The following is a 112,710-nucleotide window of genomic DNA, read 5'->3' on the forward strand; positions in this document are numbered from 1 at the left end:
GCGTCGAGGCCGCGTTCGGGCTCGTCGAGCAGGAGGAGTTCGCTCGGTCTGAGCAGGGTGGCGGCGAGGGAGAGGCGCTGGCGCTGGCCGGTGGAGAGGTTGAGCGGGGGAGCGTCGGCCCGCTCGGCCAGCCCGAACGCCTCAAGCGCCCGCTCGACCTGGAGCCTGGGCTCGCCGTGGACGGCGCGCATCAGCTCCAGATGCTCGCGCGCGGTCAGCCCCGGGTACCAGGCGGGCTCGTCGGCCGCCCACGCCACCCTCCGCCAGAACGCGGGCCCGTCGACCGGCGGCGCGCCGAACACCTCCACCGAACCGGCGGCCACCGGCACCATCCCGGCCAGGCAGCGCAGCAGCGTGGACTTGCCCGACCCGTTGGGGCCGACGACGGCGACCACCTCGCCGCGCCGGGCCGTCAGGTTCAGGTCGCGGAGTACGGGAGTGCCTTCGAGCTCGACCGTGACCCCGCGCGCCTCGATGATCTTGTCGCCCACATCCCGAGCCTACCGGCGCCTCCGAAGGCCGTGATTGCGGAAGTCCTGGCCCGGTTTGTGGTCAGTGTGACCGGGCTGACTACGTCCTGAAAGGCCGTGATGGCGACATCCAAGGCCGGCTTGTGGCCAGCGTGACCGGGCTATCAGCGTCCCGGAAGGCTGTGATCGCGGTATTCGAGGCCTGTGGTCAGCGTATCCGTGCCCCCTGAAATGGCCGCGATGGCGCGAGAAAGCATCTGCGACCGGTGGCCGGCATGTGAGGCTCCGAATTTTGTCGGTGCGGGCGGCTAGCTTTGGGATATCCGAACATCTGTACGACTGGAGAGGGCGATGATGGCTGAGGAGCGCATGGAGCGGGCCGCCGTGCTGGGGGTCGCCGTGGCCGAGGAGGCCCGGCGGCTGCTCCGGCTTCACCTGCGGCCCGCGGCGCTGGGTGACGACGGCAAGGTGGTGGTCGACGTGCCCTATCCCGATGCCGCCGTGATGACGGCGCTGCTAGACGTGGCGGCCGATTGTTTCGGGGAGCGTGGGGCGTCCTTGGAGGAGTCGCGCCAGGCCGCGCTGGAGGCCTTGTTAGATCTCGCCGGCGCCTGAGGTCAACGGTCTGCCTCGAGTGCGTTACTCGCTGGAAGGGGACTCCGATAGCGTCCCGCCATGCGTGTTATTTCGGTCAATATCGGTCAAGCTATCGACGCCGACTGGGCAGGCAAGCTGAAGCGCACGGCCATCGACAAGAGGCCGGTGACGCACCGGGTGGCGGTCCAGATCAACGGGCTGGCCGGTGACGAGCGGGCCGACAAGCCCAACCACGGTTCTCCTGGCCAGGCCGTGTACGTCTACGCCAGGGAGGATTACGACTGGTGGGAGCGGGAGCTGGGCCGCGAGCTGCGTGACGGCCGGTTCGGCGAGAACTTGACGACCTCCGGGCTGGACGTCAACGGCGCGCTGCTCGGGGAGCGGTGGCGGATCGGCAGCGCGCTGCTGGAGGTGACCGCGCCCAGGGTGCCGTGCGTGGTGTTCCGCAACTGGCTGGACGAGCCCCGCTGGGTCAAGCGCTTCACCGAGGCGCGCCGCCCGGGTGCGTACCTGAGGGTTCTGGAGCTGGGCGAGCTTGGGGTGGGCGATGAGGTGGAGGTGGTCCACCGGCCGGCGGCGAGCGTGACGGTGGCCGAGTCCTTCCTGGCCTACCGCGGCGACGAGGAGCTTCTGCGCCGAATCCTGGCACTCCCGGGGCATGACGAGCGCTGGGACAAGGTGGCCGAACGCGTCCTCGGCGTGCCCTCGTAAAGCGGATCGAGGTGGAAGGGTCGGTGTGCCTCGTAAGGCGGATCGGCAGGTAAGGGCGGCGGTGGGCGCGTCCCCGATGGGCTCTGTAACGCGGATCTGATGGGGAAGACGGCGGCGAGTATGTCCTCTTGGCGCGGCCTCGTGAAGCGATCGGCAGCGGCGAGCGTGTCTCAGTGACTCCGGGAGCCGGCTCCCCGATCCCCGGGAGTCGGGGGACGAGGAGCCGGCGGTGGGGGGTCACCGTGGCGGTGCGGTGGCCCACCCGTAGAGGTCACCCCGGTGGTGGGGTGACTGCCCGTGGGGGTTCCCCGGTGTTGGGGTGACCTGTCCCGCAGGGGGATCACCCCGGTGGTGGGGTGATCTGCCCCGCAGGGGATCACCTCGGCGGTGGGGTGACCGCCCGTGCGGGTTACCCCGGCGTGCGGTGACTCGCCCGCCGGGGGTCACGGTGGCGGTGGGGTGACCCGCACGTAGAGGTCACTGCGGTGGGGTCATCTCAGGGCCTTGTGGAGCGCGGAGGTGAGCGAGGCGCGGGAGTCGTCCTGGTCGATGGACCACAGCATGGCGCCGCCCAGCCCCTTGAGCCGGATGTACGCGGCCTTCTGCAGCATCACGGCCGGGTCGTCGTACGACCAGAACTCGTTGCCGTCGTACAGCCACATGGTGCCGGTGAGCAGGTCGCGGTGGCGCTTGCCGGGCTTAGTGACGAGGTCCTTGTAGTCCTCGACGCCGGCGGCCCACTTGCCGGGGGCCGGGCCGGTGGCGGGCTGGTAGAGGCCCCTCTTGGGGCGGGCGACGCCGGTCCAGCCCTGACCGTACGCGGGGACGCCGATGACGAGTTTGCGGGCCGGGGCGCCGCGCCGCAGGTAGTCGCGGACGGTCTGGTCGACGCTGTAGCGGACCTCGTTCGGGTCGCGGTGGTCGGTGAACAGGTTGGCCTGGTGGCCGGTCTGGAGTTCCCAGTTGCCGCGCAGGTCGTAGCCCTGGACGGTGGCGAAGTCGAGCAGGTCGAACACCCGCCGCACCTCGAACCCGGCGTCGATCTTGGCCGCGGCGGCCGGGAGGAAGGCGGTCAGCTCGGCGTCGCGGGAGTAGGCGTCGAGCTGGGCGCGCAGTTCCTCGACGAACAGGGTGAAGTTCCGCTTGTCCTCGGGCCGGATGACGTTGCCGTCGGCGCCGGACGAGCCGGGCCACTCCCAGTCGAGGTCGATGCCGTCGAACACACCCGCGCCCGCGCCGGGCTCCAGGCCGGGCAGGTTGCCGCGCAGCCACAGGTCGATGCAGGAGGAGGCGAGTTTGGCACGGGACTCGGGGGTGAGCACCGCGTCGGAGAAGTGTTTGGAGCCGGTCCAGCCGCCGAGTGAGATGAGCGCCTTGAGTCGGGGGTGCTTGGCCTTGAGTTTGCGGATCTGGTTGAGGTTGCCGTTCAGTGCCTGGCCGGGCTCGTCGGCGACGCCGTCGACGCTCTGCTCGGCGGGCACCGGGCGCTGCCAGTCGGCCCACGGGTCGGGGGAGTAGCAGGTCGCGTCGGCGTCGACGAAGCCGAACGCGTAGTTGATGTGGGTGAGCTTGGCGGCGGCGCCGCTGGTGTCGACGTCCTTGATGTGGTAGTCGCGCCCGTAGATGCCCCACTGGACGAAGTACGCGACGCGTTTGAAGCGGTCGCCCGCGGCCTCGGCGGGCAGCGCGGTCACGGTGAGGGCGAGCAGGGCGGAGAGGGCGATGAGAAAGCTCTTCTTCACAGGGGTGCGCCTCCTGACTTATAGGAAACTTTCCTATAAGTTGCACCGGATCGTAGATCCCCTGGATCGGGCAGTCAATGGAAGCGGGCAGACTGGAGGCGTGCCATCCACGTTGCCTGACGGCGATCCCGTGCCCGACTCCGGCGAGCTGCCCGAGAGCGCCCTGCGCGGCCTCGGCGAGCGGCCCTTCGGCTTCTACGTGCACGTCCCGTTCTGCGTGACGCGCTGCGGCTACTGCGACTTCAACACCTACACCGCCGCCGAGCTGGGGCCGGGCGCCTCACACGGCGACTACGCCGACACCGCCATCGCGGAGGTACGGTTCGCGCGGCGGGTCCTCGGTGAGACGGCGCTTCCGGTCCGCACGGTGTTCTTCGGCGGCGGCACGCCGACCCTGCTGCCCGCCCGCGACCTGGGCAGGATCCTCGAAGCCATCGACGGCGAGTTCGGCCTCGCGGCCGGCGCCGAGGTGACGACCGAGGCCAACCCCGAGTCCGTCGGCCCGCGCTACCTCGAAGAGCTGCGCGAGCAGGGCTTCACCCGGGTCAGCTTCGGCATGCAGAGCGCCCGCGAACACGTGCTGCGCGTCCTCGACCGGCAGCACACCCCCGGCAGGGCGGGCCAGGCCGTGCTGGAGGCCAGGAAGGCGGGGTTCGAGCACGTCAACCTCGACCTTATCTACAGCACCCCCGGCGAGACCGACGACGACTGGCGCGCCTCCCTGGCCGCCGCCATCGAGGCCGAGCCCGACCATGTCTCCGCCTACTCGCTCATCGTCGAGGACGGCACCCGCCTGGCCGCCCGGATCCGCCGCGGCGAGCTGCCCATGCCCGACGACGACGTGGCCGCCGACCGCTACCTGATCGCCGACGAGATGCTGCGCGAGGCGGGCTTCCGCTGGTACGAGGTGTCCAACTGGGCCACCACCGACGCCGCCCGCTGCCGCCACAACCTCCTCTACTGGACCGGCGGCGACTGGTGGGCCGTGGGCCCCGGCGCCCACAGCCACGTCGGCGGCACCCGCTGGTGGAACGTCAAGCACCCCGCCCCGTACGCGCAGCGCCTGGCCGAGGGCCGCTCTCCCGCGCACGCCCGCGAGGTGCTCACCGCCGAGGACCGCGAGATGGAGCGGCTCATGCTGGAGCTGCGGCTCGACTCCGGCTACCCGCTGGCCGACGTGGCGCCGCGGGCCCGCGAGAAGGTCGCCTCGGCGCTGGCCCGCGGGCTGCTGGAGCCGGAGGCGTTCAAGGCCGGGCGCATGGTGCTCACGCTGCGCGGCCGGCTCCTGGCCGACGCGCTGGTACGCGACCTGCTCACGTGACCATGCGGATGCTGAGCGGGTAGCGGTAGTTCTCGCCGCGCTGCGCCGCGACGGCGGCCTGGATCTGGAAGATCAGCGACATCACGAAGATGACCGGCAGCATCAGGAAGCCGATCACGACGATCGAGAGGACCAGGGAGACCATGTAGGCGATGAACATGGTGATCTGGAAGTTCAGCGCCTCCGCCGCCTGGTCCCTGACGTACGGGGCCTCGTCCTTCTTCATCAGGTAGATGATCAGCGGGCCGATCCACGACACGAGCAGCCCCAGCAGGTGGGAGAGCATGGCCATGGTGGTGTCGTCGGTGCCCGGGCGCGCGCCGTACTGGCCGGGGACGTGCGGCCGGCCCGGGGGCGCGTAGCCATAAGGGGGCGGCTGGTACCCGGACGGCGGCTGAGGCTGCTGGCCGTACTCGTAGTTCTGCTGCGACCACGGCTGCTGCCCGTATCCCGGCTGCTGTCCGTATCCAGACTGGGGCTGCTGTCCGTACCCGTATCCGGGCTGGGACCCCGCCTGCTGCCCGTACCCGTACTCCGGCTGAGCCCCGGGCTGCTGCCCGTACCCGTACCCCGCCTGGGTCCCGGGCTGCTGACCGTACCCCTCCTCGTACTGGCCGGGAGGCATGCGGCGGGTCGCGTCGTCGGGCGGCGGGTAGTGCGGATCCTGGCTCATGGCTTCTCCGTAACGAAGTCGATCAGTTCTTCGACCCGGCCGAGCAACTCCGGCTCCAGGTCCGCGTAGGTCGAGACCGCGCCGAGGATCCGGCGCCAGGCGTCGACCGGCTCCATCCGCCAGCCCAGGGCGGCGATCACGCCTTCCTTCCACGGCACCCCGCGCGGCACCTCCGGCCACGCCCGGATGCCCAGCGCGGAGGGCTTGACCGCCTGCCAGATGTCGACGTACGGATGGCCCACCACGAGCACGTCCGGTGAGGTCACCTGGGCGGCGATGCGGCTCTCCTTGGAGCCGGGCACCAGGTGGTCGACCAGCACCCCCAGCCTGCGCCCAGGCTCGGGGGCGAACTCCTCGACGATCGCGGGCAGGTCGTCGACGCCTTCCAGGTACTCCACGACCACGCCCTCGACCCGCAGGTCGTGGCCCCAGATCTTCTCCACCAGCGCCGCGTCGTGGACGCCTTCGACGTAGATGCGGCTCTCTTTGGCGACCCTGGCCCGCAGCCCCTCGACGGCGATCGACCCCGACGCGCTGCGCCGGGGCCCCCGGGGGGCGGGACGCGGCCGTACCAGCGTCACCACCCGGCCCTCCAGCAGGAAGGCGGCGGGCGCCAGCGGGAACAGCCGCCGCTTGCCGAAGCGGTCCTCCAGCGTGACCGCCTCCTTGTCGCAGGCCACCACCGCGCCGCAGAAGCCGCTCTCGGCGTCCTCCACGACGAGGTCCCGCTCGGCGGGCACCTGGGGGATCTTCCCCTTGCCCGGGCGCCGCCAGTTTCCCGCGAGAACATCACCCTCGTACACACGGGGACCGTAGCAAATCAGCCCATGGCCGCGAGGCGCTTGCGGTGGCCGCTCCGCTTGACCAGGACGATCACCGTCACGATGATCGCGACGAGCACCCCCGCCCCGGGGATGAGGAGCAGCGCCGCGACGCCGCCCACGATGCCGCCGGCCGCCCCGAGGACGTCCCTGCCGACGCCGAACTGCACGTCTCCCTGCTCCTGGACGGCGCAGGTGAGCTGGTACTCGCCCGCGGCGGGCGCGTTGACCAGCAGGATCAGCTCCCACAGCCGGCCGTCGGCGGTGACGTTCTGCGTGGTCGTCGGCCGGACGAGCCGCGCCTGGCCGGGGCCGCCGGCGATCTCGCACTCGTAAGCGATCTGGCCGGTGCCGCTGATGTAGACGGCGGGCCGCTCGGCGGGGTCGAGCGACACCGTGGTCGTCTCGCCCGGGGCGAACGTCGTGGTCGGGGCCACCTCCCCGACGGTGGTCATCACGCTGGTGAAGAACAGCACCACGCCCGCCGCCAGGCAGAGCGCGGCGACGCCCCAGGCGACGGCGATCCACCTGCGCCGCGGGCGCAGCTCCTTCGGGTCCACCTGGCGCGCGAAGGGCCCCTGCCCGTACTGCGGCGGCGGCCCGTAGCCGGGCTGCTGCCCGTACGGCCCCGCTCCCGGCGGAGGTCCGTACGGGTGCGGGCCGGACTGCTGGGGTGGCGGTCCGTAGGAGTGGGGCGGCGGTTCGTACGAGTGAGGCCCGGATTGATGAGGTGGCGGTTCGTAAAAGTGGGGCCCCGATTCATGAGGTGTTTCGTACGAGTGAGGCCCCGTTGGCTGCTGTGGCTGGCCGTACGGGTGAGAGCCCGGCTGGTGGGGTGGCGGGGCGTACGGGAAAGGTTCACCCTGGGGAGGTGGCTGTCCGAAAGGAGGATCCTGCCCGGCGGGAGGCTCGGGCGATTTGTCGGTCATGTCGGTAAGTGTGAGGCTTGTCGTTGAAGCACGCCAGCAGCGCCGGGCCGGACGCGTTATCGCACCTTGTGAGCGAGAGCCGTACACTTGGCACTCGGGAACACAGAGTGCTAGGCCTGGCGTTTCCTAGTAAGTCGCGGTAGGAGGTGCGCACGTGCTCGACGATCGTAAGCTCGCGGTGCTACGCGCCATTGTCGAAGACTACGTGTCGACCAATGAACCGGTGGGCTCCAAGGCGCTCGCCGAACGCCACAACCTGAAGGTCTCTCCGGCGACGGTCCGAAATGACATGGCGGCGTTGGAGGAGCAGGGTTACATCACCCAGCCCCACACGAGCGCCGGACGCGTGCCGACCGACAAGGGCTATCGCCTGTTCGTCGACAGGCTCTCCCAGGTCAAGCCTCTGTCGAAGGCCGAGCGCCGGGCCATCGAGACGTTCCTCGCCGGAGCGGTCGATCTCGACGACGTGGTCATGCGCACGGTGCGGCTGCTCGCGCAGCTCACCCGTCAGGTCGCCGTCGTGCAGTACCCGACGCTCACCCGCTCGACCGTGCGCCACGTCGAGCTGGTGCCCCTCACCGACCGCCGCGTCATGCTGGTGCTCATCACCAACATGGGCCGCGTCGAGCAGCGCGTGATCGAGCTGCCCGAGGTGGTGGAGGACCACCGCATCGCCCACATGCGCGGGCTGCTCAACGAGTGCCTCGACGGCTGCGGCCTGAGCAGTGTCCCGGAGCTCGTCTCCGACCTGCCCCAGCGGCTGCCGATCGACGAGCGGCCGGCGCTCGCCACGATCCTCTCCGTCCTGCTGGAGACGCTCGTCGAACGGCACGACGAGAAGATCGTGTTCGCCGGGGCGGCCAACCTCGCCGGCGCCGACTTCAGCGTCGGCCTGCGCGAGGTGCTCGAAGCCCTGGAGGAGCAGGTGGTGCTCATGCGCCTGCTCGGCGAGACTTCCCCAGACACACCTTCCGCACTCACCGTGCGCATCGGATCGGAGAACGCCTACACCGGACTGCGGGGTACGTCCGTCGTCGCGACGGGATACGGTCAAGGCGACAATCAGCTGGCCCGGCTCGGCGTGCTGGGCCCCACCAGAATGGACTATCCCGTGACGATGGGCGCCGTGCGCGCGGTGGCACGCTACGTCAGCCAGATTCTGGCTGCATCTTAAGAGGTCGATAAGTGGCAAACACCGACTATTACGCCGCCCTCGGGGTGCGCCGTGACGCCAGTCAGGACGAGATCAAGAAGGCCTACCGCAGGCTGGCTCGCGAGCTGCACCCTGACGTGAACCCCGACCCCGCCACACAGGAGCGGTTCAAGGAGATCACGCAGGCCTACGAGGTGCTGTCGGACCCGAACAAGCGCCAGATGTACGACCTGGGCGGCGACCCGTTCGGCGGCGCGGGCGGGGGCGCCCCCGGCGGCGGCTTCGGCGCGGGTTTCCCCTTCAGCGACATCATGGACGCGTTCTTCGGCACCGCGACGGGCGGCGCCCGCGGCCCGCGCTCGCGCGCCCGCCGCGGCCGGAACGCGACCATCCGCGTCGAGCTCGACCTGCACGAGACCGCGTTCGGCACCACCCGCGAGCTGGCGGTCGACACGGCCGTGGTGTGCGAGGTGTGCCACGGCGCCGGCGCGGCGCCCGGCACCCACCCCGACACCTGCGACATGTGCAACGGCCGCGGCGAGATCTCCCAGGTCACCCGCTCCTTCCTGGGGCAAGTCATGACCAGCCGCCCGTGCCCGCAGTGCGGCGGCTTCGGCAGCATCATCCGCCACCCCTGCCAGGAGTGCTCCGGCGACGGGCGGGTCCGCACCCGCCGCACGATCAAGGTGCGCATCCCCGCGGGCGTCGAGGACGGCACCCACATCCAGCTCGCCGGCGAGGGCGAGGTCGGCCCCGGCGGCGGCCCGCCGGGCGACCTCTTCCTGGAGATCGTCGAGCGGCCTCACGAGATCTTCGAACGGCGCGGTGACGACCTCCACTGCACCGTCCAGATCCCGATGACCGCCGCCGCGCTCGGCACCGTCCTCACCGTCGAGACCCTCGACGGCGCCGAGGAGGTCGACGTCCGGCCCGGCACGCAGTCGGGCCAGGTCATCACCATGTACGGCCGCGGCGTGCAGCGCCTCAACGAGACCGGCCGCGGCGACCTGCTCATCCACGTCAACGTGGAGACGCCGTCCCGCCTCGACGCCGCCCAGGAGGAGCTGCTGCGCCAGCTCGCCGCGCTGCGCGGCGAGGAACGGCCGCCGGGCAAGTTCGCGCCGGGGCAGCAGGGCTTCTTCTCGCGCCTGCGCGACGCCTTCAACGGCCGCTGACCGTCAGCGGGAGTCCTCGAGGAGCTCCGCGGGCCGCGCGTCCAGGAGCTCCTCCGGGAGCACCACCAGCGCGGTGACGCCGCAGCCGGGCGAGGCGTGCAACGACACCCGCACGCCCAGCCGCTCGGCCAGCCTGCCCACCACGTGATGGCCCAGGCAGCGCGTCGGCGCCACCAGGAAGCTCTGCTCGCCCCGCAGCCTGGCGTTGGCCGCGGCCAGCTCCCCGGCCGTCATGCCCGCCCCGTAGTCGGCGATCGTGACCCGGCACTCGCCCTCCGTGGCCCGGGACACCACCTCCACCCTGGCGTCGGGCGGCGAGAAGACCAGCGCGTTCTCCACCAGCTCCGCCAGCATGTGCGCCACCTCCGCCACCACCGCGCCCCGCACGTGCGCCCGGCCCGCCACCCGCAGCTCCACCCGCTGGTGGTCCTCGACCTCGGCCAGCACCGACCGCAGCACCTCGTCCACCGGCACCGGCTCCGACGAGCGCCGGCTGCCCCGCCGGCCGGTCAGCACCAGCAGGCTCTCGGCGTTCCTGCGCAGCCGGCTGGTCACCCGGTCCAGCTCGCACAGCCTCGCCAGCACGGCCGGGTCCGACTCGTTGCGCTGCAACGCGCCGATGAACGCCAGCTGCCGGTGCGCCAGATCCCGGTGCCGCGTCCCCAGCCCGCCCAGCGACTCCGCCGCGTCCCGCCGGATCGCCGCCTGCCCGGCCGCGATCCGCACCGCCGCCTGCTGCACGTCCCCCAGCGCCCCGGCCAGCCGCCCGAACTCCGCGGCCTCCCCGCCGTCCGCCTGCTCTTCTCCCTCGTACGAGTCGTCCACGGGCTGGAGCGAGGCGTCGTAGGCGCGCCGGAGCTCACCGGAGCGGAGGCTGTCGGCGGCCTCCAGAGCGGCGATGTGCCGCGCCAGCGCGGTCGCCTCGCCGGTGATCCTGCGCAGCGGGCGCGTGACCGAACGGACCATCAGCGCCCCCAGCCCCGCCAGGACCAGCAGGACCGCCGCCCCCAGCCCGGCCAGCCACGCCATCCGCCGCGTCTGACGCTCACCCGCCTCCACCGCGTGCGAGCGCAGGTCATGCCCCGCCGAGCGCTGCACCGTCCGCAGGGCGTCGACGTAGGCGCTGCTGGCGGCGAGCCAGGCCCGCGTACGGGATGTCACCGGCCTGCCGGGGGAAGCGGCGAGCGCCCGCCGTTCCAGCTTCCCCGTCCGCGCCGCCTGCGCGCCCCGCTGCGCCCTCTCCAGCTCGGCCACGCCCTCCGGGGTGGCCACCCGCCGGAAACCCGCCAGAGCCTCCGCCAGCGAAGCCCGCGCCTCCAGGAACGTCACGTACTCGGGCCGGGTGAACGCCCCCGTCGCGAAGGCCGCCGTCACTACCGCCCGCTCCCGCGCCGCCGCCTCCTTCGCCCTGCTGATCGCCTCCAGCGCCTGCAGCCGCCGCACCGACCCCGGGTCGCCCCCGCCCACCCGCGTCGCGAACACCCCGTCGGTCAGCCCCGCGATCGCGTCCGTGAAGGCCTCGAACACCTCCCGCCGCACCCCCGGCCCCCGATCACCGGGCTTCTCCACGCGCGCCCCGCCCGGCTCGGCCACGTGACGACCGCGCAGTCCCACGGGCGCGTCCCCTGACCCGTGATCATCAGGTGTATCCGCCGGCCCGTCTGTGGTCCGCGGCGCAGGGGTCGCACCGGTCGCCCCGGCCAACCCCGGCAGTGAGCCGACGATGGTGGAGGCCACATCTCCCTCACGAGAGGGCCGCCCCGGGCCGGCCCCGCTCGGATCGCTCGTGCCCCTACCGGCCCCGCCCGCTTGCTGGGGAGCTGCGGGGCTCGGGGCCATCCCCGACATCGTGCGGTCGGCGGTGGCGGGGGCTGGGCGCTGGGCTGGCGAGTTTGCGGTCTGTCTTGCGTTCAGGGCATGGCCGACAGGGGACAGCGCCGTGCCGTGCGGCCGTGTGGTCGCGGAGCGGGCGCTCTGGGGGACGATCGCCGGGCCGGAGCGCCGCGAGGGCGCAGAGTCTTCCGGGGCGATCGCGGCGCCAGGGGTGACCGGCGCGCCGAAGGGGCCTGGCAGCGGCGTGGCCGGGGCGAGCCCGGACCGCGGGGCGCGGGGCGGGGGACCGCCCGGGGCGGCGGGGGTGTCGGGCGCAGTGGCCAGGACGGGGGTGGCGGTGCGGGCGCGGTCGAGGGCGGGGAGGCGGGCGAGAGTCTCGCGTACGGGTGCGTACGAGGTGGGCGGCCGGGTCGCGAGCAGGCGGGAGAGGGCCGCACGGGCGCGGTCGGTGGCGTCGCGGGCCGCGGGCAGGTCGGCGCGGACCCGGCCCTCGCCCGACAGCAGCGCCGCCAGGAGGGAACGCTCGCGCTGGAGCGCGTGCACGAGATCCTGGACGGCGAGCACCACCGTGACGTGCCTGGCCACGGCGGCGGCCTCGGAGCGGGCGCGCAGGCCGGCCGAGCCCTCGACGGCCACCCCGGCGACCAGCAGGAGCGCGGGGACGACCAGGACGAGGACGAGGCGCGTTCGGACGCGCACGGGCGAGACGGTCATCCACCCCTCGTAAGGTGATCTCAGGAAGGCTGCACCGGACACGATATTGCGCTTCGTGTCCGCGTGGTCGCGCAACGTGGAGAATCCGAGGTGGCTGGTGACCGTTCCGGTGTTCCTGACGGCCGAGCTCGACGGGCCCGAGCTGGTGCTCGGCGGCCCCGAGGGGCGTCACGCGGCCACCGTCCGGCGGCTGCGCGCCGGCGAGCGGGTGGATCTCACCGACGGGGCCGGGTCGGTGGCCGAGTGCGTGGTGCGCGAGGTGCTCAAGGACGCGCTCCGGGTGGAGGTCCTCGGCAGGTACGAGGTCGCGCCGCCGACGCCGAGACTGGTCGCCGTCCAGGGGCTGCCCAAGGGCGACCGGGGCGAGCTGGCGGTCGAGATGATGACCGAGGCCGGGGTGGACGTGATCGTTCCCTGGCAGGCGGCGCGGAGCATCACCCAGTGGAAGGGCGACCGGGCGGCCAAGGCGCTGGGGCGCTGGCGGTCGACGGCCCGGGAGGCGGGCAAGCAGGCCCGGCGCTTCCACCTGCCCGAGGTGGCCGAGCCGGTTTCCACCGCCGGGGTGGTGAAGCTGCTGCAGGAGGCGGCGCTGGGGCTGGTGCTGCACGAGGAGGCCGCCGAACCGCTGTCTCAGGTGGCGCTGCCCGGCGACGGCGACATCGTCGTGGTGATCGGGCCCGAGGGCGGGGTGTCGGACCAGGAGCTGGCGGACTTCCGGGCGGCGGGCGCGGTGCCGGTGCTGCTGGGGCCGACGGTGCTGCGCACCTCGACCGCCGGGGTGGCCGCGGCGGCCGTCCTGCTCACCCGTACCGGACGGTGGTGACCGGGCTCAGACGGTGGGCTGCGCGCTGATCAGCGGGCTGGAAATGTCGGAGGGGGTCGGCGCCGGGTCCAGCGGCGCGCAGTCGGCGGCAGGGCAGTGCGTGGCCGGGGACGTCGGCTCCAGGTCCGTCGGCGCCGGCGACGGCGAGACGGAGGGGGAGGGCGAGACGTCCCCCTCCGGACAGTCGGGCCGCGGCTCGGCCTGGTCGTCCCCCGCCGACGGGCAGGGGGTCGGCGTGGGCGTGGGAGTCGGCGTCGGCTTGGCGGTCGACCTGGCCGTCTCCGTCGGACGGGGATCCTGCCTGGGCGGCTCGGAGGACGTCACGGGCGGCACGATCACCGGCTCGTTCTGCCGTACGGTCGACTTCGGCGAAGCGGGCCGGCTGGTGGACGACATGTCCGGCGGAGTCGCGCTGGACGTGCTGCGCACCTCCTGGATCGGCGCCTCGACGACCCGCTGGCGCAGCTCCGGCACGACCATCACGACCGTGCCCGCCACCAGCACCGCGCTGGCCGCGGCCGCCCCGGCCCGCCACCAGAACAGGTTGCGCGAGGCCCGGCGCTCGATCTTCGCCCGGATGACGCCGAGCCCGTCCGGCGAGGGCACGACCGAGTCCGCCTCCGCACGGAGGGCACGGCGCAGCAGCTCGCCGTACTCGTCGGGGGGCTGGGTCATGACATCTTCTCCAGGACGGAACGCAGGGCGGCCATGCCACGTGCCGTGTGGCTCTTCACCGCCCCCTTGCTGATGCCCATGGCGTGGGCGATCTCGGCTTCGGACAGATCTCCGTAATAGCGGAGGACCAGGGCCTCCCTCTGGCGTGACGGTAGCGCCCGCAGCGCCTCGATGACCGCGGAGCGCTCGAACTCGCCGATCGCGCCGTGCTCCGCACTCGGCGCGTCGGGCATGCCCTTGGGCGCGTACTTCTCCACCACCGCCCGGTGCCGCAGGACGGATCGGGACTTGTTGACGACGGATTGCCGGAGGTAGGCGAGTGCCTTGTCGGGATCGCGCAGCCTGCGCCAGGCGCCGTGGATGGCGACGAACGCATCCTGCACGACTTCCTCCGCGGTTGCCATGTCGCGCACCAGCAACACGGCGAGACGTACTAATGACCGAAAATGCGCACTGTAAAGCGCTGTCACGGCCATGTCGGCGTCCCACCCGACCGGCACCGCCCCCATGGATCTGTCGACCAGGAGGGTTTCGGTGGTCACGTCAGTGGGACGCGCGGCCTTCCCTGACGGTTTACGTTCTTCCGGTTCCTTTGGGGGCATGACCCAGTTGTGTCCTCGCCAGGTGGTCTCGCCCGAGGCTGAAATCTCCGCTGCGATGGTGCACCCACACCCTAACCGTGAGGATCTTCGGGCGCCACGACGGATCCTGTCACGATTCGCAACGCTGATCACCGTACCCGCCCCCGACCAGGTCAGAGTCGTCGGCCCTTACGCGCGGGAGAGCGACCCCTATCGGTAAGGTGATCGGGTGACCGACTGCCTGTTCTGCAAGATCGTGGCCAAGGAGATCCCGGCCGAGGTCGTCCTGGAGACTGACAGGACACTCGCGTTCCGTGACATCAACCCCCAGGCGCCCACCCACGTGCTCGTCATCCCGAAGGAGCACCACGCCGACGCCGCCGCGCTGGCCCAGGCCGACCAGGGGCTCGCCGACGAGGTGCTCAAGACCGCGCACGACGTGGCCGTCCAGGAAGGCGTCTCCGGCGACGGCTACCGGATCGTGTTCAACACCGGCCCCGGCGCCGGGCAGACCGTCTTCCACGTGCACGCCCACGTTCTGGGCGGCCGCAACCTGACCTGGCCGCCCGGCTGATATTGCCGAGAGGAAACGGCCCGCCCCCGGATACGATGGGTGAAGAAGAACAGCCACCGAGACCGGGAGGCATCAGGCCGCGCTGGCCTGCCCATGTCCGAACTACACGATTCCCGACGCACAGCACCTCCCACGCGCACACAAGCCAAGGTGCTGATTCCGGACGATTACCCGATGGTCAGCCTCCTCGGCTACCGCGACGAGCTGCTCCGCGTCATCGAGGGCGCCTTCAAGGCCGACATCCACGTCCGAGGCAACGAGATCACCGTCACCGGCACCCCCGATGAGAGCGGCGCGGTCGTCCGGCTCTTCGAGGAGCTCGTCGAGGTGCTGCGCACCGGCGGCGACCTCACCCCCGACACCGTCGAGCGGAGCATCGCCATGCTCCGGATGACCTCCGAGCGCCCGGCCGAGGTGCTGTCGCTCGACATCCTGTCCTCGCGCGGGCGCACCATCCGCCCCAAGACGGCCAACCAGAAGCGCTACGTCGACGCCATCGACAAGCACACGATCGTCTTCGGCATCGGCCCCGCCGGCACCGGCAAGACCTACCTGGCGATGGCCAAGGCGGTCCGGGCGCTTCAGGAGAAACAGGTCAACCGGATCATCCTCACCCGCCCGGCGGTCGAGGCCGGCGAGCGGCTGGGCTTCCTGCCCGGCACGCTCTACGAGAAGATCGACCCGTACCTGCGGCCCCTGTACGACGCGCTGCACGACATGGTCGACCCCGACTCGATCCCCAAGCTCATGGCCGCGGGCACGATCGAGGTCGCCCCCCTCGCGTACATGCGGGGTAGAGCGATGCCAGTCGGCACCGGGGTGCTGACCCCGGACGGATTCCGCTCGATCGGCGAGTTGGAGGTCGGTGACCTGGTCATCGGATCGAACGGCGAGCCGACTCCCGTGCTGGGCGTGTATCCGCAGGGTGAGAAGAAAATTTATCGACTCTTCAGCCAGGACGGTTCCTCGGTGCTCGCCTCCGAAGACCATCTGTGGGCTGTCCGCACCCGTGACGACGGTAATCGGGGAAAGCCGTGGCGGGTGCTGGAGACGAAGCAGCTCATCGGCGACCTGCGCACGGCTCATTACCGCAAGTGGGAGTTGCCGCTGCTGAGCGCCCCGGTCCGCTTCCCAGAGCAGCCGGTCCCGATGGATCCGTACGCGCTGGGGCTGCTGATCGGCGACGGCTATATAGCAGGTGTAGGGACTCCAAGGTTCGCGACGAATGATCCGGAGCTCGCGGACGCGCTGGAGAAGGCGACACCTGGAGTGAAAGCGAGATCAAGAGGCGAGGCTCAATACATCCTCAACCGGGTGCCGTCGACTGAGGACACCGGAAGAGTCACGCACCCGATAAAGTCCGCCGTCCGTACGCTGGGGCTGTCCGGGTGCGAATCCGAGACGAAGTTCGTGCCTGACATCTACCTCTACAACACTCCGGAGGTCAGGCTCGCGGTTCTGCAGGGCCTGCTCGATTCGGACGGCGGTCCGGTCACGCAGGATGAGCGGAGTGCCAGGATCCAGTACACGACTGTCTCGCCTCAGCTGCGTGACAATGTGATCTTCCTGGTGCGGTCGCTGGGCGGCATCGTCTACTGGACTGAGCGTGCTGCGAAGGGGCGTAGACCAGGGTTCGCAGATGGGCGGCCGGTGCGTCATCGTCATGACGCGTACATTCTCGACATCCGGCTCCCGGAGGGCGTCGAGCCTTTCCGGCTGGCCCGGAAGGCGGAGATCTACCGCTCCTACGGAGGCGGCAGGCCCATGCGTTTCGTGGACCGGATCGAGCCACGTGGCACTGCGGAGTGCGTGTGTATCCAGGTGGCGGCGGAGGACTCCCTCTATGTGACGGAGGACTTCCTGCTGACGCACAACACGCTCAACGACGCCTTCATCATTCTCGACGAGGCGCAGAACTCGTCGGCCGAGCAGATGAAGATGTTCCTGACGCGGCTCGGGTTCAACAGCAAGATCGTGGTGACGGGTGACGTCACGCAGGTCGACCTGCCCGCGGGCACGGTCAGCGGGCTGCGGGTGGTGCAGGAGATCCTCGAGGGCATCGACGACATCCACTTCTCCCGGCTGACCAGCGCCGACGTGGTGCGTCACAAGCTCGTGAGCGAGATCGTCGACGCCTACGGTCGCTACGACGCGACGCAGGAGCCCAAGCAGATCCAGCAGCAGCGGGGCAGGCGACGATGAGCATCGAGATCAACAACGAGTCCGGGGTCGACGTCGACGAGGAGCGGCTCGTCGCGCTGTCGGCCCACGTGCTGGCCGAGATGGGCATCAACCCGCTGGCCGAGCTGTCGCTCGTGGTGGTCGACCAGGACGTCATGGCCGAGCTGAACGAGAAGTGGATGGGCGAGCCGGGCCCGACCGACGTGCTCGCCTTCCCGATGGACGAGCTGCGGCCGGGCGGCGGCGCGCGGGGCGAGGCCGAGGGGCCGGCCGATCCGGCGCTGCTGGGCGATGTGGTGCTGTGCCCGCAGGTCGCGGCGCGGCAGGCGGAGGAGGCCGGGCACAGCGGCCAGGATGAGATCGAGCTGCTGTGCACGCACGGCATCCTCCACCTGCTCGGTTACGATCACGCCGAGCCGGAGGAGCACAAGGAGATGTTCGGCCTGCAGGCGCGATTGCTCGAAGCGTGGCGGGAGGTGCGCAGCTCGCGGTGAACGCCTGGTTGCCGTTGGCCATCGTCCTGGTCGTGGTCGGTGGCCTGATCGCCAGCACGGAGACGGCTCTGACCCGCATCTCGAGGGTGCGGGCGGAGGAGGCCGTGCGCGACGGCAGGCGTGGCGCCCAGCGGCTGCACGCGATCGTCACGGACGCGCCGCGCTATCTGAATCTGCTGCTGCTGCTCCGGCTGAGCTGTGAGCTGGTGGCGACGGTGATCGCCACGTTGCTGTTCATCGATCTGATGGACGACCAGGGCTGGGCGTACTTCTCGGCGGCCGCCGTGATGATCGTGGTGAGTTACGTGATCGTCGGCGTGATGCCGCGGACGCTCGGGCGGCAGCACGCCGAGCCGATCGCGCTGGCGTCGGCGCCGATCGTGTACGGGCTGACGAAGATCTTCGGTCCGCTGCCGAAGCTGCTCATCCTGCTGGGCAACGCGCTCACGCCGGGCAAGGGGTTCCGCGACGGGCCGTTCACCTCCGAGGCGGAGCTGCGCGACCTGGTGGACCTGGCGGAGGAGCGCAGGGTGATCGAGCCCGTCGAGCGGGAGATGATCCACTCGGTGTTCGAGCTGGGTGACACGCTGGTGCGCGAGGTGATGGTGCCGCGGACCGACATGGTCTTCATCGAGCGGGGCAAGACGCTCCGGCAGGCGCTGTCGCTGGCGTTGCGGAGCGGTTTCTCGCGGGTGCCGGTGGTGGGGGAGAACGAGGACGACGTCATCGGGATCGCCTATCTGAAGGACATCACGCGCCGGGTGCACGAGTCGGGCGGCGACGGTGAGAAGGAGCCGGTGGAGTCGATCATGCGTCCGGCCACGTACGTGCCGGAGAGCAAGCCGATCGACCAGCTGCTGCGGGAGATGCAGGCCAGGCAGACCCATCTGGCGATCGTGATCGACGAGTACGGCGGGACGGCCGGCCTGGTCACCATCGAGGACGTGCTGGAGGAGATCGTGGGTGAGATCACCGACGAGTACGACCAGGAGGCGCCGCGGGTCGAGCCGATGCCCGACGGCGCTCTGCGGGTGACGGCGCGGATGCCGGTCGACGAGCTGGGCGAGCTGTTCGGCACCGAGATCGAGGTCGACGACGTGGAGACGGTCGGCGGCCTGCTGGCGCACGCGCTGGGGCGGGTGCCGATCGCGGGGTCGAAGGCGGAGGTGGCGGGGCTGGAGCTGACCGCCGAGAGCCTGGCGGGGCGGCGCAACCGGATCAGCACGGTCGTGGTGCGGCGGGTCCAGGTGGAAGAGGACGACGTGGTACCGGCGGCGGCCGAGCAGGAGTGACTTGTCCGGGTTACGGCAAGTGCTCTTTAAGTGAATTGCAAGTGGGATGCGCCAGTGTGTTACCCGGCGCCCGGTGCGGTGGGCGCCGACGGGGGAAGCGCCCGGACGTCACAGGGGTTCGGACGGAAGGGCGCGCCAAGGGGGACGGCGACGTCCCGGCCCGGTAGACGGCCGGACGTTGCTTGGCGTAAAGGGTGCTCTCGTCCGGATAACCGGGCGAGAGCACCCTTTTAGCGTTTGATCGTTTATTGGCATCTCTGGTGGATTGCCGTTTTCGCTGGTCGGGGAGGCTGGCCACCGGGGGGAAACATGAAACGCGGAACGCGGATCATCGTCTGCGGGCTCCTGGCCGGTGCCCTGGCAGGCTGCGGAGGCGCCGAGGGGCTAGACACGGCCGCCCTCGCGCAGATGCGGGAGATCCTCAGCAAGGAGCCCCGCCTGCCCGACGGCTTCTCGCCGCGCTCGGAGCAGGCCTGGCAGGCGCCGTTCAGCCCGGCCGACCACAACTGCCGGGCGGTGCTGGACGCGGCCGGGGGCCGGGCGCCCACGCAGGGGCTGACCGCCCAGGCGGCGGCCAGCTACGAGGGAGACGAGCTGGGCGAGCAGGTCGGGGTCGGGCTGGCCAGGTACGACGGCGCGGCCGGCACGCACATGGCCGAGCTGTCGCAGGCGCTCAAGGACTGCCGGGAGGTGCGCGCCGAGGGCGGCACCCACCTGACCACCACGCTGGTGCCGCTGTCGGACGTGGGCGACGAGGCGGTGGTGGGCGAGCTGCGCGGCCGGCTGAACGGCTACCCGTACGCGCTGGACGTGGTGCTGGCCCGCTCCGGCGACATGCTGGTCTCGCTGGTGCACACGAGCATGGCCGAGGTGGAGCCGCAGCGCACTCGCCAGCTCCTCGACGCCGTGATGCGGATGGCCAGCCCCTAACCTTGTCTTCGTGACTCTCGATCCGGAAGACAGCAAGCTCATCACGTTGGCGCGGGCCTCGCGGGCCCGCAACGGCTCCGCCGAGGGCGCGGCCGTCCGCGACGAGACCGGCCGCACGTACGCGGCCACCGAGGTCTCGCTGAAGGCGCTGCGGCTCTCCGCGGTGCAGGTGGCGGTGGCGACCGCCATCTCCAGCGGCGCCCGCTCCCTGGAGGCGGCGGCGCTGGTCACCGGCGGCGACGGGCCGTCCGACGACGACCGGGCGGCGGCCGCGGAGCTGGGCGTGACGTCCATCCTGGTGGCCGGCCCCGACGGCACCCCGCGGAGCTGACCGTGGCGATGTCCCCCTACCTGGCCGGGGTGCGCGCCAAACTCGGGCCCGACCTGCTGATGCTGCCGTCGGTCTGCGGCTGCGTCTTCGACGACGAGGGCCGCCTCCTGGTGGCCCGCCACGGCGACGTCGGACTCTGGGCCGCCCCCGGCGGGGCGGTGGACCCCGACGAGCGGCCCGAGGAGGCCGTGCGCCGGGAGCTGCGCGAGGAGCTCGACATCGAGGTGCGGGTACGCGGCCTCATCGGCGTCTACGGCGGGCCCGAGTTCCGGGTGCGCTACCCGAACGGCCACGAATGCGCCTACGTGATCGCCGTCTACGGGTGCTCGCTCGTATCCGGCACGCCCACCCCCGACGGCGACGAGATCAACGAGGCCCGCTGGCTCCGCGAGGACGAGCTGGCCGGGCTGCCGATGACCGCGTGGTCGCCGCTGGTGATGCCCGAGGTGTTCGCCTGGTGGCGTGCGCACGCCTCCGGGTAGGCGAGAATGCACTATGTGACCTCGCCAGACAGCCATCGCGCCGGATTCGCCTGCTTCGTGGGGAGGCCGAACGTCGGCAAGTCCACGCTCATGAACGCCCTGGTCGGCACCAAAGTGGCGATCACCTCGTCCAAACCGCAGACGACGAGGCGGGTGATCAGAGGCATCGTGCACCGGCCCGACGCCCAGATCATCATCGTCGACACCCCCGGCCTCCACCGGCCGCGCACCCTCCTCGGCGAGCGGCTCGACAGCCTGGTGCTGTCGACCCTCACCGAGGTCGACGCGATCGCGTTCTGCGTGCCCGCCAACGAGGCGATCGGCAAGGGCGACCGGTTCATCGCGGGCAAGCTGGCGGCGGTCAAGAAGACGCCGGTGATCGCCGTGGTCACCAAGTGCGACCTGGCCAGCCGCGACCAGATCGCCCAGCAGCTGGTCGCGGTCTCGGAGATCGGCGAGTTCGCCGACGTGGTGCCCGTGTCGGCGCAGTCGGGCGAGCAGCTCGACGTGCTCTCCGACGTGATCGTCAGCCACCTGCCGGAGTCGCCGCCGCTGTACGAGGACGGGCAGCTCACCGACGAGCCCGAGCAGGTGCTCGTCGGCGAGCTGATCCGGGAGGCGGCGCTCGAAGGCGTCCGCGACGAGCTGCCCCACTCGATCGCCGTCGTGGTCGACGAGATGATGACCCGGGAAGACCGCGACGACCTGCTCGACATCTACGCCCACATGTTCGTCGAACGGCCGTCGCAGAAGGCCATCGTCATCGGCCACAAGGGCGAACGGCTGCGCGAGGTCGGCACCAGGGCCCGCAAGCAGATCGAAGCCCTGCTCGGCACCCGCGTCTACCTCGACCTGCGGGTCAGCGTCGCCAAGGACTGGCAGCGCGACCCCAAGCAGCTGCGCAGGCTCGGCTTCTACGACTGAGGCCGCCGCACCAGCGCCAGGACGGCCATCAGCACCACCCCGAACGCCGACGCCAGCGACGCGTACCACCCGTAGCGGATCACCGGCTCGATCGAGAGCAGCCCGCCCAGCTCCACCGACACCCGGTCGACCGGCCCGGACACGAACATGACCAGCACCACCATCGCCAGCGCCCCCGGCACCGCCGCGACGGCCGCGAACCTCGGGCGGGCGAACAGGCCCGCGACGCCGCAGCCCAGCGCGGCCAGCCCGGCGAGCAGGGCGTAGACGCCGAGCATGTCGTCGATGCCGCGGGTGTCGCTGGTGATCGCGCCGAGGAGGGCGCTGCTGGCCCGCACCCCCGACCACGGCAGCACCGCGCACACCACCAGCGCCGCCCCGGCCAGCGTCACCCCCGCCGCGTACCGGCGGCCGCCCACCCGGGCGGGACGCGACGACAGGTCTTCGGCCACACGATCACGATAAGCCGCCCCCCGCCCCCGCACCACCCTCCGACACCCACTCGTCACCGCCCGGCACCCCCGCGACCTGGTCCGTGCGGCGGGTGGTGGCTTTCGTGGCGGTCTTGCTTCAGACACCCACTCGTCACTGCGCGGTACCTCCGCGATCTGGTCTGTCTGGTCGTCAGTGGCGGGTGGAGTCGGGGGCAGGCGCGGCTTGAGCTGGTGGAGGCGAGGTCGGGGTCGTCCTGCGGGTTCTCATCGGGTGGTTGCCGTGTGGCGGTCTTCGCGGCTGTCCTGCTGGTTTGTTACGGCGGATTCGCCCCAGGTGAGTTTGGCGCGGAGGTCGGCTGCGTCGGTCGCCAGGGCGGAGACGAGGGTGCCGGGGCCGGCGAGGGGGAGCACCGCCACGCCGTCCGCGACCAGGGACTCTCGTGGGCGGGTGAGTCCTGTGATGAGGGTGGTGCCGACGCAGGTGGCGTCGCCGAAGACGGCGGGGGAGGAGTCGAGTGCGGGGTCGCCTGCGGTGAACTCCTGCCGGAGGAGGGGCCGGCCGGAGATGGTGGCGTCGAGGCGGGCGTGGCAGTGGCCGGGGCGTTCTCCGTACCGGCCGAAGACGATCTCCTCGCGCCACAGGACGCGCGCGCCGGGCGCGAGGTCGAGCCGTACGGACATGAGGTGGGAGCAACCGGCGGCCAGCACGGTCGGCTCGGGCGTGAAGCGGAGTGTCGCGCCCGAGCCGACGACGGCGGTGATCCGCATGGATGACTCGCCCCGTCCGGGCAGGACGAGGGTGCTCGCCACCGAGCCCACCTCCAGGGTGGTGCCGTCCGCGACGGTGAGGTCGAGGGCCAGGTCGTCGCCGCCCAGCGGCCCGGCGGCGGTGGAGACCAGGTGGACGGCCGCCGGGCCGGTCTGGCGGAGCGTCAGCGGGGGAGCGGAGCGCAGCAGGGAGATCACCGTCCCGCCCGCTGGACCGGCTCCGCCGGGGGAGGGGCGCGGGGCCGGGGTGGTGGCGACGGCGGCTCGGGCGCGCATGTCAGGCGTGTTCGTGACGCCAGGACTTGACCTGGTCCGCCACCCAGGAGGTCACCTCGGCGATCGCGGGGTCCTGCCGGACCGAGGTGAACAGGACCGGCCTGCCGCCTCGTACCGCCGCCGCGTCCCGGGCCATGACCCGCAGGTCGGCACCCACCAGCGGGGCCAGGTCCGTCTTGTTGACCACCAGCAGGTCGGCGGAGGTGACGCCGGGGCCGCCCTTGCGGGGCACCTTGTCGCCGCCGGACACGTCCAGGACGAAGATCTGCCGGTCGGCCAGGCCCCGGCTGAACGTCGCCGTCAGGTTGTCGCCGCCGCTCTCCACGATGACCAGGTCGAGCGGGCCGAAGTGGCGCTCCAGCGTCTCCACGGCGTCCAGGTTGGCGGCGATGTCGTCGCGGATGGCGGTGTGCGGGCAGCAGCCGGTCTCGACGGCGGTGATGCGCTCCTCGTCGAGCACGCCCGCCCGGCGCAGGAAGTCGGCGTCCTCGGTGGTGTAGATGTCGTTGGTGACCACGCCGAGCTGGAGCGACGGGCCGAGGGACCGGCAGAGCGCGGCCACCAGGGCCGTCTTGCCGCTGCCGACGGGGCCGCCCACGCCGAGCCGGAGTGCTCTGCCGCGGCCGTCGGGGGTGCGGTGGTGGTCGTGATGCCTGGCGCCCATGTCGCTCCTCTTCATGAGACGAAAAGCCTGACCTTCGCGCGGGTGTGCCGCTCGGCCAGCAGGTCGAGTGCGGGTGCGGACGGCGCCCCCAGTGCCGCCCACCGGCGCGTGGGTCCGCTATGCCCATGTTCCTCGTCGTCCGCGGACTCGGAAAGGAGCTGTGTACGGGCGGCGCATTCGGCCAGGTCGGGGACGAGGCCGGCGAGGATGCCGTGGACGGCCACCGGGTCCAGGCCGAGCAGGCGGACCGCCGCGGTGGCCGGGCCGGTGACGGCGTGGTGGGCGGCGGCCAGCGCGGCGTCCGCGGGTGCGGCGCCCGCGGCGTGCGCCGCGGCGCCGAGCGCGACCGGGTGGTGCGGACGGGGGACCTCTTCGGCCAGGTCGTCCAGCACCGGTGCGGGCCACAGCCGTCTCGTCACCCGCAGCAGCAGCTTGCCCTGGGTCCGTGCGGCCTCGCGCTGCGCGGGCGATGCCGTGCGCGCGTCGGCCTCCGCGTCCAGGGGTTCCCAGGAGGGCCCGTCTTCAGCGCGTCCGTTCTCTTCTCGTACGGAGGCGAACGCGCAGGCGGAGGCGGCGAGGGCGGCGGCGAGGGCGCCGGCCGTGCGGAGACGCCCATGGAGGAAGGCGGACAGGGACGGCAGGTCGTGCACGAGGCCCAGCGCGACCGCCTGTTCGACGCCGCCCGAGTGGGCGTGGCCCCCGGCGGGGAGGCGGGAGTCGGTGAGGAGGAGGATCGCCGGGTGCATCAGAACAGGAAGTAGCGCTGGGCCAGCGGCAGGACCTGGGCGGGAGCGGGCTCGACCGGTTCGCCGTCGATCCGTACCTCGAAGGTGTCGGGTGCCACGTCGATGCGCGGCAGGGCGTCGTTGAGCGGCATGGCGTCCTTGCCGTGCCGCCGTACGTCCGCCGCGGGGACGAGGCGGCGGCGGACGGCGAGCCGGTCGGCGAGCCCGGTGTCGAGCGCGAGCGGCGAGACGAAGTGCAGAGAGGTGGCGGCGGCGGCAGCCGGGGCGGCGCCGAACATGGGACGGGGCAGTACCGGCTGGGGGGTCGGGATCGAGGCGTTCGCGTCGCCCATCTGGGCCCAGGCGACCATGCCGCCCTTGAGCACCAGCGCGGGCTTCACGGCGAAGAAGGCGGGGTCCCAGAGCACCAGGTCGGCCAGCTTGCCGGGTTCGACCGAGCCCAGTTCGGCGTCGAGGCCGTGGGCGACGGCCGGGCAGATCGTGTACTTGGCGACGTAGCGGCGGGCCCGCAGGTTGTCGGCGGGGCCGTCGCCGAGCGCGCCCCGGCGGGCCTTCATGACGTGCGCCGTCTGCCAGGTGCGGATGACGGTCTCGCCGATGCGGCCCATCGCCTGCGAGTCGGAGCCGATGATCGAGATGGCGCCCAGGTCGTGCAGGACGTCCTCGGCGGCCATGGTGGTCGGCCTGATCCTGGATTCGGCGAACGCCAGGTCCTCCGGGACGGCCGGGTTGAGGTGGTGGCAGACCATGAGCATGTCGAGGTGCTCGTCGAGGGTGTTGACGGTGTGCGGCCTGGTCGGGTTGGTGGAGGACGGCAGCACGTTGCGGTGGGAGGCGAGCCGGATGATGTCGGGCGCGTGCCCGCCGCCCGCCCCCTCGGTGTGGTAGGCGTGGATGGCCCGGCCGCCGATCGCCGCCAGCGTCGACTCCACGAACCCGGCCTCGTTCAGCGTGTCGGTGTGGATCGTCACCTGCGCGCCGGTCGCGTCGGCGACGGACAGGCAGGCGTCGATGGCGGCGGGCGTGGTGCCCCAGTCCTCGTGCAGCTTGAAGCCGGACGCGCCCGCGCGGAGCTGCTCCAGCAGCCCTTCCTCGCTGACCGTGTTGCCCTTGCCGAGCAGCGCGAAGTTGAGCGGGTAGGAGTCGAGCGCCTCCAGCATCCGCTCCAGGTACCAGGCCGGGGTGACGGTGGTGGCCTTGGTGCCCTCGACGGGGCCGGTGCCGCCGCCGATGACCGTGGTGACGCCCGAGCCGACGGCCTCGTCCAGGAGCTGCGGGCAGATGAGGTGCACGTGGGAGTCGACGGCGCCGGCGGTGAGGATCTTGCCGTTGCCCGCCAGGACCTCGGTGGACGGGCCGATGACGATGTCGACGCCGTCCATCGTGTCGGGGTTGCCGGCCTTGCCGACGGCGGCGATCCGGCCGTCGGCCACGCCGACGTCCGCCTTGACCACGCCCCAGTAATCGAGGATCAGCGCGCCGGTGATGACCAGGTCGGCGGCGCCCTCGGCGCGGGTGGCCGTGGACTGGCCCATCGACTCGCGGATGACCTTGCCGCCGCCGAACACGGCCTCGTCGCCCGCCCCGGCCGGGCCGGCCGAGCGGTCCTCGGTGACCTCGACGAACAGGCCGGTGTCGGCCAGCCGGACGCGGTCGCCGGTGGTGGGGCCGTAGAGCGCGGCGTAGCGGGCGCGGGAGAGCTCAGTCATCGAGCGCTCCCGCCCGCTCGGTCCGCAGCCCGGGGACGATCCGGCGGCCCGCCAGCGGGACCAGGGTGACGTCCCGCGCCACGCCCGGCTCGAACCGGACCGCGGTGCCCGCGGGCACGTCCAGCCGCATGCCGTGCGCGGCCTCCCGGTCGAAGCGCAGCCCCGGGTTGGCGGCGGCGAAGTGGTAGTGGGAGCCGACCTGCACGGGCCGGTCCGCGGTGTTCACGACCCGCAGCGTCACCCGCGGCCTGCCGGGGTTCAGCGGGACGGCGTCGCCGGGGTGTACGTACTCGCCCGGGATCACGGGATCGGCCTGTGCACGGTGACGAGTTTGGTGCCGTCGGGGAAGGTGGCCTCGACCTGCACGCTGTCCAGCATCTCCGGCACCCCCTCCATGACGTCGTCCCGGCGCAGCACCGAGCGCCCGGCCTCCATTAGCTGGGCCACCGTCCGGCCGTCCCTGGCCCCTTCCATCAGGAACGACGCGATGACGGCGGTGGCCTCCGGGTGGTTGAGCCGCAGGCCGCGGGCCCGGCGCTCGCGTGCCACTCCGGCGGCGACGTGGATGAGCAGCCGTTCCTGCTCGTGTGGGGTGAGCCGCATGGCCGGACGATAGGCAGCCGTCGTTTCCCCGGTGTTGCCGGGGGATGTCGTGTCGGTTTCCGCCTGTGTGACGGCCGCCGCATCGGGGTGAGGGTGTGGCAATCGGCAATTAACACGCGGGATCTCTCCGTGACACGCGGCGGATGCACCGTTCTTCCAGCAGCTGGCAGGAAGGAAGGAACCGCCCGTGCGAACCCCCCGCGCACTCGTCCCCGCTCTCCTCCTCGTGACCCTCGCGGCCTGCGGGCCGCCCCCGTCCGGGTCCGGCACCGCCGCCGCCCAGGACGAGATCAAGGTCGGCATCCTCCACTCGCTCAGCGGCACCATGGCCATCAGCGAGGTCACCGTGCGGGACGCCGAACTGCTCGCCGTCGAGGAGATCAACCGGGCGGGCGGGGTGCTCGGCAAGAAGCTCGTCCCGGTCGTCGAGGACGGCGCGTCCGACTGGCCCACCTTCGCCGAGAAGGCCACCAAGCTGATCAGGCAGGACAAGGTGGCCACCGTGTTCGGCGGGTGGACGTCGGCCAGCCGCAAGGCGATGCTGCCTGTCTTCGAACGGTACGGGTCGCTGCTGTGGTATCCGGTCCAGTACGAGGGCCTGGAGAGCTCCCCCAACATCTTCTACACCGGAGCCACCACCAACCAGCAGATCATCCCGGGCCTCGACTACCTGAAGGAGCAGGGCAAGAAGAAACTCTTCCTCGTCGGCAGCGACTACGTCTTCCCCCGTACCGCGAACAAGATCATCAAAGCGTACGCGGCGGCGAACGGGATGGAGATCCTCGGCGAGGAGTACACCCCGCTCGGCCACACCGAGTACTCCACCCTCGTCAACAAGGTCGTCCAGGCCAAACCCGACGCCGTGTTCAACACCCTCAACGGCGACTCGAACGTGGCCTTCTTCAAGCAGCTCAAGAGCGCCGGAGTGAGCGCCGACGCGATGCCGGTGCTGTCGGTGAGCGTCGCCGAGGAGGAGGTCAAGGGCATCGGCGTCGCCAACATCGCCGGCCACCCGGTCGCCTGGAACTACTACCAGACCACCGACACCCCCGCCAACCAGGCGTTCGTCAAGGCGTTCAAGGCCGCGTACGGCGAGGACAAGGTCACCAGCGACCCCATGCAGGCCGGCTACAACGCCGTCTACCTGTGGGCCGAGGCGGTCGAGAAGGCCGGCACGACCGAGGTCGCGGCTGTCAGGAAGGCGGCCGGCGGGATCGCCCTGGACCGCCCCGAAGGCCCGGTCACCATCGACGGCGAGAACCAGCACCTCCACAAGACCGCCCGCATCGGCGTCATCCGCCCCGACGGCCTGATCGAGCAGGTGTGGGACTCCGGCGAGCCGATCAAGCCCGACCCGTACCTCAAGGGGTACTCCTGGGCCGCCGGGCTGGCGGAGGAGTGATGGCCTTCGTCAACCAGCTCCCGATCGGGCTGTCCATCGGGGCGGTGCTGCTGCTGGTGGCGCTCGGGCTGACGGTCACGTTCGGCCAGATGGGCGTGATCAACATGGCGCACGGCGAGTTCATCATGGCGGGCGCCTACACCGCCTTCCTGATCCAGGACCTGCTGCTCGCGCTGCCCGCCGCGTTCCTGGTCGCCGGGCTCATGGGCCTGGCGCTGGAACGCGGCCTCATCCGCCGCTTCTACGGCCGGCCGCTCGACACGCTGCTGCTCACCTGGGGCGTCAGCCTGGTGCTGCAGCAGCTCGCCCGCGACCTGTTCGGCGCGCCGAACGTGCAGGTGTCCGCGCCGTCGTGGCTGTCCGGCGGCGTCGGGATCCTCCCGTACCACCGCCTGTTCATCATGGCGCTGGCCGTCGCGGGCGTGGCCGGCGTCTGGCTGTACCTCACCCGTACCCGGCTGGGGCGGCGCACGCAGGCGGTCGTGCAGAACCGGCGGCTGGCCGCCACCAGCGGGATCGACCCCGGCCGCGTCGACATGCTGACCTTCCTCATCGGCTCGGGGCTGGCCGGGCTGGCCGGGGTGGCGCTCACCCTGATCGGCCCCGTCGGGCCCGCGCTCGGCACCTACTACATCGTCGACGCCTTCCTGGTGGTGGTCGCGGGCGGGCTCGGGCAGCTGCGCGGCGCCGTGCTGGCCGCCGCCGGGCTGGGCTTGCTCAACTCGTACGCCGAGTTCTGGTCCGACGCGAGCCTGGCCAAGGTGCTCGTGTTCGCGGCCGTCATCGGCTTCCTCCAGGTGCGGCCGCAGGGGCTGGTCGCGCTGAGATCGAGGGCGCTGACATGATCAGGAGAAACCTGCCGTTCGCCGCGGTCGCGGCCGTCGCCCTGGTCGCCGCGCCGCTGCTGCTGGAGCCGTTCCGGCTGAGCCTGCTCGCCAAGTACCTCTGCTACGCGATCGTCGCGCTCGGCATCGGGCTGGCCTGGGGGCAGGGCGGCATGCTCACCCTCGGCCAGGGCGTCTTCTTCGGCCTCGGCGGCTATTCGATGGCCATGTACCTGAAGCTGCACGAGAGCGGCGGCGACCTGCCCGACTTCATGGTGTGGAGCGGCGTGGAGGAGCTGCCCGCGCTCTGGAAACCGTTCGCCCATCCGGGGTTCGCGCTGGTCATGGCCGTCGCCGCGCCGGTGGCGCTGGCGGTCCTGCTCGGCACGCTGGTCTTCAGGCAGCGGGTACGGGGCGCGTACTTCGCGATCCTCACCCAGGCGCTCGCCGCCGCCATGGTCATCCTGCTCGTCGGGCAGCAGGGCCTGACCGGCGGCACCAACGGCATGACGAACTTCTTCGAGCTGTTCGGCGCCGACCTGGCCGACGACGCCACCCAGCGGACGCTGTACCTGGTGGTCGCCGGGGCGCTCGGCCTGCTCTACCTGGCCACGCGGCAGCTGGTGGGCAGCAGGTTCGGCAGGCTGCTGGTCGCCGTCCGCGACGGCGAGGACCGGGTGCGGTTCCTCGGGTACGACCCCGCCCTGGTGAAGACCGTCACCTTCGCCGTCTCCGCCGGGCTGGCCGGGCTCGCCGGAGCGCTGTTCGTCCCGGTCGTCGGGATCATCTCGCCCGCCCTGCTCGGCGTCGTCCCGTCGCTGGAGCTCGTCGTCGCGGTCGCGGTCGGCGGCCGGCAGGTGCTGGCCGGGGCGGTGCTCGGCGCCGTCGTCATGGGCCACGCGCAGACCGCCTTCAGCGAACAGTTCGCCGACGGCTGGCTCTACCTGCAGGGCGCGCTGTTCATCCTGGTCATGACCCTGGCCCCGAAGGGCGTCGCCGGCATCCTGGGGAGGTTGCGCCATGCTCGAACTGCGTGACGTGCGGGTGGTCTTCGACGGCTTCCGCGCCCTCGACGGGGTGGACCTCACCGTCGCCGACGGCGAGCTCCGCTTCCTCATCGGCCCCAACGGCGCGGGCAAGACCACGCTCATCGACGTGATCACCGGCCTGACCAGGCCCGCCACCGGGCAGGTGCGGTTCGCCGGACACGACCTGGCCGGCCGGAAGGAACACCAGATCGTCCGGCTCGGCGTCGGCCGCACCTTCCAGACCGCGGTCGTCTTCGAGGAGCTCACCGTCCTGGAGAACCTCGACCTGGCCGCCTGCTTCCGGAAACCGCTCTGGTCACTGGCCAGGCGGCGCCGGGGCGTGCCGGACGCCGTCGCCGAGGCGCTGGCCAGGACCGGGCTCGAACCGCTCGCCGGCCGTCCGGCCGGGGTGCTCTCCCACGGCCAGCGCCAGTGGCTGGAGATCGGCATGCTGCTGGCCCAGCGTCCCCGCCTGCTCCTGCTGGACGAGCCGGTCGCCGGCATGTCCAAGGACGAGCGGGACCGCACGGGCGAACTGCTCACCGAGATCGCCGACGACCACACGGTGATCGTGGTGGAACACGACATGGAGTTCCTGCGCCGCCACGCCTCCGCCGTGACCGTGCTGCACGAGGGCAGGGTGCTCGTCGAGGGATCGGTGGAACGGGTCAGCGCAGACCCGCGGGTGCAGGAGGTCTACCTGGGAAGGAGGCCCAGCGATGCTGTCGGCACATGACCTCGAATCCGGCTACGGCAGGGCCCGGGTGCTGTTCGGCGTCTCGCTCGACGTCGGCCCCGGGCAGCTCGTCTGCGTCATGGGACGCAACGGCGTCGGCAAGACGACGCTGCTCGACACCCTCATGGGCGTCCTGCCCGCGACCTCGGGCACCGTCACCTTCGACGGCCGCGACGTCGCCCGGCTGCCGCCCCACCAGCGGGCCCGGCTCGGCATGGGCTACGTGCCGCAGGGCCACCAGTGCTTCCCCCAGCTGTCGGTGCTGGGCAACCTGCGGGTGACCATGGAGGCCGCCGGCACCGGCAAGGAAGCCCTGGACGAGGCGCTGGACCTCTTCCCCGGGCTGAAACCGCTGCTCAGACGCCGGGCCGGGCACCTGTCCGGCGGCCAGCAGCAGCAGCTCGCCATCGCCCGCGTGCTCGTCACCCGGCCCCGCCTGCTCATCCTCGACGAGCCCACCGAGGGCATCCAGCCGTCGATAGTCCAGGAGATCGAGGAGGCCGTCGCCCGCCTGCACGCCTCCGGGCTGGCCGTGCTCCTCGTCGAGCAGTATCTCGACATCGCGATCCGGCTGGCCGACCGGTTCGTCATCCTCGACGCCGGCCGGGTCGTGCGCACCGGCGACGCCGCCGAACTGCACGGCGAGGACGTGCGGCGGCTCCTCGCCGTATGAGTCTTATCGGGCCGCCCACTGGCGGGCCGACTCGACGATCTCGTTCAGCCGCCCGCCGTGCGCGCCGTGCCAGTAGACCTGGCCGCACGCGCGGCAGCGCCCGTACGCGTCGTAATGACGTCTCGTGCCCGCCTCCAGCAGCGGCGCCACCTCGACCTTGGACACCGCCGCCAGCTCGCCGTTGCAGGCCGTGCAGCGGGTCCACGGCCGCAGCGGCGGCGCGAACCGTTCCAGCACGTCACGGAGCTGGTCGTCCGGCCGGGACCCGCGGACGTACGCGCCCAGCCAGAGCGCCCGGCGGCGCAGCAGCCCCCGATCCTGGGTGAGCAGCACCCGCCGCTCGGCGTTCGCCTGCACGACCAGCTCCGGGTCGTCCATGTCGTTGTGGTAGGCGGTGTCGAGCCCGAGTAGCCGCAGCCGCCTCGCCAGCGTGCCCAGATGCACGTCCAGCAGGAACCGCGCCTCCGGCAGCGGCTGCGGGCGCGGCACGGCCCGGACGTCCACCACGTCGCCGGGCTCCGGCACGTACGCGGGCGTCACCCCGCGGCCGCCCGCCGTCATCGGCCCCACCTCGGTCAGCGGGACGCCGGTGGACTCCACGTGATGGCCCAGCGTCGAGGAGCCGTCGGGCACGATCGGCTGCTCCGGGCCCCGGCGGCTCGCGGGCAGGAACAGCAGCAGCTCCGGAGCGAGGCGAAGGAGTGCCGTCCTTTCCGTCACGGTCTCCATTGTGCCGCCCGTCACAGCTCTAACCCCATCGCCTCGTTGACGTGCCGGTCGGCGACCGGGTTCGTGGAGGTCTCGGCGCACTCGATCCGCATGGCAGCAGTCAAGCGGACCGCCCCGACTGGGGCGAGCGGTTTTCCTACTGCTGGTAGTTCTCCACCTGGCCCGCCGGGCGGGACGCCGCGCCGTCGGGGTCGTCGCCCGCCCCGCGCCGGGCGCGCCGCTGCCGCAGCAGGTCCCAGCACTGGTCGAGCGCCGCCTCCAGCTGCTGGACGCGGGCGTTCTCCTCGTCGGTGGTCAGCTCGCCCGCCTCCAGCCTGGTGCGCAGGCCGTGCTCCTCGTCGACCAGTTCCTTGATCCGGCCCAGAATCTCGTCGTCCCGCATACCGCGACTCTAACTCCGGCGTGATACAGAACGCCCTATGTCCGGCGTCGCCCTGGTGAGAAAGCCCGGCCCGCGGATCGCCGAGGGCATCGTCACCCACATCCGGCGCGAGCCCGTCGACCGCGACCTCGCCGCCGAACAGCACGCCGCCTACGTCGCCGCGCTCGCCGCCGCCGGCTGGCGCCCGGTGCACGTCCCGCCCGACGCCCCTTTCGTGGAGGACACGGTCGTTGTCGACGGTGTCGCCGTACTCACCAGGCCGGGCGCGCCGGAGCGGCGGCCCGAGGTGGACTCCGTCGAGCGCACCGTACGGAACCTCGGGCTCGACACGGTACGGATGACGCGGCCGGGCACGCTCGACGGCGGCGACGTCCTGCAAGCCGGCCAGACCGTCTACGTCGGCAGGTCGGACCGACGGCCACGGCATCGCCCAGTTCGCCGCGCTGCTGCCCGGACGGCGGGTGGTCCCCGTCGAACTGTCCGATGTCCTCCACCTGAAGTCGGCGGTGACCGCGCTGCCCGACGGCACCCTCATCGGCCACCCCGCGCACGCCCGCCTGCCTGACCTGCTGGTTCCCCCGGAGGAGACGGGCGCGCACGTCGTCCCGCTGGATCGCGGCACGGTGCTGATCGCCGCGTCCGCGCCGCGCACCGCCGAACTACTCGACAGGCGCGGTCTCACCGTGGTGACGGTCGACATCTCGGAGTTCGAGAAGCTGGAGGGCTGTGTCACCTGCCTGAGCGTGCTGGTGCCCGATGCTCTCAACATGTGAGAACATGACCGGCCCACGCCGAGACGTCTGGTAGCGTGAATCGCATGCTGCGCGGGCTGCTTCTTAGCTGCCGCGGCGGGGGCCTGTAAAGGCCGGCTCCCTCGCCGCGGAGCCAGTCATGCGCGTCGGCCGCTTTCTTTTCCGACCGACCATCAGGAGCACCCCGATGACCGCTCAGCAGCCCAGCTCTATGCCTTTCCATCGCTATCAGCCTTTCGAGCCGATCCGGCTGACCGACCGCACCTGGCCCGACAAGGTCATCACCAAGGCGCCGCGCTGGTGCGCCGTCGACCTGCGTGACGGCAACCAGGCGCTGATCGACCCGATGGACGCCCACCGCAAGCTCAAGATGTTCGAGCTGCTGGTCCGGATGGGCTACAAGGAGATCGAGGTGGGCTTCCCGGCCGCCTCCCAGACCGACTTCGACTTCGTACGCCAGATCATCGAAGAAGGCCGGATCCCCGACGACGTGGTGATCCAGGTGCTCACCCAGGCCAGGCCCGAGCTGATCGAGCGCACCTTCGAGTCGCTCCGGGGAGCCAAGCAGGCCATCGTCCACCTCTACAACTCCACCTCCACGCTGCAGCGCCGGGTGGTGTTCGGGATGGACAAGGACGGCATCACCGGCATCGCCGTCGAGGGCGCCAAGCTGGTCAAGAAGCTCGCCGAGGAAAGCGACGTCGACATCCAATACCAGTACTCTCCGGAGTCGTTCACCGGCACCGAGCTGGAGTACGCCGTCGAGGTGTGCGACGCCGTCAACGACGTGTGGCAGCCCACCCCCGACCGCAAGGTCATCATCAACCTGCCGGCGACCGTCGAGATGGCCACGCCCAACGTCTACGCCGACCAGATCGAGTGGATGCACCGCAACCTCAAGCACCGCGACTCGATCGTCCTCTCCATCCACCCCCACAACGACCGCGGCACCGCCGTCGCCGCCGCCGAACTCGGCTACATGGCCGGCGCCGACCGCATCGAAGGCTGCCTGTTCGGCAACGGCGAGCGCACCGGCAACGTCTGCCTGGTCACGCTCGGCATGAACCTCTTCTCCCAGGGCGTCGACCCGGAGATCGACTTCAGCGACATCGACGAGATCCGCCGCGTCGTCGAATACTGCAACCAGCTGCCCGTCCACCCCCGCCACCCGTGGGGCGGCGAACTCGTCTACACCGCCTTCTCCGGCTCCCACCAGGACGCCATCAAGAAGGGCTTCGAACACCTGGACGCCGACGCCGCCGCCGCCGGCGTCCCCGTCGACTCCTACACCTGGGCCGTCCCGTACCTGCCCATCGACCCCAAGGACATCGGCCGCACCTACGAGGCCGTCATCCGGGTCAACAGCCAGTCCGGCAAGGGCGGCGTCGCCTACATCATGAAGGCCGACCACCACCTCGACCTGCCGCGGCGCCTCCAGATCGAGTTCTCCAAGGTGGTGCAGGCCCGCACCGACGCCGAAGGCGGCGAAGTCACCCCCGACGAGCTGTTCGCCATCTTCCAGGACGAATACCTGCCCGTGCCCGGCAACCACTGGGGCCGGCTCAGCCTGATGGCCCACCGCCACGACTCCACCGTCGACGAGAAGGTCCGCATCAACGCCGACGTCCGCGTCGACGGCGAGATCCGCGAACTCGAAGGCGTCGGCAACGGGCCGATCTCCGCCTTCATCGACGCCATCGGCAGCGTCGGCATCCAGGTACGGGTGCTCGACTACGTGGAGCACGCGCTGAGCGCCGGCAGCGACGCCAAGGCGGCGTCCTACATGGAGTGCGAGGTCAACGGGACGGTGCTGTGGGGGGTCGGCATCGACGCCAGCACCTCCACCGCCTCCCTCAAGGCGATCATCTCGGCGGTCAACCGCTCCTACCGCTGACCGCTTTCCCTCATCGGGCCCTGCACGATCTGTGGGGCTGTGATGTTCGGCAGGTTGGCCCACAAGGCCTGATGCCCCTTCTCGACCGCGCTCCGCTGACCATGGGGGTGCGGTCGAGGTGTTTTTATTTGAGGTCGCAGTTGTGTAGGTCGGCGTAGCGGTGCTGGGCTATGCGCATGAGGTCGGTCAGGTCTTTTATCGCGTCCCGGCCCTTGGCCGTCTGGGCGAGATAGATGTCGATCAAGCGTTCTCTGTTCCCGCAACGGAACTTCGCGCTTACGCGGTAAGGCTGCTCGGCCAGCAAGCCGTGGGTGAGGTAGGCAGCCATGCCGTCGCCGAGGCTTGAGGGGAGAACGACTCCGCCAGCCCGGGTGTATATATTTCGTCTGTCGTCTAGCAAACGCTCAAGATGATTCAGGGGCATTCCAGGACCTTCGCGCATCCACCACACGGTCAACGGTCGAGGGGTTGTATCGGGGACTTTGCACGTTCCTACCGCCTTGTCACCCTCGATTTTCTCAACGAGAGGCTTGGTTGCGCCACTTACCAGACGGAACGCTCGCTCGGGGACGAGCTCACAGAGGTACGGCGCGGAGTCTGTGATCGGTTGAGAAGTGGCGGCTGGTGTGGAGATCGCCTCTGTTTCTGGAGTGCAAGCTGTAGCGATTACGATGAGAGCCGTGATTGCGACAGGCGCATGGGAATGCCTCATTTGGCGTCTCCGGAGCCCTGAGGTTTGAGGCCGAGGTAGGCGACGACCTTATTGGTGCTATCGAAGGTGGTTTCGAAACGATCGAGTAGATCGCTGACTCCTCCGATGCCGCGCGACCATTCGAGGAAGCTGCTGTACTCCGATGGGGACATGTCGGCGAATGCTTTGAGTTTCGGTGGGTTCCCGATCGCGAAACTTTGATCTTGCAAGCGAAGCCCGTCCAGCAGGCCCTTATTCAGCATCGCAGTAGCCAGCAACTGCTCCGCCAGCCTTCCCACTGCCAAGCGGTTGTTGGCCAGTGTCTGATAGGCCTCGTCCAGGCTCCGGTCTTGTTCGGACATGCGCTGGGCCACCTGGCGGGATATTTCATCATATGCAGCTCCAGTCAATTGCTCGTACCCCTTACCCGCCAGGTGCCCGAAGACTCCAGTAGCCAGCTCTCCCATCTGTTTGGCCCCTGGAACGGGAAGTAGACCTATCGTGTCACGCACCATCGTTTTCAGCGATTCATCTGTTTTCTGGTCGTCCATTCCTTGAGCGATCAAAATTTGGCGGCGTACTTCTAGGAGGTGATTGAAGGGAGTCGCCTCTTCGACAGCGCGGTCTGTCAGGAATTGGAGCGTGTCCGATATGTCAACCTGGCCGTTTCCATTGAGATCGAACCGCTGGACATCTGCCAAGGAGAAGCCTAGCTGCTGGGCGTTAGAGGCGTTGAGCCCGATGGGGGGAGCGGTGTCAAGCTCCGCGCGCATGTGCTCGACCTGGGCTCTCACAAGTGCTTCGAAGCCCTTGTCGTTGGATCCGGCCAGAACCAATGCGTAGGACATGTCCTCCGGGGCGATGTCGCCCCACACCGCGTGCGTCAGGTAGAGCCTGGACAATTGGTCGATGTTGGCGGAGATGGCGCGGGACAAGGGGTAGCTGAGCGGCGCGTATCGGTCGAAGAGTGCTCGGTCCTGTATTTGCAGTTGGTCGCCGCCGCCGGCGAAGGCTCCGCGCACCTGGTCGGTGAGGAGCTTGGTGAGCTCTACGGCCAGTTTTTGAGAGGTGGCGTCCTGGCCGGTTGTGGCGGTGATGAGCATGCCGGAGATGGGTTCGTAGTCGTCCAGGTAGCGGCTGGCTCCCCACCGGGTGGTCAGCAGGTAGTTCAGGATTGATTGGTTCCAGCCCGGTGGGGTGTGGTTCAGGAGGGCGTGGGATGCCTCGGGGCTGGACTTGGCGGCGTGGAAGAGGTTCTCCACCATTGAGGATCGGAGTGTGAGCGGGGCCTTCGGGGGCGCTCCAGGTCTGAGGAGGGGGCCGAGGGAGAGGGAGCCGGCGAGGTCGAGGATGGGGATCTGGTGCCAGGAGTAGGTTTGGCTCGTCGCCCAGGCGTCCGCGCGTTGCTCGCGTTCGTAGAGGATGACGTCGCGGCCGACGGTTTCCATGAACTCTTTCGAGTACGGAGGCTGGCCGTCGTGGGCGCGCCAGATGAGCGCCTGGGCCTGGTAGCCGAGGTACCGGCCGACGCCTGTGCCGTGCTGGGCGCGGCCCTCCGTGACCAGGTCCTGGAGGAAGGAGTCGCCCAGGTAGGCGGGATGTCTGGGGTTGGTGCCCTTGGCCAGGGCGGTGCTCAGCATGCTGAGGACGTTCCGGCCCGAGGTGGTGAGCCGGTCGCGGCGGCCGGGGTCGCTGCGGGACATGGCGTCGCGGAGCAGTGTGGCGACCGAGCCGGACATTCGCGTCACGCCCTGGGCGCCGATCATCCCGAGGAATGCCTTCACGAACTCCGAGTCCCCCGTCCGTGAGGCGTACTTTTCCAGTTCCGCCAGCGCCTTCTCGTCCCCGTTGGCGGCTTTCAGGGCGGCGCGGCCGGCGACGGTCCCGTCCAGGAGTCCCTTGGCCTCCTCCAGCCGGTCCGGCATTTCCAGAAAGCTGCCCGCGGGGGTGCTCCGGCCGAAGGTTACCTTCTGCCGCTGTAGCTCGTGGGCCAGTTTCTGCCGCCGCCGCAGGTCCTCCGCCTGCGTGGTGATCCGTCCGGCCAGCTTCCGCAGCCGGGCGGCAGGGGCGGTGTCCAGTCCGGCGCCCTGTAGTTCCCGGTGCAGCTTCTGGGCTAGTTCCTCCAACTGGCCCGCCGCCTGGGTGTGCTTGGTGGTCATCGTGTCGAACTCGGCCTGCTTGACACCGCTGAATCCGCTCATGGCCTGTCCGGAAGGGAAGCCAGCTTCTGGTTGGCGCTTTGCACGGCCTGTGTGAGCATCTCGTGCAGCTCGCGCTGGTCGGCGTGGACCTGTTCGCCGAACCGAGAGCCTGCCGGCCCCACCCATGCGTCGTTCTCCATCAGACGGCAGGAGGGTGTGAGCGCCCACCAGTGCTCGTCCGACAGTCGCTGGATCCGCTCCGCCGCGGCCCGCAGCGCGTCGCGATCGAGGTCAGCCACGATGATCCCCTCGTACGGCTCGCTCCATCAGGACCAGGTCAGGAGGCGGCGTCCCCCACGTCGTTCAGACCGTAATCAACAACGCGTCAACAGAACAAGCGAAAGGACGGTGAAAGTATGAGTGCGCCTGAGGTCTGTGGAGAAATGTACGGTTTGCTGAGGTGAGGCGGTGGCTGAAGGGCCATGAGCGGCGAGATGCCTCGCCAGGGAATGGCCTACGGTCAGCGGCTCCTAACAATGAAACCCTGGCCGTTGTCATTGAAACCAGCTGAAACGGCCAGGGTGATCTATCTCGTGGCTAGTCGAACTCGCCGTCCTTCACGCCGCAGATGAAGGCGGCCCACTCGCCCGACGTGAAGACGAGAACCGGTCCGTTGAGGGTCTTGCTGTCACGGACGCCTCGACGCCCGCCAGGGAGTTCGGCGACTTCGACGCAGTTGCCGCCATCGGGTCCGGACCTGGTGGACTTGCGCCACGTGGCTGTGTCGAGTTCTCGCGTCAGCTTGTCCATCGCTGCAGCGTCTCCTTGATCAGCTCCAGGGATTCGCGCTGGGACAGTGCTTCGGAGCGAATCGCCTCATATCTGTATGTTAGAACGCTCACGTCCTCGGGACGCTCTGTTACTCGGCTCATCACCCCAGCGGATTCGACATATGCCGTGTCGAATACGCCGCGTGCTTGCGCGATGGCGAACCCTCCCGCGAGCCCGGTTGTGGAATAAGCATGCAGAGGAAGGACCTGGACCGTGGTCCGGGGGGTTCGGCCGGCGTCGAGGAGGCGGGTGAGCTGCGCTGCCATCACGGCGGCGCTGCCGATGGGACGATGTAGGACCGCCTCGTCGATCACGGCCCACAGCAGCGGCGCCTTGGGCCGGGTGAGGATGCTCTGACGCTCCATGCGGGCGACCACCTGCTCCTCGACCTGTTCGGATGTCACGCCTACGTCGCCGCTCAGGATCGCCCTCGCATAGTCCTCGGTCTGGAGCAGCCCGGGCACCACCAGCGGCTCCCACGTGCGGATCGCCTCCGCCGTGGCCTCCACGTCGAGCCAGGGCCGGAACCAGGGTGGAGCCGATGCGTGGCTGACCATCGGCCAGAGCCGCATCAACGCCCCTTCCGCCTCCAGGGCTTCGTCGCAGCGGCGGGCGAAGTCCTCGGTAGGTGATCGCCTGGCTGTTTCGATCATGCTGATCGTGCCGACGGAGTAGGACACCGCCTTCGACAGCCTGATCTGGGACCAGCCTCGCGCCTTGCGGTGCCGCCGCAGTTCGAAGCCGAAGAGCGCGGTCGGTGAATCGGCGGGGCACAGCTCGCTTTCTTTGGGCACCTGACCTCCCGGGGGACTGCCACTTGTTTCAACAGGACTTTCATCGAAACGGTTGATGGCATAGCGAAGTCGCTCGGCTACTCATCGTAATCAGGGCTTGGGATGGTTGGAAGGTCGATCGAGGCCGACTTCTATCGAGCGGGTGAAGTGATGAAAGCAGCTAGCGCGGAGCCGAGGATCATCGGTTCGATCCAGCTGGCGGGCATTCGCGAGTCCGTTTCGTACGCCCGCTCGCAGGTGCGCGGCTGGCTCGGGAGCGATCACCCGGCACTCGATGACGTCGTGCTGGCGGTGTCCGAGCTGGTGACGAACGCGCTGCGGCACTCCGACGCCAGGCCGTACGACTTCATCGGCCTGACCGTCATGGACGAGGGCGGAGTGGTCCGAGTGCAGGTGCGGGACCCCGGCTCCGCGTTCTCCGGCCCGTACATCCGGCGAGAGCCGGACGCCGAGGACGGGCGCGGTCTGCTGATCGTCCGAGAGGTCTCCCGGGACTGGGGGGTTCAGGAGCACGGTCGCGGCCTGGGCCGTACGGTCTGGTGCGTCATCCCGGCAGGCGATTCCCGGTACCTTCCGGGTGAGGGCGGCGTGACATTCTGACGGGATGAGGATCGGGGTCACCGGGGCGACCGAACTATCGGTGGTGGCGTGGCCCGGAGGCTGGCCGCGGCCGGGGCGGGGCAGTCGCTGCTCGTACGAGATGCGAGCCGGGTGCCGCAGCTGCCCGGGGTCGAGGTCGCGGATGTGGAGTTCGGGAGAAGGTGCTCCGGGCGCTGCGAGGAGTCGAGGACGTGACCGCCATGCCCATCACACCGCCGACGTCGTCGCCGAGCACCGCCGCCAGGTCATCCCCTCACGATGTTCTGCGACCCGGTACATCGAGGCCGACCTTACGAGAATCGAGGACGAGGCTCTGGCCTGGGCTTACGCCACGGGATTACGGCCAAACTCGAGTCCTGATCCGGCGGGCCATCGGGCTCGGCCGGCGAATGCGGAGCCGGGCATGGCGGATCCTGTCGAGCGGGGACGCCTTCGTCATCGAAACGCGTCCCGCACGGAGGAGTTCGGCGTGGCTCAGCCGACCGGCGTCCCTGGAACGGGCTGTGCGCCGGTGATGGGCCGGGCGAGGAGGGACGCGTCGGCGGCGATGAGGACCGCGGCGATGAAGGTGGCGGCAGCGGCCGTCAGGGTGGCGCCGGTGATGCCCAGTGCGGCCGACAGGGCGCCGAAGCCGAAGGGCGCGACGGTGGCGCCGGTGTAGATGCCGACCTGGACGAGGTGCCCTGCGTTCTCGGCGCGCCCGGGCAGCAGGTGAATGGCGGAGGCCAGCAGCAGCCCGGTCCAGCCCCATCCGGCGGAGAAGGCCAGGACGGCGCCGATCAGGAACGTTGCCGGGCTCCCGAGCGAGATCAGCGCCAGCCCGGCCCCGCCCGACAGCATCATCGCGGTGATGACTGCCGGGTTGTGTCGGGGCGCTCGGTCGGTGAGGGCCCCGGCGATCAGTCGTACGGCGATGGCGATGACCGCGCTCATGGCCAGCAGGGTGCCGGTGACGTCGGTCGCCAGGCCCGAGTGGGTGCCGAGTTGGACGAAGTAGGAGGCCACGGCGTTGTTGCCGGTGGCTGACAGCGCGGCGGCGACCGCCCAGAGCACCAGCGCGCGTGAACGTGCGGCTCTGACGGGCTGGACGGCCCGCGCGGGCAGGCCGCCCCGGGTGAGTGGTGCCAGCGCGGCGGGAACGAGCGCCAGCAGCGCGGCGATCGTCAGGGCCGCTCGCCAGCCGTACGGTTGGACGACGAAGGCGACCAGCAGTCCGGGTACGAGGGTGGCGGCACCGAGGGCGGCGCCCACGATCCCGGCGGCCAGCGAGCGGCGGCGGGACGGGCTGCGTTCCGCGATGAAACGGCTCGCGGCGGGCTGGACGAGGCCGTTGCCGAGTCCACCGGCCAGCAGGGTCGCGAAGAGAGCCGCGGCCGAGGTGACCTGTGCGGCGAGCAGCATGGTGGCCGAGGCGAGGACGGATGCGGCGGCGAGCGTGATCGGGATCGGCAGCCGGGCCGCCACCCGCTTGGCGAGTGGCGATCCCAGTGCGGTGGCGGCGTAGAAGGCGCTCATCGCCAGGCCGACGGTGGTCGTCGGGATGTGGAGGTCGGCCTCGAGGGCGGGGGCCAGTGCGCCGACGGTGAACCCGGGCATCACGGTCGCGGTCGCGGTGAGCGAGGCGGCGATGACGCCGGGCCAGTGCCGTGTGGCGCTCATGCCGGGAACCAGGTGCCCTCGACCACGCGGCCGAACTGCACGTCGGCGAAGTGGATGCCGAAGCCGAGTACGTCCGGCGCGGTGAGTTCGCCGATCAGGCGGCGGCGGGAGGCGACGGCCTCGGCCGGGTCGTGGTCCGATGCGGCCGAGAGTTCGGGATGGGCGATCTGGACGGGCGAGTGCAGTGCGTCGCCGAAGGCGATCAACCGTCGTCCGCTGGAGCTGAGCACGTAGGCGGTGTGGCCGGGGGTGTGTCCGGGCGCGAGGGCGGCGCGGACTCCGGGGAAGATCTCCTCTCCGTCGGAGATGGTGCGGACCTGGGCGGCCAGTTCCGGGTTGCCGTCGGCCGCCCATTCCGGCGCGGCCACGAGGACCTCGGCGCCGCGGAAGGGCCGCGGGTGGTGCAGCAGCCAGCCGGTGTGGTCGAGGTGCAGGTGGGTCAGGGCCACCGCCTCGATCTCTTCGGGGCTGCGGCCGAGTTCGGCCAGGTTGTCGAGGAGGGCGCCGCCGCGGATGGCGCCGTGCGCGTTGCCGGGCTCGGCGGGAAGGAACACCGGGCCCACCCCGGCGTCGATGAGCAGGGCCCGGTCGCCGTGTTCCACCAGGAGCCCGCCGATGCTCGCCACCAGGTTGCCTCCCTCGTCGAGATATCCGGGAAGGCCGGCCCAGAACGTCTCGGTCGTCGCCGGCAGCCAGGAGAGCCCCGGCAACTGCACTACGCCGTCGGGCACGTAGCTCACCTTGAGTTCGCCGAGCTCAACAGTCCGGATGCCCGCAGGGCGGGTCGTCGTGTTCGTCACGGCGGAGAACGTTACAACTGCAATTATTCTAATTGCAAGTATTCAAGTTGGATGTATAGTCGGGCCATGAACGAGGCGGAACGGCTCGCGGAGGTGGAGCGCAACCTGTGCGGCCTGGTGAGCGGCACGGCTCGGCTGATCGAGGACCACGTGCGCGAACGGGCCGCCAAGCTCGGGCTGACCGCTCCGCAGGCCTCCGCCCTGCGCGAGCTCGCCGGTCCGATGACGCTGCGCGAGCTGTCCGATCGGATGGGCTGTGAGCCGTCCAATGCGACGTTCATCGCCGACAAGCTGGAAGGGCTCGGCCTGATCGAGCGCCACCCGCACCCTCGGGACCGGCGGGCCAAGCGGCTCGTCCTCACGCCGGAGGGGCAGGCGTTGCGTGAGCGGCTTCTGGACCTGCTCTCTGCGCATTCGCCGTTGGCGGCCCTGTCTCCGCAGGAGCAGGAGACGCTGCGCGACCTGCTGTTGCGCGCCCACGGTTCCTGACCGGTAAATAGTGAACGTTGCGTTTCTTGCGGGAGACGCCTACTCTCGATAGAGAACGAGTCGTACTCTAAAGGGGGGTGGCGGCGTGGTGGTCGTCCTGGTCGGGCTGATGCTCTGCATGCTGCTCGGCGCGCTCGATCAGACGATCATGACGCCCGCCCTGCCTGCCGTGGCCGGCGACCTCGGCGGGCTCGACCAGATGCCCGCCGTGATCACCGCCTACCTGGTGGCCGCGACCGTCGTGATGCCGGTGTACGGCAAGCTCGGCGACCGGTTCGGCCGCAAGCCGCTCATGCAGCTCGCCATCGTGATCTTCGTGGCGGGCGCGGTGCTCTGCGCCGTCGCGGAGACGATGCCGCAGTTCATCGCGTTCCGCGCGGTGCAGGGCGCCGGCGGGGGCGGGCTGATGATCGGCGCCCAGGCCATCATCGGCGAGGTCGTCAGCCCCCGCGAGCGCGGCCGCTACCTCGGGCTGATCGGCGCCGCCTACGTGGTGGCCGCGGTCGGCGGGCCGCTGGCCGGGGGGTTCCTGATCGACAGCGCCGGCTGGCGGTGGATCTTCGCGATCTACCCGCCGCTCGGGCTGCTCGCCTTCGCCGTGCTCACCGCCACGCTCAAGCTGCCCAGGCCCGTCTCGCGCGCGCCCGTCGACGTCGCGGGCGCGGTCACCCTCGGCCTGGCCGTCGTCGGCGTGGTCATGCTCGGCCAGACGCGGCACCCGGCCTTCCTCGGCCTGACCGTGCTCGCCGCCGGGGCCTGGCTGGTGACCGCGCGCCGGGCGGCCGACCCGATCCTGCCGCTCCGGCTGTTCAGGGACCGGGCCTTCGCCATCCCGGTGGCCGTCAGCCTGCTCATCGGGTTCGCGCTCTTCGGCACCGTCTCGTACATCCCCGCCTACCTGCAGATCGCGCACGGCGCCTCCGCCACCTCGGCGGGGCTGCTGGTCACCGCGCTCATGGCGGGCGTGCTGACCACCACCATCACCTCCGGCAGGCTCATCACCAAGACCGGCCGGTACAAGGGCTACCCCGTCGCGGGCACGGCGCTCGCCGGGATCGGGCTGGCCGTGCTGCCGCTGGCCGCCGCCGACGCCGGCGCGCTGGCCGGGGTGCTGGCGCTGATCGGGCTCGGTGTCGGGCTCGCCATGCAGGTCATGGTGCTGGCCGCGCAGAACGCGGTCGCCTACGCCGATCTGGGCACCGCCACCTCGTCGGTGACGTTCCTGCGCCAGATCGGCGCCTCGGCGGGGGTCGCCCTGGTCGGCGCGCTCATCACCTGGCGCTTCGCCGGGGGCGTGCCCGCCGCGGGCGAGCCGCTGGACGAGGCCGCGCGCGCCGCCTTCGCCGAGGCCGTCCCGCCCGTCTTCGCGGCCATGGCGCCGCTGCTCGGGGTGGCCTTCCTCCTCGCGCTGGCCCTGCCCGCGCGTCCCCTCCGCACCACCGCCCACGCCCAGGAGAAGTCATGACACTCGTCGTCCCGCTGCGTTCGGTCGGCCGCGGCGACCTCGCCCTCGCGGGCGGGAAGGGAGCCAACCTCGGGGAGCTGATCGCGGGCGGCTTCCCGGTCCCGGCCGGGTTCGTGGTCACCACCGCCGCCTACGACCTGGTCGCCGCCGGTCAGGCCACCCGCGCCCACTTCGAGCGGGTGGCGGTGCCCGGTCCGCTGCGCCGGGCGATCCTGGCCGCCTACCGGGAGCTCGGCGGCGGGCCGGTGGCCGTGCGCTCCAGCGCCACCGCCGAGGACCTGCCCGGCGCCGCGTTCGCCGGGCAGCAGGACACCTTCCTCAACGTCGTGGGCGAGGACGAGCTGATCGACGCGGTCCGCCGCTGCTGGGGCTCGCTCTGGTCCGAGCGCGCCGTCGCCTACCGCGACCGGCTCGGCATCGACCCCGCCGACGTGCGCATCGCGGTCGTGGTGCAGCGGATGGTGGCGGCGGAGGCGGCGGGCGTGCTGTTCACCGCCGACCCCGTCACCGGCGACCGCGGCCGGCTCGTCGCCGACGCGGGCACCGGGCTCGGCGAGGCGGTCGTCTCCGGTCTCGTCACGCCCGACCACTACGTGCTCACCCCGCAGGGCGAGGTCGTCTCGTACACGCCGGGCCGCCGCGAGGTGGTCGTCCGCGCGCTGGCGGGCGGCGGCGTCAGCCACGAGCGCGGCGACGGCGCCCCCGCCGGGCGGCTGCCCGGCGCGGCGCTGCGCGAGCTGGCCCGGCTCGGCACCGAGGCCGCCCGCCACTTCGGCCGCCCCCAGGACATCGAGTGGACGTACGCGGGCGGCGAGGTCAGTCTGGTGCAGGCCCGGCCGATGACCGCGCTGCCGCCGCCTCCGATCGGCAGGCTCGGCCCGCTCCGCCGCAAGCTCGCCACCGTTCTCATGGAGTACGTGCCGGTACGGCCCTATCCGATGGACATGTCCACCTGGGTGCCGCACGGCCCGGCGGGGCTGATGGCCAAGATCACCAGCTACTTCGGCCTGCGGCGGGCGTTCGAGGGCTTCCTGGAGGAAGAGGACGGCGTGGTCTACCGGCTGGTGCCGCCCCGCCCGCGCCCCTCGCCCAAGCTGCTCCTCGCGCCGCTGCTGATCGCCGCCAGAGCCCGCCGGTACGATCCCGCCCGGTGGACCGAGGACCCGCGCTTCCGGCGCTACCTCGACCACGTGCGCGAGCTGGAAGCGGTCGACCTGGGCGCGCTGCCCTGGCCGGAGCTGGTCAGGATGCCGCGCCGGGTGCTGGCCGCCGTGCAGCCGGTGGCCGATCTGCGCGTCGACTACCTGCCGGGCAGCGGGGTGGCGATGCTGCGGCTGCTGGCCGCGCTGAAGCTCCTCGGCCGGGCGGACCTGTTCGGCGACCTGATCGCGGGCGCCCGCACCCGCACCGGCGACGCGAACCGGGCCCTGGAGGAGCTGGCCGAGGAGGCCCGGCGGACCGGCGCGCTCGACCGGGACCCGCCGCCCGAGTCGTTCCAGGAGGAGCTGCGGCGGTTCCTCGCCGAGTACGGCCACCGGGAAGGCGTCAGCCCTCTCCTGGTCAGCCAGCCGACCTGGGCCGACGCGCCGGAGACCGTGCTCGGCCTGGTCAAGGTGCTGGCCGCCGCGCCGCCACGGTCCGCGCCCGGCGCCGGCGCGCTGGACCGGCTGCTCGCCCACCCGCGGCTGCGCGGGCGCAGGCGGGACAGGATGGTCGGCAAGGTGCGCGCCGCCCAGGCGGGCATGGCCTTCCGCGAGGACAGCCACTTCTCTTTCACCCTGCCGCTGCCCGTGCTGCGCCGGTCCCTCGTCGAGCTCGGCCGCAGGCTGCGCGACGCGGGCGTGCTCGACACCCCCGAGGACGTCTTCCACCTCAGGCTGGAGGAACTGGAGGAGATCGGTGACGCGGCCGCGCTCGGCGGCGAGCCCGGCAGGCGGCTGCGCGCCGCCGCGACCGCGCGGGCCGCCCGGCGCGAGGAGCTGGCCGGGGTGCGGCTCATCGATCCCAGGGCCGTCTTCCCCGCCCGCGACACCGGCGACGCGCTCGTCGCGGGCACGCCCGCGAGCTCCGGCACCGTCACCGGGCCGGTCACGGTGGTGCGCGGCCCGTCGGAGTTCGGCAGGCTCGCCGCCGGCGACGTGCTGGTCTGCCCGTACACCAACCCGTCGTGGACGCCGCTGTTCCAGCGGGCCGCCGCGGTGGTCGTCGACACCGGCGGCCTCGCCTCCCACGCCGCGATCGTGGCCAGGGAGTACGGGATCCCCGCCGTCATGGGCACCGGCGACGGCACGAGCCTGCTGGCCGACGGGCGGCAGGTCACGGTCGACGGCGACGCGGGCGTGGTCACGGAGGCTGGGTAGGATGCCGGAAATGGTCACCGACCACCGCAAACTGCCCCGCCGCCGCGGGGAGGAGCTCGCCGCCGCGATCTACCGGGCGACGCTGGACGAGCTGGCCGAGAGCGGCTACGCCAAGCTGACCATGGAACGCGTCGCCGAGCGGGCGCGGGCGAGCAAGGCGTCGCTCTACCGCCGCTGGCCCACCCGGGTCGCGCTGGTCATGGCGGCGGTCTACCACTCGCTGCCGAGTCTGTCCGAGGTCCCCGACACCGGCAGCCTCCGTGAAGACCTGCTGACGATGCTGCGCCGCACGGCCGAGATCCTGGGCGGCCCGGCGGGCGAGGCGATGCGCGGCCTGCTCGCCGAGGCGCTGGGCGACGAGACCGTGGCCCGTACCTTCCGGGAGAACTCGCAGGGCGCGGGCCGCAGGATGATGGCCGAGATCGCCCGCCGCGCCGTCGAGCGCGGCGAGATCCGCGCGGAGTCGGTCACGCCGCTCCGCCTCGACACCGGTCAGGCCCTGCTCAGGCAGCACTTCCTGTTCCAGGGGCCGCCCATCCCGGACCGGCTCGTGGTCGACATCGTGGACGAGGTGCTGGTCCCGCTGCTGACCCGCTAACCGTCCAGGCCCATGACCGCGGCCAGGGTGCGCATGGAGTGCTCGAAGGCGGTGCGCCGGGCCTCGATGGCGTTGTTGAGCTGGCCGAACAGTTCGAGGCTGACCCATCCGTACAGGCCGGTCCAGGCCGTGACCCCGCGGAAGACCAGCTCCTCCGGCAGGTCCGCCATGACCTCGCGCAGGTTCTCGGCGTCCGCCTTGAGCGTGCCGGGCGGGAGCGGGGCGAGCGGGGGCGGGTGCAGGGCGCCCGCCGCGTACGCCTCCCGCAGGATCGCGCCGAGCACGGTCACGTCGCGCAGCCGGGGCGGGACCGTGTCCTGCGGCGCGTGGTAGCCGGGCACCGGCGAGCCGTAGAGCAGCGCGTACTCGTGCGGGTTGGCCAGCGCCCAGTCGCGTAGCCCGTGGCAGGCCGCCAGCCACCGGCCGGGGAAGTCGTCGCGGGGGCAGGCGGCGTCGGCGCGCTCGACCGCCTCGCCGATCGCGTTGTAGCCGTCGATGATCAGCGTGGTGAGCAGGTCGTCGCGGCTCGGGAAGTAGCGGTAGATCGCCGACGACACCATGCCCATCTCGCGGGCGATCGCGCGCAGCGACAGCCCGCCCGCGCCCTCGGTGGCCAGCTGGCGGCGGGCGATCTCGGTGATTTCCCGGGTGAGCTCGGCTCGGACCCGTTCTCGGGCGGTACGGCTCGCTGTCATGCACAGCACGTTACCAGAGCGCTCGCCAGAAACGAGAGCACTGCTCTTGACAACTGGTGCTCTTTGGAGAGAGCATCGCTCTCGTAAGGGAACGGTAGTCACTCCGGAGGTCCGCGTGCTCGCCGTCGCCAAAGGCGTCAACATGGCGCTGATGTTCTTCCTGGAAGTGGGCGTGCTCATCTCCGCGGGCTACTGGGGGTTCACGCTGAGCCCGAGCTGGGCAGTCAGGCTCGTGGCGGGGCTCGGCGCGCCCGCGCTGTTCATCGCCGCCTGGGCCCTGTTCGGGGCGGGCGGAGGCGAGAACGCGGTCTTCCCGCTCACCGGCCTGGCCCGCGCGGCGCTGGAGATCCTCTGGTTCGGCGGCGGCGCGCTGGCGCTCTACGCCGCCGGCGCCGCCGTTCCCGCCGGGGCGCTCGCCGCTCTCTTCGTCGTCAACGCGGTTCTCCGCATCGTCTGGAAGCAGGTCTGATCATGGGCAAGCACGTCGTCGTGGGCTACGGGCAGGTCGGTACGCACCTGGCCCGCAAGCTCCTGGAGCGCGGCCACGAGGTCACGGTCGTGACCCGGTCCGGCCGCGGGCCCGAGGGAGCCGTCAAGGTGGCCGCCGACATCGCCGACCAGCGGCGCCTCATCGAGGCGGCCGAGGGCGCGGACGTGCTCTACAACTGCGTCAACCCGCCGTACCACCGCTGGCACACCGACTGGCCGCCGATGGCCGCCTCCTTCCTGGCCGCGGCCGAGGCCAGCGGCGCGGTGCTGGCGATCCTCGGCAACCTCTACCCGTACGGCCCGGTCACCGGGCCGATGACCGAGGACCTGCCGCTCGCCTCCACCAACGCCAAGGCGCGGGTCCGGGCCCGTATGTGGGAGGACGCGCTGGCCGCCCACCGGGCCGGCCGGATCCGGGTCACCGAGGTGCGCGGCTCCGACTTCTTCGGCCCCGGCGCCACCGACCAGTCCTACCTGGGTACCCGGTTCGTCCCGGCGCTCAAGGCGGGCAAGCCCATCCAGTCAGTGTGGCCGCTCGACGTCCCGCACAGCTGGACCTACCTGCCGGACGTGGCCGAGGCGCTGATCGTCGCGGGCGGCGACGAACGGGCCTGGGGGAAGCCCTGGCACGTGCCGACCGCGGAGCCGATGACCTTCCGCGAGGTGGGGGAGCGGATGGCCCGCCTGATCGGCAGGCCCGCGCCGAAGTTCGCCCGGATCCCGTGGCCGCTGGTGCGGGCGCTCGGCCTCTTCTCGCCGATGCTCGGCGAGCTGCGGCACATCCGCTACCAGTTCGTCGCGCCGTACATCCTCGACTCCTCCGCCTTCCAGCAGACCTTCGGCGTCACGCCCACCCCCCTCGACGAGGCGCTGAAGGCTACGCTCGACGCGTGAGAATCGCCATGATCGGGCTCGGCGACATCGCGGAGAAGGCCTACCTGCCGGTGCTCGCCGCCCACCCCGGGATCGACCTCCACCTGTGCACCCGTAACGCTGAGAGGCTGCGCCGCCTCGGCGAGGCCCACCGGATCGAGCGGCGGTCCGCCACGGTCGAGGAGGTGGTCAAAGCCGGCGTGGACGCGGCCTTCGTGCACGCCGCCACCCCGGCCCACCCGGAGATCGTGGAGACGCTGCTGTCGGCGGGGGTGCACGTGTACGTGGACAAGCCGCTCGCCGACAACCTGGCCGGCTGCGAGCGGCTGGCGGCGCTGGCCGAGGCCGAGGGCCGGTCGCTCATGGTGGGCTTCAACCGCCGCTACGCGCCCGGCTACGCCGCGCTGACCGAGCTGCCCCGCCACCTGGTGCTGATGGAGAAGAACCGGGAGCGCCAGCCCGACGTCCCGCGCCGGGTGGTCTTCGACGACTTCATCCACGTCGTCGACACCCTGCGGTTCCTGGCCCCGGGCGAGGTCACCGGCACCCGCTTCCGCACCCGGGTGAACGGCGACGGGCTGCTGGAACACGTCGTGCTGGAGCTGTCCGGCGACGGCTTCACCGCCATCGGCGTGATGAACCGGGCGAGCGGGGCCGCCGAGGAGAGCTGCGAGGTGATGGGCGACGGCGTCAAGCGCCGCGTGGTCAACCTCGGCGACGTGATCGACTACGCGGGCGGCGAGACGCTGCGGCGGCGGCCCGACTGGGTGCCGGTCGCCCGCCAGCGCGGCATCGAGGCGATCTGCCGGGAGTTCCTGGCCGCCGTGGGGGAGGGCCGCCTGATCACCGCCGATGACGCCCTGGTCACCCACGCGCTCTGCGAGGAGATCGTCACTTCGACCGGAGCATGACCCGGTCCGCCTGCTCGTACAGGCGGGTGAACGGCTCGCCGCCGAGCCGGCTGAGCACGGTGAAGCCCTTGGTGTCGCGGAGCGGGCTGGAGGAGGAGACCACGCCGGCCACCGCCCCCTCGTAGAGGGCGGGGCCGCCGCTGCCGCCGGCCGCGGCGTGGCAGTTCCGGGTCACCAGCACGCCCGGCCCGCGCTCGGTGCCCTCGACCGCGTCGCCGAGGCAGCGGTACATCCGGTTGCCCGGATACCGCTTGCCCATCGGGTAGCCGAGCAGCTCCAGCCCGCGCAGCGAGGTGCCCCGGCCGGTGGCCAGCGTGCGCAGGCCGGTCCCGGTCACGTCCTCCAGCCGGCCGGCGGGCTTGACCTCCACCCCGGCCAGGCCGATGTCGTAGGGCAGCAGCGCGGGCCCGAACGACCGGCCCCGCCAGCGCGGCGGCACCCAGGCCCGCTCCACCTTCCACACGCCGTGGGCCGTCCGGCCCCGGTCGTAGCCGGGCATGAACGCCAGCTGCTCCAGCATCCTGCCCCGGTGGTAGAGGCAGTGCGCGGCGGTCAGCACCAGGCTGCGGCTGCGGGAGTGCAGCACGGTGCCGCCGCACATGATGTGCTCGCCGGTCACCCGGTCGCGGCCGACCAGGACGCCGGTCAGCGCCCGGGCACCCGTCAGGGGCCGCGGCACCGGGGCGTAGCCCAGCCGGTCGCCGTGGGGCGTGAGCACCTTGCGCGCGGGAATGTTCCACCGCTGCGGCTCGGCCACGCCGGAGGGTTCGAGCAGGGCCAGACAGAGCACCAACCTCAACACCCACCTACTCTTAGCAGGAAACGATCAGCGCTCTGATCTGCGACATCAGGATTTACCCAACCTGGATGCGGAAAGTGGGCCCGCCCGCGGACGGGCGGGCCGGTCTTCACGGCTCGTGTGGGTGGAGGCCGCACACGCGGAAAGTCTCACGGCTCTCGCGGGCAGAGGCCGCGGATGCGGAAAGGGGGCCTGCCCCAGGACGGGGCAGGCCGGTTCTCATGGGTGGCGGCTCTTACGGGTAGAGGCCGCGCATGCGGTGGGCCTCGGCGACGCGGCCGACGCCGATGACGTGCGCCGCCTCGCGGAGGGTGAGGTCGCGCTCGGCGGCGACCGACTTCACCTCGCCGTAGGCGCTCTCCATCATGTCGCGCAGCTTGCGCTCGATCTGGCTCTCGGTCCAGGAGAAGGCCTGCAGGTTCTGCACCCACTCCAGGTACGACACGATCACGCCGCCCGCGTTGGCCAGGATGTCGGGCACGATCACGGTGCCGTTCGCGGCCAGGATGCGGTCGGCCTCCGGCGTGGTGGGGCCGTTGGCGCCCTCCACGATCAGGCGGGCCCGGACCCGGGGCGCGTTCGCCTCGGTGATGGCGCCCTCCAGCGCGGCCGGGACCAGCACGTCGACGTCCAGCTCCAGCAGCTCGTCCAGGCCGAGCTCGTCGGCGTCGCGGTAGCCGCGCACCATCCCGGTCTCGGCGACCCAGGCCCGCAGCGCGGCCACGTCGAGGCCGTCCGCCGCGTACACGCCTCCCGTCACGTCGGAGATCGCGACGACCTTGCAGCCCGCGTCGGCGAGGAACTGCGCGGCTCCCGCGCCGACCTTGCCGAAGCCCTGCACCGCGACCGTCACGCCCTCGGGCGCGCGGCCGAGCGCGGCCAGGGCGGCGATCTGCACGCCGCGCGAGGTGGCGGCGGCGCGGCCGAGCGAGCCGCCGAGCGTCATCGGCTTGCCGGTGACCACCCCGGGCACCGCGTAGCCGGCGCTGACGCTGTAGGTGTCCATGATCCAGGCCATGGTCTGCTCGTTCGTGCCGACGTCGGGGGCCGGGATGTCCTTGTCCGGCCCGATCAGCGGCAGGATCTCGCTGACGTAGCGGCGGGTGAGCCGCTCCAGTTCCTGGGTGGTGTATTGGGCGGGGTCGACGGTGACGCCGCCTTTGGCGCCGCCGTACGGGACTCCGACCAGCGCGCACTTCCATGTCATCCACATGGCGAGCGCGGTCACTTCGTCGATGTCGGTGGCGGGGTGGAAGCGGATGCCGCCCTTGGCCGGGCCCCGGGTGACGTTGTGCTGGACCCGGTAGCCCTGGACCACGTCCATGTTGCCGTCGTCGCGGCGGACGGGCACCGACACGGTCAGCGACCTGCGGGGCGTGGCGAGCATAGTGCGCAGGCCGTCGTCGAGCCCCAGCCGTTCGGCTGCGCGGTCGAGCTGGAAGAGAGCGGATTCGAGGGCTTCGTGGCCCGCGGACTGTGCCGGCGTCGTTGACGGCACCATGACACTCATGGAAGAGATTCCTCCTGTTTTGTACGTCTATTGACGGGTAAGGCGCCTTTGCCGGAAACCCTTTTAGACGTTGTTGTACGGACAAATCGTAGAACGGGGTAATAGGTAATGTGCGCTCCCCGTGAAATCCAAGCCGCTGATCCAGAAGCTCGGAAGATTCCACTCTGGCAGGCTTGTGGCCCAGAGTGTGCCGAACTGGCGAAGTGGAGGGTGTGATGCCCGCACTGGTGGTCGGGCCGATGCTGCGCTACGTGGATTCTGGCAGCGCTTCGATCTTCGTGGAGACCGATGAGCCGTGCACGGTCGCCGTCGAGGCCGCCGACAGTTCGTACGAAGCATCGACCTTTACCGTTCACGGTCATCACTACGCGATCGTCGACATGACGGAGCTTTCCCAGAATGTCGACTCCTATGCCGTCACCCTGAATGACCAGCGCGTATGGCCGCTGGAAGGCAGCCCGCCCAGCCGGATCCGGCTCATCCCGCCCGAGGGCCCGGCCCGGCTCGCGTTCGGCTCCTGCCGCACCACCGCGCCGCACGACACCGCGCACGTGCTCATCCACGGGTACGACGTGCTGCGCTCCTACGGCTGCCATCTGGCCACGGCCGCCGACGCGGAATGGCCCGACCTGCTGCTGCTCCTCGGCGACCAGGTCTACGCCGACAGCCCGTCGCCCGACATGCTGGAGTACATCCGCGCGCGCCGCGACACCGAGCCGAAGGACGAGATCGCCGACTTCGAGGAGTACGCCGAGCTCTACCGCAGGGCGTGGACCGACCCGGACATCCGGTGGCTGCTGTCGACCGTACCGAGTGCGATGATCTTCGACGACCACGACCTGCGCGACGACTGGAACACCTCCCAGACCTGGCGCGAGCAGATGGCCGAGACCGGCTGGTGGAGCCGCCGGGTCGTGGCCGGGCTCGGCGCCTACTGGGTCTACCAGCACCTCGGCAACCTCTCCCCGCGGGAGCGGGCCGCCGACCCGCTGCTGCGCAAGCTCCTCGACGGCGGCGGCGACGGCGCGGCCGAGCTGGACGCGTTCGCCTCGCAGGCCGACGCCGAGCCGGGCAGCAACCGGTGGAGCTACTCCCGCGACCTCGGCCACACCCGGCTCATCATGATCGACACCCGGTGCGCCAGGCAGCTCACCCCCGGCGACCGGCGCATGCTCGACCCCGGCGAGCAGGCCTGGCTGGAAGAGGAGATCACCCGGCCCGCCGACCGGCTGATCATCGGCTCGTCCATCCCGTTCCTGCTCCCCGAGGGCGTGCACGGCGTGCAGAACTGGAACGAGGCTCTCTGCGACGGCGCCTGGGGCCGCCGCGCCGCCCGCGTGTCCGAGGCCTTCCGCCAGGCGATCGACCTCGAACACTGGGCCGCGTTCCGGCGCTCCTTCGAGGACGTGGCGCGGCTGCTCGCCGGGCTGGGCAGGCCGGTGCTGATCCTCTCGGGCGACGTCCACTACTCCTACGTCGCCAAGGTCCGCACCGGCCCGATCTACCAGATCGTCTGCTCGCCCATCCGCAACCCGCTCAGCCGGCTGCTGCGCTGGGCCAACGTGTTCACCCAGTTCGGCATCGCCACGCTGATCGGCGGCATGCTGGCGCGCTCGGCGCGGGTGCCCCGGCCGCCCTTCCGGTGGCGGATCGTCAAGGGGCCGTGGTTCCAGAACGCGCTCGCCACCCTCACCTTCCCCGCCGCCGACGCCACCTGGTACGAATCCACCGGCGACGACGTGCGGAAGATCGGCACCGTACGGCTGGAGTGAGCTCAGCGCAGGCCCTCGACCGTCTCGGCGAGACGGTCGAGCGCCCAGCGCAGGTCCTCCTCGGAGATGACGATCGGCGGCGCGAGCCGGATCGTCGACCCGTGAGTGTCCTTGGCCAGCACACCGCGCGCCATCAGCGCCTCCGACACCTCGCGGCCCGTGCCCAGCGACGGGTCGATGTCCACGCCCGCCCACAGCCCGCGCCCGCGGACCGTCACCACGCCGCGGCCGACCAGCTCGCGCAGCCGGGCGTGCATGATCTCGCCCAGCTCCGCCGCCCGGGCCTGGAACTCGCCCGTCCGCAGCAGCTCCACGACCGCGCTGCCGACCGCGCAGGCCAGCGGGTTGCCGCCGAACGTGGACCCGTGCTGCCCCGGCTTGATCACGCCGAGCACGTCCTCGTCCGCGGCGATCGCCGAGACCGGCACCACGCCGCCGCCGAGCGCCTTGCCCAGCACGTAGACGTCGGGCACCACGTTCTCGTGGTCGCAGGCGAACGTCCGGCCGGTGCGGCCCAGCCCCGACTGGATCTCGTCGGCGATCATCAGCACGTTCCGCTCGGTGCAGAGCTCGCGCACCTGGGTGAGGAAGCCGTCCGGCGGGACCAGCACCCCGGCCTCGCCCTGGATCGGCTCCAGGAGCACCGCCACCGTGTTGTCGTCCATGGCCGAGCGGATCGCGTCGGCGGAACCGTACTTCACGACCGAGAAGCCGGGCGTGTAGGGGCCGTAGTCGGCGCGGGCGTCCGGGTCGGTGGAGAAGCTGACGATCGTGGTGGTGCGGCCGTGGAAGTTGTCCTCCATCACCACGATGTTGGCCTTGTCGCGCTCGACCCCCTTGACCAGGTAGCCCCACTTGCGGGCCACCTTGATCGCGGTCTCCACGGCCTCGGCGCCGGTGTTCATCGGCAGGATCATGTCCTTGCCGGTCAGGTCGCCCAGTCCGGCGCAGAACCGGGCGAACTGGTCGTGGTAGAAGGCGCGGCTGGTCAGCGTCAGGTTCCTCAGCTGCTCCTGGGCCGCCGCGAGGATCGTCTCGTTGCCGTGGCCGAAGTTGAGCGAGGAGTAGCCGGACAGGAAGTCGAGGTACCGCCGGCCCTCGACGTCGGTCACCCAGGCGCCGCGCGCCTCGCGGATGACCACGGGCAGCGGATGGTAGTTGTGCGCGCTGCGGCGCTCGCTGACTTCGATCAGCTCCGCGGTGATCGTCATGTCAGTTGTCCCCCCTGATCTCGAGTGTGCAGCACTTGGGGCCGCCACCCGCCTTGCGCAGCTCCGACAGGTCGACCGGAACCACCTCGTACCCGCGCCGCTTCAGCTCAAGCTGGAGATCGCTCGCCTCGATGTTGATCACCACGTGGGTGCCGTCGCTGACCGCGTTGAGCCCCAGCACGGCGGCGTCGGCGGCGGTGGCGAGCACCGCGTCGGGGAACAGCCGCCGCAGCACCTCGCGGCTGCCCTCCGAGAAGGCCTCTGGATAGTAGGCGACGTTCCGGCCGTCGAGCGGGAACAGCGCCGTGTCGAGGTGGTAGTAGCGCGGGTCCACCAGCCGCAGCGAGACCACCGGCCGGCCCAGGAACTCCTGCGCCTCCAGATGCGCCTCCGTGCGGGTGCGGAAACCGGTGCCCGCCAGGATGACCTCGTCCAGGACGAGGAAGTCGCCCTCACCCTCGTTCACATGCTCCGGCTCGTGCACGGGGTAGCCGCGCTCGGCGAACCAGCGCCGATAGGCCGGCGCCTCCTCGGCCCGCTGCGGGAACGCGAACCGCGCGCCGTACACCCGGCCGCCGGCCACCAGCGCCCCGTTGGCCGCGAAGACCATGTCGGGCAGGCCCTCGATCGGCTCGATCAGGTTCACTTCATGTCCGAGGCTCTCGTACGCCGACTTGAGGCCCTCCCACTGCCGGATCGCCAGGGCGCGGTCGGCGCCCGCGGCGGGATCCATCCACGGATTGATCGCGTATTCCACCGCGAAGTGCTCCGGGGGGCACATGAGAAAGCGTCTGCGCATGCAACGGCTCCGTCGTCATCGTCGGACTGTTTTCCCAGGTCAGGGATCGAGGCCAGCCTAAGAACAGCGCCGTGCAGCGGGAAGAGGGTCCGATTGCGTCTACGCGCGGGTCCTTTGCGAGTTTCAGCCCGAGACGGGTGATTCGTTGCGCGGATCCGGCAACGTGGTCCCGGGAGGGCTGTCGACCAGCCTCGACAGCACGATCGCGCTCTTCGTACGGACCACGAACGGCTCCGCGGCGATCCGCTCGATCACCCGCTCCACGTGACGCACGTCCGTCGCCCTGATGTGCAGCAGCGCGTCGGCCTCGCCGGTGATCGTGGCCGCGCCCACCACCTCCGGATAGCGCGACACGGCCAGCGCGATGTCGGACGGCTTCGTCTTGCCCTGGCAGAACAGCTCCACGTACGCCTCGGTGGTCCAGCCGAGCGCGGCCGGGGCGACCATGGCGCTGAACCCGGTGATCGCGCCGCTCACGCGCAGCCGGTCGACCCGCCGCTTCACCGCCGACGCGCTCAGGCCGATCCGCTGCCCGATCTCGGCGTACGTCGCCCGCGCGTCCTCGACGAGCGCGGCGATGATGTCACGGTCCAGCCGATCCAGTTCCACGCGCTCTGTATATCGCTTCCGCCGTCTGGCGCGCGACGCGCGAACCCGGGCAAACTAGCCCCCTCAACAGGCGACGGGGAGTTGGCGAGCGATGAGCAGAGGGACGTTCCCTGACGGTTTCGTGTGGGGCGTGTCGACGTCCGCCTACCAGATCGAAGGGGCGCACACGGAGGACGGGCGGGGGCCCTCCATCTGGGACTCCTTCTCCGACGCCCAGGACGCCTGCGACCACTACCACCGCTACCCCGGCGACGTGCGGCTGATGAAGGACCTGGGCCTGGCCGCCTACCGGTTCTCAGTGAGCTGGCCGCGCGTCCTGCCCGAGGGCTCCGGCCGGGTCAACGCGGCCGGGCTCGACTACTACGAACGCCTCGTGGACGAACTGCTGGCCGCCGGCATCACCCCGTACGCCACCCTCTACCACTGGGACCTGCCGCAGGCGCTGGAGGACCGGGGCGGCTGGCCCGAGCGCGACACCGCGCTCCGCTTCGCCGACTACGCCCGGATCGTGCACGAGCGGCTGGGCGACCGGGTGCACACCTGGCTCACCCTGAACGAGCCGTGGGTGGCCGCGTTCCTCGGCTACGGCGCCGGAGTGCACGCGCCCGGACGGCGGTCGGCCGCCGACGCCTTCCGCGCCGCCCACCACATGCTGCTCGGGCACGGGCTGGCCGCCTCCGCGTTACGCTCGGCCGGCGCGGCCAGGGTGGGCGCGGTGCTCAACTTCGCGCCCGTGATGACGCCCGCCCAGGTCGCCGACCCGGCCCGGCCGCTGTCGGAGGAGGACGCCGAGGCGGTCGCCAGGATCGACGAGCTGACGCACGGGCAGTTCCTGGAGCCGATGCTGCGCGGGCGCTACCCCGAACGGCTGCTGAAGGTCGTCGAGTCCGCCGCCGGGCTCGGCCACGTCCGCGACGGCGACCTGGCCGCCATCGCCCAGCCGCTCGACCTGCTCGGCGTCAACTACTACGCGCCCAGCGTGGTGCGCGCCCAGCCGGGCTCGCCCGCCGACCCCGCCTACCCGGGCAGCGACGGCGTCCTGTTCTGCACCGTGCCGACCGCGGTGACCGCGATGGGCTGGCCGATCGTGCCGGGCGCGCTCACCGTGCTGCTGCGCCGCCTGTCCCGCGAGTACCCCGACCAGGAGCTGATGATCACCGAGAACGGGGCCGACTTCGCCGACACCGTGACCGGCGACGGCATCCACGACGTCGACCGGGTCAGCTTCGTCGAGGAACACCTGCGCGCCCTGCTCGCCGCCCTCGACGAGGGCGCCAAGGTCCGCGGCTACCTGCTCTGGTCGCTGCTCGACTGCCACGAATGGGCCGACGGCTACCAGCGCAAGTTCGGCATCGTGCACGTCGACTTCGCCACCCAGCGGCGCCGGCTCAAGGACAGCGCCCTGTGGTACCGCGACGTGGTGCGCCGCAACGGCCTCGGCGACCGGCGCCCCCGGCGGCCCACGCTGGAAACCGTCGCCGCCCGGGCCAAGGTCTCCCGGGCCACCGTCTCCCGCGTCGTCAACGGCGACGCCGCCGTCCGGCCCGAAGTGCGCGAGAGCGTCCTGCGGGCCGTCAAAGAACTGGGCTACGTGCCCAACGCCGCCGCCCGCAGCCTCGCCGCCCGCCGCACCGACACCGTCGCGCTCGTGCTGTCCATCCCGCGGCCCGACGACGCGCTCACCGCCGCCGTCGTCCAGTACGTCCCCAGCGTCCTGGAAGGGGCGGGCAAGCAGATCACGCTCATGCTCGCCGACACCTCCGAAAGCCGCCGCCGCGTCGTCCAGCACGTCGAAGCCCGGCTCGCCGACGGGGTCGTGCTGCTCCCCACCGACGGCGCCGACCCGCTCGCCGAGCGGCTCGCCCGCACCGACGTGCCGCTCGTCCTGCTCGGCCGGCCCGCCATCGCCTCTCTCGTGCCGTACGTGGACGCCGACAACACCGGGGGAGCCGCGGCCGCCACCGAACACCTGCTGCGGCAGGGGCGCCGGCGGATCGGCCTCATCTGCGGCCCCACCCACCTGGTCGCCGTCCAGGACCGGATGGCCGGGCACCGCGACGCCCTCCAGCGCGCCGGCCTCCTCCCGCACGTCGCCTTGGCCGAGGACACCCCCGACTCCGGCGCGTCCGCCCTCACCCGGCTGCTCGCCGACGACCGCCGCCTCGACGCCGTCCTCGCCACCTCCGACCACCTCGCCATCGGCGCCCTCCGCGCCGCCTCCGAAGCGGGCCTCCGCGTCCCGGACGACCTGGCCGTCGTGGGCTTCGGCGACATCGAGGCCGCCGCCTACACCACCCCGCCCCTGACCACCGTCCGCACCCCCGCCACCGACCAGGCCATGGCGCTGGCCCGGCTCCTGCTGTCCCGCTTGGAAGGCCGCCACACCACGCCGGTAGTGCTCCCTTCCAGACTGATAACCCGCGCCAGCGCCTGAACCCACGGCGGTGGTCCCGGCCAATGCGGAGGTTCCGACCAGGGCGGTGGACCCTGCAGAGCGGTGGTCCCGGGTAGAGCGGGCAGGGTGGCGAGCCCGGCCAGGGCGGGGGTTCCTGCAAGGGCGGTGAACCCAGCTTGGGCGGTGGACCCTGCAGAACGGTGGCCCCGGCCGGAGCGGACAGGGCGGCGGTCCCGGCGAGAGTGGGCAAGGCGGTGGCCCCGGCCTCCTCGGCGCTCCCGCGCCAGGGCAGCGGCCCATGCAGGGCTTCCGGCCAGGGTGGCGGTCTGGGCCAGTGCGGTAGTCCCGGCCGGGTGGCGGCCCGAGCCAGGGCGGTGGTCCCGGCCAGGGCGTGGATCCGGGCAGCGGTGGTCTCGGCCAGAAGTGGGCAGCGTCGCCCGGAGGTTTGCTAGGCCGCGCCGGGTCACCGGATCACGCCTGCTGTCGCGTACGGCGGAGATCTCTGCGGGCTGGGCGGCGCGCTGCGTGAGCTGGGCGGCGGCACGCCGAGGGCGGCAGAGCGACGCGCTCGTGGCGTGCTCGTAGGGCGAGGGCTCCTGCGAGCGCGACGAGAATCTCACCGAGTGGCAGGCGCGTTCGAAGGGTGGGAGAGCGGGCTGACCGAGCCGCAGCGCGTGGATGTCTCGGCAGCGGAAGCAGCTGGGGCGGACGGGCGGTGGCTGGGGCGCGCTGTCGTCCCGGGCCTGCGGGGGCTGGTGGTGACGGGCGGCGTCCAGCTCGGCAGTTCCAGGTCTCCGCCGGTGAGCCCGGTGGATGCGGAGTTGTGATGGTCGGGACGGCGGAAGTGCGGGACTGATCGTGGTCGGGTGCTGTGCTCGGCTGTTCTGGGCTGCGTGGTGAGGTGGGCGGGCGTCGGCGGCTGGGGGTGAGGGCGGGAAACGGTTGGGGTGAGGGGAGAAACGGCTGGAAGTGGGGGCGGGAAAAGGGGTGGGGCCCGTCCTGGGGAGGGACGGGCCCCGGGGGTGGGGGAGGTGTTAGTCGGTGGAGAAGGTGAACCAGTTGACGTTCACGAAGTCGGCGGGCTGGCCGCTGCTGAACGTCAGGTAGACGGTGTGGGTGCCGGTGGTGGGGGAGATGTTGGCGGGGATGGTGCGCCAGCTCTGCCAGCCGCCGGTGTTGCCGATGGCGAAGTCGCCGATGGGCGGGGCGGTGGGGCTGCCGAGGCGGACTTGGACGAGGCCGCTGACGCCGCCGCCCGCTCCGGACGCCACGCGGGCCTTGAACTGGCGGGCCGGGGTGGAGCCGAACCGGACATTGTCGTAGCGGAGCCAGTCGCCGTCGCGGATGGCGCCGATGTTCTGGCCGCCGCCGGTGTCGGTGGTGGGCTCGGTGATGGTGCCGGACTGGGCGTCGTAGTCCTCGGCCTGGATGGTGGAGCGGGCGTCGAACCCGTCACCGGGGGGAGGGTCGGTGGGCGGTGGCTCGGTGGGGCCGCCGCCGGAGCCGCTCTGCCAGACCGCCACGTAGTCGACCAGCATCGGCCGGCCGGGCACGGTGGCGGCGGTCGGCGTGCCGAAGCCCGCCACGCCGTTGGGGAAGGCGCCGCCCATGGCCACGTTCAGCAGCAGGAAGTAGCCGGCGTGGCTGGTCATGTTGTTCCACGTGGTGGCGTCGAACTGGGACTGGCTCAGGCTGTGGTAGAGCTGCCCGTCGACGTACCAGCGCAGTTGGTTGGGGCTGGTGCTGCGGTCCCACTCGAAGCGGTAGGTGTGGAAGGAGGACTGGCAGGTCGAGCCGGGGCAGCTGCGGCTGGCGCCCAGGCCCTCGGTCTCGTTGCACGCGCCGCCGGGGTTGACGCCGCAGTGGAGTACGGCCCAGACGGTGTTGAGGCCGTTGACGTTCTCCATGATGTCGAACTCGCCGATGCCCGGCCAGTTCCAGTAGTTGCCCCGGTAGGGGGAGCCGAGCGCCCAGAAGGCGGGCCAGTAGCCGAGCGCGGCCTGGCCGGTGACGTTCGGCATCTGGATGCGGCCCTCGATGCGCAGGACGCGCCCGTCGGCGGGCTTGAAGTCGGCGCGGCGGGTCTCGATGCGGCCGGAGGTCCATTCGCCGCCGGCGCTGCGCAGCGGGGTGATGCGCAGGTTGCCGGAGCCGTCGAGGCTGATGTTGGCGGGGTCGGAGGTGTACCGCTGGATCTCGCCGGTGCCCCAGTTGGCGGGGCCGCCCGGGTAGCCGTGGCCGGTGTCGATGATCCAGTCGCTGGACGAGGGCAGCGAGCCGGAGGGGCCATTGAAGTCGTCGGCCCAGACCAGGGACCAGCCGGACGGGGTGGGCGGGACGGAGGCCGAGGCGCTCGTGGAGGCGTAGACGAACAGACCGCCGGCGGTGGCCAGGGCCACGGCGGCCGCCGCCACCCGGCGGCGCAGCCGGGACGGTAACGATTGCATCTCTGCTCCTGGGGGGAAGGGAGGCCGAGTGAAGAGAGCGCTCTCAGCGGAACGAAAACACATCTGCTTACCCGTTGTCAATATTCCGCATAGCGAGGACAGTGTCGTGCGAACCCGGTATGGTCCGCTATGAGAGAGCGCTCTCCGCGTCCGAGGGTGGCACACCGTACCCCCGCCGACCTCGGACGTCTCCCGCCGCCGCGCCTGGTCTCGCCTCCACCGGGCGGCGTGGAAAAACGCGAGAGGCGGGGCCGAACCACGGCCCCGCCTCTCGCGTGAGAAGGAGGTTCAGGCTTTCTCCGCCTCGCCGGCGGCCTGCTCCATCGCGTCCTCGGGGGACTGCTCCAGGTCCTGCTCGGCGTCGGCGCCCGCCTGGGCCGACGCCTTGTCGAGGCGGACCCAGCTCGTCACGCTCTCGACGGCGAACAGCACGAACAGGTAGGCCGTCAGCACCGCGAGCACCGGCGTGACCAGGTCCAGCGCCGCGCCCGCGCCGACGATGAGCAGCCGCAGCTCCCAGCCGAGGCCGGCGTAGAACACCCAGGCCGGCGGCCAGATGCTCTGACGGGTGCGGTAGACGGTGTCGTAGGTGTGGTAGCCGACCACGTACACCAGCACGAACAGCAGCCACTTCGGCGCGCCCGCGGCGATGCCGACGGCGATGATCACCAGGAACTCGGCGGCCCGCAGCATCGGCGGCGTGAGCCAGTCGAAGCGGCCCAGATGGTCGCGCGGCGCGGTCGGCAGCACCAGCAGCAGCACGATCAGCGCCGGCACCAGCATCATGAAGCCCGGCTCGATCAGGCCGGTCACGGTGACGGCGACGACCGCGAGGAGCGCGGCCAGCGTGGCGGGGACCGGCGGCAGGCCTCTGCCGAGCTTGCCGGCCAGGATGTGGACGAGGGGGCCGTCGTCGCGGTAGGCGAGCAGGCGGGCGGTCTGTATCCGCCGGCGCTCCTCGTCAGGGTCAGGCGTGGGGGTGGTGGCGGCCTGCGGCTGAGTGATCATGCGAGCGACCTCATGAGGCGTCCGGTGAGGGTGTAGACGGCGGCGACGGTGCCCCAGATCACCAGCGTGAGGAAGGTAATGCGGGCGTCGAAGAGCGCAGCGGTGATCGCAATGGCCGCGAACCGCTCGCCGATGGGAAACACGATCATTTTACGCGCCCAGTGGACCGCTCGGTACTTGCCGGCCTTGGTCCACAGCTTGAGCACGCGGCGTACGCCGTTGCTCGACTCGACCTTCCGGCGCTCCAGGGCCTGGCGCAGGTCGCGGTCGTCGGGGGCGTCGAGCGGCAGCGTCGGCAGCTTGGCCGGCGGCTTGCGGCGGGTGGAGATGCCGAAGGAGAAGTCGAGCAGGTGACGGATGGACTGCAGGCCGATGGCGGCCAGCGCGAAGATCCAGATGTCGTCGCCGCCGTTGCCCGCGACGATCCAGCCCACGGCGAGACCGGCGAAGACCACGTACTCCTTGAACCGGTCGAACGTGGCGTCGAGCCACGCTCCCAGCACCCCGAACTTGCGGGCGTAGCGCGCCACCTGGCCGTCGACGCAGTCGAACACGAACGCGAAGTAGATCAGCAGGCCACCGGCGATCATCCACGGCCGCTGACCGGTGGCGAAGCAGGCGGCGGCGGCCACGCCGAGGGCGATCGAGATGAGGGTGACCTGGTTGGGCGTCAGCCCCCGCCGGGCCGCCCAGCGGGCGATGAAGCGCGAGTAGGTGGAGACGAAGAACGTGGTGAAGAAGCCGTCGGCGCCCTTGACCGCGTTGTTGAGCCGGGCGCGGTCCTCGTCTATGCCCGACATCTCGACGGCGGCCTCGTTGGCCTCTTCCTGGGTGGTGACGCGGCGGTAGAACAGGTCGCGGCGGCCGCGGATGCCGACCGAGACGCCCTTGCGCACCAGCCCGAAGGCGATGAGCTGGACCAGGTCGTCGTCCTCGCCGAAGGTGGAGGCCATCGCGGCCAGCTCGCGGCAGGTCTCGGCGAGCACCGGCGCGTTGCGCGCGCTGATGTACATGGGGCCGAGCAGCACGGCGTTGGGCCGGGTCACCTTGTGGGTGGCGGTGCCGACCGAGACGACCCGGGTCTTGCCGATGCGGGTGCGGACGGTCAGGCCCTCCACCCGGTTCATGCCGATCTCGGGCTCCGCCTCGGCGATCGGCACGGACTCGGTGACCTGCTCGTCGTGCGCCTCCGGGGCCTCGTCGGCCTCCTCGGCGTCCTCGTCGGCCTGCTGGCGCGGCTCCTTGGCGACGAGGACCAGCGCACCCCGCTTGGTCTTGTTGATCTGGTAGATCAGCTCGTCGTGGACGACCGAGTTGTCCGGGATGATGAACAGGCTCTCGTTCGCGGTCTCCGCGACCTCCGCCAGCGAGCGCAGCGCCTCGGCCACGTCACCGGTGCCGATGGTGGCGGGCCTCGGGTCCATCGAGAGGACCTGGTCGCGCAGTCGATCTCCCACGGTGGGGGTGCCGGGCAGCGCGGCGAGCCGCAGGCCGGTGGGGGCGGCGGCGCCGGGGCCGGGCGAGGAGCCCAGCAGGACCACGCGTGCCATCAGACGCTCCCGCCGGTGCTCCGGGCCTCAGCCCGCGGAGGGAACGAAGGCGGGAGGCCGTTCACGGCCCGGGCGTGCAGTGACATGCACTTCTCCTTGAGTGGTGTACGCGTATCCGTCCGCCCGCCGGAGCGGCCCTCGGCCGTCTCCCGGAGGTCCCGACCCAGGCGCGGGGTGCCGCCCGAGAGCCGGCGCCGGAGGAGCACGCCGGGGCCGGTCTGCTGTCGTACGTGGAACGTGGCCACCTGGATCACCTCCCTCAGGTGGTGGCTCGGTCTGGTCGCTCAGGCCCGCCAGGCTGCCGGGGCGAGCCCTGGCCTTGGGGCCGGGGAGCGAGTGACGACTCCCTTTCGAGGCGGGGACGGGGGTTTGAACAACGGGCTATGTGGATCAGGCGTCAAAGTCTAGTGACGGTTGTGGAAAGCCGCGTCACACCGCCTCGGGCCGGGCACGAAGTGTCGCCAGTTTGATACGCCCGTAGGATGGCAGGGTGAGTCTCTACCGTGACGAGGGCGTGGTGCTGCGCACTCAGAAGCTCGGCGAGGCCGACCGCATCGTCACCATCCTGACCAAGCGCACCGGCAAGGTCAGGGTCGTCGCCAAGGGCGTGCGCCGCACCACCTCGCGCTTCGGCGCGCGACTGGAGCCGTTCACCCACGTCGACCTGCAGCTCCACACCGGCCGCACGCTCGACGTGGTCACCCAGGCGGAGACGATCAGGCCGTACGGTGAGGCGCTGGCGATCGACTACCCGCGCTACACCGCGGGCTCGGCGATGCTGGAGACCGCCGACCGGCTGGCCCACGGCGAGAAGGAGCCGGCGCTCCGGCAGTTCCTGCTGCTGGTGGGCGGGCTGCGCACGCTCGCCGAGGGCACTCACGAGGCCCGGCTGGTGCTCGACGCCTACTTCCTGCGCTCGCTGGCCGTCGCCGGATACGCGCCCGCGCTGGAGGCGTGCGCCAAGTGCCGCGCCCCCGCGATCCGGGCGTTCGCCATCGTCGCGGGCGGCGTGGTCTGCGGGGCGTGCCGTCCCGCCGGCTCGGCGGTGCCCGCGAGTGAGACGATCGGCCTGATGACGGCGCTGCTGCGGGGCGACTGGGCGACGGCCGACGCCTCCGAGCCGCGCCACCGCAGCGAGTGCAGCGGCCTGGTCGCGGCCTACCTGCAATGGCACCTCGAACACGGGATACGCTCGCTCCGCCACGTAGAAAGGGAGCCCGCGTGAACGTCCGCCCGCCGACACCGCACCCGTCCGGCGCCACCCCGCCGCCGCTGCCGCGCGAGCTGGTGCCCCGTCATGTGGCGATCGTCATGGACGGCAACGGCCGGTGGGCCAAGGCCCGCGGCCTGCCGCGCACCGAGGGGCACAAGGCGGGGGAGGCGTCGCTGTTCGACGTCATCGAGGGCGCCCTGGAGCTGGGCATCCCCTACTTGAGCGCGTACGCGTTCTCGACGGAGAACTGGAAGCGCTCGCCCGACGAGGTGCGCTTCCTCATGGGCTTCAACCGCGACGTGATCCGCCGCCGGCGCGACGAGCTGCACGCGATGGGCGTGCGGGTGCGCTGGGCGGGCCGGCCGGGGCGGCTGTGGAAGAGCGTGATCGACGAGCTGCGTTCCGCCGAGGAGATGACCCGCGGCAACCGCACGCTGACGCTGCAGTTCTGCGTCAACTACGGCGGCCAGGCCGAGATCGTCGACGCGGCGCTCAAGCTGGCCGACGACATCAAGGCGGGCCGGGTGAAGCCGTCCAAGGTCGACGAGAAGGTCTTCGCCCGCTACCTCGACGAGCCCGACATCCCGGAGGTCGACCTGTTCGTCCGTTCGTCGGGCGAGCAGCGCTTCTCCAACTTCCTGCTGTGGCAGTCGGCCTACGCGGAGATGGTCTTCCTCGACCGGCTCTGGCCCGACTTCGACCGGCGCGACCTGTGGGAGGCGTGCGAGATCTACGCCAAGCGCGACAGGCGCTACGGCGGAGCGGTGCCCAACCCGGTCTAGCCGGTCGCCGCGCGGGGAACCTCTTCCCCCATGTGGCGGCTGACCTGGCACCTCGCCCTGATCATCGGGGCCTACTACGTGGTGCCCCTGGGCGAGGACCAGCCCGGCTGGCTGCGGGCGCTGCGCACGGCCGCGGTGCTCGCCGGGATCGCGCTGGTGGCCCGGAGCGTCGCCAGGGAGGTCAGGCGCGACTCGGCCGGCGAGCGGAGCGGGCTGACCACGTTCGGGCTGGCGCTGGTCACCGTGACCGGCGTGGTGCTGTTCGCGCTCGCCGACTACAGCGTGGCCTCGTGGCGGGAGGGGGAGTTCGCCGGGCTGGAGACCAGGACCGACGGGCTCTACTTCGCGGTCTCCACGCTGGCCACGGTCGGGTTCGGCGATGTGCACGCGCAGGGGCAGCTCGCCAGAGGGCTGGTGCTGGCGCAGATGGTTTTCAACCTGGTCGTGGTGGCCAGTGCGGCGGCCCTGCTGGCCCGGCGGTTCCGGGAGGATCAGGCGCGCCGCCGGGCGCGGTAGGCGGCCACGTGCATGCGGTTGCCGCAGGTGCGGCTGTCGCAGTAGACGCGGCTGCGGTTGCGTGACTCGTCCACGAACACGTGCTCGCAGTCGGGCGCCGCGCAGGTGCGCAGCCGCTCCCACTCGCCCTCCACGAGCAGGTGGGCGAGGGCCACGCCGCAGTCGGCGGCGAGGTGTTCGGCCAGCGTGGCGTCCGGGGCGAAGTAGTGGACGTGCAGGGGGTGGCCGTCGTGCTCGGTGAGCCGGGGGGTTATGCGGGTCTTCGCCAGCAGCTCGTTGAGCAGGCGGACCGCGGTCTGCTGGTCGCCCGCGGTGCAGACGCGGTAGAACGCCTCCCGCACCATTCTCACCTGGCCCAGGTCGCGTGCCGTGAGCCCGCCCAGCCCGCTGACTTGCTGTGCCTCGACGAAGGACTGCAGCTCGGCCAGGCTGGAGAGCCGGTCCTCGCCACCTGTCGAGGGGGAGGTGTTGACGAGCTCCACGACGGTGCCCAGGGAATGCCGCATGTCATGGCCAAAAGGCATGTTGACTCCTGTCGGGGCGGACTCTAGCGTTGTCGCAGCGTATCTCTGCCACGGGGGGCCTGGGGTTTCGGATGAGTTCACACCGCCGGATCGTGCTGATCGCGATAGCCGGAGCCTTGATCATCTCGACCTCGGGGCCGCTCGTCCGGATCGCCGACGTGGCGCCCGCCACCTCGGCGATCTTCCGCTGCGCGTACGCGATCCCGCCCATGATCGTGCTGGCCGCGCTGGAACGGCGCAGGCGCGGGCCCTTCCGCGGCAGGCCCCGCACCCTGGCCTGCCTGGCAGGCGTGATGTTCGCGCTCGACCTGCTGTTCTGGCACCACTCGATCGCGTACGTGGGCGCCGGTCTGGCCACCGTGCTGGGCAATCTGCAGGTGTTCATCGTGGCGTTCGCCGCCTGGGCGATCTTCCGGGAGCGGCCGTCGCGCGCCCTGATCATGGCCACGCCGGTCGTGTTCGGCGGGGTGGTGCTGATCTCCGGTGTGTTCGACAGCGCCGCGTACGGCGCCGACCCGATGCTCGGCGTGGCCACCGGCGTCGCGACCTCGCTCGCGTACGCCGCCTTCCTGCTCCTGCTGAAGAGCGCCTCCGACCGGCCGGCGGCGCCCCTCGCGCACGCCACCACGGTGGCCATGCTGTCCATGGTGGCGCTCAGCCCGCTCTTCGGCGGGGCCGACCTCGTGCCGAGCTGGCCCGAGCACGGCTGGCTGCTGGTGCTCGCGCTCGGGCCGCAGGTGCTCGGATGGTCGCTCATCACATACTCGCTGCCGCGTCAGCCCGCCGCGCTGACCGCGCTGTTGCTGCTCGTCCAGCCTATGACGACGGTGGGCCTGGGGGCCCTGCTCGGTGAGCGCCCGTCGCCGCTGCAGCTGGCCGGCTGCGCGGTGGTCGTGCTCGGTGTGCTGTGGGGGTCGCGCAGGGCTCAGCCCGTCTCCGCCGACTTGGTGCAGGACGAGCAGGTGCCGAAGACCTCGACGGTGTGAGTGACGTCGCTGAAGCCGTGCTCGTTGCCGATCGTCTCGGCCCAGCGCTCCACCACCGGGCCCTCCACCTCGACGGTGTGACCGCAGCGGCGGCAGACCAGGTGGTGGTGGTGCTCACCGGTCTCGCACGCGCGGTAGACGGACTCGCCCTCGTCGTTGCGGAGCACGTCGATCTGACCCCGGTCGGCCAGCGTCTGCAACGCCCGGTAGACCGTGGTCAGCCCGATCTTCGCGCCGTGCTGGCGCATCTCCGTGTAGACGTCCTGGGCGCTGCGGAACCCCTCACTCTTACGCAGTATTTCGTGGACGGCTCGTCGCCTGGAAGTCATGTGACCTCCTCGACGCGCATCTTGCCTGCCTCACTCACGTTCGACTCCTGGTATCGGCCTCGCCGTATGAATCTACCGACACCCAGGGAAAGCACGAAGCCGGCCAGCGCGAGCAGGACGATGGCCGCCCCCGGAGGCACCCTGGTGGAGGCGGTCGAGGCGAGCAGCCCGCCCACCGCCGCGACCGTGCCGAACAGCATCGCCAGCAGCATCGTGGTCCGGAACCCGCGAGTGAGCTGCTGGCTGGTCGCCACCGGTATCACCATGAGCGCGCTGACCAGCAGCAGCCCCACCACCCGCATGGCGATCACCACGGTCAGCGCCGCCGTGACCGCGATCAGCATGCTGAGGAAGCGCACCGGCAGCCCGCTGGCTTTGGCGATCTCCTCGTCCTGGCAGAGCACGAACAGCTCCCGGCCGAAGACCGCGACGACCCCGAGCACCAGCACGGCCAGCCCGCCGATGACCCAGATGTCCTCTGTCGTGACGCTGGCGATGGCGCCGAACAGGTAGGAGTTGAGCTTGGCGTTGCTGCCGCCGGGCGCGATGCCCATGAGCATGACGCCGCCCGCGATGCCGCCGTAGAAGAGCAGCGCCAGCGCCACGTCGCCGCTGGTGCGGCCGCGTGCCCTGACCACCTCTATGGCGACGGCCCCGGCGACCGCCACCGCGACCGCGGTGAGCACCGGCGCGGTGCCGGTCAGGAAGCCGAGCGCGACGCCGGTCAGCGCCACGTGGCCGATACCGTCGCCGAGCAGCGCCAGCTTGCGCTGCACGATGAACGTGCCCACGGCCGGCGCGCAGAGCCCCACGAGCAGCGCGGCGACCAGCGCGAGCTGGAAGAACTGCTTGTCGAGCAGGCTCAGGTCGATCATCGCTCTCCTTGCCACCCGAGCAGCGGGCCCGCGGTGGCCTCGGCGTGCGGGTGCACGTGCTCGTGGCCCGGCCTGGCGCACTCGCCCTCCGGCTGCGGCGGCGGCCCGTCGTGGACGATGCGGCCCTCGCGGACCACGACGCCGCGCGTGATGAGCGGCTCCAGCGGGCCGAGCTCGTGCGCGACCAGGACGATGGTCTTGCCGGCCGCCACCAGCCCGGCGAGCGTGTCGGCGAGCAGCCGCTGGGTCTCGGCGTCGACGCCCGCGGTCGGCTCGTCCATGACGTACGTGTCGGGCTCCCCGGCCAGCGCCCGGGCGATGAGCACCCGCTGCTGCTGGCCCCCGGAGAGCGCCTGCGCCGAGTCGCCGGCCCGGTCGGACAGCCCCACCGCGGCCAGGGCGCGGGTCACGGCCTCCCGGTCCTCCGGGCGGAAGCGGCTCAGCCGGCGCCTGCGCGCGACCCGGCCCGAGGCGACGACCTCCCGGACGGTGGCGGGCACCCCGCCGCCGATCGCCAGGCGCTGCGGCACGTAGCCGATGCGCCACCAGTGACGGAACCGCGCGGGCGGCACCCCGTACAGCAGAGTCGAGCCGCCGGACAGCGGCCGCAGCCCGAGCAGCGCCCGCACCAGCGTGGACTTGCCCGAGCCGTTGGTGCCCATGACGGCCACCACCTCGCCTTCGCGGACGGTCAGGTCGACGCCCGCGAGCACGGGCCGCCCGTCGAGCGTGACCCGCCCGCCGGTCATCGCGAAAGCGATCTCGCTCATGTGGTGCATCCCAGCGCCGTCTGCAGTGTCTTCAGATTGTCGCGCATCGCGGAGACGTAATCGCCCTCGGGCGCGCTCTCCAGCGGGTCGAGCACCGCGGTCCGGGCGCCCACCTCGCCGGCCAGCACCTCGGCCACCTTGGGGCTGACCAGCTTCTCGGCGAAGATCGTGGTCACCTTCTCGCGCTTGGCGAGGTCGGCCACCTCGGCCAGCCGGGCGGGCGAGGGCTCGGCCTCCGGATCGAGGGTAATGCCCACCTGCTTGAGCTTGTAACGGTCGGCCAGGTAGCCGAAGGCCGAGTGCGCGGTGATCATCGTCCGCGTCGAGCAGGTGGCCAGGCCCTGGCTGAACTCCTGGTCCAGGGCGGTGAGCGAGGCGGCGGTGGCGGCGGCGCGGTCCTTGAAGTCCTGCGCGTGCGCGGGGTCGGCGGCGGCCAGGCGTTCGCCCAGCGCGGTGGCGACGGTGGCCAGCCGGGACGGGTCGAGCCAGAGGTGCGGGTCGTAGGGGACGCCGTGGTCGTGGCCCTCCTCGCCCTCCTCGTGCGCATGCTCGTCGCCGTGGTCGTGGCCGCCGATCGGGATGGTCTGGACGGCCGTGGCGGCGTCGAACGAGGTGTCGGGCGAGACCGCCTCGTCCACGGCCGGCTGCACGCCCTTGATGTAGACGGTGAGCGCGGCGTCCTCCAGCTGGGCCATCTGGTGGGCGCCCAGCTCCAGGTCGTGCGGTTCGACACCGGGGGTGGTCAGGCTCGTCACCTGGATGTCGGAGCCGCCGACCTGCTCGGTGAGCCACTGCAGCGGATAGAAGGCGGCGACCACCTGAGGGGTGTCCCCGGGGGCTCCGCCGGTTCCGGCGTCGGCGCCGCACGCGGTCGCGGCCAGCAGGGTGGCGCCGGCGAGTGCTCCGGCGATCCGCGTACGGGAATGTCCTGACATCATGTGAGTCAGTATGCCCGGGAATGAAAATGGTTGTCAAAGTCGCCTGGTTGGGATGCCGGACGGCGGCTGGGGGCCAGGCCGGCCGCACGGCATCCCTTCATCACCCCGGCGGAGGTACGCCGGCTGAGCCGCAGCCGGCCGCCGGGGTGAGGTTCAGCCGCTGCTCGCCCGCGTAGACGTTCATCGACTCCCCGCGCAGGAACCCGATGAGCGTCAAGCCCTCCTCGGCGGCCAGCTCCACCGCCAGGGAGGACGGGGCGGAGACCGCGGCCAGCACCGGGACGCCCCCCATCACCGCCTTCTGCACCAGCTCGAAGGAGGCCCGGCCGGACACCATGAGGACCGTGCCGCGCAGCGGCAGCCGGTCGTTCCTGAGCGCCCAGCCGAGGAGCTTGTCCACCGCGTTGTGCCGCCCCACGTCCTCGCGGACGCAGAGCGGCTCGCCCCCGGCGGTGAACAGGCCCGCGGCGTGCAGCCCGCCGGTCCGGTCGAAGACCCGCTGGGCCGCGCGCAGCCTGCCCGGCAACGACGTCACCGTCGCCCGGCCGAGCCGGACGGGGTCGTCGTGCGCCGCCCAGCGGGCGACCGTGCGCACCGCCTCCAGAGAGGCCTTGCCGCAGACCCCGCAGGAGGAGGTGGTGTAGAAGTTGCGCGGGGCCGGCGCCCGGACGCCCGGCGCCAGCCGCACGTCCAGGACGTTGTACGTGTTGAGCCCTTCGGCCGTGGCACCCGCGCAGTAGCGGATGGTCGCGATGTCCCCGGCCGAGCCGACGGCGCCCTCGCTGACGAGGAAGCCGGCGGCCAGGTCGAAGTCGTCGCCCGGGGTCCGCATGGTGACGGTCAGCGGGGTGCCGTCGAGCCGGATCTCCAGCGGCTCCTCCGCCGCCAGCGAGTCGATCCCGCGCGCCGGGGCGGTGTCCCTGACGCGCAGGATGCGGCGCTTGACGGAGACCCTAGACATAGCCGAACCCGAACCGGCCCTTGACGCAGAGGTTGCCGTGCGTGACCGGGTTGTCGTGCGGCGACGTCACCTTGACGATCTTGTTGTCCTGTACGTGCAGGGTCAGGTTGCAGCCGACCCCGCAGTAGCTGCAGATCGTCGTGGTCTCGGTCTGCCGCGACTCGTCCCAGGTGCCCTCGGCCCGCATGTCGAACTCGGTCTTGAACGACAGCGCCCCCGTCGGGCAGACCTCCACGCAGTTGCCGCAGTAGACGCAGGCCGAGTCGGTGAGCGGCGCGTCGAACTCGGTGGAGATCGTCGCGTCGAAGCCCCGCCCGGCCACGCCGATGGCGAAGGTGTTCTGCCACTGGTCGCCGCAGGCGTCCACGCACTTGTAGCAGAGGATGCATTTGGCGTAGTCGCGCACGTACAGCTCGTTGTCGACCTTGGCGGGCTGCTCGACCGTGGCGGCGTCGTCGCCGAACCGCTCGGGTTCGGCGCCGTACTCCTCGATCCACTCGGCCGCCCGGGGCGTCGTGGACAGGTCCACCGACGAGGCGAGCAGCTCCAGCACGACCTTGCGGCTGTGGCGGGCGCGCTCGGTGCCGGTGGCGACCGTCATCCCCGGCTCGATCTTCCTGGAGCAGGCGGGGGCGAGGGTCCGCGACCCCTCCACCTCGACCACGCACACCCGGCAGGCGTTCTTCGGGGTGAGCGTGTCGCCGTAGCAGAGGGTCGGGATGTCCTTGCCCGCCGCCTCGCAGGCGTCCAGGATCGTCGAACCTTCCGGCACCCGTACGTTCTCGCCGTCGACCTCGACGTCGACGAGCCGCCGCGGCGGCTGCAGCGGGATCACCTGTACACCCCCAGACGTTCGATGGCTGATTCCACGGCGTTCCAGGCCGTCTGGCCGAGCCCGCAGATCGAGGCGTCCCGCATGGTCTGCCCGACCTCGCGCAGCAGCAGCAGGTCCCGCTCGTCCACCCGCTCCGACAGGCGGTGCAGCGCCTCCTCCTGCCGTACGGTGCCGACCCGGCAGGGCACGCACTGCCCGCACGACTCGTCGCGGAAGAACTCGGCGATGCGCAGCAGGATCGCCTTGAGGTCCACGCTGTCGTCCAGCACGAGCACCACGCCGGAGCCGAGCGTGGCCCCCGCCTGTCTTGTGCCCTCGAACGTCAGCGGGATGTCCAGGTCGGTGACGAACGCGCCGGCCGCGCCGCCGAGCAGCACCGCCCGCGGCTCGGCCACCGGGCTTGCCAGGTCCAGCAGCTCGCGGAGCGTCGCGCCGAACGGCAGCTCGTAGATGCCGGGTTTGGCGACGGTGCCGGACACGCAGAACAGCTTCGTGCCGGTCGACGCCTCCGTGCCGATCGCCGCGTACGCCTGGGCGCCGTGCTCCAGGATCGGCAGCACGTTGACCAGCGTCTCCACGTTGTTGACCACCGTGGGCTTGCCGAACAGGCCCTTCTCCACCGGGAACGGCGGCTTGCTGCGCGGCTCGCCGCGGTAGCCCTCGATGGAGTTGAAGATCGCGGTCTCCTCGCCGCAGATGTACGCGCCCGCGCCCCTTCTCAGCTCGATGTCGAAGCCGAAGCCCTGGCCCAGGATGTCGGCGCCGAGCAGGCCACGGGACCGGGCGGTGGCGATCGCGTGCTCCAGCCTCCTGATCGCCCTCGGGTACTCGCCCCTGATGTAGAGGTAGCCCTTGGCGCAGCCGGTGGCGTAGGCGGCGATCGTCATGGCCTCGACCAGGGCGTACGGGTCACCCTCCATGATCACGCGATCCTTGAAGGTGCCCGGCTCGCTCTCATCGGCGTTGCACACCAGGTAGTGCGGGTGGTCGGGCTGGCGTGCGGTGGCGTCCCACTTGCGGCCCGTCGGGAAGGCCGCGCCGCCCCGGCCGACCAGCCCCGACTCCAGCACCTCCCGGATCACCCCGGCCGGGCCGAGCCGGAACGCCCGCCGCAGCGCCGCGTACCCGCCCTTGGCCCGGTAGTCGTCCAGGCTCGCCGGATCCGCCACCCCGATCCGGCGTAACAGCACCAGCCCGTCCTGCCCGGCCTGCGGCACCGCCGCCTCCACGGGCGGCTCCTCTGTCCTCTCCTTGTGCGGGGCCGCGGCTTTCCCGTTCTGGGCGTACGCGGTGTCGTCGGGGTCGATGGGGCCGTAGACGTCGGCCGCCGGCGGGTCGCCCGCCTCCAGGGCGAGGGCCGCCGGGGCGCGCTCGCACAGGCCGAGGCACGGGCTGGGCTGCCACGACTGGCCGGGCGGGCCGAGCCGTTCCTCGATACGACGTCGTACCGCGTCCGAGCCCTTGGCGTGGCAGGCGAGGTCGGTGCAGAGGTGCAGCACCCGCGCCGGCCGCGGTTCGACGGAGAGCAGCGAGTAGAAGGTCGCCACGCCGTACGCCTCGGCGGGCGGCACGGTCAGACGGCGGCAGATGTAGTCGAGCGCGCCCTCGCTGATCCACCCGACCCGGTCGTTGACCGCGTGCAGGGCGGGCAGCAGCAGGTCGCGGGCGCTCTCGGCGCGGGCGGCGACCCGCAGGTCGGCGCCGGTCCGCTCGCCGCCGTCCCAGGCGGAGGAGGGCGGCCCGAGCAGCGCGTCGACCGCCGCGCGCTCCTCGGCCGTCGGCTCCGCGTCCCGGAATCGCAGGTCCATCGTCACCCCACCTTGACGAGCTTCTCGACGCGTACGGCGGCCGCCTTGAACTCGGCGGTGCCCGCGATGGGACAGGTGGCCTCGATGGTCAGCGAGTTGACGTCCACCTCGTCCGGGAAGTGGAACGTCATGAACACCAGCCCCGGCCGCAGGGCGGGGTCGATGTGCACCGGCGCGACCACCGAGCCCCGGCGGGAGCTGATCCGCACCTCCTCGCCGGCCACGACGCCGAGCCGCTCGGCGTCCTCCGGGCACATGTCGACGGTCTCCCCGCGCCGCAGCGGCGAGGCGAAGCCGGACGACTGTACGCCGGTGTTGTACGAGTCGAGCCTGCGCCCGGTGGTGAGCCGGAGCGGGTACTCGTCGTCCAGCAGGTCGACCGGCGGCGAGTGGCGGGGCGTCGCGAACGGCGCCGGGTCGCCGCGCTTGGCCGGGTCGGTCTCCCACAGCCGGGCGTGCAGGTAGGGCGGTTCCAGCGTGTCCTCGCTGAAGCACGGCCACTGGATGCCCTGGTGCTCTTCCAGCCGCCGGTACGTCATGCCGCGGTGTACCGGGGAGACGGAGCGCAGCTCGTCCCAGGCCTGCTCGGCGCTGTCGTAGTGCCAGTCGTGGCCCAGCCTGCGGGCCAGCGCGCAGATGATCTCGATGTCGTCGCGGGCCTCGCCCGGCGGGTCGAGGGCCTTGCGCACCCGCTGCACCCGCCGCTCGCTGTTGGTGAAGGTGCCGTCGGCCTCGCACCAGGCGGCGCCGGCGGGCAGCACCACGTCGGCCATCTGGGCCGTCTTGGTGAGGAAGATGTCCTGCACGACGAGGTGGTCGAGCCTGGACATGCGCTTGATGCAGGACAGCGAGTCGGCCTCGGACTGCACGGGGTTCTCGCCGATCAGGTAGCAGGTGGTGAGGTGGCCCTCGCCCATCGCCTCCAGCATCTCGGTGAGGTTGAGCCCGTACCGGGGCTGGATCGGCACGCCCCAGGCCCGTTCGAAGGCCGCCCGGACGGCCGGGTCGAGGATGTCCTGGAAGCCGGGCAGCCGGTTGGGGATGGCGCCCATGTCGCCGCCGCCCTGCACGTTGTTCTGGCCGCGCAGCGGGGACAGGCCGGAGCCGTAGCGGCCGACGTGCCCGGTGAGCAGGGACAGGTTGATCAGCGCGCGGACGTTGTCGGTGGCGTTGTGGTGCTCGGTGATGCCGAGCGTCCAGACGAGCTGGGCCCGGTCGGCGCGGGCGTAGGCGTGCGCCAGCTCCCTGATCGCCTCGGCGGGCACGCCGGTGACCTGCTCGGCGGCGCCGAGCGTCCACGGCTCGACCGCGGCGCGGAACTCCTCGAATCCGGTCGTGGCGCGTTCGATGAACGCCTCGTTGTGCAGCCCGGCGTGGATGATCTCGCGGGCCACGGCGTGGGCCAGCGGGATGTCGGTGCCCACGTTCAGGCCCAGCCACAGGTGCGCCCACTGCGCGGTGCCGGTGCGGCGCGGGTCCACCGCGTACATCCGGGCGCCGTTGCGCAGGCCCTTGAGCACGTGCTGGAAGAAGATCGGATGCGCGTTCCTGGCCGCCGACCCCCACATCACGATCACATCGGTGTCCTCGACCTCCTGGTAGGAGGAGGTGCCGCCACCGCTGCCGAACACCGCGGAGAGCCCCGCCACGCTGGGGGCGTGGCAGGTGCGGTTGCAAGAGTCCACGTTGTTGGTGCCGATGACCACGCGGGTGAACTTCTGGCCCACGTAGTTCATCTCGTTCGTCGAGCGGGCGCACGACAGCATGGCGAAGCTGTCGGGGCCGTGCTCGGCGACGTTGCGCCGGAAACCCTCGGCGGCGCGGTCGAGCGCCTCCTCCCAGGTCGCCCTGCGCAGCACGCCGTTCTCGCGCACCAGTGGATGGGTCAGGCGGTCATAGCTCATGATCCCTCCATTCTGTATACTGTCTACGGTATGCTACCTAGCTCGCCCGTACAAGGTTCTCGTTGAGCAGGTCGCTCACCGCGTGGATGGCGCGGAGCGTGGGCACCTGCGCGCCCGTGAGGTCGGCCAGCTCGACCACCGCGGCGAGCAGCACGTCGAGCTCCAGCGGCCGGCCCCGCTCCAGGTCCTGGAGGGTCGAGGTCTTGTGCTCGCCGGCCTTCTCCGCGCCGCGCAGGCGGCGCTCGATCGAGATCCCGGGGTCGCAGCCCACCTGCCGGGCCACCTCCACGGCCTCCGCCATCATGGCCCTGACCAGCTCCCGGGCGCCGTCGTGGCGGCAGATCCCGGCCATCGTGGCCCGTGCCAGCGCGCTGATCGGGTTGAACGCGATGTTGCCCATCAGCTTGATCCACACGTCCTTGCGCAGATCCCGCTCCACCGGGCATTTCAGCCCGCCCGCCACCATGGCCGCGCTGAACTCCGCGCACCGCGCGGTCGGCTCGCCGGTCGGCTCCCCGATGGAGAAGCGGGTGCCCTCGTAGTGCCGGACGACGCCGGGCCGCTCGATCTCGGTGGCGGCGTAGACGACGCAGCCGACCGCCCGGTGCAGGGGGAGCGCGGCGGTGACCGCCCCGCCCGGGTCGACGCTCTCGATGCGGTAGCCCTCGTAGGGGCCGTTGAGTCCGTGGAAGTACCACCACGGGATGCCGTTCTGCGCGGCGACGATGCTCGTGGCGTCGTGCAGCAGCGGCTTGATCATGGGGCCGGCGGCGGCGTAGTGGTTCGCCTTGAGGCCCAGGAAGACGTGGTCCACCGGGCCGACCTCCGTCGGGTCGCCGGTGGCATGGGGGTGGGCGAGGAAATCGCCCCGGGGGCTGAGCACCATCACACCGGACTCGCGTATGGCTTCGAGGTGCGGCCCTCTCGCGATGAGGTGGACCTCGGCTCCCGCCCTGTGGAGGGCGGCCCCCACATACGCGCCGATGGCGCCGGCGCCAAGAACAGCGACCTTCATGCTCTCGCTCCGTTCTCGCGTCGGATTGTGCATTCGGTATACAGTATGGAAAAAATCGGGTCAAGGAGCATGCCGATGACCGTTGTCCGACATGAAGGCGCTGTTCGCGTGCTCTCGTGGCCGGCCGCCCGCGACCTCGCGGCCTGCGCCGCCCGGCCGCCCGCCCCGGCTGACCTGCCCCTCTCCCGCGCGCTCGGCTGCCGCCTCGCGGCGCCGCTGCGGGCGCTGGTGGCGGTGCCGGGGGTGGACGTGGCGGCGATGGACGGCTACGCGGTGGCGGGGGCGCCGCCCTGGCGCCTGACAGGCCGTGTTCTGGCGGGTGGTGTTCCGTACGAGGGGGCTCTGCGGGCAGGTGAGGCGGTGGAGATCGCCACGGGTGCGCCGGTGCCGCAAGGGGCCGAGTCGGTCCTGCCTTACGAGCGGGCTTCGGGGACCGGCTGGGTGTCGGGGGAGATCGAGACCGGGCGGCACGTCCGGCGGCGGGGCGAGGACATCGCCCAGGGGGCCGTCGTGCTCGGCGCGGGGACCGTGGTGACGCCCGTCGTCGCGGGGCTCGCCGCCGCCCTGGGCCACGACCTGCTCACCGTGCGCCCCCGGCCCTCGGTCGCGGTGCTGGTCACCGGGGACGAGGTGGTCGACCGCGGGCTCCCGGGGCCGGGGCGGGTCCGGGACGCCATCGGTCCTTTCCTGCCGGGGCTGATCGACTGGGCCGGAGGACTGCTCGCCTCCCACGACCGGCTCCCCGACGGGGCCGAACCCCTCCGTGCGGCTCTGTCGTCCCTCAAGCAGGACGTCGTGGTGGTGTGCGGGGCGTCGTCGCGGGGCCCGGCTGATCATCTGCGGGGAGTGCTTGCCGGGCTGGGGGCGGAGGTGCTGGTGGACGGGGTGGCGGTGCGGCCGGGGCATCCGCAGGTGCTGGCCCGGCTGCCCGGCGGGACGCTCGTGGTGGGGCTGCCCGGGAACCCGTTCGCGGCGCTGGCCGCCGCCGTGACGCTGCTCGTTCCCGTACTGCGGGGTGCGCGGGGGGCGGAGGTGCGGCGGGAAAGGGGCGCGCTGGCGGGGGCGGTGCGGGTGCACGAGCGGGACACGCGGCTGGTGCCGGTGGTCCGGTCGGGGCGGGGCGTGGTTCCGGTCGGGCACGACGGGCCGGGGTCGCTGTGGGGGGCGGCGCTGGCGGAGGCGCTGGCGGTGGTGCCGCCGGGGTGGTCGGGGGAGCACGTCGAGCTGATCGAGTTGCCGCCGGGGGGCTAGACAGCGCCGTCGGGAGAGGGTAACCATTGCCTTCATACGGTATGCAGTATGCGGGAGACAGTCGCCGAAAGGGTGCACGAATGTCGGAAACGATCTCAGGCGGACATCTGGTAGCCAAAGCGCTCAAGGCCGAGGGCGTGGACGTGATCTACACGCTCTGCGGCGGCCACATCATCGACATCTACGACGGATGTGTCGACGAGGGCATCGAGGTCATCGACGTACGACACGAGCAAGTGGCCGCGCACGCCGCCGACGGCTACGCCCGGATCACCGGCAAGCCCGGCTGCGCGGTCGTCACCGCCGGGCCCGGCACCACCGACGCGGTGACCGGCGTGGCCAACGCCTTCCGGGCCGAGAGCCCGATGCTGCTGATCGGCGGCCAGGGCGCGCTCAGCCAGCACAAGATGGGCTCGCTGCAGGACCTGCCGCACGTCGACATGATGAATCCGATCACCAAGTTCGCGGCCACCGTGCCGACCACGGAGCGGGTGGCCGACCTGGTGTCGATGGCCTTCCGCGAGTGCTACCACGGCGCGCCCGGGCCCTCGTTCCTGGAGATCCCGCGCGACGTGCTGGACGCGAAGGTGCCGCTGGAGAAGGCGCGCATACCGAGGAACTACCGGGCCTCCACCCGGACCGCCGGCGACCCGGAGGCGATCGAGCGCCTGGCCGACATGCTCGCGCACGCCGAGAAGCCGGCCATCCTGCTCGGCAGCCAGGTGTGGACCTGCCGGGCCACCGATTCGGCGGTCGACTTCGTCCGCACGCTCAACGTCCCCGCCTACATGAACGGCTCGGCACGCGGCACGCTGCCGCCCGGCGACCCGATGCACTTCCAGCTCAGCCGCCGCTACGCCTTCACCGAGGCCGACCTGATCATCATCGTCGGCACCCCGTTCGACTTCCGGATGGGCTACGGCAAGCGCCTGTCGCCCACCGCCAAGGTCGTCCAGATCGACCTCGACTACCGCACCGTCGGCAAGAACCGCGACATCGACCTCGGCATCGTCGGCGACCCCGGCCTCATCCTGGCGGCCGCGGCGCAGGCGGCCAGCGGCCGGGTGGAGAACGGCGCGGCCCGCCGCAAGGAGTGGATCGAGGAGCTGCGCGCGGTCGAGAAGCAGGCCTACGAGAAGCGGCTGCCCCGCCAGCTCTCCGGCGCCCAGCCCATCGACCCGTACCGGCTGGTCCACGAGATCAACGAGTTCCTCACCGAGGACAGCATCTACATCGGCGACGGCGGCGACATCGTCACCTTCTCCGGCCAGGTCGTGCAGCCCAAGTCGCCCGGCCACTGGATGGACCCGGGCCCGCTGGGCACGCTCGGCGTCGGCATGGCGTTCGCGATGGCCGCCAAGCAGGCCCGCCCCGACAAGGAAGTGCTCTGCCTCTTCGGCGACGGCGCCTTCAGCCTCACCGGCTGGGACTTCGAGACGATGGTCCGCTTCAATCTGCCGTTCATCGGCGTCGTCGGCAACAACTCCTCGATGAACCAGATCCGCTACGGCCAGGCCGCCAAGTACGGCGAGGACCGCGCCCGCGTCGGCAACACGCTCGGCGACGTCCGCTACGGCGACTTCGCCAAGCTGCTCGGCGGCTACGGGGAGGAGGTCCGCGACCCGGCCGAGATCCGTCCCGCGCTGGAGCGGGCCCGGGAGTCGGGCAAGCCATCGCTGATCAACGTCTGGGTCGACCCGGACGTGTACGCCCCGGGAACCATGAACCAGACCATGTACAAGTAGGCAGGCAGATCATGAAGGCACTCGAAGGTGTCCGCGTCCTCGACATGACCCACGTCCAGTCGGGCCCGTCCGCCACCCAGTTGCTGGCCTGGCTCGGCGCCGACGTGGTCAAGCTGGAGTCCACCTCCGGCGACATCACCCGGCAGCAGCTGCGCGACCTTCCCGATGTCGACAGCCTCTACTTCACGATGCTCAACTGCAACAAGCGCAGCATCACGCTCAACATGAAGTCCGAGCGCGGCAAGGAGATCTTCACCGAGCTGGTGAAGCAGGCCGACGTCCTGGTGGAGAACTTCGGCCCCGGCGCCGTCGACCGGATGGGCTTCACCTGGGAGCGCCTCCAGGAGCTCAACCCGCGCCTCGTCTACGCCTCGATCAAGGGCTTCGGGCCCGGCCGCTACCGCGCGTTCAAGGCGTACGAGGTGATCGCCCAGGCGATGGGCGGCTCGATGTCCACCACCGGCTTCGAGGACGGCCCGCCGCTGGCGACCGGCGCGCAGATCGGCGACTCCGGCACCGGCGTCCACGTCGTCGCCGGCATCCTGGCCGCGCTCTACCAGCGCCAGCGGACGAACCGGGGCCAGCGGGTGCAGGTGGCCATGCAGCACGCGGTGCTGAACCTGTGCCGGGTCAAGCTCCGCGACCAGCAGCGGCTGGGGCACGGCCCGCTCCGCGAGTACCCGAACAAGACCTTCGGCGACGAGGTGCCCCGCTCCGGCAACGCCAGCGGCGGCGGCCAGCCGGGCTGGGCGGTGAAATGCGCGCCCGGCGGGCCGAACGACTACATCTACGTGATCGTCCAGCCGGTCGGCTGGAAGCCGATCGCGCAGATCATCGGCCGGCCCGAGCTGGCCGACGACCCCGAGTGGGCGACCCCCGAGGCGCGGCTGCCCAAGCTGGACAAGATGTTCCAGCTCATCGAGGAGTGGACGATCAAGCACGACAAGTGGGCGGTCCTCGACAAGCTGAACGCGGCCAACGTGCCCTGCGGGCCGATCCTGTCCACCCGGGAGCTGATCGAGGACGAGTCGCTGCGCGAGGAGGGCATGGTCGTCCCGGTCGACCATCCCGAGCGCGGCGAGTTCCTCACCGTGGGCAGCCCGCTCCAGCTGTCCGACTCGCCGGTGGAGGTCAGGACTCCGCCGCTGCTGGGCGAGCACAACCAGGAGATCTACGGCGAACTGGGCCTCGGCGCCGACGAGCTGGCCGAGCTGAAGACGAACGGAGTCATCTAGTGGAGCGAGCAGAGGTCCGGGAGCTGCTGGACAAGGCGCTGGCGGAGGGCCGCACGGCGCTGACCGCCCCCGAGGGCCGCCGCATCTGCCAGGCGTACGGGATCGCCACCCCCGGCGAGGGGCTGGCCGCCTCCGCCGGTCAGGCCGTGGACCTGGCCGGCGAGATCGGCTTCCCCGTCGTCCTGAAGATCGTGTCGCCGGACATCCTGCACAAGACCGACGCAGGGGGCGTGCTGGTCGGGCTGCGGACGGCCGACGAGGTGCGGGAGGGCTACGACAAGATAATCGCGGCTGCTCGCGCGTACGATCCGGACGCCCGGATCGACGGCGTCCAGGTGCAGCAGCTCGTCGGCGGCGGCCACGAGGTGATCGTGGGCGCGGTCACCGACCCCACCTTCGGCAAGGTCGTCGCCTTCGGCCTGGGCGGTGTCCTGGTCGAGGTGCTGAAGGACGTCACGTTCAGGCTTGCCCCGGTTTCGGGTGATGAGGCACTGGGGATGCTGGACGACATCAGAGCGGCTGAGGTGCTGCGCGGGGCCCGCGGTGCCGAGCCGGCGGACCGCACGGCGCTCGCGGAGCTGATCGAACGGGTGAGCAGGCTCGTCACGGACTTCCCCGAGATCGCGGAGGTGGACCTCAACCCGGTCTTCGCCGACGCGCGCGGGGCCGTCGCCGCGGACGTCCGCATCATCGTCGGCGAACCCCCGCAGGAGGCCGGCCGCCTGCCGAGGGAGGAGATCCTGCGGCAGATGACGCGGATCTTCAAACCCCGCGCGGTGGCCGTGATCGGCGCCTCCGCCGAGGACGGCAAGATCGGCAACTCGGTCATGCGCAACCTCATCGACGGCGGCTACCGGGGCCGGATCTTCCCCATCAACCCCAAAGCCCCCGAGATCATGGGCCTGCCCGCGTACCGGAGCATCGCCGACGTCCCGCACGACGTGGACGTCGCGGTCTTCGCCATCCCCGCCAAGTTCGTCCCGGCGGCGCTGGAGGAGGCCGGGCGGAAGGGCGTCGCCGGCGCCATCATGATCCCGTCGGGCTTCGCCGAGACCGGCAACGTCGAGGGCCAGCAGGAGATCGTGGAGATCGCCCGGCGGCACGGCGTGCGCATGCTCGGCCCCAACATCTACGGCTACTACTACACGCCGGAGAACCTCTGCGCCACGTTCTGCACCCCCTACGACGTCAAGGGCAGCGTCGCGCTCACCTCGCAGAGCGGCGGCATCGGCATGGCCATCCTGGGCTTCAGCCGGACCAGCAAGATGGGCGTGTCGGCCATCGTCGGCGTCGGCAACAAGGCCGACGTCGACGAGGACGACCTGCTGACCTTCTTCGAGCAGGACGAGAACACCAAGGCCGTCGCCATGCACCTGGAGGACCTCAAGGACGGCCGCGGCTTCGTCGAGGCGGCCCGCCGGGTCGTCAAGGAGAAGCCGGTCATCGTCCTCAAGGCCGGCCGCACCGCGATGGGCGCCCGCGCCGCCGGCTCCCACACCGGGGCCCTCGCCGGCGACGACCGCGTCTACGACGACATCCTGCGCCAGGCCGGCGTCGTCCGCGCGCCCGGCCTCAACGACATGCTCGAGTACGCGCGAGCACTGCCGATCCTGCCGACCCCCAAGGGCGAGAACGTCGTCATCATCACCGGGGCGGGCGGCTCCGGAGTGCTCCTCTCGGACGCCTGCGTGGACGCCGGGCTCACCCTGATGGACATCCCGCCGGACCTGGACGAGGCGTTCCGCGCCTTCATCCCGCCCTTCGGCGCCGCCGGCAACCCCGTCGACATCACCGGCGGCGAACCGCCGTCGACCTACGCCAACACCGTCCGGCTCGGCCTGGCCGACGACCGGATCCACGCGCTCGTGCTGGGCTACTGGCACACCATCGTGACCCCGCCGATGGTCTTCGCGGAGCTGATCGCCCGCGTCGTCGCCGAGGAGCGGGAGAAGGGCAACGTCAAGCCGGTCGTGGCCTCGCTCGCCGGGGACACCGAAGTCGAGGAGGCGTCCGAGTACCTGTACGAGCACGGCGTGGTCGCGTACCCGTACACGACCGAGAAGCCCGTGGCGGTCCTCGGCGCGAAGTACCGCTGGGCGAGAGCGGCCGGGCTGCTGGGTTAGAGCCGGATCCAGCAACCAGGCGAGGGGGCGAATCAGGGCAGCGCAGGAGAACACCAACCCCCCAGGAGGTCCGTAGGTGGACACATCCAGAACCCCGGCGACGTCCGCGCCGCCGGCAGAGGACGAACGAGTATGGAAAGCGGGCCGGCTCGAGCCGATGCCCATCAGGAAGCTCCCCGACGCGCCCCCCTCGGTGCACATCCTGGGGCCCACCGTCTTCCTCGTCGCCCTGGGCGTGGGGATGGGGGAGTCCTACATGTGGCCCAGGCTCGTGCTGCTGTTCGGGCCGGAGATCAGGTGGCTGTTCCTGATCGGCGTCACCCTCCAGGCGGTGGTGATGCTGGAGATGGCGCGCTACGCCATGGCCACAGGGGAGAGCATCTTCTCCGGCGCGGCCCGGGTGTTCAAACCCCTCATGTGGTTCTTCTTCGTCGTCGCCATCGCCGTCTACATCTGGCCGGGCCACTTATCCGCCGGAGCGGCCGCGCTGGAACAGATAACCGGGATCCCGTGGATGGTCACGGCGGTCACCGGGCTCATCCTGGTCGGGGTGATCTTCAGCCTCGCCAAGGTCATCTACAACCTGCTCGAGAACGTGCTGTCGCTGCTCATCGGCGCGCTCGTGATCGGCACCTCCGTGGTCGCCGCGATGGTGGGCTCGTGGAACGACGTGGTCACCACCATCACCGGCATGTTCGCCTTCGGCTATCTTCCGGAGGAGGCCATGACAGCGGCGTGGTTCCCGGTCATCGTGGGCGCCTGCGCCTTCGCCGGGCCGTCCGGCATGCAGCAGATGTGGTACACGCTGCACCTGCGCGACTCCGGCGCCGGCATGGGCGCGCACATCCCCAAGGTCCGCGGGCTCCGGCACGCGGGCGAGGAAGAGGCCATGCCCTCGCGGGGCTTCATGTTCGACACCGAGGACCCCGCGGAGATGGCCAAGTGGAAGGGCTGGCGGCGCTGGGTCACCTTCGACGCGCTGGCCCTCTTCTGGGGCATCACCATGCTGGTCACCATCTCCTTCACGGTGATCGCCCAGTCGGCCGCCCGGCTCAACCCCGACGTGCAGACCGCCCTGCAGAACGACGACCGGGACGTGGCGCTCAGCGCCATGTCCGACGCCGTCTCCTCGGCGGGCAGCTCGGTGCTCGGCGGCGTGTTCCTCGGCTTCATCGCGCTGATCGGGCTCAACGCCACGCTGGGGCTGTTCGACTCGTTCTCGCGCGGCCAGGCCGACATGACCTACAACTTCGTGCCCGGCGCGAAGAAGCTGCGCATGTCGCACCTGTACGCGGGCTTCCTCTGGGCCGTGATCATCTTCGGCATCCTGATCCTGCTCTTCGGCCCGGCTGACGGGCCGAGCGAGATCCTGGACACGCTGGCGTTCCTGTCGACCTTCGCGATGGGCGCGTACTGCGTGACGCTGCTGCTGGTCAACAACCGCACGCTGCCCAAGCCGATCAGGCCCAGGTGGTGGACCAACGCGATCATCGGCATCGGCGCGGTGTTCTACCTGGGCATGCTCTTCTACAGCCTGTTCGCCTTCGGGGTGGTCGTGGGCTGATGATCGATCGGGACGACCTCGAACTCGCCCTGCCCGGGGCGACGATCGGAGCCGTCGCCGGTGCGCTGGCGGGCGGGCTGACCCTCCTCGCGGGGGTCCCCGCCGGCCTGGCCGCCCAGTCCGCGCTCGCCCTGTCCTTGCCGCTCGCCTTCTTCGGCGGGCTGTACGGGGTGCTGCTCGGACGCGGCCTGTTCCGGCCCGGCACGTTCGGCCCCACCGGGCTCTACTGGATGGCCGCCTTCCCGCTGTCCCGGCTGCTCCAGGAGAGCGTCGCCGGGGCCGGAGCGGCTGACGGCGTGCTCACCTTCCTGCTCTTCCAGGCGATGGTGAGCCTCGGCTTCGCGATCGGCTTCGTCTTCCTGCACGAACGGACCATGCCGCCCTGGCTGATGCGCCGCGCGGGCAACCCCCGGGCGGACGCGCTCTTCGGCCTGTACGTACGACATGCCCAGATCATGCAGACCAGGAAGGGAGCCCGTCGATGAACCTGCCCGCATGGGTCTGGCTCGCCACGATCGGCGGTTTCGCCGCCGTACTGGCGCTGGACTTCTACCTCGTCGCCCGCAACCCCCGCGAGCCCTCCTTCCGGGAGTGCGTCGGCTGGGTGTCGTTCTACGTCGCGCTGGCCGCCGCCTTCGGCTGCGGGCTGCTCTTCCTGGCGGGGCCGCAGCACGGCGGCGAGTTCTTCGCGGGATGGATCACCGAGTACTCGCTCAGCGTCGACAACCTGTTCGTCTTCATCCTGATCATGGCCAGGTTCCGGGTCCCCCGGGAGTACCGGCAGAAGGTGCTGCTCGTCGGGATCATCCTGGCCCTGGTCATGCGCGGCGCCTTCATCGCCGCCGGCGCCGAGGCCGTGTCCAGGTTCGACTGGCTCTTCTACGTCTTCGGCGCCTTCCTGGTGTACACCGCCTGGAAGTTGATCAAGCACGAGGAGGACGAGGACGACTTCAGCGAGAACGCCGTCCTGCGCACCGTCCGCCGGGTGCTGCCCACCACCGACACCTACTACGGCGCCCGGCTCACCGTGCACCTGGGCCGCAGGATGGTGACGCCGATGCTGATCGTCATGGTCGCCATCGGCACCACCGACCTGCTGTTCGCGCTCGACTCGATCCCCGCCATCTTCGGGCTCACCAAGGAGCCCTACCTGGTGTTCACCGCCAACGCCTTCGCCCTCATGGGGCTGCGGCAGCTGTTCTTCCTGATCGGCGGCCTGCTCGATCGGCTGGTCTACCTGAGCAAGGGCCTGTCGGTGGTGCTGGCCTTCATCGGGGCGAAACTGATCCTGGAGGCCGCGCACCATGACGGGGTGTCGTGGGCGCCGGAGATTCCGATCCTGGCCTCGCTGGGTGTCATCGTCGGGACCCTCGCCGTGACCACGGTGCTGAGCCTGATGAAGTCGGCCCGCGACGCGAAGGCGGGGTCGTCGGATCCTGTGCGTGCTGACTCAGCTCGTACGGAGTCTGTGCGTACGGAGCCCGAGGGCTGAGGGGGTGAGGGCGCGCCGCGCGCGGGGGGCGCCACCCCTGTGCGCGGCACCTCAGCGGTTCAGCGCACGCTCTCGTGCGCGTCGCGCTGCCCGGCCCACCGGGTCAGGTACTGCTCCGCGGCGTCGGCGGAGTGCTGCTTCCTGAGCGCGGCTGCCAGGCCGATCCCGATCATCCGGCCGTCGGCGGGCTGACCGAGAGGGTCTCCGAGAAGGAAACGGGCGAACCTCTTCATCTTCGTTCACCTCCCTTCGCTGCTGGTTTCGGGCAGGACGATCGCAAACCTCGGGGCACGTGCGGGCAGGGGTCTCGAGCCTCGGTGCACATGCGTGGAGGAGGGTTTACGGGTCCTCATCCTCTGCCCGGGGTGTTACGGGCTATACGTCCAGGTGTGAACGGCGGGTCAACCGGTGGTCGGCGTCCGCGGCCGGCGGCGGCGCACCGGCTTGGGCGCGGGCTCCGGCGGCTCGTTCTCGCGGCGCTCCATGTAGGAGGCGCGGGTGTGCTCGGTGTGCTCGCGCATGATCTGCGCGGCCCGTTCCTCGTCGCCGCGCTCGATCGCGTCGATCAGCGCGGTGTGCTCCTCCCAGGAGGCCATGCCGCGCTGCCGGGCCACGGGCGTGTGGTACCAGCGCACCCGGCGGGCGACCTGGCCCGCCAGCTCGGCCAGCACCTTGTTGCCGGACAACTCGGTCACCAGAGCGTGCAGCTCGGAGTTGGTCGTCACCGCGGCGTCCACATCGTCGGACTGGACCGCCTCGATGCCACGCCGGCACAGGGCGCGCAGGCGGCGCACCCCCTCCTCGCCGGCGTGCTGCGCGGCGAGCCTGGCCGACTCGGTCTCCAGCAGCGTCCGGACCGCGAGCAGCTGGTCGGCCTCCTCCACCGTGGGGGTGTGCACGAACGCGCCCTGACCGGGATGCAGGTCGACCCAGCCCTCGGTGCTGAGCTGCTGCAACGCCTCGCGGACGGGCTGCCGCGAAACGCCCAGCAGCTCGGCCAGCTCGCTCTCCACCAAGTGCTGGCCGGGCTTGAGCTGGCCTGAGACGATGAGCTCCTGGATGGCCTCGATCACGCTCTCCCGGAGCGTGGCAGGGCGGGGAATCTTGGGGGCCGCCGCCCGACCGGCCTGATCCGACAGCAACATGATTCTGACTCCAGGACTGCGCTAGTGGTTTTGGTCGACTGCCTACAGCATACCGCCGCCCGCCCTCCCCAGGCCGTGAGCCTCATCACAGCCAGTAACGTCACCGCCCGGTCACAGCGGGATCGTCACGGGCAGCCCGGGCGTCCGCAACCGCACCGACGCCAGCGCCGGCAGCGCGGCCAGCCCCGCGGCGACCAGCAGCGCCGTCGCCGGCGCGGTGAACGCGTACGCGGCCATCCCCACCCCGATCACTCCCGCCACGGCCTTGGCGCTGTAGACGACGGCGTGAATCTCGCACGTCTGCCGCTCCCCGAAGAACTCCCGCACCAAACTCGCCACCAGCGGATAGAACGCACCCCCGCCCAGCCCCGCCGCGATCGCCCCCAACCACAACAACGGACTCCCCGCGGCTTCGACCATCCCGCCGTCTCCGCCTTCCTCAGCGTCCCCCGCCGCGCTGACTCCCGCAGCGTCCCCCGCCACGCCGACTCCCGCGGTGCCTTCGGTCACCCCGATTTCCGAGGTCTCCGCAGTCGCTCCGAGTTCGGTCGGGCCCTCAGCGATCCCTACTCCCGTCGTGTTTGTGCTGCCACTGACTCCCGCGATGTCCCTAGCGGCCGTGACTCCCGTCGTGTCCGCAGTGGATTGGGTCGGTGAGGTCGCGGCGAGGTGGGCGGGGGCTTGTCCGGGGGTCAGGGCGGCGGCCAGGAGGAGCTGGCCGGTGGCGAGGAGGGCGAGGACCGAGGCCAGCACCAGGCGGCGGCCGAAGAGTTCCGACAGGCGCATGGCCACTGCTCTGCCGCCGCCGTTGAGGGCCAGCATGAGGGCCAGGGCTGCCCAGGCGCCGGTGCTCGCTACGACGATCACGTCGAACAGGGACACCGCGCCCGCGCAGGCCAGGATGATCGCCAGGGCGGGCAGCGCTCGCGTGCGCAGTGCCTGGGCGAGGCCGAATTGGCGTACCGCGCCGGGGGTTCTGCGCAGTCTGGCCGCCTCCAGGGCGTGGGCGCGGGGCTCCACGGTGTCCGGCCACCAGCCTTCCGGGGCCAGGCGCAGGGACCGGGCCGCCGCTCCGATCGCCGCCGCTGCCAGCACCGCCGCCACCGCGAACACGGCCGGGGTCATCGCGGGCGCGATCCCGGCCCACACCAGCAGCGGGACCGATCCGTACCCGAAGGCGCCCGTCACCATGCTCACCCGTGCGGCGGGCCGGTCGGGATACCACGAGGAGACGACTTCGCTGCAGACCCCGTACACGGCGCCGGCGCCCAGCCCCCCGAGCACCGCGTACCCGAGCAGGGCGAGGGGGAGGACTCCGGCGCCCGGCGCGGTGGCGAGGAACCAGGCGGCGGTCAGGAGACCGAGGGTGGTGAGGGCGGCGCCGGCGGTCAGGGCGGTGCGGACGGGGAGGCGGCCGCGGCGGACCAGGCGCAGGGTGGGGAGGGCGCCCGCTGCCTGGAAGACGACGCAGGTGGCCAGCAAGAGGAGGCCGTGGGCGTCCGTGGCCAGGAGGGCGGCGGAGGCGTACTGGAGGGGGCCGATCGCGGCCATGGCGGCGAGGGCGAGGCGGAACATGCGGGTGCGGTCGGCGGGGACGGATCCCACGAGGTAGGAGCGGCCGCGCCAGTCTCGGACAAGGTGTGCATTTTCCATACTGTATGGAATATCCGGTACACCAAGCCCTGTCGAGACCCCTAGACGGCGGATATTCCATACGGTATACCGTCTACAAAGGAGGCTCGCATGGACCTGTACGAGTACCAGGCGAAGGAGCTCTTCGAGCGCCACGGCATCCCGACCCCCGCGGGCAGGGTCGCCGCCACCCCCCAGGAGGCCCGCGACATCGCGGCCGAGCTGAAAGCGCCCGTCGTCGTCAAGGCCCAGGTGAAGACCGGCGGGCGCGGCAAGGCGGGCGGCATCAAGACGGCCCCCGGCCCGGCCGCCGCCGAGGACGCGGCCCGCCACGTGATCGGCATGGACATCAAGGGACACACCGCGCACCGCGTTCTGGTCGAGACCGCCACCGTGCCCTTCGAGGAGTACTACGCGGCCTTCCTCGTAGACCGGGCCGAGGGCGGGTTCCTCGCCATGGTGTCCGGCCAGGGCGGCATGGAGATCGAGGAACTGGCGGCCAGAGACCCCGGCGCCATCGTCCGCGCCCGGATCGACCCCGAGACGGGCGTGGACGGGGAGACCGCCCGGAAGTTAGCCGCCGGGGCGGGCCTGCCGGACGCCGCCGCGGAGGTGCTGGAGCGGCTCTGGCGAGTCATGATCGCCGAGGACGCCCTCCTGGTCGAGGTGAACCCGCTGATCTGCACCACCGGCCAGCGGATCGTGGCACTCGACGGCAAGGTGACGCTCGATGACAACGCCGCCTTCCGCCACACCTGGGAGTACGCGGAGCCCGGCGACGGCCTGGAGGGCCGGGCCAGGGCCAAGGGGCTCAACTACGTCAAGCTGGACGGCCGGGTCGGCGTCGTCGGCAACGGCGCGGGCCTGGTGATGAGCACGCTCGACGTGGTGGCGGGTGCGGGCGCGGCCTTCCCCGGCAAGCCCGCCCCGGCCAACTTCCTCGACATCGGCGGCGGCGCCTCGGCGCGGGTGATGGCCGACGGCCTGGAGATCATCCTGTCCGACCCGGACGTCCGCTCGGTGCTGGTGAACGTCTTCGGCGGCATCACCGCCTGCGACGCGGTGGCCAGCGGCATCGTGACGGCACTCGAACTGCTCGGCGAGCGCGGCCGGGAACGCCCGATCGTCGTACGGCTGGACGGCAACAACGCGGAGGCCGGGCGGCGCATCCTGAGCGAGGCCCGGCACCCGGCGGTCCGGCAGGTCTCCACCATGGACGGCGCCGCCCAGACGGCGGCCAGACTCGCGGCAGGTGCGTGATGGCGATCTTCCTGACCAAGGAGAGCCGGGTGCTCGTGCAGGGCATGACCGGCGCGGAGGGCAGCCGGCACACGGCCCGCATGCTGGCCGCCGGCACCGACGTGGTGGCCGGGGTGACGCCCGGCAAGGGCGGCCGCACGGCCGACTTCGGCGAGCGCCCGGTGCCGGTGTTCGGCTCGGTGGCCGAGGCCGTGGCGGAGACCGGGGCGGACGTGTCGGTGGTGTTCGTGCCGCCGCGCTTCACCCGGGCCGCCGTCGAGGAGGCGGCCGAGGCGCGGGTGCCGCTCTGCGTCGTCATCACCGAGGGCGTGCCGGTGCACGACACGATCCGGTTCCGTGCCCTGGCCGCCCGCACCGGCACCCGGATCATCGGCCCGAACTGCCCCGGCCTGATCAGCCCCGGCCAGTCGTCCGCCGGGATCATCCCGGCCGGCATCACCACCGCCGGGCGGATCGGCCTGGTCTCCAAGTCGGGCACGCTCACGTACCAGCTCATGTACGAGCTGCGCGACCTCGGCTTCTCGACCGCGGTCGGGATCGGCGGCGACCCGGTGGTGGGCACCACGCACATCGACTGCCTCCAGGCGTTCCAGGACGACCCCGGCACCGACGTGATCGTGATGATCGGCGAGATCGGCGGCGACGCCGAGGAGCGGGCCGCCGCCTACATCGCCGGGCACGTCACCAAGCCGGTCGTCGCCTACGTCGCCGGGTTCACCGCGCCCGAGGGCAGGACGATGGGGCACGCGGGCGCGATCGTGTCCGGTTCGTCGGGGACCGCCCAGGCCAAGAAGGAGGCGCTGGAGGCCGTCGGCGTCCGGGTCGGCCGCACCCCGTCCGAGACGGCCCGGCTGCTGCGCTCGGCGCTCGGGAGGGTGCCGGCATGAGGTTCGACGTCAACCTGTCCATCCTGTTCACCGATCTGCCGCTGCTGGAGCGGCCCGCCGCCGCGGCCAAGGCCGGGTTCGACGCGGTGGAGCTGTGGTGGCCGTTCGGCACGCCGCAGCCGTCCCGGGCCGAGCTGGACGCGCTCCGCCGCGCCATCGAGGACGCCGGGGTCCGCCTGGTCGGGCTCAATTTCGACGCGGGCGACATGGCCGCGGGGGAGCGGGGCCTGCTCGCCCGGCCGGACGGCGCCGCGCGGTTCCGGGCCAACGTCGGCGTGGCCGTCGCCTTCGCCGCCGAGCTGGGCTGCGGCACGCTCAACGCGCTCTACGGCAACGACCCCGGCACCGACCGGGCGCTGGCCGTGGCCAACCTGCGCGCCGCGGCCGACGCGGCGGCCGGGATCGGCGCCACCGTGGTCGTCGAGGCGCTCAACTCCCGGGAGAACCCGCACTACCCGATCACCTCGTCGGCCGCCGCCTTCGACCTGATCGACGAGGTGGGCCGGGAGAACGTGGCCTTCCTGGCCGACCTGTACCACCTGCACGTCATGGGCGAGGACGTGCTCGCGCTCATCGACGCCCACGCGGGCCGGTTCGGCCACGTGCAGATCGCCGACGACCCCGGCCGCGGGCAGCCCGGCAGCGGGCGCATGCCGTACCAGGAGATCTTCGCCCGGCTGGCGGCGGCGGGCTACCGCGGGCACGTCGGGCTCGAGTACCGGCACGAGGGGCCGGGCGCGTTCGCTTGGAGGCAGCAGTGACCATCGCTTTCATCGGCCTCGGGATCATGGGCAGCCCGATGGCCGCCAACCTCGTCAAGGCCGGGCACCACGTCGTCGGCTACGACGTCAGCCGCGAGCGCGTCGCCCGGCTGGAGGCCGCGGGCGGCAAGGGCGCGGCCGGGATCGCCGAGGCGGTCGCCGACGCGGACGTGGTGATCACCATGCTGCCCGACTCGCCGCAGGTCGAGGAGGTCGCGCCGGTCGTCCTCGCGCACGGCGCGTCCGGCCTGATCTACCTGGACATGAGCACGATCAAGCCGGAGACCTCGCGCCGGGTCGCCCGCGAGGCCGCCGCCAAGGGCGTCCGCGCCCTCGACGCGCCGGTCAGTGGCGGCGAGCGCGGCGCCGTCGACGGCACCCTGTCGATCATGGTCGGCGGTACGGACGAGGACTTCGCCGCCGCGAGGCCGGTGCTCGGCGCGCTCGGCACCACCATCGTGCACGTCGGCCCGGCCGGGGCGGGCCAGACCGTCAAGGCCGCCAACCAGCTCGTCGTGGGAGGGATCTACGGCCTGGTGGCGGAGGCGATCGTGCTCCTGGAGGCGTCGGGGGTGGATCCGGCGGCCGGGCTGGACGTGTTGGCGGGCGGCCTGGCCGGTTCGCGCATCCTCGACCTCAAACGGCACACCATGATCAAGCGGGAGTTCGCCCCCGGCTTCCGCATCGACCTGCACCACAAGGACATGGGCATCGCCCTGGCCGCCGCCCGCGAGGCCGGGGTCGCGCTGCCGCTCACCGCCCAGGTCGCCCAGCTCGTGGCCGCCGCCCGCGCCCAGGGCCACGGCTCGCTCGACCACTCGGCCCTGCTCAAGGTCGTCGAAAGGCTGAACGGATGACACCCGGTCGCGTGAAGGGGGATGGCCCCATCGCGGGCCACCTGCTCAAGGTCGTGGAAAGGCTCGACGCATGAACCCCGTCCCGTGCATGGAGGCCGTGGTCAAGGTGCTGGAGTCGGAGGGCGTGGACACCGTCTTCGGCATCCCCGGCGCCGCGATCCTGCCGCTGTACGCGGCGCTCCGGCACAGCTCGATCCGGCACATCACGGTCCGCCACGAGGAGGGCGGCACGCACGCCGCCGACGGCTGGGCCCGCGTGACCGGGAACGTCGGCGTCTGCGTCGGCACCTCCGGCCCCGCCGGCACCAACATGATCACCGGCCTCTACACCGCGATGGCCGACTCGATCCCGATGATCTGCGTCACCGGCCAGGCGGTCAGCTCCAAGCTGCACCAGGAGGCGTTCCAGGCGGTCGACATCGTGGAGGTCGCCAAGCCGGTCACCAAGTGGGCGGTGCAGCTCAAGGAGCCCGCGCAGGCGCCGTGGCTGTTCCGGGAGGCGTTCCGGGTCGCCCGCTCGGGGCGGCCCGGCCCGGTCCTCATCGACCTGCCGCTGGACGTGCAGCTCGGCACCTGCCGGTACGATCCCGCGGTCGACGCGCCGCTGCCCGTGGAGGTGCCCAGGCCGCTGCCGCAGGCGGTGCGCAGGGCGGTGGACCTGCTGACCGCCGCCCGGCGGCCGCTGATCCTGGCGGGCGGCGGGGTGATCATCGGGGACGCGCACGAGGAGCTGCGCCGCCTGGCCGAGCACCTCCAGGTGCCGGTGCAGGTGACGCTCATGGGCAAGGGCGCCTTCCCCGAGGACCACCCGCTGTTCGCCGGGATGGCCGGCATCCAGACCCAGACCCGGTGGGGCAACGCCGCGTTCCTGGACAGCGACCTGGTGCTGGCCGTCGGCGCCCGGTTCGGCGACCGGCACACCGGCGACCTCGGCGTCTACCGGGGCGAGCGGCGGTTCATCCACGTGGACATCGAGCCCATGCAGCTCGGCCGGGTCTTCGAGCCCGACCTTGGCATCGTCGGGCACGCCCGGCCGGTGCTGGCCGGGCTGCTGGACGAGGCGCGCTCCCGGCATGCGGCCCCGCGGCGGCCCGGCAAGTGGGTGCGCCGGATCGGCGAGCTGCGCCGGACCCTGCGGCGCAGGGACGACTTCGAGGACGTGCCGATCAAGCCGCCCCGGGTGTTCCGGGAGATCAACGAGCACTTCGGCAGGGACACCACGTTCGTCACCGCCATCGGGCTCTACCAGATCTGGTCCGGCCAGTTCCAGACGACCTACCTGCCCCGCCGCTACCTGGTGTGCGGGCAGGCCGGGCCGCTCGGCTGGGAGGTGCCGGCCGCGATCGGGGTGAAGACGGCGCACCCGGAGCGGGAGGTCGTGGTGGTCGTCGGCGACTACTCCTTCCAGTTCCTCATGGAGGAGGTCGCGGTGGCGGCCCAGTACAACATCCCGTTCGTGATCGTCATGATCAACAACGAGTACCTGGGGCTCATCCGGCAGGCCGAGATCCCGTACGGCATGAACTACGCGGTGGACCTGCACTACGGAGAGGGCGGCATCGACCATGTCAAGGCCATGGAGTCGTTCGGCTGCCCGGCGCGCCGGGTGGAGCTGCCCGGCGACATCCGGGACGCGCTGGCCTGGGCGTCCGCCGAGGCCGCGGAGAAGCGCCTCCCGGTGCTGGTGGAGGTGATGGTGGAGCGCGAGGCGAACGCGGCCATGGGGCCGTCGCTGGACGCCGTGAAGGAGTTCGAGCCGCTGCCCGGGCTCGTCGCCGTGGACTGGTCGGACTGAGGAGGACTCATGCAGGTCAAACCGGGCACGGCCTGGCAGGACGCGTACGGCCGGTGCTGCGAGGTGGCGCCGGAGGCGTTCCACGACGACCGGGTGCTCAACCACTGGGGCGGGTTCTGGCAGCGGGACGGGCGGCCCGCGCCGGTGTTCTCGCCGGTGGACGGCACCGCCATCGCGGGCCCGCCCCGGCTGGACCGGGCCGGGGCCGCGCGGGCGGTGGCGGGCGCCGCGGAGGAGCACCGGCGGTGGCGGCACCTGCCGCTGGAGGAGCGTAAGGAGCGGGTGTCGGCGGCGGTGGAGTCCATGGCGGCGCACCGCGACCTGCTGGCGCTGCTGCTGGTGTGGGAGATCGGCAAGCCGTGGAAGACGGCCTGCGCCGACGTGGACCGCTGCCTCGACGGCGTGCGCTGGTACGTGTCGGAGATCGACCGCATGCTGGCCGGGCGGGCCCCGCTGCCCGGCCCCGTCAGCAACATCGCGAGCTGGAACTACCCGATGAGCGTGCTCATGCACGCCATGCTCGTGCAGGCGCTGGCCGGCAACGCGGTCATCGCCAAGACGCCGACCGACGGCGGGCTGTGCTGTCTCACCCTGGCGTGCGCGCTCGCGGTACGGGAAGGGCTGCCGTTCACGCTGGTCAGCGGGGGAGGGGCGGAGCTGTCACCGGTGCTGGTGTCGGGCCGGTCGCTGGGCTGCGTGTCGTTCGTGGGCGGCCGGGACGCCGGCGGGCGGGTCGCCGCCTCGCTGGCCGACCTGGAGCGGCGGCACGTGCTGGAGCAGGAGGGGCTCAACTGCTGGGGCGTGTGGGACTACTCGGACTGGGAGCTGCTGACCCGGCAGATCCGGGCCTCCTTCGACTACGGCAAGCAGCGCTGCACCGCCTACCCGCGGTTCGTGGTGCGGCGGTCGCAGTTCCACGCGTTCCTGGGGGCCTACCTGGAGGCGGTGGGGTCGCTGCGGTTCGGGCATCCGCTGGCCGTGGCCGCGCCGGACGATCCGCTGCCGGAGCTGGACTTCGGGCCGCTCATCAACGTCTCGAAGGCGAAGGAGCTGGCCGACCAGGTGGACGAGGCGGTGGCGCGGGGCGCGGTGCCGCTGCACCGGGCGTCCCTGACATCCGGGCATTTCCTGCCGGGCCAGGACACGTCGGCGTACTTCGCGCCGGTGGCGCTGCTCGACCCGCCCCGCTCGTCACCGCTGCACCACGCCGAGCCCTTCGGCCCCGTCGACAGCTTCGTGCTCGTCGACACCGAGGCCGAGCTCCTGGCCGCGATGAACGCCAGTAACGGCGCCCTGGTCGCCACGCTCTCCTGCGACGAGGAGGAGACGCACCGCAGGCTCGCCCCGCAGGTGCGGGCGTTCAAGGTCGGCCACAACCGGCCGCGCTCGCGCGGCGACCGCGAGGAGCTGTTCGGCGGGCTCGGCGCCTCCTGGCGCGGCGCGTTCGTCGGCGGCGAGCTGCTCGTCCGGGCCGTCACCCAGGGCCCGGACGGCGAGCGCCTGCCCGGCAACTTCCCCGGCTACACGCTGGTGCCCTAGAGCAGCCCGAACCGCGTCGCGGCCAGCAGCACCAGGAATGTCAGCATGGCCACCCGGAGCAGCTTCCCGCCCACCCCCAGCGACGGCCACGACAGATAGGCCAGCCAGCCGATGAACACCAGGACCGGCAGCACGGCCAGCCCGCCCAGCCAGCTCTGCACCGCGAACCCGGCCAGCAGCAGCACCACCATCACGGCGGGCGTCACCCAGCGCGGCACCTGCGTGAACAGGAACGCCATCGGCGCCGCGCTGCGCCGCTCCACGGCCAGGCGCAGCCCGGCCGCCCCGGGCGTGAAGAACTGCTCGCCCGGCGGCAGCGGGCGCTTGGTCTTGCCCTTCGGCCCCGGGCGCGGCTGCGCCAGCGGGTGCCTGCGGCGGTCGTCATCGGTGGCCACGGCCCCGAGCCTAGCGCCGCCGCGATGGCCACCGGCAGCCGCGGAACGTCTGACATGCTGGGAGCGTGCTCGCCGTGATCCGCTACACCGTTCCAGAGGCCCAGTCGCAGGACTTCGCCAAACAGGCCGAGGTCGTCCTCGACACGCTCGCCGCGCAGCCGGGCTACCTGCGCGGCAGGCTGGCCCGATCCGTCGACGAGCCCAACCTGTGGGCGGTCGTCACCGAGTGGGAGGGCGCCGGGTTCTACCGCAGGGCCCTGTCCGCCGCCCGCATGGAGATGTATCCGCTGATGATCCTCATGGTCAACGAGCCCTCCGCCTTCGAGGACGTCCTGGTCCAGGACGGTGCGTAGCGACACTCGGGCGCGGACGCCACCGGGAGTCCCCTAAGCTGGAAGCTCTCTTATTCACTCGCCGACCTCCAGCCGGAAAGAGATCCGATCAACATGGCACGACGCACCGACGTCATGGACACCATCGTCAGCCTCGCCAAGCGCCGCGGGCTCGTATACCCGTCGAGCGAGATCTACGGCGGACTGCGAGCGTCCTGGGACTATGGCCCGCTGGGCGTCGAGCTGAAGAACAACGTCAAGCGGCAGTGGTGGCTGTCGATGGTCCAGTCGCGCGACGACGTGGTGGGCCTCGACTCCAGCGTCATCCTGGCCCGCGAGGTGTGGCAGGCCAGCGGCCACGTCGACACCTTCACCGACCCGCTCACCGAGTGCCAGTCCTGTCACAAGCGCTTCCGCGCCGACCACCTGCTCGAAGCGTACGAGGAGAAGAACGGCAAGGCGCCCGAGCGGGGCCTGGCCGACGTCACCTGCTCCAACTGCGGCAACAAGGGCGCCTTCACCGAGCCGCGCCAGTTCAGCGGCCTGCTCAAGACGTTCCTCGGCCCGGTCGAGGACGACTCCGGGCTGACCTACCTGCGGCCCGAGACCGCGCAGGGCATCTTCATCAACTACCTCAACGTCCAGCAGTCGGCGCGCAAGAAGATCCCGTTCGGCATCGGCCAGATCGGCAAGTCGTTCCGCAACGAGATCACGCCGGGCAACTTCATCTTCCGGACCCGCGAGTTCGAGCAGATGGAGGTGGAGTTCTTCGTCAAGCCCGGCACCGACGAGGAGTGGCACCAGTACTGGATCGACCAGCGCTTCCAGTGGTACTCCGACCTCGGCATCGCCAAGGACAACCTGCGCCTCTACGAGCACCCGCAGGAGAAGCTCTCCCACTACGCCAAGCGCACGGTCGACATCGAGTACCGCTTCAACTTCACCGGCAGTGAGTGGGGCGAGCTCGAAGGCATCGCCAACCGCACCGACTTCGACCTGACCGCCCACTCGAAGGCCTCCGGCACCGACCTGAGCTTCTTCGAGCAGGAGACCGGCGAGCGCTACGTGCCCTACGTGATCGAGCCGTCCGCCGGCGTCGACCGGGCCACGCTCACCTTCATGCTCGACGCCTACACCGAGGACGAGGCGCCCAACGCCAAGGGCGTCATGGAGAAGCGCACGGTCATGCGGCTCGACCACCGGCTCGCCCCGGTCAAGGCCGCGGTGCTGCCGCTGTCGCGCAACGCCGACCTGTCGCCCAAGGCCCGCGACCTGGCCGCGGCGCTGCGCAAGCGGTGGAACGTCGAGTTCGACGACGCCGGCGCGATCGGCCGCCGCTACCGCCGCCAGGACGAGATCGGCACGCCGTTCTGCATCACGGTCGACTTCGACTCGCTCCAGGACAACGCGGTGACGATCCGCGAGCGCGACTCGATGGCCCAGGAGCGCATCTCCATCGACCAGGTGGAGAGCTACCTGCGTCAGCACCTCAACGACTGACGCCGCACACCGTCGAAGGGGCCCCTCTCCGGAGGGGCCCCTTTTTGTGTCGCGGGGCACACCGCGGCCGCTTCACAGCGACCAGATCGCATTCTCGTGCGGAGCCGGACTTACGGTCCAAGAATTGGTTTGTACCATTGGTATAAACCACTTCCCCGGCGATCAGAATAAAAGTGGATTAGACCTCTACAGGGGGTTTGAGCTGGGGAAACGGGGAATTAACCGATGGGTGCAGTTTCATCATCAATTCCGCCGGTAGAGTCCGGGTAGAAGCGTTGATTGGAGCTGTGGTGGCCAAGTACGTTTACGACTTCACCGAGGGCAACAGGAATCTCAAAGATCTCCTGGGCGGAAAGGGCGCCAACCTCGCCGAGATGACCAATCTCGGGCTGCCCGTGCCTCCCGGGTTCACGATCACCACTGAGGCGTGCCGCCACTACCTGGCCGAGGGAGCTCTGCCCGGCGGGCTCGAACAGGAGATCGAGCAGCACCTGCAGGCGCTCGAGGAGCGCATGGGCAGGAAGCTCGGCCAGTCCGACGACCCGCTGCTCGTCAGCGTCCGCTCGGGCGCGAAGTTCTCCATGCCCGGCATGATGGAGACCGTCCTCAACATCGGCCTCAACGACGACTCCGTGCACGGCCTCGCCAAGCAGGCCGGCGGCAACGAACGCTTCGCCTGGGACTCCTACCGCAGGCTCATCCAGATGTTCGGCAGGACCGTGCTGGGCATCGACGGCGACCTGTTCGAGGACGCCCTCGACGAGCTCAAGGACGGCCGCCAGGACACCGATCTCAGCGCCGGTGAGCTCCAGCGCCTGGTCGAGACGTACAAGGGCATCGTCCGCGACCGGACCGGCGAGGACTTCCCCGCCGACCCGCGCGAGCAGATGCGCATGGCCATGATGGCCGTCTTCGACTCCTGGAACGCGCCACGCGCCATCCTGTACCGCCGCCAGGAGCGCATCCCCGCCGACCTCGGCACCGCCGTCAACGTCTGCTCCATGGTCTTCGGCAACTGCGGCTCCGACTCCGGCACCGGCGTCGCCTTCACCCGCGACCCCGGCAGCGGCCGCCAGGGCATCTACGGCGACTACCTGCAGAACGCGCAGGGCGAGGACGTCGTCGCCGGCATCCGCAACACGGTCCCGCTGCAGGACCTGGAGCGGATCGACAAGCGCTCCTACGACGAGCTGCTGTCGATCATGGAGAAGCTGGAGAACCACTACCGCGACCTGTGTGACATCGAGTTCACCATCGAGCGCGGCAAGCTCTGGATGCTGCAGACCCGGGTCGGCAAGCGCACCGCCGCGGCCGCCTTCCGCATCGCCACCCAGCTCGTCGACCAGGGCCTCATCACCATGGACGAGGCCGTCACCCGGGTGACCGGCGACCAGCTCGCTCAGCTCATGTTCCCCCGCTTCAACGGCGGCGGCGGCAAGCGGCGCATCGCCAAGGGCATGAACGCCTCGCCCGGCGCGGCCGTCGGCAAGGTCGTCTTCACCTCCGAGCGGGCCATCGAGCTGGCCGCCCAGGGCGAGGACGTCATCCTGGTGCGCCGCGAGACCAACCCCGACGACCTGGCCGGCATGATCGCCGCCCGCGGCATCCTCACCAGCCGCGGCGGCAAGACCTCGCACGCCGCCGTGGTCGCCCGAGGCATGGGCAAGACCTGCGTGTGCGGCGCCGAGGAGCTGGACGTCGACACGGCCGGGCGCACCTTCACCGCCCCGGGCGGCGTGGTCGTCGGCGAGGGCGACGTCATCTCCATCGACGGCACCAGCGGCGAGGTCTACCTCGGCGAGGTGCCGGTGGTCGACTCCGCCGTGGTCGAGTACTTCGAGGGCGCCGAGCCCGAGGACGAGCTGGTCAAGGCCGTCGACCGCATCATGCGGCACGCCGACGCCAAGCGCCGGCTGGGCGTGCGGGCCAACGCCGACAACCCCGAGGACGCCGCCAGGGCGGTCCGGTTCGGCGCCGAGGGCATCGGGCTGTGCCGGACCGAGCACATGTTCCTCGGCGACCGCCGCCAGCTCGTCGAGGACCTGGTGCTCGCCACCACCCCGGAGGAGCGCCAGGCCGCGCTGGACGCGCTCGAACCGCTGCAGAAGTCCGACTTCGTGGGCATCTTCCAGGCGATGGACGGCCGTCCGGTGACGATCCGGCTCATCGACCCGCCGCTCCACGAGTTCCTGCCCGACATCGTCGGCCTGTCCGTCAAGGTCGCCACCGGCGAGGCCACCGACAAGGACCGCGACCTGCTGGCCGCCGTCAAGCGGCTGCAGGAGCAGAACCCGATGCTCGGCCTGCGCGGTGTACGGCTCGGCCTGGTCATCCCCGGCCTGTTCGCCATGCAGGTACGCGCGATCGCGCACGCCGCCAAGGAGGTCCCCGGCGCCCGGCCGGAGATCATGATCCCGCTCGTCGCGGCCGTGCAGGAGCTGGAGAGCGTCCGCGAGGAGGCCCTCGGCATCCTCCGGGAGGTCGGCGTGGAGGCCCTCGTCGGCACGATGGTCGAGACGCCGCGGGCGGCCATGACCGCCGGGCAGATCGCCGAGGCCGCCGAGTTCTTCTCCTTCGGCACCAACGACCTCACCCAGATGACGTGGGGCTTCTCCCGCGACGACGTCGAGGCCTCGTTCTTCTCGCGCTACCTGGAGCTGGGCATCTTCGGCGTCTCCCCGTTCGAGACCCTCGACCGCGAGGGCGTCGGCCGGCTGGTCGCGATCGCCGCCCAGGAGGGCCGGGCCACCCGCCCCGACCTCAAGCTCGGCATCTGCGGAGAGCACGGCGGCGACCCCGACTCGGTCCACTTCTGCCACGAGACCGGGCTCGACTACGTGTCCTGCTCGCCGTTCCGCATCCCGGTGGCCCGCCTGGAGGCCGGCCGCGCCGCGCTGAGCGCGGGAGACTGCGACACCCGCTGACGCACCGGACCTCCCCCAGCGGGCGGGGGAGGTCCCGCCGCGAGATCAGGAAGCCGGGACGGCCACCTGCTCGGCTTCCGACGGCACGTAGTCGTGGCGCACGCCCTGGTCGCCCAGCCACGCCCGCAGCCCGCCCACGGCGCGGGAGTCGGCCGCCACCGCGGCCGCGTACTCCATCAGCGCCACCTCCTCGCCGTCGTCGTAGAGCAGCCGCGCCGGCCCCGACCACGACAGCGTCCAGCGCGCCTGGCCGTGGCTGATCAGCAGCCCCTCCAGCGCCGCGCCCAGCACCCGCGCCAGCAGCCCCTCGCCGGGCTCCCAGCCCAGCTCGCGCAGCCGCTCCTCCAGCTCGCCCTGGCGGCCCCTGGCGATCGCCTCGAAGGCCGCGTCCACGTACGGCCTGGAGGCCCCCACGACCCGCGCGCCCGCCACCGCCAGGTCGCGCAGCGCCTCGGCGTTGCGGACCTCGTACAGGCCCTTGGAGACCAGCTCGTCCCACGACACCGGGCGGAGCACCGTCAGCGCCTCCGGCGTCCACAGCGACTCCTCCACCGCCCCGGCGGCCACGTCGGCGTCACGCAGCAGCGTCAGCGCCGGGCGCGGGTCCGGTACCAGCTCGGGCTCGGGCAGCCGCTCCAGCGCCGCCAGCCGCTCGGCCAGGCTCGGGTGCGAGTCGTACGGGGACGTCTCCTCGGGGCGGGCGGCCAGCTCGGCCAGCTCCGCCTGCCGGGACGGGTCGTTCAGCAGCGACTGGAAACCGCCGAACACGGCGGCGGGGCGGAAGCCGCCCGCCCCCGCCATCGACAGGTAGCCGCCGGTGTAGAGGTCCCAGGCCGCCGCCGTGTAGTGGATCTTGCGCAGCGCCTCCGCCATCGCCTGCCGCCCGCCGATCGCCACCGCGAACGCGTCGGCCTCCAGCTCCTGCCGGCGCGACACCGCCTGCGAGACCCGCAGGTAGAGCTTGGCGTACCAGGTGAACAGCCGCTGCACGAACGGGTGGCGGTCCAGGCCCTGCACGGTCGCCAGCAGCGAGACCCGGCCCCGGTAGACCGGGGCGCCCAGGCGGGTGTGCGCGCCGCTGTAGTGGCCCAGCTCGTGACCGAGCACCGCGCGCATCTCGTCGACCGTCAGCGTCTGCATCAGCGGCAGCCCGACGTACATCCGCCGCCGGACCGCCTTCAGCCCGAGGAAGCGGGTCTCCTCGGCGACCGCCGCGTTGACCTCCGGCACCAGCCGGATCTCGTCCGGCGGCGCGGTGCGGACCCGGCGCGCCAGGTCCTCCACGGTCTGCCAGAGCACCGGCTCGTGCTCGCGCGTGACCGCCACCCCCGGCTGCTCGCCCTCCTGCCGGCGGCTCACCATGATCAGCGCCCGGATGAGCGCGCCCGCGGCCAGCGTCGTGACCACCGCGAACTTCACCAGCGTGACGCGGAAATCGATGATCAGCAGCACGTCGAGCGCCACCGCCGCCGCCACGATCACGCCGACGAGCACGTAGAAGCCGGCGAGCAGGCAGAAGGCGAGGACGGCCCGGAACGCGGTCGTCATGGGTGAGGGCTCCCGGGGAAGGGGGGTTCTGGCGTGGCTCGACCCTAGCGAAAACCAGAAACCGGATAAAATCGCTCCCTTATGGCCCGCTACGACGCGCACGACACCGCACGCTGGGTCCCGGAACCCCCGGGCAACCCCGAGCGCAGCCCGTTCGAGCGCGACCGCGCCCGCGTGCTCCACAGCGCCGCGCTGCGCAGGCTGGCCGCCAAGACGCAGGTGGTCGGCCCGGCCGAGGCGCTCGGCGCCGGCCAGCACATCCCGCGCACCCGGCTCACCCACTCGCTGGAATGCGCCCAGGTCGGCCGCGAGATGGGCGCCACCCTCGGCGTCGACCCCGACCTGGTGGAGACCGCCTGCCTCGCGCACGACCTGGGCCACCCGCCGTTCGGCCACAACGGCGAGGTGGCGCTCGCCGAGCTGGCCGAGCCCTGCGGCGGCTTCGAGGGCAACGCGCAGAGCCTGCGGCTGCTCACCCGGCTGGAGGCCAAGGTCATCGCCGAGAACGGCGGCAGCGCCGGGCTGAACCTCACCAGGGCCGTGCTGGACGCCTCCATCAAGTACCCCTGGATCCGCGGCGACTCGCCCAAGTTCGGCGTCTACGACGACGACCTGCCCGTCTTCCGGTGGATCAGGGACGGCGCGCCCGACGGCCGGGTCAGCTTCGAGGCGCAGATCATGGACTGGGCCGACGACGTCGCCTACTCCGTGCACGACCTGGAGGACGCGCTCCACTCCGGCCACGTCGTCCCCGAGGCCCTGCAGTCGCCGTCCGAGCGGGCGGCCGTCTGCGTGACGACCCGTACGTGGTACGCGCCCGGCGCCGACCTGGCCGAGCTGGAGGAGATCTTCGCCGAGCTGGTCGCCGCCCCGCCGTGGCCGCGCCGGTTCGCGGCCACCCTCAGCGACTTGGCCGGGCTCAAGGCGCTCACCAGCGGCCTCATCGGCCGCTTCTGCCGCGCAGCCCAGACCGCCACCCGCGAGTCCTACAGCCCGCGCCACCGGGCGAGCCTCGTCGTGCCCGAGGTGACCCGCCTGGAGTGCGCGCTGCTCAAGGGCATCACCGCCCACTACGTGATGGCCACCGAGGACCACCACGCCAACCAGGCCAGGCAGCGCGAGCTCATCACGGAGCTGGCTTCCCTCATCATCCGCGACGCGCCCGCCACGCTGGAGCCCGCCTTCCGGCCCGCCTTCGAGGAGGCGCCGGACGACGCGGCCCGGCTGCGGGTGGTCATCGACCAGATCGCCTCGCTGACCGACACCTCCGCCGTCGCCTGGCACCGCAGGCTGTCGCGCTGAGCTACCCGGTGCCGGCCGTCGTCGGCGACAGCGTGTGCACGAACTCCGGCGTGGGCGTGGGGGTCGCCTTCCGCTTGCGCTTCCGCTCGCGGGTCGGCTCCGCCGACGGCTCGGCCGCCCGCTGAGCGCTGCACAGCACCGTGCACGGCGGCGTCTCGCCGAGCTTGCGGCGCAGCGCCAGCGTCTCCTTGCGGGGCGAGTACGTGCGATTCCCGCTCTGCCAGGCGTCGAGGTAGTCCCACGGCTCGACCATGCCGCGGCGCACCCACCAGAACCCCGGGCCGGTCTTCCAGGAGATCGCGAAGTAGAGGTTGGGGCCGGTGTCGCGGGCGTTGCCGGACGTGCCGACCCGGCCCAGCGTCTGACCGGCCTTCACCCGTACGCCCGGGCGGATGCCCTCGGCCACGCTGTCGAGATGCCCGCCCAGGTAGCGCACCCCGTCGTCGCCGACGATCGTGACGAACCTGCCCTCGCGGTGGGCGCCCTCGTCGGTGGACGGGAGCCACCGGTTGACGGTGTCGACCTCGTCGACCACGCCGGCGACCGGCGCCACGAACGCGCACCCCCGGGGCGCCCAGATCGTCGTCTTGGGCAGCACCAGCAGCTTGCGCTGGTAGGTCACCTCGCAGCCCTTGACGGGGAAGGCGTAGGTGTACTTGGACAGCTTCGGCGGCGGCACCCGCACCGGGTCGTCGCCCGCGGGCGCCGTGACCGGGGCCGGCGGGGCCGTCGAAAGGGAACTCGAAGGGGAACTCGCGGCGGCCGTCCGCACGCCCGCGATCCCGGCCGGCTGGCTGCATCCGCTCAGCAGCAGCACGGCTCCGGCCGACGCCGCCACCAGGCCGATCCGCCCCGCTCGCATGATCTCCACCGTATCCGAGGACAACCGTCACCTTTGTAGCCGATCGGGAGCGGTCACATAACGTCTTTCCGACCAATGGGGCAACCTGTTCGTCCCCGGCTGTGCCGTCCGTCCCGCAGGTCACACCGTCCCCAGGGGGAGCTCCGCTGCGGAAGCGCCGGGAGAAGCGGAATAGACTCACCGGCGTGGCTGGCCGGATCCGTGATGTCGACATCGCGCTCGTACGCGAGCGTTCCCCCATCGCCGACGTGATCGGCGAGCACATCCAGTTGCGCAACGCGGGCGGTGGCAACCTCAAGGGGTTGTGCCCGTTCCACGACGAGAAGTCGCCCTCCTTCAACGTCACGCCCGAACGCGGGATGTACTACTGCTTCGGCTGCTCCGAAGGCGGCGACGTGATCACGTTCGTCGAGAAGATCGAGCACCTGACCTTCGGCGAGGCCGTCGAGCGGCTGGCGCAGCGGGCCGGCATCCAGCTCCAGTACGAGCAGGGCGGCTACGTGCCGCGGCGCGACCATGGGGAGCGGGCGCGGCTCATCGAGGCGCACCGCCTGGCCGCCGAGTTCTACGCCGACAAGCTGTTCGGGCCCGACGCCGCCCCCGGGCGGCGGTTCCTGTCCGAGCGCGGGTTCGAGCGCGCCGACGCCGAGCTGTTCGGGGTCGGGTACGCGCCCGCCGAGTGGGAGGCGCTGACCCGTCACCTGCTGGCACGCGGGTTCACCGTCGACGAGCTGGTCAAGGGCGGGCTGGCCAGGGAGGGGCGGCGCGGGCCGATCGACCGGTTCCGCGGGCGGCTCATCTGGCCGATCAAGGACGCGACGGGCGACGTGATCGGGTTCGGGGCGCGCAAGCTGCTCGACTCCGACGACGGCCCCAAGTACCTCAACACCCCCGACTCGCCGCTCTACAAGAAGAGCCAGGTGCTCTACGGCATCGACCTGGCCAAGCGGGAGATCTCCAAGCGGTCCCAGGCGGTCATCGTCGAGGGCTACACCGACGTGATGGCCTGCCACCTGGCGGGCGTGCCGACGGCGGTGGCGACCTGCGGCACCGCCTTCGGCGAGGAGCACATCAAGATCCTGCGCCGGTTCCTGCTCGACCAGGCCGAGTTCCGGGGCGAGGTCATCTTCACCTTCGACGGCGACGCCGCCGGGCAGAAGGCGGCGCTGCGGGCCTTCGCCGACGAGCAGAAGTTCGTCACCCAGACCTACGTCGCCATCCAGGCCGACGGGCTCGACCCGTGCGACCTGCGGGTCAAGCAGGGCGACGCGGCGGTGCGCGACCTCATCGCCAGCCGGGAGCCGCTGTTCCAGTTCGCCATCCGCAGCACCATCGACCGCTACGACCTGCGCAGCAACGAAGGCAAGATCGCGGCGCTCGACGCGGCGGCGCCGATCGTGGCCGGCATCAAGGACGCCGGGCTGCGCAAGCGCTACGCCATCGACCTCGACCGGTGGCTCGGGTTCATGGACGAGCGGTTCGTCATGCAGCGCATCGCCGAGGTGGGGCGGGCGCAGCCGGGCCGCCCGCAGCGCGCCGCCCGCCCGGCGCCGGTCGACCCGCACGTCCGGGTGGAGGCCGAGCTGCTCAAGCTGGCCGTGCAGCGGCCCGCGCTGGTCGGGCCGCGCTTCGACGCGCTCGACCCGCAGGCCTTCACCGCGCCCGACCACGTGACGCTGCACGGGCTGATCGCGGCGGCGGGCGGGCTGGCGGCGGCGGGCCACGGCGGCCGGGAGTGGGTCGACCGGCTGCTGGAGCACGCCCACGAGGAGGCCACGGCGGCGCTGGTGACCAGGTTCGCGGTGGAGCCCATCCAGGCCGACTCCGACGCCGAGGAGCGCTACGCGGCGGCGATGCTCGCGGCCATCGAGGCCGTCGCCGTCGACCGGGCCATCGCCCAGGTGAAGTCGCGCATACAGCGGCTCAACCCGGTCGAGGAGCAGCAGGAATACAACAGGCTCTTCGGCGAGCTGGTGGCGCTGGAGCAGCAGCGCCGCGTGCTGCGCGACCGCGCCGCGGGCAGCTGATCTCCGAAAGTCCTCGCAAATGCGCGCAAAGCGGCGTCCGGGCAGACAGAACCGCGTGCCCGGCGCCGCTCCGAGCCGGACACCCCAATCAAGACCGCGTAATTGACTTTACTTTCCTGATCAAACTCGGGTTAAACCTGAAAGGGATCTCAATTCGGTAAGGGTGAGGGCCTTACCTAAGGTGCCAAAAATGGGTCTGCCATTTTATGGAACCAATACTGCAGACTGTCTCCCGTGGGTGCATCGGTGCTGCCAAGTGGACCGCCATCCGTCGATCAGGTGGCGGACCTCGTCGCGAAAGGAAGAGAGCGCGGGAGCGTAACCGTCGATGACGTCGCAGCCGCGCTTGACCGATCCGAGCTTCCCTCCGACGCGCTGGAACGCGTCGTGCGGATGCTCGCTGAGAACGGTGTGGAGGTCCTCGAGCCACAAGGCGACGAGGAGACCACCCGCACCGATGAGGAAGACGTAGGAAAGCGGGCGCCGACCAGCGATCTGGTCCGCATCTACCTGCGGGAGATCGGCCGCGTGCCGCTGCTGACCGCGGAAGAGGAGGTGGAGCTCGCCAAGTCGATCGAGGCCGGCCTGTTCGCCGAGGACAAGCTGGCCAACGGAATCTCGCCCCTGGCCTACCCGGAGTTCAGAGAACTCGTCTGGCAGGGCACCCAGGCCAAGCAGCGCCTCATCGAGGCCAACCTGCGGCTCGTGGTGTCGATCGCCAAACGGTACGTCGGGCGCGGCATGCTCTTCCTGGACCTGATCCAGGAAGGAAACCTCGGCCTCATCCGGGCCGTGGAGAAATTCGACTACACCAAGGGTTACAAGTTCTCCACCTACGCCACGTGGTGGATCCGCCAGGCGATCACCCGGGCGATCGCCGACCAGGCGCGGACCATCCGCATCCCGGTCCACATGGTGGAGACGATCAACAAGCTCGTCAGGGTGCAGCGCCAGCTCCACCAGGACCTCGGCCGCGAGCCGATCCCGGAGGAGATCGCCAAGGAGATGGACCTCCCCGTCGACCGGGTGGTGGAGATTCAGCGCATCGCGCAGGAGCCGGTGTCGCTGCAGTCGCCGATCGGTGAGGAGGACTCCGACCTCGGCGACTTCATCGAGGACGCCGACGCGGTCGTGCCGATGGAGGCGGCGGCCTTCATCATGCTGCAGGACCAGCTCGACGACATCCTGGCGACGCTGTCCGACCGCGAGCAGCGCATCATCCAGCTCCGCTTCGGCCTGGCCGACGGCCATCCGCGCACGCTGGAGGAGGTGGGCAGGGAGTTCGGCGTCACCCGGGAACGCATCCGGCAGATCGAGTCGAAGACCCTGGCCAAGCTCCGTCATCCGACCAGGGCCCAGATGCTCCGCGACTATCTGGACTGAGCCGAGGCAACGACGGGCGGGCCGGGGGACTCTCCCCGGCCCGCCGTCGTGTCACGAACAGCCCTCGAACTGCGGCACCGCGACCCTGCCGGTCTCCAGGCCGGTGCCGCGGAACCACTTGCTCAGCAGCTTGCCGGCGGTCCCGTCCTGGTACATGTCGGTGATCGCCCGGTTGACCTCCTCGCACGCGGCCACGTCGCCGTGGCGCATGCCGATCCCGGACCGCTGCTCGTTGAACCCGGCGTTGGCCAGGCGCAGCCCGCCGCCGTCCTGCCGGGCCAGCCCGGCCAGGATGATGTCGTCGGTGGTGATGGCGTCGATCTCGTTCTCCTTCAGCGCCCGCAGGCACGCCTGGTAGTCGGGGAACGACTTGATCTCCGCCCGCACCCTGCGCTCCTCGACCACCCGCTGGGCCGCGTTGGCGCCCTCCACCTCGCAGATGCGCCGCCCCGCCAGGTCCCGCACGTTCCGGATCCGCTCCTCGTCGCGCCGGATCAGGATGTCCTGGTACGAGATGTGGTACGGGCCGGCGAACAGCACCTTCTGCTTGCGGTCCTCACTGATCGTGTACGACGCGACGACCAGGTCGGCCTCACCCGAGAGCAGCACGTCCTCGCGGTCGGAGGCCAGCACCGAGATCAGCCGGTACTTCTTGCCGAGCCGATCGGCGACGTAGGCGGCCACGTCGACGTCGAACCCCTCGAACTCCTCGCCGTTCAGGTATCCCACCTGCGGCAGGTCGGGCCGGACGCCGATGACGATCTCGTCCTTGTCGAGCAGGGACGGGGGCGCGCCGGTGCCGCATCCGGCGGCCGTCAGCGCGACCACCGCGAGGATCACCGTCATCAACCGCTTCACCGGTACTCCCTCAGTCGTGGCCAGACGCCGAGGCCGAGCAGCACGGCGATGCCGCCGGCGGCGAACGGCAGCACGAGCCACAGTTCGTCCAGCGCCTGCTCGCCGCGGGCGATCCCGGTGCTGAAGAAGCGCTGCTTGCGCTCGGCCAGCTTCAGCAGTTCGGCGTCGTACTCCTGGAACGCCTGCCGCACCTCGCCGAGCCGGATCTCGACCGCCTCGCCGGTGCCGCCGGTGGCCGCCCGGGCGCGCATCCGGTTGTCCGTCTCCTGGTAGCGGAGGTAGGCGTCGAGCGCGGGTCGGGCGGTCACGCCGGCCAGCTCGGGGCCCAGCATGCCCAGGAACTCCTCGCCCTTGCGCACCTCGCTCTGGTACTTCACCAGGTTCCCCGCCTCCACGTACATCAGCCGCTGGGACTTGTCGAGGAACCGGTGCTCGTAGGTGTCGGCCCGCCCCTTGTCCAGCAGGAAGCGGCTCTGGTCGCCCTGCATGCTGTTGCCGATGGCGCGGGCCCTGGCGAGCGTCAGCACCGAGTCGAAGCCCTCGGTCTTGGCCGTTCTCAGCTGGTCGAGGTTCTGCTGGATCACGCTCAGCCCGACCGCGGCCATGCCCGCGGTCGCCAGCGTGGCGCCGATCAGCGCGAGCGCGAGCACCCGCCGGAACCGCCGGGCCAGGAACACCTGCAAGCCGACCAGGCAGGCCAGCGCCAGCAGCCCGGCCGCGATCACCCCGGCGCGCATCAGGGACAGCGTCCCGGCCGTGTCGTCGTAGGTGCGGCGCACGATGGTGCCGCTCTCCAGCGTCAGGTTGTAGGCCTGCGGCAGCAGCACCCGGCGCATCAGGTCGGTGGCGTCCCGGTAGGCGCTCAGCACCTGCACGGGCGCCTCCCCGGCGGCGTGCCGGCTCTGGCTGTCGAGCAGCAGCGCCCGCTCCACCAGCCGCTCGTAGCGGCCCAGCCCGTCCAGCACCGACTGGATCGTACGGCGCTCCGCCTGGTCGTCCCCGGCCAGCTGGAACGCCTCCAGCAGCGCCTGGTTGGCGGCGGAGCGCTGCTTCTCGTACCGGTCCAGGGCGTCCTTCCTGGCCCGGTGGTCGTCGGTGGACATCACCAGGATGTCGGCGACCAGCGCGTCCATGTCGCTCAGCCCGAAGTACAGCCCGGAGGTGGCGAGCACCTGGGGGCCGGCGTCGCGGCCGATGAGGCGCAGGCCGTCGCCCGCCGTGGACGCGGCGGCGGCGATGACCGCGAACAGCAGCGCGAGCGCCGCGGCCGTCAGCCCCGTGAACATCCGGATCCGGCCGGGCACGCCGCGCCTGGACACCGGCGGCGGCGCGGGCGGGCGCGGCGCGGGCGGCGCGGGCGGGACCGTGGTCACCGTCATGGCGTGCCCTCCCTGATCGTGATCACGGTCCACGCGCCGAGGTGGATGCGGTCGCCCGCGCCCACCCGGACCGGCACGTTCACCGTGACGGGCCGGCCGTTGACCAGCGTGCCGTTGGCCGAGCCGGGGTCGACGAGCATCCAGGACCCGTCGGGCTGGGCGAGCAGCACCGCGTGCAGGCCCGACACGCCCGGGTCGGTTGGCGGCCCGGCCAGGTCGATCTCCGGCTGCTGGTCGCGGCCCCGGCGGCTGCGCCCGATGCGGACCTGCTCGCCCACGAGCGGGAACGAGCGCTCCGGGCAGTACGGGGGGAACGCCATCGCACCGGCGTCCGGGCCGCCCTGCGCGATGACCTGTTCGTAGTAGGCGCGGTCGGCCGCCGTCACCGCCTCCCAGCGGGCCCCGGTCACCGGGACGTGCACGGGCAGCGCGCCGCCCTCGAAGGAGTGGCCGCACACCTCGCAGAACTGGCCGACGCGCGGGGTGGCGCAGACCGGGCAGCTCTCCGCCTGCTGCGGCGGCGCCTGCCGGGGAGCGGTGGGCCGCGGGTCGGACATCTGCGCGCCGCACACGTCACAGTAGTCGTCCGTGCCCGACGGGTGGCCCTGGGGGCAGGTCGCCATCAGCTGCCCTCCGCCTTGCGGAGCCTGCTCGTACGGACCGAACCCGTGTCCAGCTCCAGCTCGTCGGCCTTGTCGACGTTCCTGACCAGCCGGGCGGTGCCCTGGACCGGGTCGATCTCGACGACCTTGTCCAGCAGCCGGGCGGTGTCCTCGCGGCCCGACTCGACGGCGAGCTGCCGGGCCTTGGCCAGCCGGGCGGTGGCGGCCTCCACGTTGCCCGCCGCGCGGTCGCTCAGCCCGTCCTGGATGAGCTGGTGCAGCTCCGCCTGGCCGGTGTAGTGGACGACCTTGTC

The 112,710-nt window shown here is 71.5% G+C and carries 106 protein-coding genes and 3 pseudogenes (2 of these 109 running past the window's edge); 57 read left to right on the forward strand and 52 right to left on the reverse strand.

Annotated features, from left to right (window positions below; genetic code table 11):
• Positions 1–491: the 5' portion of a heme ABC exporter ATP-binding protein CcmA gene (gene ccmA / locus AB0J42_RS07680; RefSeq protein ID WP_364290064.1), read on the reverse strand. 136 nt of this gene lie to the left of the window's left edge; only the first 491 of its 627 coding nucleotides appear in the window; the start codon lies at positions 489–491; its stop codon lies off the left edge, out of view.
• A gap of 330 nt (positions 492–821) precedes the next feature.
• On the opposite strand from ccmA, the gene AB0J42_RS07685 reads away from it, so the two are divergent.
• Both AB0J42_RS07685 and AB0J42_RS07690 read left to right on the forward strand, forming a co-directional pair.
• The gene (locus tag AB0J42_RS07685) at positions 822–1,085 is read left to right on the forward strand and encodes a hypothetical protein (protein WP_364290066.1); all 264 of its coding nucleotides are present in this window, start codon (positions 822–824) and stop codon (positions 1,083–1,085) included.
• 60 nt (positions 1,086–1,145) lie between these two features.
• Positions 1,146–1,778 carry an MOSC domain-containing protein gene (locus AB0J42_RS07690; RefSeq protein ID WP_364290068.1) on the forward strand — a complete coding sequence of 211 codons (633 nt, stop codon included), beginning with the start codon at positions 1,146–1,148 and terminating at the stop codon, positions 1,776–1,778.
• 491 nt (positions 1,779–2,269) lie between these two features.
• Here the strand turns inward: AB0J42_RS07690 and AB0J42_RS07695 are convergent, their stop codons facing one another.
• On the reverse strand, positions 2,270–3,520 hold the full coding sequence (locus tag AB0J42_RS07695) for a glycoside hydrolase family 18 protein (RefSeq protein ID WP_364290070.1): 1,251 nt from the start codon (positions 3,518–3,520) through the stop codon (positions 2,270–2,272).
• A 100-nt stretch (positions 3,521–3,620) separates the two neighbouring features.
• On the opposite strand from AB0J42_RS07695, the gene hemW reads away from it, so the two are divergent.
• Positions 3,621–4,841: a radical SAM family heme chaperone HemW gene (gene hemW, locus AB0J42_RS07700; protein WP_364290072.1), complete on the forward strand. Its 1,221-nt coding sequence runs from the start codon at positions 3,621–3,623 to the stop codon at positions 4,839–4,841.
• On the opposite strand, the gene AB0J42_RS07705 is transcribed toward hemW, so the two are convergent.
• The 3 genes from AB0J42_RS07705 to AB0J42_RS07715 are packed head-to-tail and all read right to left on the reverse strand — an operon-like array spanning position 4,834 to position 6,895.
• A complete protein-coding gene (locus AB0J42_RS07705) occupies positions 4,834–5,514 on the reverse strand; it encodes a DUF4870 domain-containing protein (RefSeq protein ID WP_364290074.1) in 681 nt (226 codons plus the stop codon). The two genes, hemW and AB0J42_RS07705, sit on opposite strands and share 8 nt — an antisense overlap.
• Positions 5,511–6,317: a DUF3097 domain-containing protein gene (locus AB0J42_RS07710; RefSeq protein ID WP_364290076.1), complete on the reverse strand. Its 807-nt coding sequence runs from the start codon at positions 6,315–6,317 to the stop codon at positions 5,511–5,513. Before AB0J42_RS07710 ends, AB0J42_RS07705 begins: the two co-directional genes overlap by 4 nt.
• Positions 6,318–6,334: 17 nt before the next feature.
• The gene (locus tag AB0J42_RS07715) at positions 6,335–6,895 is read right to left on the reverse strand and encodes a hypothetical protein (RefSeq protein WP_364290078.1); all 561 of its coding nucleotides are present in this window, start codon (positions 6,893–6,895) and stop codon (positions 6,335–6,337) included.
• A 523-nt stretch (positions 6,896–7,418) separates the two neighbouring features.
• On the opposite strand from AB0J42_RS07715, the gene hrcA reads away from it, so the two are divergent.
• Together hrcA and dnaJ are read left to right on the forward strand one after the other, a co-directional pair.
• A complete protein-coding gene (gene hrcA, locus AB0J42_RS07720) occupies positions 7,419–8,438 on the forward strand; it encodes a heat-inducible transcriptional repressor HrcA (protein WP_364290080.1) in 1,020 nt (339 codons plus the stop codon).
• Positions 8,439–8,449: 11 nt separating this feature from the next.
• Positions 8,450–9,592, forward strand: a complete 1,143-nt coding sequence (gene dnaJ / locus AB0J42_RS07725; RefSeq protein WP_364290082.1) for a molecular chaperone DnaJ — start codon at positions 8,450–8,452, stop codon at positions 9,590–9,592.
• Between the two features lie 3 nt (positions 9,593–9,595).
• Here the strand turns inward: dnaJ and AB0J42_RS07730 are convergent, their stop codons facing one another.
• Complete coding sequence (locus tag AB0J42_RS07730) at positions 9,596–12,124, reverse strand: nitrate- and nitrite sensing domain-containing protein (RefSeq protein ID WP_364290084.1); 2,529 nt, start codon at positions 12,122–12,124, stop codon at positions 9,596–9,598.
• Between the two features lie 112 nt (positions 12,125–12,236).
• On the opposite strand from AB0J42_RS07730, the gene AB0J42_RS07735 reads away from it, so the two are divergent.
• Positions 12,237–12,962: a 16S rRNA (uracil(1498)-N(3))-methyltransferase gene (locus AB0J42_RS07735; protein ID WP_364290086.1), complete on the forward strand. Its 726-nt coding sequence runs from the start codon at positions 12,237–12,239 to the stop codon at positions 12,960–12,962.
• Between the two features lie 6 nt (positions 12,963–12,968).
• On the opposite strand, the gene AB0J42_RS07740 is transcribed toward AB0J42_RS07735, so the two are convergent.
• Both AB0J42_RS07740 and AB0J42_RS07745 read right to left on the reverse strand, forming a co-directional pair.
• Complete coding sequence (locus AB0J42_RS07740; RefSeq protein WP_364290088.1) at positions 12,969–13,637, reverse strand: hypothetical protein; 669 nt, start codon at positions 13,635–13,637, stop codon at positions 12,969–12,971.
• Positions 13,634–14,146, reverse strand: a complete 513-nt coding sequence (locus tag AB0J42_RS07745; RefSeq protein WP_364290506.1) for a SigE family RNA polymerase sigma factor — start codon at positions 14,144–14,146, stop codon at positions 13,634–13,636. Before AB0J42_RS07745 ends, AB0J42_RS07740 begins: the two co-directional genes overlap by 4 nt.
• A 301-nt stretch (positions 14,147–14,447) precedes the next feature.
• Here AB0J42_RS07745 and AB0J42_RS07750 point away from each other — a divergent pair, with 301 nt between their 5' ends.
• The 10 genes and pseudogenes from AB0J42_RS07750 (at position 14,448) to era (ending at position 21,426) form a co-directional block, all read left to right on the forward strand.
• Positions 14,448–14,792, forward strand: coding sequence for a histidine triad nucleotide-binding protein (locus AB0J42_RS07750; protein ID WP_364290090.1), 345 nt, complete (start codon positions 14,448–14,450; stop codon positions 14,790–14,792).
• Between the two features lie 93 nt (positions 14,793–14,885).
• A pseudogene (locus AB0J42_RS07755) lies at positions 14,886–15,590 on the forward strand (PhoH family protein); the annotation flags it as partial.
• Positions 15,591–15,941: 351 nt separating this feature from the next.
• A pseudogene (locus AB0J42_RS07760) lies at positions 15,942–16,406 on the forward strand (LAGLIDADG family homing endonuclease); the annotation flags it as partial.
• A gap of 261 nt (positions 16,407–16,667) precedes the next feature.
• Positions 16,668–16,994 (forward strand): annotated as a pseudogene (locus AB0J42_RS07765) (PhoH family protein); the annotation flags it as partial.
• Entirely contained in the window at positions 16,991–17,467 is a 477-nt protein-coding gene (gene ybeY / locus AB0J42_RS07770; RefSeq protein ID WP_364290092.1) for an rRNA maturation RNase YbeY, read from the forward strand. The pseudogene AB0J42_RS07765 and the gene ybeY, both read left to right, overlap by 4 nt.
• The gene (locus tag AB0J42_RS07775; protein ID WP_364290094.1) at positions 17,464–18,759 is read left to right on the forward strand and encodes a hemolysin family protein; all 1,296 of its coding nucleotides are present in this window, start codon (positions 17,464–17,466) and stop codon (positions 18,757–18,759) included. The genes ybeY and AB0J42_RS07775 overlap by 4 nt, the downstream gene beginning before the upstream one ends.
• A 309-nt stretch (positions 18,760–19,068) precedes the next feature.
• Positions 19,069–19,689, forward strand: a complete 621-nt coding sequence (locus AB0J42_RS07780; protein ID WP_364290096.1) for a hypothetical protein — start codon at positions 19,069–19,071, stop codon at positions 19,687–19,689.
• A gap of 10 nt (positions 19,690–19,699) precedes the next feature.
• Positions 19,700–20,020 carry a cytidine deaminase gene (locus AB0J42_RS07785; RefSeq protein ID WP_364290098.1) on the forward strand — a complete coding sequence of 107 codons (321 nt, stop codon included), beginning with the start codon at positions 19,700–19,702 and terminating at the stop codon, positions 20,018–20,020.
• An 8-nt stretch (positions 20,021–20,028) separates the two neighbouring features.
• On the forward strand, positions 20,029–20,502 hold the full coding sequence (locus tag AB0J42_RS07790; protein ID WP_364290508.1) for an NUDIX domain-containing protein: 474 nt from the start codon (positions 20,029–20,031) through the stop codon (positions 20,500–20,502).
• Positions 20,503–20,517: 15 nt separating this feature from the next.
• Entirely contained in the window at positions 20,518–21,426 is a 909-nt protein-coding gene (gene era, locus AB0J42_RS07795; RefSeq protein WP_364290100.1) for a GTPase Era, read from the forward strand.
• Here the strand turns inward: era and AB0J42_RS07800 are convergent.
• From AB0J42_RS07800 to AB0J42_RS07830, 7 genes are all read right to left on the reverse strand, one after another.
• Positions 21,417–21,878 (reverse strand): hypothetical protein, encoded by a 462-nt coding sequence (locus tag AB0J42_RS07800; RefSeq protein WP_364290102.1) that lies wholly within the window; start codon positions 21,876–21,878, stop codon positions 21,417–21,419. The two genes, era and AB0J42_RS07800, sit on opposite strands and share 10 nt — an antisense overlap.
• Before the next feature lie 246 nt (positions 21,879–22,124).
• A complete protein-coding gene (locus AB0J42_RS07805) occupies positions 22,125–22,904 on the reverse strand; it encodes an urease accessory protein UreD (RefSeq protein ID WP_364290104.1) in 780 nt (259 codons plus the stop codon).
• 1 nt (position 22,905) lies between these two features.
• Positions 22,906–23,568 carry an urease accessory protein UreG gene (gene ureG / locus AB0J42_RS07810; RefSeq protein WP_364290106.1) on the reverse strand — a complete coding sequence of 221 codons (663 nt, stop codon included), beginning with the start codon at positions 23,566–23,568 and terminating at the stop codon, positions 22,906–22,908.
• An 11-nt stretch (positions 23,569–23,579) separates the two neighbouring features.
• Positions 23,580–24,314, reverse strand: a complete 735-nt coding sequence (locus tag AB0J42_RS07815) for an urease accessory UreF family protein (RefSeq protein ID WP_364290108.1) — start codon at positions 24,312–24,314, stop codon at positions 23,580–23,582.
• Complete coding sequence (locus tag AB0J42_RS07820) at positions 24,314–26,023, reverse strand: urease subunit alpha (protein ID WP_364290110.1); 1,710 nt, start codon at positions 26,021–26,023, stop codon at positions 24,314–24,316. The genes AB0J42_RS07815 and AB0J42_RS07820 overlap by 1 nt, the downstream gene beginning before the upstream one ends.
• A complete protein-coding gene (locus tag AB0J42_RS07825; RefSeq protein ID WP_364290112.1) occupies positions 26,016–26,327 on the reverse strand; it encodes an urease subunit beta in 312 nt (103 codons plus the stop codon). Before AB0J42_RS07825 ends, AB0J42_RS07820 begins: the two co-directional genes overlap by 8 nt.
• Complete coding sequence (locus tag AB0J42_RS07830; protein WP_364290114.1) at positions 26,324–26,626, reverse strand: urease subunit gamma; 303 nt, start codon at positions 26,624–26,626, stop codon at positions 26,324–26,326. Before AB0J42_RS07830 ends, AB0J42_RS07825 begins: the two co-directional genes overlap by 4 nt.
• A gap of 187 nt (positions 26,627–26,813) precedes the next feature.
• Here AB0J42_RS07830 and urtA point away from each other — a divergent pair, with 187 nt between their 5' ends.
• Genes urtA through urtE form a run of 5 tightly spaced genes read left to right on the forward strand, consistent with a single transcriptional unit; the run spans position 26,814 to position 31,289 of the window.
• Complete coding sequence (gene urtA, locus AB0J42_RS07835; RefSeq protein ID WP_364290116.1) at positions 26,814–28,028, forward strand: urea ABC transporter substrate-binding protein; 1,215 nt, start codon at positions 26,814–26,816, stop codon at positions 28,026–28,028.
• Positions 28,025–28,873 (forward strand): urea ABC transporter permease subunit UrtB, encoded by an 849-nt coding sequence (urtB, locus tag AB0J42_RS07840; RefSeq protein WP_364290118.1) that lies wholly within the window; start codon positions 28,025–28,027, stop codon positions 28,871–28,873. Before urtA ends, urtB begins: the two co-directional genes overlap by 4 nt.
• Entirely contained in the window at positions 28,870–29,889 is a 1,020-nt protein-coding gene (gene urtC / locus AB0J42_RS07845; RefSeq protein WP_364290120.1) for an urea ABC transporter permease subunit UrtC, read from the forward strand. Before urtB ends, urtC begins: the two co-directional genes overlap by 4 nt.
• Complete coding sequence (gene urtD, locus AB0J42_RS07850; protein ID WP_364290122.1) at positions 29,873–30,616, forward strand: urea ABC transporter ATP-binding protein UrtD; 744 nt, start codon at positions 29,873–29,875, stop codon at positions 30,614–30,616. Before urtC ends, urtD begins: the two co-directional genes overlap by 17 nt.
• A complete protein-coding gene (gene urtE, locus AB0J42_RS07855) occupies positions 30,600–31,289 on the forward strand; it encodes an urea ABC transporter ATP-binding subunit UrtE (RefSeq protein ID WP_364290124.1) in 690 nt (229 codons plus the stop codon). The genes urtD and urtE overlap by 17 nt, the downstream gene beginning before the upstream one ends.
• Positions 31,290–31,292: 3 nt before the next feature.
• Here the strand turns inward: urtE and AB0J42_RS07860 are convergent, their stop codons facing one another.
• Both AB0J42_RS07860 and AB0J42_RS07865 read right to left on the reverse strand, forming a co-directional pair.
• Positions 31,293–32,018, reverse strand: a complete 726-nt coding sequence (locus AB0J42_RS07860) for a Mut7-C RNAse domain-containing protein (RefSeq protein WP_364290510.1) — start codon at positions 32,016–32,018, stop codon at positions 31,293–31,295.
• Between the two features lie 136 nt (positions 32,019–32,154).
• A complete protein-coding gene (locus AB0J42_RS07865) occupies positions 32,155–32,400 on the reverse strand; it encodes a DUF2630 family protein (RefSeq protein ID WP_364290126.1) in 246 nt (81 codons plus the stop codon).
• A 461-nt stretch (positions 32,401–32,861) separates the two neighbouring features.
• Here AB0J42_RS07865 and AB0J42_RS07870 point away from each other — a divergent pair, with 461 nt between their 5' ends.
• Together AB0J42_RS07870 and leuA are read left to right on the forward strand one after the other, a co-directional pair.
• Complete coding sequence (locus AB0J42_RS07870; protein WP_364290128.1) at positions 32,862–33,173, forward strand: hypothetical protein; 312 nt, start codon at positions 32,862–32,864, stop codon at positions 33,171–33,173.
• A gap of 166 nt (positions 33,174–33,339) precedes the next feature.
• A complete protein-coding gene (leuA, locus tag AB0J42_RS07875; protein ID WP_364290129.1) occupies positions 33,340–35,046 on the forward strand; it encodes a 2-isopropylmalate synthase in 1,707 nt (568 codons plus the stop codon).
• Positions 35,047–35,754: 708 nt separating this feature from the next.
• On the opposite strand, the gene AB0J42_RS07880 is transcribed toward leuA, so the two are convergent.
• The 4 genes from AB0J42_RS07880 to AB0J42_RS07895 form a co-directional block, all read right to left on the reverse strand.
• A complete protein-coding gene (locus tag AB0J42_RS07880; protein WP_364290131.1) occupies positions 35,755–37,938 on the reverse strand; it encodes a hypothetical protein in 2,184 nt (727 codons plus the stop codon).
• Positions 37,935–38,177, reverse strand: a complete 243-nt coding sequence (locus AB0J42_RS07885) for a hypothetical protein (protein ID WP_364290133.1) — start codon at positions 38,175–38,177, stop codon at positions 37,935–37,937. The genes AB0J42_RS07880 and AB0J42_RS07885 overlap by 4 nt, the downstream gene beginning before the upstream one ends.
• A 298-nt stretch (positions 38,178–38,475) precedes the next feature.
• Positions 38,476–38,688, reverse strand: coding sequence for a DUF397 domain-containing protein (locus AB0J42_RS07890; RefSeq protein ID WP_364290135.1), 213 nt, complete (start codon positions 38,686–38,688; stop codon positions 38,476–38,478).
• Positions 38,676–39,503, reverse strand: a complete 828-nt coding sequence (locus AB0J42_RS07895) for a helix-turn-helix transcriptional regulator (protein ID WP_364290137.1) — start codon at positions 39,501–39,503, stop codon at positions 38,676–38,678. Before AB0J42_RS07895 ends, AB0J42_RS07890 begins: the two co-directional genes overlap by 13 nt.
• Positions 39,504–39,653: 150 nt before the next feature.
• On the opposite strand from AB0J42_RS07895, the gene AB0J42_RS07900 reads away from it, so the two are divergent.
• Entirely contained in the window at positions 39,654–40,103 is a 450-nt protein-coding gene (locus AB0J42_RS07900) for an ATP-binding protein (protein ID WP_364290139.1), read from the forward strand.
• Between the two features lie 48 nt (positions 40,104–40,151).
• Entirely contained in the window at positions 40,152–40,298 is a 147-nt protein-coding gene (locus AB0J42_RS07905; protein ID WP_364290141.1) for a hypothetical protein, read from the forward strand.
• Between the two features lie 279 nt (positions 40,299–40,577).
• Here AB0J42_RS07905 and AB0J42_RS07910 read toward each other — a convergent pair whose 3' ends face one another.
• Positions 40,578–41,762, reverse strand: a complete 1,185-nt coding sequence (locus AB0J42_RS07910) for an MFS transporter (RefSeq protein ID WP_364290143.1) — start codon at positions 41,760–41,762, stop codon at positions 40,578–40,580.
• Positions 41,759–42,562 (reverse strand): MBL fold metallo-hydrolase, encoded by an 804-nt coding sequence (locus AB0J42_RS07915; protein ID WP_364290145.1) that lies wholly within the window; start codon positions 42,560–42,562, stop codon positions 41,759–41,761. The genes AB0J42_RS07910 and AB0J42_RS07915 overlap by 4 nt, the downstream gene beginning before the upstream one ends.
• 66 nt (positions 42,563–42,628) lie before the next feature.
• Between AB0J42_RS07915 and AB0J42_RS07920 the strand changes: the two genes are divergently transcribed.
• From AB0J42_RS07920 to AB0J42_RS07935, 4 genes are all read left to right on the forward strand, one after another.
• The gene (locus AB0J42_RS07920; RefSeq protein ID WP_364290146.1) at positions 42,629–43,051 is read left to right on the forward strand and encodes a MarR family transcriptional regulator; all 423 of its coding nucleotides are present in this window, start codon (positions 42,629–42,631) and stop codon (positions 43,049–43,051) included.
• A gap of 85 nt (positions 43,052–43,136) precedes the next feature.
• Positions 43,137–44,516, forward strand: a complete 1,380-nt coding sequence (locus tag AB0J42_RS07925) for an MFS transporter (RefSeq protein WP_364290148.1) — start codon at positions 43,137–43,139, stop codon at positions 44,514–44,516.
• Complete coding sequence (locus AB0J42_RS07930) at positions 44,513–46,876, forward strand: PEP/pyruvate-binding domain-containing protein (RefSeq protein WP_364290150.1); 2,364 nt, start codon at positions 44,513–44,515, stop codon at positions 46,874–46,876. The genes AB0J42_RS07925 and AB0J42_RS07930 overlap by 4 nt, the downstream gene beginning before the upstream one ends.
• 10 nt (positions 46,877–46,886) lie before the next feature.
• A complete protein-coding gene (locus AB0J42_RS07935; protein WP_364290152.1) occupies positions 46,887–47,474 on the forward strand; it encodes a TetR/AcrR family transcriptional regulator in 588 nt (195 codons plus the stop codon).
• Here AB0J42_RS07935 and AB0J42_RS07940 read toward each other — a convergent pair.
• Positions 47,471–48,169 (reverse strand): TetR/AcrR family transcriptional regulator, encoded by a 699-nt coding sequence (locus tag AB0J42_RS07940; protein ID WP_364290154.1) that lies wholly within the window; start codon positions 48,167–48,169, stop codon positions 47,471–47,473. The two genes, AB0J42_RS07935 and AB0J42_RS07940, sit on opposite strands and share 4 nt — an antisense overlap.
• 115 nt (positions 48,170–48,284) lie before the next feature.
• Between AB0J42_RS07940 and AB0J42_RS07945 the strand changes: the two genes are divergently transcribed.
• From AB0J42_RS07945 to AB0J42_RS07955, 3 genes are read left to right on the forward strand one after another with little or no spacing between them, the layout of a single operon-like run.
• Positions 48,285–48,638 carry a YrdB family protein gene (locus tag AB0J42_RS07945; RefSeq protein WP_364290156.1) on the forward strand — a complete coding sequence of 118 codons (354 nt, stop codon included), beginning with the start codon at positions 48,285–48,287 and terminating at the stop codon, positions 48,636–48,638.
• 2 nt (positions 48,639–48,640) lie between these two features.
• Positions 48,641–49,552, forward strand: coding sequence for an NAD-dependent epimerase/dehydratase family protein (locus tag AB0J42_RS07950; RefSeq protein ID WP_364290158.1), 912 nt, complete (start codon positions 48,641–48,643; stop codon positions 49,550–49,552).
• On the forward strand, positions 49,549–50,442 hold the full coding sequence (locus AB0J42_RS07955; protein ID WP_364290159.1) for a Gfo/Idh/MocA family oxidoreductase: 894 nt from the start codon (positions 49,549–49,551) through the stop codon (positions 50,440–50,442). The genes AB0J42_RS07950 and AB0J42_RS07955 overlap by 4 nt, the downstream gene beginning before the upstream one ends.
• Here the strand turns inward: AB0J42_RS07955 and AB0J42_RS07960 are convergent.
• On the reverse strand, positions 50,423–51,244 hold the full coding sequence (locus AB0J42_RS07960; protein WP_364290161.1) for a trypsin-like serine protease: 822 nt from the start codon (positions 51,242–51,244) through the stop codon (positions 50,423–50,425). The two genes, AB0J42_RS07955 and AB0J42_RS07960, sit on opposite strands and share 20 nt — an antisense overlap.
• A 232-nt stretch (positions 51,245–51,476) precedes the next feature.
• Positions 51,477–52,751: a Glu/Leu/Phe/Val dehydrogenase gene (locus tag AB0J42_RS07965; RefSeq protein ID WP_364290162.1), complete on the reverse strand. Its 1,275-nt coding sequence runs from the start codon at positions 52,749–52,751 to the stop codon at positions 51,477–51,479.
• A gap of 215 nt (positions 52,752–52,966) precedes the next feature.
• Here AB0J42_RS07965 and AB0J42_RS07970 point away from each other — a divergent pair, with 215 nt between their 5' ends.
• Positions 52,967–54,523 (forward strand): alkaline phosphatase D family protein, encoded by a 1,557-nt coding sequence (locus AB0J42_RS07970; protein ID WP_364290164.1) that lies wholly within the window; start codon positions 52,967–52,969, stop codon positions 54,521–54,523.
• A 2-nt stretch (positions 54,524–54,525) separates the two neighbouring features.
• Here AB0J42_RS07970 and rocD read toward each other — a convergent pair whose 3' ends face one another.
• From rocD to AB0J42_RS07985, 3 genes are all read right to left on the reverse strand, one after another.
• Entirely contained in the window at positions 54,526–55,734 is a 1,209-nt protein-coding gene (rocD, locus tag AB0J42_RS07975) for an ornithine--oxo-acid transaminase (protein ID WP_364290166.1), read from the reverse strand.
• Position 55,735: 1 nt separating this feature from the next.
• On the reverse strand, positions 55,736–56,533 hold the full coding sequence (gene ddaH, locus AB0J42_RS07980) for a dimethylargininase (RefSeq protein WP_364290168.1): 798 nt from the start codon (positions 56,531–56,533) through the stop codon (positions 55,736–55,738).
• 123 nt (positions 56,534–56,656) lie between these two features.
• Complete coding sequence (locus AB0J42_RS07985; protein WP_364290170.1) at positions 56,657–57,142, reverse strand: Lrp/AsnC family transcriptional regulator; 486 nt, start codon at positions 57,140–57,142, stop codon at positions 56,657–56,659.
• A 91-nt stretch (positions 57,143–57,233) separates the two neighbouring features.
• Here AB0J42_RS07985 and AB0J42_RS07990 point away from each other — a divergent pair, with 91 nt between their 5' ends.
• Complete coding sequence (locus AB0J42_RS07990) at positions 57,234–59,576, forward strand: GH1 family beta-glucosidase (RefSeq protein ID WP_364290172.1); 2,343 nt, start codon at positions 57,234–57,236, stop codon at positions 59,574–59,576.
• A gap of 995 nt (positions 59,577–60,571) precedes the next feature.
• Here AB0J42_RS07990 and AB0J42_RS07995 read toward each other — a convergent pair.
• From AB0J42_RS07995 to AB0J42_RS08005, 3 genes are all read right to left on the reverse strand, one after another.
• Positions 60,572–61,984, reverse strand: a complete 1,413-nt coding sequence (locus tag AB0J42_RS07995; protein ID WP_364290174.1) for a glycoside hydrolase family 16 protein — start codon at positions 61,982–61,984, stop codon at positions 60,572–60,574.
• Positions 61,985–62,272: 288 nt separating this feature from the next.
• Positions 62,273–62,992: a DUF5941 domain-containing protein gene (locus AB0J42_RS08000; RefSeq protein ID WP_364290176.1), complete on the reverse strand. Its 720-nt coding sequence runs from the start codon at positions 62,990–62,992 to the stop codon at positions 62,273–62,275.
• A complete protein-coding gene (locus AB0J42_RS08005) occupies positions 62,989–64,542 on the reverse strand; it encodes a CDP-alcohol phosphatidyltransferase family protein (protein WP_364290178.1) in 1,554 nt (517 codons plus the stop codon). The genes AB0J42_RS08000 and AB0J42_RS08005 overlap by 4 nt, the downstream gene beginning before the upstream one ends.
• 490 nt (positions 64,543–65,032) lie before the next feature.
• Between AB0J42_RS08005 and recO the strand changes: the two genes are divergently transcribed.
• From recO to AB0J42_RS08020, 3 genes are read left to right on the forward strand one after another with little or no spacing between them, the layout of a single operon-like run.
• Entirely contained in the window at positions 65,033–65,767 is a 735-nt protein-coding gene (gene recO / locus AB0J42_RS08010) for a DNA repair protein RecO (RefSeq protein WP_364290180.1), read from the forward strand.
• A complete protein-coding gene (locus AB0J42_RS08015) occupies positions 65,764–66,537 on the forward strand; it encodes an isoprenyl transferase (protein WP_364290182.1) in 774 nt (257 codons plus the stop codon). Before recO ends, AB0J42_RS08015 begins: the two co-directional genes overlap by 4 nt.
• A gap of 30 nt (positions 66,538–66,567) precedes the next feature.
• On the forward strand, positions 66,568–67,053 hold the full coding sequence (locus AB0J42_RS08020; RefSeq protein WP_364290184.1) for a potassium channel family protein: 486 nt from the start codon (positions 66,568–66,570) through the stop codon (positions 67,051–67,053).
• Here AB0J42_RS08020 and AB0J42_RS08025 read toward each other — a convergent pair.
• Positions 67,029–67,577: a CGNR zinc finger domain-containing protein gene (locus AB0J42_RS08025; RefSeq protein WP_364290186.1), complete on the reverse strand. Its 549-nt coding sequence runs from the start codon at positions 67,575–67,577 to the stop codon at positions 67,029–67,031. The two genes, AB0J42_RS08020 and AB0J42_RS08025, sit on opposite strands and share 25 nt — an antisense overlap.
• Before the next feature lie 71 nt (positions 67,578–67,648).
• Here AB0J42_RS08025 and AB0J42_RS08030 point away from each other — a divergent pair, with 71 nt between their 5' ends.
• Positions 67,649–68,563: a DMT family transporter gene (locus AB0J42_RS08030; protein ID WP_364290188.1), complete on the forward strand. Its 915-nt coding sequence runs from the start codon at positions 67,649–67,651 to the stop codon at positions 68,561–68,563.
• Here AB0J42_RS08030 and AB0J42_RS08035 read toward each other — a convergent pair.
• The 9 genes from AB0J42_RS08035 to AB0J42_RS08075 form a co-directional block, all read right to left on the reverse strand.
• Positions 68,503–68,892: a transcriptional repressor gene (locus AB0J42_RS08035; protein WP_364290190.1), complete on the reverse strand. Its 390-nt coding sequence runs from the start codon at positions 68,890–68,892 to the stop codon at positions 68,503–68,505. The genes AB0J42_RS08030 and AB0J42_RS08035 overlap by 61 nt on opposite strands.
• Complete coding sequence (locus AB0J42_RS08040; protein WP_364290192.1) at positions 68,889–69,767, reverse strand: metal ABC transporter permease; 879 nt, start codon at positions 69,765–69,767, stop codon at positions 68,889–68,891. The genes AB0J42_RS08035 and AB0J42_RS08040 overlap by 4 nt, the downstream gene beginning before the upstream one ends.
• Positions 69,764–70,546: a metal ABC transporter ATP-binding protein gene (locus AB0J42_RS08045; protein ID WP_364290194.1), complete on the reverse strand. Its 783-nt coding sequence runs from the start codon at positions 70,544–70,546 to the stop codon at positions 69,764–69,766. Before AB0J42_RS08045 ends, AB0J42_RS08040 begins: the two co-directional genes overlap by 4 nt.
• The gene (locus tag AB0J42_RS08050; RefSeq protein WP_364290196.1) at positions 70,534–71,475 is read right to left on the reverse strand and encodes a metal ABC transporter substrate-binding protein; all 942 of its coding nucleotides are present in this window, start codon (positions 71,473–71,475) and stop codon (positions 70,534–70,536) included. The genes AB0J42_RS08045 and AB0J42_RS08050 overlap by 13 nt, the downstream gene beginning before the upstream one ends.
• A 100-nt stretch (positions 71,476–71,575) precedes the next feature.
• On the reverse strand, positions 71,576–72,436 hold the full coding sequence (gene fdhD, locus AB0J42_RS08055; RefSeq protein WP_364290198.1) for a formate dehydrogenase accessory sulfurtransferase FdhD: 861 nt from the start codon (positions 72,434–72,436) through the stop codon (positions 71,576–71,578).
• Positions 72,429–73,268, reverse strand: a complete 840-nt coding sequence (locus AB0J42_RS08060) for a 2Fe-2S iron-sulfur cluster-binding protein (protein WP_364290512.1) — start codon at positions 73,266–73,268, stop codon at positions 72,429–72,431. The genes fdhD and AB0J42_RS08060 overlap by 8 nt, the downstream gene beginning before the upstream one ends.
• Entirely contained in the window at positions 73,268–75,079 is a 1,812-nt protein-coding gene (locus AB0J42_RS08065) for an NAD(P)H-dependent oxidoreductase subunit E (protein ID WP_364290200.1), read from the reverse strand. The genes AB0J42_RS08060 and AB0J42_RS08065 overlap by 1 nt, the downstream gene beginning before the upstream one ends.
• 2 nt (positions 75,080–75,081) lie before the next feature.
• The gene (locus AB0J42_RS08070) at positions 75,082–76,983 is read right to left on the reverse strand and encodes a molybdopterin-dependent oxidoreductase (protein WP_364290202.1); all 1,902 of its coding nucleotides are present in this window, start codon (positions 76,981–76,983) and stop codon (positions 75,082–75,084) included.
• A gap of 37 nt (positions 76,984–77,020) precedes the next feature.
• Positions 77,021–77,998: a 2-dehydropantoate 2-reductase gene (locus AB0J42_RS08075; protein ID WP_364290204.1), complete on the reverse strand. Its 978-nt coding sequence runs from the start codon at positions 77,996–77,998 to the stop codon at positions 77,021–77,023.
• Positions 77,999–78,106: 108 nt separating this feature from the next.
• On the opposite strand from AB0J42_RS08075, the gene AB0J42_RS08080 reads away from it, so the two are divergent.
• The 7 genes from AB0J42_RS08080 to AB0J42_RS08110 all read left to right on the forward strand — a co-directional run bounded on the left by AB0J42_RS08080 (position 78,107) and on the right by AB0J42_RS08110 (position 87,408).
• Entirely contained in the window at positions 78,107–79,249 is a 1,143-nt protein-coding gene (locus tag AB0J42_RS08080) for a molybdopterin molybdotransferase MoeA (RefSeq protein ID WP_364290206.1), read from the forward strand.
• Positions 79,250–79,329: 80 nt separating this feature from the next.
• Entirely contained in the window at positions 79,330–80,994 is a 1,665-nt protein-coding gene (locus AB0J42_RS08085; RefSeq protein ID WP_364290208.1) for a thiamine pyrophosphate-binding protein, read from the forward strand.
• Between the two features lie 8 nt (positions 80,995–81,002).
• Positions 81,003–82,229 (forward strand): formyl-CoA transferase, encoded by a 1,227-nt coding sequence (gene frc, locus AB0J42_RS08090; RefSeq protein ID WP_364290514.1) that lies wholly within the window; start codon positions 81,003–81,005, stop codon positions 82,227–82,229.
• Entirely contained in the window at positions 82,229–84,352 is a 2,124-nt protein-coding gene (locus AB0J42_RS08095; RefSeq protein ID WP_364290210.1) for an acetate--CoA ligase family protein, read from the forward strand. The genes frc and AB0J42_RS08095 overlap by 1 nt, the downstream gene beginning before the upstream one ends.
• A 157-nt stretch (positions 84,353–84,509) precedes the next feature.
• Complete coding sequence (locus tag AB0J42_RS08100; RefSeq protein ID WP_364290212.1) at positions 84,510–85,916, forward strand: Nramp family divalent metal transporter; 1,407 nt, start codon at positions 84,510–84,512, stop codon at positions 85,914–85,916.
• Positions 85,916–86,401, forward strand: coding sequence for a hypothetical protein (locus AB0J42_RS08105; RefSeq protein WP_364290214.1), 486 nt, complete (start codon positions 85,916–85,918; stop codon positions 86,399–86,401). The genes AB0J42_RS08100 and AB0J42_RS08105 overlap by 1 nt, the downstream gene beginning before the upstream one ends.
• Positions 86,398–87,408: a TerC family protein gene (locus AB0J42_RS08110; RefSeq protein WP_364290215.1), complete on the forward strand. Its 1,011-nt coding sequence runs from the start codon at positions 86,398–86,400 to the stop codon at positions 87,406–87,408. Before AB0J42_RS08105 ends, AB0J42_RS08110 begins: the two co-directional genes overlap by 4 nt.
• A gap of 59 nt (positions 87,409–87,467) precedes the next feature.
• Here AB0J42_RS08110 and AB0J42_RS08115 read toward each other — a convergent pair whose 3' ends face one another.
• From AB0J42_RS08115 to AB0J42_RS08125, 3 genes are all read right to left on the reverse strand, one after another.
• On the reverse strand, positions 87,468–87,641 hold the full coding sequence (locus AB0J42_RS08115) for a hypothetical protein (protein ID WP_364290216.1): 174 nt from the start codon (positions 87,639–87,641) through the stop codon (positions 87,468–87,470).
• A 168-nt stretch (positions 87,642–87,809) separates the two neighbouring features.
• Complete coding sequence (locus AB0J42_RS08120) at positions 87,810–88,553, reverse strand: GntR family transcriptional regulator (protein WP_364290218.1); 744 nt, start codon at positions 88,551–88,553, stop codon at positions 87,810–87,812.
• A gap of 111 nt (positions 88,554–88,664) precedes the next feature.
• On the reverse strand, positions 88,665–90,206 hold the full coding sequence (locus AB0J42_RS08125; protein WP_364290220.1) for a hypothetical protein: 1,542 nt from the start codon (positions 90,204–90,206) through the stop codon (positions 88,665–88,667).
• Between the two features lie 90 nt (positions 90,207–90,296).
• On the opposite strand from AB0J42_RS08125, the gene sucC reads away from it, so the two are divergent.
• The 6 genes from sucC to AB0J42_RS08155 all read left to right on the forward strand — a co-directional run bounded on the left by sucC (position 90,297) and on the right by AB0J42_RS08155 (position 97,284).
• A complete protein-coding gene (sucC, locus tag AB0J42_RS08130; RefSeq protein WP_364290222.1) occupies positions 90,297–91,445 on the forward strand; it encodes an ADP-forming succinate--CoA ligase subunit beta in 1,149 nt (382 codons plus the stop codon).
• Positions 91,445–92,332, forward strand: coding sequence for a succinate--CoA ligase subunit alpha (gene sucD / locus AB0J42_RS08135; RefSeq protein WP_364290224.1), 888 nt, complete (start codon positions 91,445–91,447; stop codon positions 92,330–92,332). Before sucC ends, sucD begins: the two co-directional genes overlap by 1 nt.
• Positions 92,329–93,093 carry a TIM barrel protein gene (locus AB0J42_RS08140; RefSeq protein ID WP_364290226.1) on the forward strand — a complete coding sequence of 255 codons (765 nt, stop codon included), beginning with the start codon at positions 92,329–92,331 and terminating at the stop codon, positions 93,091–93,093. The genes sucD and AB0J42_RS08140 overlap by 4 nt, the downstream gene beginning before the upstream one ends.
• Complete coding sequence (locus AB0J42_RS08145) at positions 93,090–93,950, forward strand: 2-hydroxy-3-oxopropionate reductase (RefSeq protein WP_364290228.1); 861 nt, start codon at positions 93,090–93,092, stop codon at positions 93,948–93,950. Before AB0J42_RS08140 ends, AB0J42_RS08145 begins: the two co-directional genes overlap by 4 nt.
• A gap of 70 nt (positions 93,951–94,020) precedes the next feature.
• Positions 94,021–95,745 (forward strand): glyoxylate carboligase, encoded by a 1,725-nt coding sequence (gene gcl / locus AB0J42_RS08150; protein ID WP_364290230.1) that lies wholly within the window; start codon positions 94,021–94,023, stop codon positions 95,743–95,745.
• Between the two features lie 9 nt (positions 95,746–95,754).
• A complete protein-coding gene (locus AB0J42_RS08155) occupies positions 95,755–97,284 on the forward strand; it encodes an aldehyde dehydrogenase family protein (protein WP_364290232.1) in 1,530 nt (509 codons plus the stop codon).
• Here AB0J42_RS08155 and AB0J42_RS08160 read toward each other — a convergent pair.
• On the reverse strand, positions 97,281–97,679 hold the full coding sequence (locus AB0J42_RS08160; RefSeq protein ID WP_364290234.1) for a DUF6703 family protein: 399 nt from the start codon (positions 97,677–97,679) through the stop codon (positions 97,281–97,283). The two genes, AB0J42_RS08155 and AB0J42_RS08160, sit on opposite strands and share 4 nt — an antisense overlap.
• A 65-nt stretch (positions 97,680–97,744) precedes the next feature.
• Between AB0J42_RS08160 and AB0J42_RS08165 the strand changes: the two genes are divergently transcribed.
• The 3 genes from AB0J42_RS08165 to ppdK all read left to right on the forward strand — a co-directional run bounded on the left by AB0J42_RS08165 (position 97,745) and on the right by ppdK (position 102,435).
• A complete protein-coding gene (locus AB0J42_RS08165) occupies positions 97,745–98,032 on the forward strand; it encodes an antibiotic biosynthesis monooxygenase family protein (protein ID WP_364290236.1) in 288 nt (95 codons plus the stop codon).
• 93 nt (positions 98,033–98,125) lie between these two features.
• Positions 98,126–99,511 carry a glycine--tRNA ligase gene (locus AB0J42_RS08170; protein WP_364290238.1) on the forward strand — a complete coding sequence of 462 codons (1,386 nt, stop codon included), beginning with the start codon at positions 98,126–98,128 and terminating at the stop codon, positions 99,509–99,511.
• Positions 99,512–99,801: 290 nt separating this feature from the next.
• Entirely contained in the window at positions 99,802–102,435 is a 2,634-nt protein-coding gene (ppdK, locus tag AB0J42_RS08175) for a pyruvate, phosphate dikinase (protein WP_364290240.1), read from the forward strand.
• A 45-nt stretch (positions 102,436–102,480) separates the two neighbouring features.
• On the opposite strand, the gene AB0J42_RS08180 is transcribed toward ppdK, so the two are convergent.
• The gene (locus AB0J42_RS08180; protein WP_364290242.1) at positions 102,481–103,983 is read right to left on the reverse strand and encodes a M48 family metallopeptidase; all 1,503 of its coding nucleotides are present in this window, start codon (positions 103,981–103,983) and stop codon (positions 102,481–102,483) included.
• 81 nt (positions 103,984–104,064) lie between these two features.
• Between AB0J42_RS08180 and AB0J42_RS08185 the strand changes: the two genes are divergently transcribed.
• The gene (locus tag AB0J42_RS08185; RefSeq protein WP_364290244.1) at positions 104,065–105,285 is read left to right on the forward strand and encodes a deoxyguanosinetriphosphate triphosphohydrolase; all 1,221 of its coding nucleotides are present in this window, start codon (positions 104,065–104,067) and stop codon (positions 105,283–105,285) included.
• 1 nt (position 105,286) lies between these two features.
• Here AB0J42_RS08185 and AB0J42_RS08190 read toward each other — a convergent pair whose 3' ends face one another.
• A complete protein-coding gene (locus AB0J42_RS08190; protein ID WP_364290246.1) occupies positions 105,287–106,147 on the reverse strand; it encodes a M23 family metallopeptidase in 861 nt (286 codons plus the stop codon).
• Positions 106,148–106,332: 185 nt separating this feature from the next.
• Here AB0J42_RS08190 and dnaG point away from each other — a divergent pair, with 185 nt between their 5' ends.
• Together dnaG and rpoD are read left to right on the forward strand one after the other, a co-directional pair.
• Complete coding sequence (gene dnaG, locus AB0J42_RS08195) at positions 106,333–108,174, forward strand: DNA primase (RefSeq protein ID WP_364290248.1); 1,842 nt, start codon at positions 106,333–106,335, stop codon at positions 108,172–108,174.
• Positions 108,175–108,420: 246 nt separating this feature from the next.
• A complete protein-coding gene (rpoD, locus tag AB0J42_RS08200; protein ID WP_364290516.1) occupies positions 108,421–109,557 on the forward strand; it encodes an RNA polymerase sigma factor RpoD in 1,137 nt (378 codons plus the stop codon).
• Between the two features lie 51 nt (positions 109,558–109,608).
• Here the strand turns inward: rpoD and AB0J42_RS08205 are convergent, their stop codons facing one another.
• The 4 genes in view from AB0J42_RS08205 to AB0J42_RS08220 are tightly spaced (each overlapping or abutting the next) and all read right to left on the reverse strand, a layout consistent with a single transcriptional unit that may run on beyond the window.
• Positions 109,609–110,415, reverse strand: coding sequence for a transporter substrate-binding domain-containing protein (locus AB0J42_RS08205; RefSeq protein ID WP_364290250.1), 807 nt, complete (start codon positions 110,413–110,415; stop codon positions 109,609–109,611).
• A complete protein-coding gene (locus AB0J42_RS08210) occupies positions 110,412–111,794 on the reverse strand; it encodes a hypothetical protein (protein WP_364290252.1) in 1,383 nt (460 codons plus the stop codon). Before AB0J42_RS08210 ends, AB0J42_RS08205 begins: the two co-directional genes overlap by 4 nt.
• Positions 111,791–112,417: an FHA domain-containing protein gene (locus AB0J42_RS08215; protein ID WP_364290254.1), complete on the reverse strand. Its 627-nt coding sequence runs from the start codon at positions 112,415–112,417 to the stop codon at positions 111,791–111,793. Before AB0J42_RS08215 ends, AB0J42_RS08210 begins: the two co-directional genes overlap by 4 nt.
• Positions 112,417–112,710, reverse strand: the end of a protein-coding gene (locus AB0J42_RS08220) for a VWA domain-containing protein (protein WP_364290256.1). The gene runs 990 nt beyond the window's last position; 294 of the gene's 1,284 nt are visible here — the last part of the coding sequence; its start codon lies beyond the right edge, outside the window — the gene reads right to left on this strand; its stop codon occupies positions 112,417–112,419. Before AB0J42_RS08220 ends, AB0J42_RS08215 begins: the two co-directional genes overlap by 1 nt.

The organism is Nonomuraea sp. NPDC049649, from assembly GCF_040675175.1.
Lineage (GTDB): Bacteria > Actinomycetota > Actinomycetes > Streptosporangiales > Streptosporangiaceae > Nonomuraea.

Excerpts from the sequence above, each read along its gene's own strand:
- AB0J42_RS07880 (WP_364290131.1), bottom strand. The coding sequence starts at position 37,938 with ATGAGCGGATTCAGCGGTGTCAAGCAGGCCGAGTTCGACACGATGACC.
- AB0J42_RS08075 (WP_364290204.1), bottom strand. The coding sequence starts at position 77,998 with ATGAAGGTCGCTGTTCTTGGCGCCGGCGCCATCGGCGCGTATGTGGGG.
- AB0J42_RS07860 (WP_364290510.1), bottom strand. The coding sequence starts at position 32,018 with ATGGAGACCGTGACGGAAAGGACGGCACTCCTTCGCCTCGCTCCGGAG.
- AB0J42_RS08065 (WP_364290200.1), bottom strand. The coding sequence starts at position 75,079 with ATGGACCTGCGATTCCGGGACGCGGAGCCGACGGCCGAGGAGCGCGCG.
- AB0J42_RS08100 (WP_364290212.1), top strand. The coding sequence starts at position 84,510 with ATGCCCATCAGGAAGCTCCCCGACGCGCCCCCCTCGGTGCACATCCTG.
- AB0J42_RS08105 (WP_364290214.1), top strand. The coding sequence starts at position 85,916 with ATGATCGATCGGGACGACCTCGAACTCGCCCTGCCCGGGGCGACGATC.
- AB0J42_RS07930 (WP_364290150.1), top strand. The coding sequence starts at position 44,513 with ATGACACTCGTCGTCCCGCTGCGTTCGGTCGGCCGCGGCGACCTCGCC.
- AB0J42_RS08170 (WP_364290238.1), top strand. The coding sequence starts at position 98,126 with ATGGCACGACGCACCGACGTCATGGACACCATCGTCAGCCTCGCCAAG.
- AB0J42_RS07900 (WP_364290139.1), top strand. The coding sequence starts at position 39,654 with ATGAAAGCAGCTAGCGCGGAGCCGAGGATCATCGGTTCGATCCAGCTG.
- AB0J42_RS07890 (WP_364290135.1), bottom strand. The coding sequence starts at position 38,688 with ATGGACAAGCTGACGCGAGAACTCGACACAGCCACGTGGCGCAAGTCC.
- AB0J42_RS07820 (WP_364290110.1), bottom strand. The coding sequence starts at position 26,023 with ATGACTGAGCTCTCCCGCGCCCGCTACGCCGCGCTCTACGGCCCCACC.
- AB0J42_RS08030 (WP_364290188.1), top strand. The coding sequence starts at position 67,649 with ATGAGTTCACACCGCCGGATCGTGCTGATCGCGATAGCCGGAGCCTTG.
- AB0J42_RS08040 (WP_364290192.1), bottom strand. The coding sequence starts at position 69,767 with ATGATCGACCTGAGCCTGCTCGACAAGCAGTTCTTCCAGCTCGCGCTG.
- AB0J42_RS08110 (WP_364290215.1), top strand. The coding sequence starts at position 86,398 with ATGAACCTGCCCGCATGGGTCTGGCTCGCCACGATCGGCGGTTTCGCC.
- AB0J42_RS08050 (WP_364290196.1), bottom strand. The coding sequence starts at position 71,475 with ATGATGTCAGGACATTCCCGTACGCGGATCGCCGGAGCACTCGCCGGC.
- AB0J42_RS08000 (WP_364290176.1), bottom strand. The coding sequence starts at position 62,992 with ATGATCACTCAGCCGCAGGCCGCCACCACCCCCACGCCTGACCCTGAC.
- AB0J42_RS07995 (WP_364290174.1), bottom strand. The coding sequence starts at position 61,984 with ATGCAATCGTTACCGTCCCGGCTGCGCCGCCGGGTGGCGGCGGCCGCC.
- AB0J42_RS08190 (WP_364290246.1), bottom strand. The coding sequence starts at position 106,147 with ATGCGAGCGGGGCGGATCGGCCTGGTGGCGGCGTCGGCCGGAGCCGTG.
- AB0J42_RS07920 (WP_364290146.1), top strand. The coding sequence starts at position 42,629 with ATGAACGAGGCGGAACGGCTCGCGGAGGTGGAGCGCAACCTGTGCGGC.
- AB0J42_RS08125 (WP_364290220.1), bottom strand. The coding sequence starts at position 90,206 with ATGGAAAATGCACACCTTGTCCGAGACTGGCGCGGCCGCTCCTACCTC.
- AB0J42_RS07965 (WP_364290162.1), bottom strand. The coding sequence starts at position 52,751 with ATGAGTGTCATGGTGCCGTCAACGACGCCGGCACAGTCCGCGGGCCAC.
- AB0J42_RS08155 (WP_364290232.1), top strand. The coding sequence starts at position 95,755 with ATGCAGGTCAAACCGGGCACGGCCTGGCAGGACGCGTACGGCCGGTGC.
- AB0J42_RS08120 (WP_364290218.1), bottom strand. The coding sequence starts at position 88,553 with ATGTTGCTGTCGGATCAGGCCGGTCGGGCGGCGGCCCCCAAGATTCCC.
- urtE (WP_364290124.1), top strand. The coding sequence starts at position 30,600 with ATGCTGTCGGCACATGACCTCGAATCCGGCTACGGCAGGGCCCGGGTG.
- AB0J42_RS07865 (WP_364290126.1), bottom strand. The coding sequence starts at position 32,400 with ATGCGGGACGACGAGATTCTGGGCCGGATCAAGGAACTGGTCGACGAG.
- ureG (WP_364290106.1), bottom strand. The coding sequence starts at position 23,568 with ATGGGCGCCAGGCATCACGACCACCACCGCACCCCCGACGGCCGCGGC.
- AB0J42_RS07705 (WP_364290074.1), bottom strand. The coding sequence starts at position 5,514 with ATGAGCCAGGATCCGCACTACCCGCCGCCCGACGACGCGACCCGCCGC.
- AB0J42_RS07690 (WP_364290068.1), top strand. The coding sequence starts at position 1,146 with ATGCGTGTTATTTCGGTCAATATCGGTCAAGCTATCGACGCCGACTGG.
- AB0J42_RS08020 (WP_364290184.1), top strand. The coding sequence starts at position 66,568 with ATGTGGCGGCTGACCTGGCACCTCGCCCTGATCATCGGGGCCTACTAC.
- gcl (WP_364290230.1), top strand. The coding sequence starts at position 94,021 with ATGAACCCCGTCCCGTGCATGGAGGCCGTGGTCAAGGTGCTGGAGTCG.
- fdhD (WP_364290198.1), bottom strand. The coding sequence starts at position 72,436 with ATGTCTAGGGTCTCCGTCAAGCGCCGCATCCTGCGCGTCAGGGACACC.
- ybeY (WP_364290092.1), top strand. The coding sequence starts at position 16,991 with ATGAGCATCGAGATCAACAACGAGTCCGGGGTCGACGTCGACGAGGAG.
- rocD (WP_364290166.1), bottom strand. The coding sequence starts at position 55,734 with ATGACGATCACCGCGGAGCTGATCGAAGTCAGCGAGCGCCGCAGCGCG.
- AB0J42_RS08045 (WP_364290194.1), bottom strand. The coding sequence starts at position 70,546 with ATGCACCACATGAGCGAGATCGCTTTCGCGATGACCGGCGGGCGGGTC.
- AB0J42_RS07940 (WP_364290154.1), bottom strand. The coding sequence starts at position 48,169 with ATGACAGCGAGCCGTACCGCCCGAGAACGGGTCCGAGCCGAGCTCACC.
- AB0J42_RS07740 (WP_364290088.1), bottom strand. The coding sequence starts at position 13,637 with ATGACCCAGCCCCCCGACGAGTACGGCGAGCTGCTGCGCCGTGCCCTC.
- sucD (WP_364290224.1), top strand. The coding sequence starts at position 91,445 with ATGGCGATCTTCCTGACCAAGGAGAGCCGGGTGCTCGTGCAGGGCATG.
- AB0J42_RS08035 (WP_364290190.1), bottom strand. The coding sequence starts at position 68,892 with ATGACTTCCAGGCGACGAGCCGTCCACGAAATACTGCGTAAGAGTGAG.
- sucC (WP_364290222.1), top strand. The coding sequence starts at position 90,297 with ATGGACCTGTACGAGTACCAGGCGAAGGAGCTCTTCGAGCGCCACGGC.
- AB0J42_RS07815 (WP_364290108.1), bottom strand. The coding sequence starts at position 24,314 with ATGCACCCGGCGATCCTCCTCCTCACCGACTCCCGCCTCCCCGCCGGG.
- AB0J42_RS07780 (WP_364290096.1), top strand. The coding sequence starts at position 19,069 with ATGAAACGCGGAACGCGGATCATCGTCTGCGGGCTCCTGGCCGGTGCC.
- AB0J42_RS07790 (WP_364290508.1), top strand. The coding sequence starts at position 20,029 with ATGTCCCCCTACCTGGCCGGGGTGCGCGCCAAACTCGGGCCCGACCTG.
- AB0J42_RS07685 (WP_364290066.1), top strand. The coding sequence starts at position 822 with ATGATGGCTGAGGAGCGCATGGAGCGGGCCGCCGTGCTGGGGGTCGCC.
- urtC (WP_364290120.1), top strand. The coding sequence starts at position 28,870 with ATGATCAGGAGAAACCTGCCGTTCGCCGCGGTCGCGGCCGTCGCCCTG.
- leuA (WP_364290129.1), top strand. The coding sequence starts at position 33,340 with ATGACCGCTCAGCAGCCCAGCTCTATGCCTTTCCATCGCTATCAGCCT.
- AB0J42_RS07950 (WP_364290158.1), top strand. The coding sequence starts at position 48,641 with ATGGGCAAGCACGTCGTCGTGGGCTACGGGCAGGTCGGTACGCACCTG.
- AB0J42_RS08140 (WP_364290226.1), top strand. The coding sequence starts at position 92,329 with ATGAGGTTCGACGTCAACCTGTCCATCCTGTTCACCGATCTGCCGCTG.
- urtD (WP_364290122.1), top strand. The coding sequence starts at position 29,873 with ATGCTCGAACTGCGTGACGTGCGGGTGGTCTTCGACGGCTTCCGCGCC.
- AB0J42_RS07910 (WP_364290143.1), bottom strand. The coding sequence starts at position 41,762 with ATGAGCGCCACACGGCACTGGCCCGGCGTCATCGCCGCCTCGCTCACC.
- AB0J42_RS08215 (WP_364290254.1), bottom strand. The coding sequence starts at position 112,417 with ATGGCGACCTGCCCCCAGGGCCACCCGTCGGGCACGGACGACTACTGT.
- AB0J42_RS08070 (WP_364290202.1), bottom strand. The coding sequence starts at position 76,983 with ATGAGCTATGACCGCCTGACCCATCCACTGGTGCGCGAGAACGGCGTG.
- AB0J42_RS07990 (WP_364290172.1), top strand. The coding sequence starts at position 57,234 with ATGAGCAGAGGGACGTTCCCTGACGGTTTCGTGTGGGGCGTGTCGACG.
- AB0J42_RS07805 (WP_364290104.1), bottom strand. The coding sequence starts at position 22,904 with ATGCGCGCCCGAGCCGCCGTCGCCACCACCCCGGCCCCGCGCCCCTCC.
- AB0J42_RS08025 (WP_364290186.1), bottom strand. The coding sequence starts at position 67,577 with ATGCCTTTTGGCCATGACATGCGGCATTCCCTGGGCACCGTCGTGGAG.
- ddaH (WP_364290168.1), bottom strand. The coding sequence starts at position 56,533 with ATGCGCAGACGCTTTCTCATGTGCCCCCCGGAGCACTTCGCGGTGGAA.
- AB0J42_RS07745 (WP_364290506.1), bottom strand. The coding sequence starts at position 14,146 with ATGGGGGCGGTGCCGGTCGGGTGGGACGCCGACATGGCCGTGACAGCG.
- AB0J42_RS08180 (WP_364290242.1), bottom strand. The coding sequence starts at position 103,983 with ATGACGACCGCGTTCCGGGCCGTCCTCGCCTTCTGCCTGCTCGCCGGC.
- AB0J42_RS08185 (WP_364290244.1), top strand. The coding sequence starts at position 104,065 with ATGGCCCGCTACGACGCGCACGACACCGCACGCTGGGTCCCGGAACCC.
- AB0J42_RS07970 (WP_364290164.1), top strand. The coding sequence starts at position 52,967 with ATGCCCGCACTGGTGGTCGGGCCGATGCTGCGCTACGTGGATTCTGGC.
- AB0J42_RS07935 (WP_364290152.1), top strand. The coding sequence starts at position 46,887 with ATGGTCACCGACCACCGCAAACTGCCCCGCCGCCGCGGGGAGGAGCTC.
- AB0J42_RS08115 (WP_364290216.1), bottom strand. The coding sequence starts at position 87,641 with ATGAAGAGGTTCGCCCGTTTCCTTCTCGGAGACCCTCTCGGTCAGCCC.
- AB0J42_RS07830 (WP_364290114.1), bottom strand. The coding sequence starts at position 26,626 with ATGCGGCTCACCCCACACGAGCAGGAACGGCTGCTCATCCACGTCGCC.
- AB0J42_RS08085 (WP_364290208.1), top strand. The coding sequence starts at position 79,330 with ATGTCGGAAACGATCTCAGGCGGACATCTGGTAGCCAAAGCGCTCAAG.
- AB0J42_RS08005 (WP_364290178.1), bottom strand. The coding sequence starts at position 64,542 with ATGGCACGCGTGGTCCTGCTGGGCTCCTCGCCCGGCCCCGGCGCCGCC.
- AB0J42_RS08210 (WP_364290252.1), bottom strand. The coding sequence starts at position 111,794 with ATGACGGTGACCACGGTCCCGCCCGCGCCGCCCGCGCCGCGCCCGCCC.